This is a genomic window from Herminiimonas sp. Marseille-P9896 (genome assembly GCF_903993245.1).
In the GTDB taxonomy this organism is placed as follows: Bacteria; Pseudomonadota; Gammaproteobacteria; order Burkholderiales; family Burkholderiaceae_D; genus Oxalicibacterium; species Oxalicibacterium contaminans.
In genome coordinates, this window is sequence record NZ_CAJEVT010000003.1 from 114323 (window position 1) to 229665 (window position 115343).

102 protein-coding genes (2 of these 102 running past the window's edge) are annotated in these 115343 nt (G+C 54.9%); 47 read left to right on the top strand and 55 right to left on the bottom strand.

Annotation, left to right across the window (positions count from 1 at the left end; all coding sequences use genetic code 11):
• The 6 genes in view from H7U06_RS10930 to H7U06_RS10955 are tightly spaced (at most 53 nt apart) and all read left to right on the top strand, a layout consistent with a single transcriptional unit that may run on beyond the window.
• Positions 1–197, top strand: the 3' portion of a protein-coding gene (locus H7U06_RS10930; RefSeq protein WP_175626204.1) for a branched-chain amino acid ABC transporter permease. 967 nt of this gene lie to the left of the window's left edge; only the last 197 of its 1164 coding nucleotides appear in the window; the start codon falls outside the window, past its left edge; its stop codon occupies positions 195–197.
• The gene (locus tag H7U06_RS10935; RefSeq protein WP_370458619.1) at positions 197–1021 is read left to right on the top strand and encodes an ABC transporter ATP-binding protein; all 825 of its coding nucleotides are present in this window, start codon (positions 197–199) and stop codon (positions 1019–1021) included. Before H7U06_RS10930 ends, H7U06_RS10935 begins: the two co-directional genes overlap by 1 nt.
• Complete coding sequence (locus tag H7U06_RS10940) at positions 1018–1725, top strand: ABC transporter ATP-binding protein (protein ID WP_175626205.1); 708 nt, start codon at positions 1018–1020, stop codon at positions 1723–1725. Before H7U06_RS10935 ends, H7U06_RS10940 begins: the two co-directional genes overlap by 4 nt.
• A gap of 13 nt (positions 1726–1738) precedes the next feature.
• Complete coding sequence (locus tag H7U06_RS10945; RefSeq protein WP_175626206.1) at positions 1739–3037, top strand: amidase; 1299 nt, start codon at positions 1739–1741, stop codon at positions 3035–3037.
• A gap of 14 nt (positions 3038–3051) precedes the next feature.
• Positions 3052–4341 carry a M20 family metallo-hydrolase gene (locus tag H7U06_RS10950; RefSeq protein ID WP_175626207.1) on the top strand — a complete coding sequence of 430 codons (1290 nt, stop codon included), beginning with the start codon at positions 3052–3054 and terminating at the stop codon, positions 4339–4341.
• A gap of 53 nt (positions 4342–4394) precedes the next feature.
• Positions 4395–4991 carry a helix-turn-helix domain-containing protein gene (locus H7U06_RS10955; RefSeq protein ID WP_175626208.1) on the top strand — a complete coding sequence of 199 codons (597 nt, stop codon included), beginning with the start codon at positions 4395–4397 and terminating at the stop codon, positions 4989–4991.
• Between the two features lie 70 nt (positions 4992–5061).
• On the opposite strand, the gene H7U06_RS10960 is transcribed toward H7U06_RS10955, so the two are convergent.
• Positions 5062–6207 carry a branched-chain amino acid ABC transporter substrate-binding protein gene (locus H7U06_RS10960; protein WP_175626209.1) on the bottom strand — a complete coding sequence of 382 codons (1146 nt, stop codon included), beginning with the start codon at positions 6205–6207 and terminating at the stop codon, positions 5062–5064.
• A gap of 140 nt (positions 6208–6347) precedes the next feature.
• Here H7U06_RS10960 and H7U06_RS10965 point away from each other — a divergent pair, with 140 nt between their 5' ends.
• Entirely contained in the window at positions 6348–6857 is a 510-nt protein-coding gene (locus H7U06_RS10965; RefSeq protein WP_175626210.1) for an Lrp/AsnC family transcriptional regulator, read from the top strand.
• An 89-nt stretch (positions 6858–6946) separates the two neighbouring features.
• Here the strand turns inward: H7U06_RS10965 and H7U06_RS10970 are convergent, their stop codons facing one another.
• From H7U06_RS10970 to folD, 6 genes are all read right to left on the bottom strand, one after another.
• Positions 6947–8263, bottom strand: coding sequence for a D-amino acid dehydrogenase (locus H7U06_RS10970; RefSeq protein WP_175626211.1), 1317 nt, complete (start codon positions 8261–8263; stop codon positions 6947–6949).
• 139 nt (positions 8264–8402) lie between these two features.
• Positions 8403–8825, bottom strand: coding sequence for a hypothetical protein (locus H7U06_RS10975; protein WP_175626212.1), 423 nt, complete (start codon positions 8823–8825; stop codon positions 8403–8405).
• Positions 8822–9247, bottom strand: a complete 426-nt coding sequence (locus tag H7U06_RS10980) for a DNA polymerase III subunit chi (RefSeq protein ID WP_175626213.1) — start codon at positions 9245–9247, stop codon at positions 8822–8824. Before H7U06_RS10980 ends, H7U06_RS10975 begins: the two co-directional genes overlap by 4 nt.
• Before the next feature lie 41 nt (positions 9248–9288).
• Positions 9289–9894, bottom strand: a complete 606-nt coding sequence (locus tag H7U06_RS10985; RefSeq protein ID WP_175626214.1) for a glutaredoxin family protein — start codon at positions 9892–9894, stop codon at positions 9289–9291.
• 40 nt (positions 9895–9934) lie between these two features.
• The gene (locus H7U06_RS10990; RefSeq protein WP_175626215.1) at positions 9935–12010 is read right to left on the bottom strand and encodes a M3 family metallopeptidase; all 2076 of its coding nucleotides are present in this window, start codon (positions 12008–12010) and stop codon (positions 9935–9937) included.
• Positions 12010–12861, bottom strand: a complete 852-nt coding sequence (gene folD / locus H7U06_RS10995; RefSeq protein WP_175626216.1) for a bifunctional methylenetetrahydrofolate dehydrogenase/methenyltetrahydrofolate cyclohydrolase FolD — start codon at positions 12859–12861, stop codon at positions 12010–12012. Before folD ends, H7U06_RS10990 begins: the two co-directional genes overlap by 1 nt.
• 304 nt (positions 12862–13165) lie before the next feature.
• Here folD and aceE point away from each other — a divergent pair, with 304 nt between their 5' ends.
• The 5 genes from aceE (at position 13166) to H7U06_RS11020 (ending at position 20539) form a co-directional block, all read left to right on the top strand.
• Positions 13166–15862, top strand: coding sequence for a pyruvate dehydrogenase (acetyl-transferring), homodimeric type (gene aceE, locus H7U06_RS11000; protein WP_175626217.1), 2697 nt, complete (start codon positions 13166–13168; stop codon positions 15860–15862).
• Between the two features lie 111 nt (positions 15863–15973).
• Complete coding sequence (locus tag H7U06_RS11005; RefSeq protein WP_175626218.1) at positions 15974–17347, top strand: dihydrolipoyllysine-residue acetyltransferase; 1374 nt, start codon at positions 15974–15976, stop codon at positions 17345–17347.
• Positions 17348–17363: 16 nt separating this feature from the next.
• Positions 17364–17933 (top strand): MFS transporter, encoded by a 570-nt coding sequence (locus H7U06_RS11010; protein WP_175626219.1) that lies wholly within the window; start codon positions 17364–17366, stop codon positions 17931–17933.
• An 83-nt stretch (positions 17934–18016) separates the two neighbouring features.
• Complete coding sequence (gene lpdA, locus H7U06_RS11015) at positions 18017–19834, top strand: dihydrolipoyl dehydrogenase (protein ID WP_175626220.1); 1818 nt, start codon at positions 18017–18019, stop codon at positions 19832–19834.
• Positions 19835–19990: 156 nt separating this feature from the next.
• Positions 19991–20539: a hypothetical protein gene (locus H7U06_RS11020; protein ID WP_175626221.1), complete on the top strand. Its 549-nt coding sequence runs from the start codon at positions 19991–19993 to the stop codon at positions 20537–20539.
• Positions 20540–20592: 53 nt separating this feature from the next.
• On the opposite strand, the gene H7U06_RS11025 is transcribed toward H7U06_RS11020, so the two are convergent.
• Positions 20593–20841, bottom strand: coding sequence for a DUF3297 family protein (locus tag H7U06_RS11025; RefSeq protein WP_124574855.1), 249 nt, complete (start codon positions 20839–20841; stop codon positions 20593–20595).
• A 360-nt stretch (positions 20842–21201) separates the two neighbouring features.
• Here H7U06_RS11025 and H7U06_RS11030 point away from each other — a divergent pair, with 360 nt between their 5' ends.
• Positions 21202–23190, top strand: coding sequence for a TonB-dependent siderophore receptor (locus H7U06_RS11030; protein ID WP_254873223.1), 1989 nt, complete (start codon positions 21202–21204; stop codon positions 23188–23190).
• Positions 23191–23277: 87 nt separating this feature from the next.
• On the opposite strand, the gene H7U06_RS11035 is transcribed toward H7U06_RS11030, so the two are convergent.
• From H7U06_RS11035 to H7U06_RS11050, 4 genes are all read right to left on the bottom strand, one after another.
• Positions 23278–23889 (bottom strand): GDSL-type esterase/lipase family protein, encoded by a 612-nt coding sequence (locus H7U06_RS11035; RefSeq protein WP_175626222.1) that lies wholly within the window; start codon positions 23887–23889, stop codon positions 23278–23280.
• 20 nt (positions 23890–23909) lie between these two features.
• On the bottom strand, positions 23910–24440 hold the full coding sequence (locus H7U06_RS11040; protein WP_370458620.1) for a C40 family peptidase: 531 nt from the start codon (positions 24438–24440) through the stop codon (positions 23910–23912).
• Between the two features lie 5 nt (positions 24441–24445).
• Complete coding sequence (locus H7U06_RS11045) at positions 24446–25648, bottom strand: acetylornithine transaminase (RefSeq protein WP_175626223.1); 1203 nt, start codon at positions 25646–25648, stop codon at positions 24446–24448.
• A 256-nt stretch (positions 25649–25904) separates the two neighbouring features.
• Positions 25905–26933, bottom strand: coding sequence for a CDP-6-deoxy-delta-3,4-glucoseen reductase (locus tag H7U06_RS11050; RefSeq protein ID WP_175626224.1), 1029 nt, complete (start codon positions 26931–26933; stop codon positions 25905–25907).
• 12 nt (positions 26934–26945) lie between these two features.
• On the opposite strand from H7U06_RS11050, the gene H7U06_RS11055 reads away from it, so the two are divergent.
• Both H7U06_RS11055 and H7U06_RS11060 read left to right on the top strand, forming a co-directional pair.
• Positions 26946–27851 (top strand): SDR family oxidoreductase, encoded by a 906-nt coding sequence (locus tag H7U06_RS11055; RefSeq protein ID WP_175626225.1) that lies wholly within the window; start codon positions 26946–26948, stop codon positions 27849–27851.
• 479 nt (positions 27852–28330) lie between these two features.
• On the top strand, positions 28331–29104 hold the full coding sequence (locus tag H7U06_RS11060; RefSeq protein ID WP_175626226.1) for a TerC family protein: 774 nt from the start codon (positions 28331–28333) through the stop codon (positions 29102–29104).
• Between the two features lie 112 nt (positions 29105–29216).
• Here H7U06_RS11060 and H7U06_RS11065 read toward each other — a convergent pair whose 3' ends face one another.
• The 4 genes from H7U06_RS11065 to H7U06_RS11080 are packed head-to-tail and all read right to left on the bottom strand — an operon-like array spanning position 29217 to position 33285.
• Positions 29217–30011: an alpha/beta hydrolase gene (locus H7U06_RS11065; RefSeq protein ID WP_175626227.1), complete on the bottom strand. Its 795-nt coding sequence runs from the start codon at positions 30009–30011 to the stop codon at positions 29217–29219.
• Between the two features lie 49 nt (positions 30012–30060).
• Positions 30061–31875, bottom strand: a complete 1815-nt coding sequence (locus H7U06_RS11070; RefSeq protein WP_175626228.1) for a GspE/PulE family protein — start codon at positions 31873–31875, stop codon at positions 30061–30063.
• Positions 31876–31930: 55 nt separating this feature from the next.
• Positions 31931–32761 (bottom strand): methyltransferase domain-containing protein, encoded by an 831-nt coding sequence (locus tag H7U06_RS11075; protein WP_175626229.1) that lies wholly within the window; start codon positions 32759–32761, stop codon positions 31931–31933.
• A gap of 26 nt (positions 32762–32787) precedes the next feature.
• Positions 32788–33285 carry a DNA-deoxyinosine glycosylase gene (locus H7U06_RS11080; RefSeq protein ID WP_175626230.1) on the bottom strand — a complete coding sequence of 166 codons (498 nt, stop codon included), beginning with the start codon at positions 33283–33285 and terminating at the stop codon, positions 32788–32790.
• Positions 33286–33351: 66 nt separating this feature from the next.
• Here H7U06_RS11080 and H7U06_RS11085 point away from each other — a divergent pair, with 66 nt between their 5' ends.
• Positions 33352–34101, top strand: coding sequence for an SDR family oxidoreductase (locus H7U06_RS11085; RefSeq protein ID WP_175626231.1), 750 nt, complete (start codon positions 33352–33354; stop codon positions 34099–34101).
• A gap of 98 nt (positions 34102–34199) precedes the next feature.
• A complete protein-coding gene (locus H7U06_RS11090) occupies positions 34200–34676 on the top strand; it encodes an ecotin (RefSeq protein WP_175626232.1) in 477 nt (158 codons plus the stop codon).
• An 85-nt stretch (positions 34677–34761) separates the two neighbouring features.
• Here H7U06_RS11090 and H7U06_RS11095 read toward each other — a convergent pair whose 3' ends face one another.
• From H7U06_RS11095 to H7U06_RS11120, 6 genes are all read right to left on the bottom strand, one after another.
• On the bottom strand, positions 34762–35340 hold the full coding sequence (locus H7U06_RS11095) for a GNAT family N-acetyltransferase (protein WP_175626233.1): 579 nt from the start codon (positions 35338–35340) through the stop codon (positions 34762–34764).
• The gene (locus H7U06_RS11100; RefSeq protein WP_175626234.1) at positions 35330–35851 is read right to left on the bottom strand and encodes an FUSC family protein; all 522 of its coding nucleotides are present in this window, start codon (positions 35849–35851) and stop codon (positions 35330–35332) included. Before H7U06_RS11100 ends, H7U06_RS11095 begins: the two co-directional genes overlap by 11 nt.
• A 40-nt stretch (positions 35852–35891) precedes the next feature.
• Entirely contained in the window at positions 35892–36281 is a 390-nt protein-coding gene (locus H7U06_RS11105; protein ID WP_175626235.1) for a DUF1090 domain-containing protein, read from the bottom strand.
• 161 nt (positions 36282–36442) lie between these two features.
• Complete coding sequence (locus tag H7U06_RS11110) at positions 36443–37330, bottom strand: CsgG/HfaB family protein (RefSeq protein ID WP_175626236.1); 888 nt, start codon at positions 37328–37330, stop codon at positions 36443–36445.
• 281 nt (positions 37331–37611) lie between these two features.
• Entirely contained in the window at positions 37612–39528 is a 1917-nt protein-coding gene (htpG, locus tag H7U06_RS11115) for a molecular chaperone HtpG (protein WP_175626237.1), read from the bottom strand.
• A 154-nt stretch (positions 39529–39682) separates the two neighbouring features.
• Positions 39683–41149, bottom strand: a complete 1467-nt coding sequence (locus H7U06_RS11120; RefSeq protein ID WP_175626238.1) for a PLP-dependent aminotransferase family protein — start codon at positions 41147–41149, stop codon at positions 39683–39685.
• A gap of 130 nt (positions 41150–41279) precedes the next feature.
• Here H7U06_RS11120 and H7U06_RS11125 point away from each other — a divergent pair, with 130 nt between their 5' ends.
• From H7U06_RS11125 to H7U06_RS11140, 4 genes are all read left to right on the top strand, one after another.
• The gene (locus H7U06_RS11125; protein WP_175626239.1) at positions 41280–41870 is read left to right on the top strand and encodes a LysE family translocator; all 591 of its coding nucleotides are present in this window, start codon (positions 41280–41282) and stop codon (positions 41868–41870) included.
• 35 nt (positions 41871–41905) lie between these two features.
• Positions 41906–42781: a DMT family transporter gene (locus H7U06_RS11130; RefSeq protein WP_254873224.1), complete on the top strand. Its 876-nt coding sequence runs from the start codon at positions 41906–41908 to the stop codon at positions 42779–42781.
• Positions 42782–42982: 201 nt separating this feature from the next.
• Positions 42983–43441 (top strand): RidA family protein, encoded by a 459-nt coding sequence (locus H7U06_RS11135; protein WP_124574876.1) that lies wholly within the window; start codon positions 42983–42985, stop codon positions 43439–43441.
• 58 nt (positions 43442–43499) lie between these two features.
• The gene (locus tag H7U06_RS11140) at positions 43500–44693 is read left to right on the top strand and encodes a PLP-dependent aminotransferase family protein (protein WP_175626241.1); all 1194 of its coding nucleotides are present in this window, start codon (positions 43500–43502) and stop codon (positions 44691–44693) included.
• Positions 44694–44754: 61 nt separating this feature from the next.
• Here the strand turns inward: H7U06_RS11140 and H7U06_RS11145 are convergent, their stop codons facing one another.
• Both H7U06_RS11145 and H7U06_RS11150 read right to left on the bottom strand, forming a co-directional pair.
• Positions 44755–45591: an alpha/beta fold hydrolase gene (locus H7U06_RS11145; RefSeq protein WP_217703472.1), complete on the bottom strand. Its 837-nt coding sequence runs from the start codon at positions 45589–45591 to the stop codon at positions 44755–44757.
• A 166-nt stretch (positions 45592–45757) separates the two neighbouring features.
• Entirely contained in the window at positions 45758–46513 is a 756-nt protein-coding gene (locus H7U06_RS11150; RefSeq protein WP_175626243.1) for an SDR family NAD(P)-dependent oxidoreductase, read from the bottom strand.
• 120 nt (positions 46514–46633) lie between these two features.
• Between H7U06_RS11150 and H7U06_RS11155 the strand changes: the two genes are divergently transcribed.
• Both H7U06_RS11155 and H7U06_RS11160 read left to right on the top strand, forming a co-directional pair.
• Positions 46634–47560, top strand: coding sequence for a LysR substrate-binding domain-containing protein (locus H7U06_RS11155; protein ID WP_175626244.1), 927 nt, complete (start codon positions 46634–46636; stop codon positions 47558–47560).
• 298 nt (positions 47561–47858) lie between these two features.
• Entirely contained in the window at positions 47859–48824 is a 966-nt protein-coding gene (locus H7U06_RS11160) for a tripartite tricarboxylate transporter substrate binding protein (RefSeq protein ID WP_175626245.1), read from the top strand.
• 508 nt (positions 48825–49332) lie between these two features.
• Here H7U06_RS11160 and H7U06_RS11165 read toward each other — a convergent pair.
• Complete coding sequence (locus H7U06_RS11165; protein ID WP_175626246.1) at positions 49333–51576, bottom strand: autotransporter domain-containing protein; 2244 nt, start codon at positions 51574–51576, stop codon at positions 49333–49335.
• A 369-nt stretch (positions 51577–51945) separates the two neighbouring features.
• Complete coding sequence (locus H7U06_RS11170; protein WP_175626247.1) at positions 51946–53289, bottom strand: MFS transporter; 1344 nt, start codon at positions 53287–53289, stop codon at positions 51946–51948.
• Between the two features lie 148 nt (positions 53290–53437).
• On the opposite strand from H7U06_RS11170, the gene cyoA reads away from it, so the two are divergent.
• From cyoA to H7U06_RS11215, 9 genes are all read left to right on the top strand, one after another.
• Positions 53438–54454, top strand: a complete 1017-nt coding sequence (cyoA, locus tag H7U06_RS11175) for a ubiquinol oxidase subunit II (RefSeq protein WP_175626248.1) — start codon at positions 53438–53440, stop codon at positions 54452–54454.
• On the top strand, positions 54454–56457 hold the full coding sequence (gene cyoB / locus H7U06_RS11180) for a cytochrome o ubiquinol oxidase subunit I (protein WP_175626249.1): 2004 nt from the start codon (positions 54454–54456) through the stop codon (positions 56455–56457). The genes cyoA and cyoB overlap by 1 nt, the downstream gene beginning before the upstream one ends.
• Entirely contained in the window at positions 56450–57082 is a 633-nt protein-coding gene (gene cyoC, locus H7U06_RS11185) for a cytochrome o ubiquinol oxidase subunit III (protein ID WP_175626250.1), read from the top strand. The genes cyoB and cyoC overlap by 8 nt, the downstream gene beginning before the upstream one ends.
• Complete coding sequence (gene cyoD, locus H7U06_RS11190) at positions 57079–57528, top strand: cytochrome o ubiquinol oxidase subunit IV (RefSeq protein ID WP_175626251.1); 450 nt, start codon at positions 57079–57081, stop codon at positions 57526–57528. The genes cyoC and cyoD overlap by 4 nt, the downstream gene beginning before the upstream one ends.
• Positions 57528–58388 carry an SURF1 family protein gene (locus H7U06_RS11195; protein WP_175626252.1) on the top strand — a complete coding sequence of 287 codons (861 nt, stop codon included), beginning with the start codon at positions 57528–57530 and terminating at the stop codon, positions 58386–58388. The genes cyoD and H7U06_RS11195 overlap by 1 nt, the downstream gene beginning before the upstream one ends.
• Positions 58357–59703, top strand: coding sequence for an ATP-binding protein (locus H7U06_RS11200; RefSeq protein ID WP_175626253.1), 1347 nt, complete (start codon positions 58357–58359; stop codon positions 59701–59703). The genes H7U06_RS11195 and H7U06_RS11200 overlap by 32 nt, the downstream gene beginning before the upstream one ends.
• Positions 59693–60232, top strand: a complete 540-nt coding sequence (locus tag H7U06_RS11205) for a response regulator transcription factor (RefSeq protein WP_175626254.1) — start codon at positions 59693–59695, stop codon at positions 60230–60232. The genes H7U06_RS11200 and H7U06_RS11205 overlap by 11 nt, the downstream gene beginning before the upstream one ends.
• Positions 60233–60335: 103 nt before the next feature.
• On the top strand, positions 60336–61565 hold the full coding sequence (locus H7U06_RS11210; protein WP_175626255.1) for an MFS transporter: 1230 nt from the start codon (positions 60336–60338) through the stop codon (positions 61563–61565).
• Entirely contained in the window at positions 61562–62026 is a 465-nt protein-coding gene (locus H7U06_RS11215) for a GNAT family N-acetyltransferase (protein WP_175626256.1), read from the top strand. Before H7U06_RS11210 ends, H7U06_RS11215 begins: the two co-directional genes overlap by 4 nt.
• Before the next feature lie 10 nt (positions 62027–62036).
• On the opposite strand, the gene H7U06_RS11220 is transcribed toward H7U06_RS11215, so the two are convergent.
• Positions 62037–62972: a pyridoxamine 5'-phosphate oxidase family protein gene (locus tag H7U06_RS11220; RefSeq protein WP_254873225.1), complete on the bottom strand. Its 936-nt coding sequence runs from the start codon at positions 62970–62972 to the stop codon at positions 62037–62039.
• Positions 62969–63595, bottom strand: coding sequence for a glutathione S-transferase family protein (locus H7U06_RS11225; RefSeq protein WP_175626258.1), 627 nt, complete (start codon positions 63593–63595; stop codon positions 62969–62971). Before H7U06_RS11225 ends, H7U06_RS11220 begins: the two co-directional genes overlap by 4 nt.
• 102 nt (positions 63596–63697) lie before the next feature.
• On the opposite strand from H7U06_RS11225, the gene H7U06_RS11230 reads away from it, so the two are divergent.
• From H7U06_RS11230 to H7U06_RS11255, 6 genes are all read left to right on the top strand, one after another.
• Complete coding sequence (locus H7U06_RS11230; RefSeq protein WP_175626259.1) at positions 63698–64597, top strand: LysR family transcriptional regulator; 900 nt, start codon at positions 63698–63700, stop codon at positions 64595–64597.
• 443 nt (positions 64598–65040) lie between these two features.
• Entirely contained in the window at positions 65041–66228 is a 1188-nt protein-coding gene (gene wecB, locus H7U06_RS11235; protein WP_175626260.1) for a non-hydrolyzing UDP-N-acetylglucosamine 2-epimerase, read from the top strand.
• Positions 66215–68452: a cellulose biosynthesis cyclic di-GMP-binding regulatory protein BcsB gene (locus H7U06_RS11240; RefSeq protein WP_175626261.1), complete on the top strand. Its 2238-nt coding sequence runs from the start codon at positions 66215–66217 to the stop codon at positions 68450–68452. Before wecB ends, H7U06_RS11240 begins: the two co-directional genes overlap by 14 nt.
• Position 68453: 1 nt before the next feature.
• Positions 68454–70601 carry a glycosyl transferase family protein gene (locus H7U06_RS11245; protein WP_175626262.1) on the top strand — a complete coding sequence of 716 codons (2148 nt, stop codon included), beginning with the start codon at positions 68454–68456 and terminating at the stop codon, positions 70599–70601.
• On the top strand, positions 70601–73129 hold the full coding sequence (locus H7U06_RS11250) for a bacteriophage N4 adsorption protein A (protein ID WP_175626263.1): 2529 nt from the start codon (positions 70601–70603) through the stop codon (positions 73127–73129). Before H7U06_RS11245 ends, H7U06_RS11250 begins: the two co-directional genes overlap by 1 nt.
• 89 nt (positions 73130–73218) lie before the next feature.
• A complete protein-coding gene (locus tag H7U06_RS11255; RefSeq protein ID WP_175626264.1) occupies positions 73219–74106 on the top strand; it encodes a hypothetical protein in 888 nt (295 codons plus the stop codon).
• A gap of 10 nt (positions 74107–74116) precedes the next feature.
• Here H7U06_RS11255 and H7U06_RS11260 read toward each other — a convergent pair whose 3' ends face one another.
• From H7U06_RS11260 to H7U06_RS11280, 5 genes are read right to left on the bottom strand one after another with little or no spacing between them, the layout of a single operon-like run.
• Positions 74117–75370: an acyl-CoA dehydrogenase family protein gene (locus H7U06_RS11260; protein WP_175626265.1), complete on the bottom strand. Its 1254-nt coding sequence runs from the start codon at positions 75368–75370 to the stop codon at positions 74117–74119.
• 33 nt (positions 75371–75403) lie between these two features.
• A complete protein-coding gene (locus tag H7U06_RS11265; protein WP_175626266.1) occupies positions 75404–76357 on the bottom strand; it encodes an aliphatic sulfonate ABC transporter substrate-binding protein in 954 nt (317 codons plus the stop codon).
• A gap of 22 nt (positions 76358–76379) precedes the next feature.
• Positions 76380–77132, bottom strand: coding sequence for an ABC transporter ATP-binding protein (locus tag H7U06_RS11270; RefSeq protein ID WP_175626267.1), 753 nt, complete (start codon positions 77130–77132; stop codon positions 76380–76382).
• A gap of 10 nt (positions 77133–77142) precedes the next feature.
• Entirely contained in the window at positions 77143–78030 is an 888-nt protein-coding gene (locus tag H7U06_RS11275) for an ABC transporter permease (protein ID WP_175626268.1), read from the bottom strand.
• A 20-nt stretch (positions 78031–78050) separates the two neighbouring features.
• Complete coding sequence (locus H7U06_RS11280; RefSeq protein WP_175626269.1) at positions 78051–79049, bottom strand: aliphatic sulfonate ABC transporter substrate-binding protein; 999 nt, start codon at positions 79047–79049, stop codon at positions 78051–78053.
• Between the two features lie 351 nt (positions 79050–79400).
• On the opposite strand from H7U06_RS11280, the gene H7U06_RS11285 reads away from it, so the two are divergent.
• Positions 79401–80069: a DUF599 domain-containing protein gene (locus H7U06_RS11285; RefSeq protein WP_175626270.1), complete on the top strand. Its 669-nt coding sequence runs from the start codon at positions 79401–79403 to the stop codon at positions 80067–80069.
• A gap of 70 nt (positions 80070–80139) precedes the next feature.
• On the top strand, positions 80140–81528 hold the full coding sequence (gene fumC / locus H7U06_RS11290; RefSeq protein WP_175626271.1) for a class II fumarate hydratase: 1389 nt from the start codon (positions 80140–80142) through the stop codon (positions 81526–81528).
• 119 nt (positions 81529–81647) lie between these two features.
• On the opposite strand, the gene H7U06_RS11295 is transcribed toward fumC, so the two are convergent.
• Both H7U06_RS11295 and H7U06_RS11300 read right to left on the bottom strand, forming a co-directional pair.
• Complete coding sequence (locus tag H7U06_RS11295) at positions 81648–82190, bottom strand: hypothetical protein (protein WP_175626272.1); 543 nt, start codon at positions 82188–82190, stop codon at positions 81648–81650.
• Positions 82191–82278: 88 nt separating this feature from the next.
• Positions 82279–82497: a CsbD family protein gene (locus H7U06_RS11300; protein ID WP_175626273.1), complete on the bottom strand. Its 219-nt coding sequence runs from the start codon at positions 82495–82497 to the stop codon at positions 82279–82281.
• A gap of 561 nt (positions 82498–83058) precedes the next feature.
• Here H7U06_RS11300 and H7U06_RS11305 point away from each other — a divergent pair.
• Positions 83059–85098: a PAS domain-containing protein gene (locus tag H7U06_RS11305; RefSeq protein ID WP_175626274.1), complete on the top strand. Its 2040-nt coding sequence runs from the start codon at positions 83059–83061 to the stop codon at positions 85096–85098.
• A 17-nt stretch (positions 85099–85115) separates the two neighbouring features.
• On the opposite strand, the gene H7U06_RS11310 is transcribed toward H7U06_RS11305, so the two are convergent.
• The 8 genes from H7U06_RS11310 to H7U06_RS11345 all read right to left on the bottom strand — a co-directional run bounded on the left by H7U06_RS11310 (position 85116) and on the right by H7U06_RS11345 (position 97559).
• On the bottom strand, positions 85116–85550 hold the full coding sequence (locus H7U06_RS11310) for a response regulator (protein WP_175626275.1): 435 nt from the start codon (positions 85548–85550) through the stop codon (positions 85116–85118).
• A 58-nt stretch (positions 85551–85608) separates the two neighbouring features.
• Positions 85609–86241, bottom strand: coding sequence for a response regulator transcription factor (locus H7U06_RS11315; protein ID WP_124574916.1), 633 nt, complete (start codon positions 86239–86241; stop codon positions 85609–85611).
• Between the two features lie 35 nt (positions 86242–86276).
• The gene (locus tag H7U06_RS11320) at positions 86277–87392 is read right to left on the bottom strand and encodes a sigma-54-dependent Fis family transcriptional regulator (protein ID WP_175626276.1); all 1116 of its coding nucleotides are present in this window, start codon (positions 87390–87392) and stop codon (positions 86277–86279) included.
• 170 nt (positions 87393–87562) lie between these two features.
• Positions 87563–88675 (bottom strand): YbdK family carboxylate-amine ligase, encoded by a 1113-nt coding sequence (locus H7U06_RS11325; RefSeq protein WP_175626277.1) that lies wholly within the window; start codon positions 88673–88675, stop codon positions 87563–87565.
• A 17-nt stretch (positions 88676–88692) separates the two neighbouring features.
• A complete protein-coding gene (locus H7U06_RS11330) occupies positions 88693–89895 on the bottom strand; it encodes a cation:proton antiporter (protein WP_175626278.1) in 1203 nt (400 codons plus the stop codon).
• Between the two features lie 404 nt (positions 89896–90299).
• The gene (locus H7U06_RS11335; protein WP_175626279.1) at positions 90300–91670 is read right to left on the bottom strand and encodes an NAD(P)/FAD-dependent oxidoreductase; all 1371 of its coding nucleotides are present in this window, start codon (positions 91668–91670) and stop codon (positions 90300–90302) included.
• A 152-nt stretch (positions 91671–91822) separates the two neighbouring features.
• Positions 91823–95770 (bottom strand): translocation/assembly module TamB domain-containing protein, encoded by a 3948-nt coding sequence (locus tag H7U06_RS11340; protein ID WP_254873226.1) that lies wholly within the window; start codon positions 95768–95770, stop codon positions 91823–91825.
• Complete coding sequence (locus H7U06_RS11345) at positions 95760–97559, bottom strand: autotransporter assembly complex family protein (protein ID WP_175626280.1); 1800 nt, start codon at positions 97557–97559, stop codon at positions 95760–95762. The genes H7U06_RS11340 and H7U06_RS11345 overlap by 11 nt, the downstream gene beginning before the upstream one ends.
• Before the next feature lie 204 nt (positions 97560–97763).
• Between H7U06_RS11345 and H7U06_RS11350 the strand changes: the two genes are divergently transcribed.
• Positions 97764–98606, top strand: coding sequence for an SAM-dependent methyltransferase (locus tag H7U06_RS11350; protein WP_175626281.1), 843 nt, complete (start codon positions 97764–97766; stop codon positions 98604–98606).
• Here the strand turns inward: H7U06_RS11350 and H7U06_RS11355 are convergent, their stop codons facing one another.
• Entirely contained in the window at positions 98607–99422 is an 816-nt protein-coding gene (locus H7U06_RS11355) for a cytochrome c family protein (RefSeq protein WP_175626282.1), read from the bottom strand.
• Between the two features lie 73 nt (positions 99423–99495).
• Here H7U06_RS11355 and H7U06_RS11360 point away from each other — a divergent pair, with 73 nt between their 5' ends.
• Together H7U06_RS11360 and H7U06_RS11365 are read left to right on the top strand one after the other, a co-directional pair.
• Complete coding sequence (locus H7U06_RS11360; protein WP_175626283.1) at positions 99496–99795, top strand: GIY-YIG nuclease family protein; 300 nt, start codon at positions 99496–99498, stop codon at positions 99793–99795.
• A gap of 16 nt (positions 99796–99811) precedes the next feature.
• Positions 99812–100405, top strand: a complete 594-nt coding sequence (locus H7U06_RS11365; protein WP_175626284.1) for a DUF938 domain-containing protein — start codon at positions 99812–99814, stop codon at positions 100403–100405.
• A 10-nt stretch (positions 100406–100415) separates the two neighbouring features.
• Here the strand turns inward: H7U06_RS11365 and H7U06_RS11370 are convergent, their stop codons facing one another.
• The gene (locus H7U06_RS11370) at positions 100416–101150 is read right to left on the bottom strand and encodes a YbaY family lipoprotein (RefSeq protein ID WP_175626285.1); all 735 of its coding nucleotides are present in this window, start codon (positions 101148–101150) and stop codon (positions 100416–100418) included.
• A gap of 205 nt (positions 101151–101355) precedes the next feature.
• Between H7U06_RS11370 and H7U06_RS11375 the strand changes: the two genes are divergently transcribed.
• A complete protein-coding gene (locus H7U06_RS11375; RefSeq protein ID WP_175626286.1) occupies positions 101356–102444 on the top strand; it encodes a lipid A deacylase LpxR family protein in 1089 nt (362 codons plus the stop codon).
• 53 nt (positions 102445–102497) lie between these two features.
• Here H7U06_RS11375 and H7U06_RS11380 read toward each other — a convergent pair whose 3' ends face one another.
• Positions 102498–103136 (bottom strand): carbonic anhydrase, encoded by a 639-nt coding sequence (locus H7U06_RS11380; RefSeq protein WP_175626287.1) that lies wholly within the window; start codon positions 103134–103136, stop codon positions 102498–102500.
• A gap of 309 nt (positions 103137–103445) precedes the next feature.
• Positions 103446–103727 (bottom strand): zf-TFIIB domain-containing protein, encoded by a 282-nt coding sequence (locus H7U06_RS11385; RefSeq protein WP_124574929.1) that lies wholly within the window; start codon positions 103725–103727, stop codon positions 103446–103448.
• Positions 103728–103852: 125 nt separating this feature from the next.
• Here H7U06_RS11385 and nhaR point away from each other — a divergent pair, with 125 nt between their 5' ends.
• The gene (nhaR, locus tag H7U06_RS11390) at positions 103853–104752 is read left to right on the top strand and encodes a transcriptional activator NhaR (protein WP_175626288.1); all 900 of its coding nucleotides are present in this window, start codon (positions 103853–103855) and stop codon (positions 104750–104752) included.
• Here nhaR and H7U06_RS11395 read toward each other — a convergent pair.
• The 7 genes from H7U06_RS11395 to xseA form a co-directional block, all read right to left on the bottom strand.
• On the bottom strand, positions 104749–106014 hold the full coding sequence (locus H7U06_RS11395) for an FAD-dependent oxidoreductase (RefSeq protein WP_175626289.1): 1266 nt from the start codon (positions 106012–106014) through the stop codon (positions 104749–104751). The two genes, nhaR and H7U06_RS11395, sit on opposite strands and share 4 nt — an antisense overlap.
• Before the next feature lie 254 nt (positions 106015–106268).
• Positions 106269–106463 (bottom strand): hypothetical protein, encoded by a 195-nt coding sequence (locus H7U06_RS11400; protein ID WP_124574932.1) that lies wholly within the window; start codon positions 106461–106463, stop codon positions 106269–106271.
• A 432-nt stretch (positions 106464–106895) separates the two neighbouring features.
• Positions 106896–107747 (bottom strand): sulfate ABC transporter permease subunit CysW, encoded by an 852-nt coding sequence (gene cysW, locus H7U06_RS11405; RefSeq protein ID WP_217703463.1) that lies wholly within the window; start codon positions 107745–107747, stop codon positions 106896–106898.
• 10 nt (positions 107748–107757) lie between these two features.
• Positions 107758–108594, bottom strand: coding sequence for a sulfate ABC transporter permease subunit CysT (gene cysT / locus H7U06_RS11410; RefSeq protein WP_175626290.1), 837 nt, complete (start codon positions 108592–108594; stop codon positions 107758–107760).
• 169 nt (positions 108595–108763) lie between these two features.
• Positions 108764–109774: a thiosulfate ABC transporter substrate-binding protein CysP gene (gene cysP, locus H7U06_RS11415; RefSeq protein WP_175626291.1), complete on the bottom strand. Its 1011-nt coding sequence runs from the start codon at positions 109772–109774 to the stop codon at positions 108764–108766.
• Between the two features lie 626 nt (positions 109775–110400).
• Positions 110401–110979 (bottom strand): superoxide dismutase [Fe], encoded by a 579-nt coding sequence (sodB, locus tag H7U06_RS11420; RefSeq protein WP_124574935.1) that lies wholly within the window; start codon positions 110977–110979, stop codon positions 110401–110403.
• 370 nt (positions 110980–111349) lie between these two features.
• Entirely contained in the window at positions 111350–112711 is a 1362-nt protein-coding gene (gene xseA, locus H7U06_RS11425; RefSeq protein WP_175626292.1) for an exodeoxyribonuclease VII large subunit, read from the bottom strand.
• Positions 112712–112880: 169 nt separating this feature from the next.
• Here xseA and H7U06_RS11430 point away from each other — a divergent pair, with 169 nt between their 5' ends.
• Positions 112881–114602 carry a methyl-accepting chemotaxis protein gene (locus H7U06_RS11430; protein WP_175626293.1) on the top strand — a complete coding sequence of 574 codons (1722 nt, stop codon included), beginning with the start codon at positions 112881–112883 and terminating at the stop codon, positions 114600–114602.
• Positions 114603–114635: 33 nt separating this feature from the next.
• On the opposite strand, the gene rarD is transcribed toward H7U06_RS11430, so the two are convergent.
• Positions 114636–115343, bottom strand: partial view of an EamA family transporter RarD gene (rarD, locus tag H7U06_RS11435; protein WP_175626294.1) — the 3' portion only. 180 nt of this gene lie beyond the right edge of the window; the window shows 708 of its 888 coding nt (coding positions 181–888); its start codon lies off the right edge, out of view; it ends in the stop codon at positions 114636–114638.

A 115343-nucleotide genomic window follows, 5' to 3' on the forward strand; every position in this document is an offset into this window, starting at 1 on the left:
TCCTTGGTGGCCTCGGCAATCCGGTCGGCCTGATCCCTGCGGCCATCATCGTGCTGATGCTGCCGGAGAAGCTGCAGTTCATCCAGGAATATCGCGTCTTGCTGTACGCAGCATTGGTGATCGCTATCCTGCTGTTCCGTCCTGAAGGCTTGTTGCCACGCAAGACACGCTTGTTCTTTAGCAGAAAGGACGCCTAATGAATGCCGCAACCATGAATCACGTAGAGCGTCCGACACACACTGTCGGCGGCAAGCTGGTCGGTGTAACCGATTTGACCATGCGCTTCGGTGGCCTGACCGCGCTCGACCAGTTGAATATGCATATCAACGAAGGGGAAGTGCTGGGTTTGCTCGGACCTAACGGTTCCGGCAAGACTACTTTCTTTAACGTGCTGACCGGTTTGTATAAAGCCAGCAGCGGTTCGATTATTTACCAGGGCCAGGAAGTCATAGGCCAGACGCCGCAGGAGATTTATCGCAGCGGTGTGGCGCGTACCTTCCAGCGTTCACGGCTGTCATTGCCGTTGACGGTGTTCGACAACATCGTGATCGGCGATTACCAGCACATGAACCACGGCTTGTTCTTCAATCTGTTCCAGCGCAAGGCTTTCCGTGCTGAATACGATGCTTATGTGAGCAAGGTCGAAGCGTTGCTGAATATCTTCAGTCCACCACTGGTGGCACGCATGTTCGAGCCAGTCGGTACCTTCACCATGATCGATCGTCGTCGCATCGAAGTTTGCCGTGCTTTGCTGAGCCAACCACACCTGTTGTTGCTGGACGAGCCTTCGGCTGGTATGACGCATGATGAAACCGAAGCCCTGATGGATGACATCCTGCAGGTGCGCGGCAAGCTGGAAAAGCTGACCATCGTGCTGATCGAACATGAAATGAATGTGATCGAGCGCATTACCGATCGCTGCATCGTATTCAACTACGGCAAGAAAATCGCCGAAGGCACTTACGCAGAAATCACCGCTGATCCTAATGTGCAAACCGCTTACCTGGGAGAAGCCGAATGAGCAATCTGATCGTCAAGGGACTGACTACTGGCTACGACAAGGTCAATGTATTGCACGATGTCTCGATTGAAGTCGCACCGGGCAAGATCACCTGCATCCTCGGTGCCAACGGTGCCGGCAAGAGCACGCTGATACGCTCGATACTGGGTTTGACGCCGCCACGCCAGGGCGAAATCCTGTGGGGTGGCAAGAACCTGGCCGGTGAAAAGACACACAACATCATCGCCAGCGGTATCTCGTGCATACCGGAAGGCCGCAAGGTTTTTCCACGCATGACCGTGGCAGAAAATCTCGCACTCGGCGCTTTCCTTGAAAGCGGCAGCGGTGTGGTGCGTGAGCGCCTGGCACGGGTGTATGAAATTTTCCCGCGCCTGAAAGAACGTGCGGCGCAACTGGCAGGGACCATGTCCGGCGGTGAGCAGGCTATGGTTTCCATTGGTCGCGGCCTGATGGCTGAACCGAAGTTGCTGGTGATCGATGAACCGTCACTTGGTTTATCACCGCTGTACGTGAAAGAAAACTTCAAGGTCATCAAGCAGATCAATGCACTCGGTATCACGGTCTTACTGGTTGAGCAGAATGCACGCCAGACGTTGGCGATTTCGCACTATGGCTATGTGCTGTCGCAAGGTCGCGTGATGGCACAGGGTACGGCGGAAGCACTGGCCAGCAATGATGACGTGCGTTCGGCTTACTTCGGTTGATCGGGAGCGCTGTATGAGAGATTACGCCAGCGCATCGCTGAAACAATTGGCAGCCAGCATCGCACGTCGCGAAGTATCGGTGGAAGACGTGGCGCGTGCCGGGATTACACATATCGAGGAATACGAACCTGCGGTGCACGCATGGCAGCATTTCGATCCGCAGCATGTGATTGAGCAGGCGCGCCTGCTCGATGCGCAGCCGCAGCAGGGTTTGCTGTATGGCTTGCCGATTGGTGTGAAGGACTTGATGGATACGGCGGATATGCCGACCACCTATGGTTCGCCCATCTATGAAAACTATCGCCCCATTGTGGATGCAGCTTGTGTCGCTGCCAGTCGCAGCGCCGGTGCGGTGCTGATGGGTAAGAGCGTCACCACCGAGTTTGCCACTTTCCAGCCGGGGCCTACACGCAATCCGCACGGTGCAACTGATCACACACCGGGTGGTTCATCCAGCGGCTCGGCAGCGGCAGTGGCAAGCGGCATGGTGCCTGCGGCTTTCGCTACACAAACTGCAGGTTCCATCGTGCGGCCCGCTGCGTATTGCGGTGTGGTGGGTTACAAACCGACTTTCGGCACTTTGCCGCTGGCCGGAATTAAATCCTTGTCGCCCAGCCTGGATACGGTTGGTGTGCTGACGCGCAATGTCGCCGATGCCGCTTTCTTTATCGGTGCGCTGGCGCGCCTGCCTTTGTCTGCGTTGCTGACACCGGAAGCACAACCCACACGTCTGCGCGTAGGCATATGCCGGACGTCTAACTGGGATCGGGCCAGTGCAGCGACCCGTGCCGCCATCGAGCAGGCAGCACGCTTGCTGGAACGCGCTGGTGCGGTACTCAGCGACATCGATTTACCGGCACCTTGCGGTGGCCTGACGGATGCGCAGATACGCATCATGTCTTATGAAGCGGCCGCTGCTTTTGCACCGGAAGCACGCACCCATGCAGATGGTTTCAGCAAGGCCTTTGCCGCCGTGCTGGCAGCCGGACAAGCGATAGACGGCAGCAGCTATGTCGCCGCGCAAGCGCTGGCCGCTGCCTCGCGTCAAGTGGTGGCAGGCGTATTTGAAAACGTCGACATCCTGCTCGCACCGAGCACCGAAGGTGAAGCACCGGCCGGACTGAATGCAACCGGCGATCCGATTTTTAATCGTATGTGGTCGCTGCTCGGCAATCCATGCGTGCACGTGCCGCAAGGTATGGGCCCGGGTGGTATGCCGATAGGCGTGACGCTAATCGGTCCACGCTGGGGAGATGCCAGCACGCTGGCCGCAGCCCATTTACTCGAAAACACTTTTGCTACGCTCAACTGAAAGACAGGAATAGCATGACTAAGCAAGCACAGGCGGCGACCAGCGCCGCAGAAAATGCACAGGATCACGTCAACAGCAATCGCCTGCAGGATGCGATTGCCGCACTCGCTGCCTTTGGTGGGCGCGATGATGGCGGCGTGGCACGCGAAACGCTGACGGCGATTGATCTGGAAGCACGTCGACACTTGATTACATCGGCGCGGGCGCTGGGTTGTGAAGTGGAGATCGATGATTGTGCGAATTTGTTTTTCCGTCGCCCTGGCACGACTGACTTGCCACCGGTATTGACCGGCAGCCATGCCGATACGCAACCGGTAGGCGGCAAACTGGATGGTGCTTATGGTGTACTGGCCGGACTCGAAGTGATCGCAGCCTTGAACGATGCCGGGATCCAGACGCAACGTGCGATTGAAGTAGTGGCATGGACCAATGAAGAAGGCAGCCGCTTCGGCCCCGGTGCAATGGGTTCCAGCGCCTTCGTCGATCCGTCGCGCCTCGCGGCTTATCGTGCAGTGAAGGATGGCGACAATATTACTTTCGGTGCAGCGGTTGATACCGCACTGCAAGCGGCTGCTGATGTCAAACATCGCAGTCTGCGTCAGCCGATAGCATCATGCGTCGAACTGCATATAGAACAAGGCCCGGTACTGGAACGTGCGAATGCGGCGCTGGGCGTCGTGACCGGCATCCAGAGCGTGCGCTGGTATCGCGTTGACTGTGTCGGCATGGCGGCGCATGCCGGGACCACGCCGATGGATGAGCGTGCGGATGCGATGAAAGCGGCAGTCGCGCTGGCGCAACAGCTGTATACCTATGCTGCGGCCGAAGCGGCGCACAATCTGCGCCTGACCCTGGGACGCTGGCAGGTCGGGCCGAATTCGGTCAACACCATTCCCGGCAATGTGGAATTCACCATAGACGTGCGTTGCGTCGATGCTGCCGTATTGGAACGTTTTGAGCGGTTCCTGACTCAGACGATTGCTGCCTATCAATGGCGCGGCAAGATAGGCTTTGAATGCTTCTTCTCGCGTCCGCCGACGATTTTCCCGCAAGACATGCTGAACCTGATAGAGAAAGCATGCGTGCGGGCCGGTACCCTGGCCAAGCGCGGCGAGCCGCAACACCTGACTTCGGGTGCTTTCCATGACGCCATGTATCTGGCGGAATATTGCCCGACTGCGATGATTTTTGTGCCAAGCAAGGGCGGAATCAGTCACAATGCCGCCGAGGAAACCGCGCCGGAAGATTTGTACCTGGGTGTGCAAGCACTGGCTTACACCGTAGTCGAATTAGCCAATCAGTAGGCAAGCAACGGTAATCGCGGTATTCGATCGTCCCTTTTTTACGGATAAAGAAATTGAAGAGCAAACGCAGTACTGCTGCCAGCGTTGAAACTGTCGAGAAGAAAACCTCGGTATCCGGGCTGGGGGTGCGCTTGCGCCATACCCGCTTGGTTGCGGGTTTGACCCTGATACAACTGGCGAAGAAGGCAGAGTGTTCGGAGAGCCTGATTTCCAAGATAGAGCGCGGTTCAGCCACACCTTCACTGGTGATGCTGCATAGACTCGCCGTGGCATTGGATACCAATATTTCGACCTTGATGTCGGAAGAGATGCCGGTAGTTGGTCCGGTCTTGCGCGTCGGTGAGCGGCCTGTGATCAAGACTGGCGGCATATCGCTGGAGCGTCTGGTGCTGCCCACCCGTGGCGGCTTGTTGCAGGCGAATATACATATCGTCGAGCCGGGTGCCGAGAGTGATGGCCAGATCGAGCATGTGGGCGAAGAAGTCGGCTACGTACTGGAAGGTACGCTGGAGTTGCGCCTGGGTGACGAGCGTTACGAGATTACCGTTGGTGATGTGTTTACCTTTGCCAGCAATGTGCCGCATGGTTATAGCAATATCGGCAAGACCGTGGCGAAAGTACTGTGGGTGAATTCACCTGCCACTTTTTAGTGCATCGCACTTGGTTTGATGAAATAAAAAAAGCGCCTGATCGGCGCTTTTTTTATTGTGGGACAGCTGCTTATTTCACGACTGCCAGTTCGGTACGTTTGCCACCACGGTAGGTGTACAGCGTCAGGGTACCGTCCTTGATATCGCCTTTGGCATCAAACGCGATAGTGCCGGTCACGCCCGGGTAGCTGATTTTGGCCAGCTCAGGCAGGTACTTGGCCGGTTCCGAGGATTTGGCTTTTTGCATCGCATCGACTACTGCATAGGTCGCATCGTAGGCATAGGCTGCGGTGTAGACGACGTCGATGCCAAAGCGTTTTTTGTAGGCTGCGCGGAATTTATCCAGGCCTGCTTTACGTGCATCTTCCACGCCGCCAGCTTCTGCGCAGTAGACCTGATTTTCACCGAGGCCTGCGCCTGCCAGACCCGGCAGGGAGCCGGTACAAATACCATCACCACCCATGAATTTGGCATTGATGCCCAGTTGTTTCATTTGTTGCAGCATAGGACCGCCGACTGCATCCATGCCGCCAAAGAAAATGACGTCTGGTTTCTTCGCCTTGATCGCAGTCAGGATGGCGTTGAAGTCGGTTGCCTTGTTATTCGTGTACTGGCTGGCGACCACGCTGCCACCGGCGGCCTTGACGCCTTTGGCAAATTCTTCTGCGACGCCCTGGCCGTAAGCAGTACGGTCATCGATCACGGCGACGTTTTTGGCAGCCAGGGTTTTGACTGCGTACTGGCCCAGTACACGACCCAGTTGCGCATCATTGGCAACTACGCGGAAGGCTGTTTTAAAGCCTTGTTGTGTGTACTTCGGATTGGTGGAGGAAGGCGAAATTTGTACGATACCGGCATTCGCGTAGATGCGCGAAGCAGGGATGGTGGCACCCGAATTCAGGTGGCCGATGACGACGGCGACATTGGAGTCGACCAGTTTGGTAGCCGCTGCGGTAGCTTGTTTCGGATCGGCTGCATCGTCTTCCGGCATATATTGCAGTTTGACTTTCTTGCCGTTGATGACGACGCCCTTGGCATTGAGTTCCTCAACTGCCAGGCGGGCGCCGTTTTCATTGTCCTTGCCCATGTGTGCATCGGTGCCGGTGACCGGACCGACGTGGCCGATTTTGACGATTTGTTCCTGTGCCAGTGCGCTGCCGGCGAGTGCCAGGAGGACTGCACCAGCTAAGGGAATCATTTTTGTCTTGAACTGCATATATTTTCTCCTGAGGATTGTAAAAATACAGAGTAGCTGCAACACTGGGCACGCTTGCCTTGCAAGACATTGACCTTACAACATAAGAAAATGCGACGCAAAGTGTTTTTTGGTGCAATTTTCGAGCTTCCCACGTTTATATGAGCAAACTTCATACCCTGGATAAAGTAGACCGCAAGCTGCTGAACCTGCTGCAGAAGGATAACCAGACGCCAACGCGCACGCTGGCCGATAAGGTGCATATTTCCCAGCCTACCTGTTTGCGCCGTATCCGTGACATGCGGGATGCCGGCATTATCAGTGCAGATGTGGCGATGATAGACCCGTTTGCACTGGGATATGGGATGCTGGCTTTCCTGGAAGTGTCGTTGAGCAATCAATCCGATGAGCACATGCAAGAGTTTGAAGTGCGCATGGGCAAGGAGGCGGAAGTGATGCAGTGTTACTTCGTGTCGGGTGACTACGATTACTTCCTGGTGGTGCATGTGGTCGATATGGATGCGTATTACCAGTTCGTGCGCCGCGCGATTTCAGGCTCGGGCAATGTGCGCCATTTCCAGTCGCGTTTCCCGATGAAACGGGCCAAGTTTGATACCCGTATTGCCTTCGATGAAAAGTCGGCCGAGGTGCAGGTCAGGATAGAGAAGTAGCGCAAGCTCACCGTACGGATAACAAAAAACGCTGCATGTGTACACATGCAGCGTTTTTTTATGAGCAGGCTGTTTAAGCCCCGGACGGATTACGCCGGTTGCGTCACGCTGGTCGCGATCCGTTTCGACGGACGATAAGGCATGCCGGTGAATTTGAAGTCCAGGTCAGGCTGCAGGCCGGAGACGATCTCGGCCAATGCACGACCCGAGCCACAACCCATGGTCCAGCCCAGAGTGCCGTGGCCGGTATTGAGGTAGAGGTTGCTGTACTTGGTCTTGCCGATGTAAGGCACGTTCGATGGCGTCAACGGACGCAAACCAGTCCAGTAGACCGGATTGTCGTAGTCACATGCATCCGGGAACAGTTCCTTGGTGCGGCGCGTGATGGCCTCACAACGTGCGGTATTCAGATCACGGGTGTAACCATTCAATTCGCAGGTGCCCGCCACACGCAGGCGGTCGCCGAGGCGCGATACCACTAATTTGTAGCCGTCGTCCGTCAGGGATACTGTCGGGGCGGCGGCTGGATCGGTCACTTTGTAAGTGGCCGAATAACCTTTGCCCGGGTAGATCATCAGGTCTATGCCTAGCGGACGAACCAGTTCCGCCGAGAAGCTGCCCATTGCCATGACGTAAGCATCTGCATGCAGCACTTGATGACGGCCATCCGGGCCGATGACTTCGACGCCGGTGATTTTGGCGTTGGCACCGCTGCCTTCGGTCAGCAGACGCGTGACTGAAGTGTTGTAGCGGAAGTTGACACCAGCTTCTGCCGCTTTGGCAGCCAGGCCGCTGGTGAATTTATAGACGTCACCGGACTCATCGGTCGCAGTGTAGTCACCGCCGACGATCTTGTTACGGATGCTGGCCAGTGCCGGTTCGATACGCACCACTTCATCTGCGCTGATGGAATCGCGCGGGCAGCCGAGGTCGCGCATCAGTTTGGCGGCTGGCAGTGAGTCGTCGAATTCTTTTTGATCGGTATAGAAGTGCAGGATGCCGCTGGTCAACTGGTCGTAGTTGATGCCGGTTTCAGCGCGTACAGCTTGCAGGGTCTGGCGGCTGTATTCGCAGATGGCGACGATCTGACGGATGTTGTCGTTGGTGCGTGCTGGCGTACATTCACGCAGGAAGTTGAGTGCCCATTTCCATTGCAGCCATTCCGGACGGAAGCGATACAGTAGCGGCGCATCTTCCTTGCCCAGCCATTTCAGGACTTTCATCGGAGCCGCAGGATTGGCCCAAGGTTCGGCGTGCGAGACCGAGATCTGACAGCCGTTGGCAAAACTGGTTTCTTGTGCAGCGCCGGGTTGACGCTCGATTACGGTGACCTCATGGCCTTGTTTGTTCAAGAACCACGCGGAAGAGGTGCCGATAATTCCCGAACCCAAAACGATAACTTTCATCTCTATCTCTCCAACCAATCAGGTGTTTGTCTAATGGCTAAATTGTAGAAAGTTATTTGTTTTTTAGGCGTTCATAATCGAGGCTTTAATTTATGTAAAAAAACAAACGAAGTTTTATTTCGTTTTAAAAACAAAGAAATCAGAGATTATTTTGTTTTTTTGAAAAATGGATTTTATCCACTTCTTGCGCCACGGCATCACTGATGGCGTCGGACAGGGTTTGGTGGAAATCCTGCCTGATACCTTCAGCCGCCACCTGCATGACTTGCGCCAGGCTGTCGCGGATACGCTGTTCCAGTACTGGTTCTATGCGCTCCAGCAGTTGTGTAAGCACGCGCTCACTGATCTTTTGCTCCATGCGCGTCCACTCTTCATCCAGCCAGCTGTCTATAGGCTGGTGGGCGGCAGGATCGACTGCTTTGCTGTCTGTAGCCAGCGACGCGCTGTCAGCCGGGGCAACGGTTATTGGTTCGCTCGGCGTTTCGGCATGTACGGTGCGGGCCGGGGTGGGAATGACTTCAGTCAGGACCGGGATGCCGAAGTCTTGTGTAGAGTTGCTCATGTCGGTTCCGCCACGAAATGGGTGAGTGGGTAACCGCGTTGTTTGTAGAAACTGTAGCGGTCGCGTCCGGCCGATTTGTCGGCGTCTTCGGTAGAGATGACTTCAAACATGCGCTCGAAACGTGCGAAGTGGGTCGGCGAGGTATCGGACAGATTGATCAGGATTTGCGTATGCGGTGATTCCATCGCGTGATCAGCTGTTAACAATATCGGCGTTTGTGCCGCCAGCGCATCGTCCAGCATCACGTGCGGCAGGAAGTCCTGCTCGGAAAACGTCCATAGCTTCTCATCCAGCTGCATCAGTTGCGCCCGGTCTTGCGCCAGGATCACGACCTGGAAGTTGGCATTGCGTGCCTTGCGCGCCAGGCGGCACGCATAGTTGATTTTGTCAGGCACGTTGCTGTGAAAGTCGATACGGGTCATAAGAGCTAATAGTTAAAAACGAATGAGCTACGGGACTGGCCTCAGAAGCGAAAGCCCGGTGGTGCATTGCCAGCAGCCGGCAGGCTGTCGCTAGCCGCATCCTGCACTGGCGCGGCACTGGCTTTCGGCTCGGCTACTTTCTTCGGTGCGGCAGCCTGTGCGGGTGGATTGCGATAGCTGGCCGGTAACTGGCTGTTCTCCGGATATCCGGCATTACCGAGCAGGATATTCCAGGCTTCGGCTTCAAAGCCGGATAATTTGTTGCGACCTACGGTCAGGAAAGGCAGTTGCTTGTCGCCGCCGACTTGCTGCAGGCGTGCGATGTCTTCATTGCTGTTGACGGTTTTTTCCGCATACGGAATGCCGCGTGCGTTCAGCAGGCTGCGTGCGCTGTCGCAGGCATTGCATTTACTGGTGGTGTAGAGCGTGACTGGCTGCGCCTTCATGGCCTTGGCCAGTTCGAAGGGCAGGTCGGATGTGACGGGGGCAGCGGTGATGGCTTTTTCTTCCACTTTTTTAGCGGAAGCGGGCGGTGGCGTATCGCTATACGTCACCTTGCCATCCTGGCCTACCCATTTATATAACTGGGCATGCGCATTTACTGAAAACAGTAAAGAGAGCAGCAGCCAGGACCAGCGCTTATTCATTTCATTTTCTCCGTAAGCTGGCTGCCCGCCTTCATGTTTGTCAGGCTGCCATCCCGCTGTGGCGCAGCAGGGCATCGATAGTCGGTTCACGTCCGCGGAAAGCCTTGAACGATTCGATAGCCGGACGCGAGCCGCCCATCGCCAGGATTTCGCGCAGGAAGCGGGCACCGGTATCGCTGGACAAGACGTTGCCACTGCTCTGGCTGGCTTCTTCAAACGCGCCATATGCATCGGCCGACAAGACTTCCGCCCATTTGTAGCTATAGTAACCGGCTGCGTAACCACCGGCGAATATATGCGAGAACGAATGCTGGAAGCGATTGAAGGCAGGTGGCGTCATGACCGACACTTGTGCACGTACTTCATTGAGCACGTCCTGCACGGTTTTGCTGCCGTCCGGATTGTAGTCGTAATGCAGGTGCATATCGAATAGCGAGAACTCGACCTGACGCAGGGTTTGCAGGCCGGACTGGAAGTTCTTCGCCGCGATCATCTTGTCGTACAGCGTGCGCGGCAGGCTGGCGCCAGTGTCGGCGTGTGCGGTCATGTGCGACAGCACATCCCATTCCCAGCAAAAGTTTTCCATGAATTGCGATGGCAGTTCGACTGCATCCCATTCGACGCCGGAGATGCCGGACACGCCCAGCTCTTCAACACGCGTCAACATGTGGTGCAAGCCGTGGCCGAATTCGTGGAACAGCGTGATGACTTCATCATGCGTGAACAGCGCTGGTTTGGCCTGGCCGTTGACGACGGCAGGTTCGGTGAAGTTGCAGGTGAGGTAGGCGATAGGTGTTTGTATACCGTCCTTGCCTTCTGCAATACGGCGACGACCACGTGCATCGTCCATCCATGCACCGCCACGTTTGCCCTGGCGTGCATACAGGTCGAGGTAGAACTGGCCGACCAGCGCGCCGTCTTTTTCGATGCGGAAGAATTTCACATCGGGATGCCAGACCGGTGCCGCATCCGGTTTGATGGATACCGAAAACAGGCTTTCGATGGTGCGGAACAAACCGGCCACGACTTGTGGCTCAGGGAAGTATTGTTTCACTTCCTGTTCCGAGAAGGCGTAGCGTTGCTCACGCAGTTTTTCCGAAGCGTAGGTGACGTCCCAGGCTTCCAGTTGGTCTATACCCAATTCTTTCTTCGCGAAGCTGCGCAACTCAGCCAGGTCTTTCTCGGCAAATGGACGCGCGCGTTTGGCCAGGTCTTGCAGGAAGCTGATGACCTGATCCGGCGTTTGCGCCATTTTGGATACCAGCGAGACTTCGGCGAAGTTTTTATAGCCGAGCAGCTTGGCTTCTTCGTCGCGCAGTTTCAGGATGTCGACGATGTTTTGCGTATTGTCCCAGGCTGGCTGGCCGCCGAGCTCGGACGCTTTGGTTGCATTGGCGCGATAAATCGTTGCGCGCAGTTCGCGGTTGTCGGCGTATTGCAGTACAGGGAAGTAGGACGGGAAGTGCAGCGTGAATTTATAACCTGGCTTTTCATCTTTCTCGGCAGCGGCACGCGCAGCCTGCTTCGCATCATCCGGCAGACCGGACAATTCCGCTTCGTTCTCTATATAGAGTGCGTATTCGTTGGTCGCGTCGAGGATGTTTTCCGAAAACTTGGTGGTCAGCGCCGCGTGCTTTTCCTGGATTTCGGCAAAGCGTGGCTTATCTTCTTCTGCCAGCTCGGCACCGCCGAGGCGGAAATCGCGTACGGCGTTTTCGATGATCTTTTTACGTGCAGCCGAGAAGCTCGCGTAATCCGGGCCCAGTTGCAGCGCTTTGTATTTGGTGAACAGTGTCAGGTTTTGCGCCAGCGCGGTCCAGAATTCAGTGATCTTGGGCTGGTTCTCGTTGTAGGCGGCGCGCAGTTCCGGCGTGTCGACGACCGAATTCAGGTGACCGACTATGCCCCAGGCCCGGCTGAGTTTTTCCGTGACGTTTTCCAGCGGTTCGACGAAGTTCTCCCAGGTTACCTGGGCGCTCTGGCCTTCGAGTTCAATGACGACGGTGCGGCACTGTTCGAGCAGGCTATCGATGGCCGAGCCTATGTGCTCGGGTTTGATGGCTTCGAATTGTGGGAGGTCGGAAAAATCCAGCAGCGGGTTCAGGGCAATATTCATCAGTTGGTTTCTCTCTCTGCTGCTTCGATGGTGTTAACCAAAAGCATGGTGATAGTCATGGGGCCGACGCCGCCTGGCACCGGGGTAATGTAGCTGGCTACTTCCTTGGCGTTGGCGAAGTCGACGTCGCCGCACAGTTTGCCGTTATCGTCGCGGTTGATGCCGACGTCGATCACGATGGCGCCGGGTTTGATCATCTCTGCGGTCAGGGTGTTGCGGCGGCCGGTAGCGGCAACGACCACATCCGCCTGACGTGTGTGATAAGCAAGATCCGCGGTTCCACTATGGCAGATGGTGACGGTTGCGTTGGCTTGCAAGAGCAATAATGCCATTGGTTTGCCTACTGTATTACTGCGGCCGATGACGACTGCGTGCTTGCCAGCCAGTTTGGTGCCTGTGCTTTCGATCAGTTTCATGCAGCCATACGGGGTGCAAGGGCGGAAGCCGGGCAGGCCGGTCAGCAACTCGCCAGCGCTCAGTACAGAATAGCCGTCGACGTCCTTGCGTGGGGAAATCGCTTCGATCACCTTGTTGGCATCAATATGCTTGGGCAAAGGCATTTGCACCAGGATGCCGTGGATCTTCGGGTCCGCATTCAATGCCGCGATGCGCGCCAGCAGCGCAGCCTCGGTCATATCTGCGTCATATTTTTCAAGTAATGAATAGAGGCCGTTGTCTTCGCACGCCTTGACCTTGTTGCGCACATAGACCTGGGATGCCGGATCGGCACCGACCAGGATCACGGCCAGGCCAGGCTGCTTGCCTTTGGCGGTCAGGGCCGCGGCGCGGACGGCGACGTCTTTGCGGAGTTGTTGAGAAAGCAAATTTCCATCAATGATTTGTGCGGTCATGGGTCGAGTTCGGGTGATAGGGGGTGAATGAAGAGCTAAGTCACAGATTATAAGGGCTTATCAGGGCGGCACCCTAAGGTGCTTATGCCGCAAGTTTACATGCTCTTAAAATGCCGCTAAAAGCCAGTAAAAATGCTGCTATGCCGCATAATTTCGCATTATGAGAAATGATATCGCCATTTGAAAATAACAAAAACTGCTGTTAAACTCAGCGCAAACTACACGACTATACGTGTTATCAGTTTTCAAAATGACGGTCCGCTCTTACAAAGAACGGCACTAAAGATAAATCAGGAGACAAATTATGTCAGCCCAGCTCGACCAGGTATTGGCGCAAGCCGCCAACGATCCCGATGTAATGGAAACGCAAGAGTGGCTTGATGCCCTCGAAGCGGTTATCGAACACGAGGGCCCTGACCGCGCCCACTATCTGGTGGAGCGCCTGATCGATCTGGCCCGCCGTCGTGGTGCGCAAGTTCCGTTCTCCAGCACTACCGCATATGTAAACACCATCCCTGCCGACATGGGTGTCAATTCCCCGGGCAATCAGGAATACGAAGAGCGCCTGCGTTCGTGGATGCGCTGGAATGCAATGGCGATGGTCGTTAAGGCGAACCGCGTTGATGGCGACCTCGGTGGTCATATCTCCAGTTTTGCTTCGCTCGCAAACATGCTGGGTACCGGCTTCAATCACTTCTGGCACGCACCGACCGAAGACCACGGTGGTGATCTGCTGTACATCCAGGGCCACTCGTCGCCTGGCGTTTATGCTCGCGCTTTCCTCGAAGGCCGCTTGAGCGAAGAACAATTGATTAACTTCCGTCGTGAAGTTGATGGCAAAGGCCTGTCTTCCTATCCGCATCCGAAACTGATGTCGGACTTCTGGCAATTCCCTACCGTATCGATGGGCCTGGGTCCATTGATGGCGATCTATCAGGCACGCTTCCTGAAGTATCTGCAAGCACGTGAGATTGCAAAAACCGACAACCGTAAAGTCTGGGTATTCTGCGGCGACGGCGAAATGGATGAAGTCGAATCGATGGGCGCTATCGGCGTAGCCGGTCGCGAACAACTCGACAACCTGGTCATGGTCGTCAACTGTAACCTGCAACGTCTGGACGGCCCGGTACGCGGCAACGGCAAGATCATCCAGGAACTCGAAGGCGAATTCCGCGGTGCCGGCTGGAACGTTATCAAGATCATCTGGGGCTCCAACTGGGACCCGCTGCTGGCCAAAGACAAAGAAGGCATCCTGCAGCGCGTCATGATGGAAACGCTGGACGGCGAATACCAGAACTACAAAGCCAAGGATGGCGCTTACGTGCGCAAACACTTCTTCGGCAAGCATCCAAAATTGCTGGAAATGGTATCGCGCATGTCGGACGACGACATCTGGCATTTGCTGCGCGGCGGCCACGATCCACACAAAGTCTACGCTGGCTTCAAGCAAGCACAAGAACACAAAGGTCAACCTACCGTTCTGCTGGTCAAGACCGTCAAAGGTTATGGCATGGGCAAATCGGGTGAAGCGCGTAACACTGCGCATCAAACCAAAAAACTGGACGACGAAGCAGTGCGCGAAATGCGCGATCGTTTCAATCTGCCTATCGCTGACGAGCACCTGCCAGACATTCCATTCTTCAAACCGGCTGACGATGCGCCTGAGATGAAGTACCTGCACGAACGCCGTGCGGCGCTGGGCGGTTACCTGCCACAACGTCGTCAACAGGCTGACGAGAAGCTGCCGGTACCTGAACTGGCGGCATTCAAGGCAGTACTGGATGCGACCGCAGAAGGCCGTGAAATCTCGACCACGCAAGCATACGTGCGCATCATTTCCATCCTGCTGCGCGATGCGAACCTGGGCCAACGCCTGGTACCTATCCTGGTCGATGAATCCCGTACCTTCGGTATGGAAGGCTTGTTCCGTCAAATCGGTATTTACAACCGTGAAGGCCAGTTGTACGAGCCAGTCGACAAAGACCAGGTCAGCTTCTACCGTGAAGACAAAGCCGGTCAAATCCTGCAAGAAGGTATTAACGAAGCAGGCGCGATGGCATCGTGGATCGCAGCAGCGACCTCGTACTCGACCAACAACCGCATCATGGTGCCGTTCTACACCTTCTACTCGATGTTTGGTCTGCAACGTATCGGCGACCTGGCATGGGCAGCGGGCGACATGCGCGCACGCGGCTTCCTGCTCGGCGGTACCGCTGGTCGTACCACACTGAACGGCGAAGGCTTGCAACACGAAGACGGTCACAGCCACATCCTGGCTTCGACCATCCCTAACTGCATTCCTTACGATCCGACCTTCGCACACGAAGTCGCAGTCATCATGCATGACGGCCTGAAACGCATGATCGAAAACCAGGAAGATGTGTTCTATTACATCACCCTGATGAACGAAAACTACGCGCAGCCAGGCCTGAAACCAGGCCAGGAAGAGGGCATCCTCAAAGGCTTGTACCTGTTGCAGGAAGGCGCGAAAAAAGCGAAGAACCGCGTACAGCTGATGGGCTCCGGCACCATCCTGCGCGAAGTCATCGCTGCTGCCGATTTGCTGAAAGACGACTGGGGCGTTACTGCCGATGTCTGGTCCGCTCCATCGTTCACATTGCTGGCACGCGATGGCCAGGACGTAGAGCGCTGGAACATGTTGCACCCGACCGACAAGCCACGTCAGGCGCACATCACTTCGTCGCTGCAAGACACCGCTGGTCCTATCGTGGTTGCAACCGATTACATGCGCACCTTCGCAGAACAGGTTCGTGCGTTCGTGCCGAAAGATCGTACCTACAAAGTGCTTGGTACCGATGGCTTTGGTCGTTCGGACAGCCGCGCAAAACTGCGTGAGTTCTTCGAGGTCAACCGCTATTTCGTCACTGTTGCTGCGCTCAAGGCATTGGCGGATGAAGGTGCGATTGCGACTTCCGTGGTTGCTGATGCGATCAAGAAGTACGGCATCAATCCAGAAAAAGTCAATCCGGTAACGCTGTAATCTACATACCAAAATCCTTCCTCATCAGTGAGGCGACGGGGATGCAGATGGAATCGCCATTTGCTTCCCCGCTGTCGTGATGGTGGACACGCAAACAAGCGGAGATAAAAGATGAGCATGGTCGAAGTCAAAGTCCCGGATATCGGCGACTTCAAGGAAGTCGAAGTCATTGAACTGCTGGTCAAGGCGGGCGATACGATCAAGGTCGATCAGTCCCTGATCACGGTTGAGTCCGACAAAGCCAGTATGGAAATCCCATCCAGCCACGCTGGTGTGGTCAAAGAAGTGAAAGTCAAACTCGGTGACAAGATCGCCGAAGGCGCGCTGGTCTTGTTGCTGGAAGAATCGGGCGCTGCAGCTGCGCCGGCCCCGGCAGCAGAACCAGCGAAAGCTGAAGCACCTGCCCCTGCGCCAGCACCTGCTCCGGTAGCGGCACCAGCGCCTGCGCCGGCCCCGGTTGCAGCACCTGCACCAGAACCTGTTGCGGCTCCGGCTGCTCCGGCCCCAGCGCCAGCAGCACCAGCTGCGGCCGCACCTGCCAGCGCCGCCAACAGCAAGGCACACGCATCACCATCGATACGCAAGTTCGCACGCGAACTTGGCGTGGATCTCGGCAAGGTAGGCGGTACCGGCCCTAAAGGACGCATCACGCAGGAAGACGTACAGAATTATGTGAAGGGCGTGATCGCTGCCGGTCCGGTTACGGCTGCCGCTGCTGCACCAGTGAAAGCTGGCGGCGGTGCAGGCCTGGACCTGTTGCCATGGCCATCGCTGGACTTCAGCAAGTTCGGCACCACGACCCTGCAACCACTGTCGCGCATCAAGAAAATCAGCGGCCCGAATCTGCACCGCAACTGGGTCATGATTCCGCACGTCACGCAATACGACGAAGCCGATGTCACCGAACTGGAAGATCTGCGCAAATCGACCAATACCGCGCTGGCCAAATCCGGCGTCAAACTGACGATGCTGGCTTTCGTCATCAAGGCTTGCGTAGCCGCGCTGAAGAAATACCCGGAGTTCAATTCCTCGCTCGACGCAGCGGGTGAAAACCTAATCCTCAAGCAGTACTACAACATTGGCTTCGCCGCCGATACCCCGCAAGGCCTGGTAGTTCCTGTCGTCAAAGGCGTAGACCAGAAATCGGTCACGCAAATCGCACAGGAAATGGGTGATCTGTCGGCGCAGGCACGCGAAGGCAAGCTGAAACCTGCAGACATGCAAGGCGCGACCTTCACTATCTCATCGCTGGGCGGCATCGGTGGTACTTACTTCACACCGCTGATCAATGCACCGGAAGTCGCGATCATCGGTTTGTCGAAAACCTCGATGAAACCAGTCTGGGACGGCAAGCAATTCGTACCGCGCCTGATCATGCCTTTGTCGCTGTCCTACGATCACCGCGTGATCGACGGCGCGCAAGGTGCACGCTTCGTGACCTACCTGAGCGAAGTGCTGAGCGACCTGCGCAAGTCCCTGTTGTAATCGACTGAGTGCCGGCATGACTACCTGCGTCGTCGTCAAAAAGAACCGCGAAATCGCGATAGCCTGCGATTCGCTGGTGACCTTTGGCGACACGCGTTTGTCGCATGCGTACGAAGAGAACAACAAGATGTTTCAGATCGGCCAGTCGTACGTGACGCTGGCAGGTACCGCAGCACATTTCCCGGTCATGCGTAAATTGCTGACGGGGATGGGCGAAGACTGCAAGCTGAACAGCCGCGATGAAGTATTCGATACGTTCACGAAGGCGCACCAGATCCTCAAGGATCAATACTTCCTCAACACCAAGGAAGAGGAAGACGATCCCTACGAGTCTTCGCAGATTGCGACGCTGGTAGCCAATCCTTACGGCATCTTCGGTATTTATTCGTATCGTGAAGTATTCAGTTTTGATCGCTTCTGGGGCATAGGCAGCGGTCGTAATTTCGCACTGGGTGCGATGTATGCAGCGTATGACGGCACAGCCACTGCACGCGAGATCGCAGAAATCGGCGTGCATGCAGGTGCCGAGTTCGACAAGAGTACGGCAGGACCGTTTCAAATCCTCAGTTTTCCCATGCAGGGATAATGTTTCAGGGTTACTAAAAAATATCAATCCGGACGCGACGCACCAGGTGCAGCGGGCAGGATAAAAAATACGGAGCTAAAGCGATGAGCAAGATTGAAGTGAAAGTCCCCGATATCGGCGATTTCAAGGAAGTTGAAATTATCGAATTGCTGGTCAATGTGGGCGATACGATCAAGATCGATCAATCGCTGATCACGGTTGAGTCCGACAAAGCCAGCATGGAAATTCCATCCAGCCACGCAGGCGTCATCAAGGAATTGAAAGTCAAACTGGGCGACAAGGTTGCAGAAGGCTCCTTGCTGCTGGTACTGGAAGTAGCGGAAAGTGCTGCAGCACCTGCAGCAGCGCCAACTCCTGCGCCAGCCGCTGCGGCTGCACCGGCCCCTGTGGCCGCTCCGGCTGCCGCACCAGCGCCAGTTCAGGCCGCGGCACCTGCTCCGGCACCTGCACCAGTAGCTGCCAGTTTCGGCGGCAGCGCAGACATCGAATGCGACATGATGGTCCTCGGCGCAGGCCCAGGCGGTTACTCTGCAGCATTCCGTTCGGCTGATCTCGGTATGTCCACCGTGCTGGTTGAGCGTTACTCGACACTGGGCGGCGTCTGCCTCAACGTTGGTTGCATCCCATCCAAAGCTTTGTTGCACGTTGCCGCAGTCATTGATGAAACAGCAGCGATGGCAGCGCACGGTGTCACCTTCGGCAAACCGCAAATCGACATCGACAAACTGCGCGGTTACAAAGAACAAGTCATCGGCAAAATGACCACCGGCCTGGCTGGTATGGCGAAAGCACGCAAGGTCAATGTCGTGCAGGGCGTGGGCCAGTTCGTCGGTCCACACCACATCGAAGTGACTGCAGCTGACGGCAGCAAAAAAACCATCCAGTTCAAGCAAGCGATCATCGCTGCCGGTTCGTCGGTCGTGAACCTGCCGTTCGTACCGCAAGATCCACGTATCGTCGACTCGACTGGCGCGCTCGAATTGCGCAGCGTACCTAAACGCATGCTGGTCATCGGCGGCGGCATCATCGGCCTGGAAATGGCAACGGTCTACTCCACATTGGGCGCACGCATAGACGTGGTCGAGATGATGGATGGCCTGATGCAAGGCGCAGACCGCGACATGGTCAAAGTCTGGCAAAAATTCAACGAAAAGCGCTTCGACAAAATCATGTTGAAGACCAAAACCGTTGCAGTTGAAGCCTTGAAAGAAGGCATCAAAGTCTCGTTTGAAGCAGCTGAAGCAGGCGTGGCCGCACCAGAACCACAAGTCTACGACATGGTATTGGTTGCAGTAGGCCGCAGCCCGAACGGCAAGAAAATCGCCGCTGACAAGGCAGGCGTTGCAGTCACAGATCGTGGCTTTATCGAAGTCGATGCGCAAATGCGTACCAACGTGCCGCACATCTTTGCGATCGGCGACCTGGTAGGTCAACCTATGCTGGCGCACAAAGCTGTGCATGAAGCACACGTTGCAGCTGAAGCGGCCGCTGGTGAAAAAGCTTACTTCGACGCCCGCGTCATTCCTTCGGTGGCCTACACAGATCCGGAAGTGGCATGGGTCGGTATTACCGAAGACGAAGCCAAGGCCAAAGGCATCAAGCTGGAGAAAGGCCACTTCCCTTGGGCAGCGTCGGGTCGTGCAGTTGCCAATGGTCGTGACGAAGGCTTCACCAAATTGCTGTTCGATGCTGAAACACATCGCATCGTCGGTGGCGGCATCGTCGGTACCCACGCTGGCGACATGATCGGCGAAATCGCACTGGCGATTGAAATGGGCGCAGACGCAGTGGACATCGGCAAAACCATCCATCCGCATCCTACCCTGGGTGAATCGATAGGTATGGCGGCTGAAGTGTTTGAAGGTGTCTGTACCGACCTGCCACCAGCACGCAAGAAATAAGTAGCCATTAGGCGCAAACAAAAAGCGACGCTATGCGTCGCTTTTTTATTTTATGCGTAACTCGCTTTAATATGGGATTGCCTAAACAGTAGCGATTTTCTATATTCGCCTATACGCAATCGCTCCTCGCCAGGGGCAGCAGAATCAGGAGCATGCTTGAACATATCAAATGAACAGAACAACGCAGCAGGACAGATAGTCGACCTGCTGGCCACGCGCCTGGGTAAAAACCGCGCGATACATCCTGAGACCGTCATCGCAGTTGCCGCTCGTTTATCCGGCAGCCTGCTTTTGCGCTCATTTAACTTTGACCTGGCCAAGCTGGAGCCGGGCGCTATCGTCTTGTCGGCGGAGGCTAATGACAAAGGCCCTGAATTGCTAGGACTCCTGTCCAGTGCGTTGAGCAGCAGGGGGATAGCGCTGGATAAGGACAAACTAGGCGGTGATCAGTCCTTGCGTGGCGACGCGCCTCATCTGTCTTTTGCAGAATCCATCGTGCTGACGCAAGACGACGCGCTGAATATCGCGCGAGAAAGCAATCTGTCGCTGGAGCAGGCGGCACAAGCTGCGACATTGGCAGCTGCTTTTATCGTTGCAGAGTGCAGTGGCGCGATAGGTGCCGAGACGGCATTGAATGCCGCAGTCTATGGACTGATAGAAGGGACAAAAACAGTGCCGCCGCGTCTGGAGCAGGCAGCTAAGTGAAGTCTGCTTAGCCGAAAGCGGATATTTGCTTTCGGCTCAAAGTGGACTGAGTTTTACTTGTAAAAAGCCTCTACCTTGCCTTTTACCTTAATCAGCAAAGGATTCCCTTTGCGATCCAGCGATTTACCGGCAGGGACTTTAATCCATCCTTCGCTGATGCAGTATTCATTCACATCAAAACGTTCTTTGTCGTTAAATTTGATGCCGATATCGTGTTCAAAAATCGCAGCGACGTGATGTGGGCTGCGAGGATCGACCGAGAGTTGATCCGGGAGGGCTGGGCGTTGTGTAGTATCGTTCATGGCGACAATTATCAACTACTGCAATGCGCAAAACAAGTTTTTGATAGGCATGGCCAGACAATAGGTCTGGATATTCGCTAAGCGCAGATCAACTTGTCATTCCCCTTTGTTTTCCGCGACATAGTGCAGCAAATCGACAACAGCGATCGGAAATATCTGTCTTTCCTTTTGCACATAAACGATAATGAGAATCATTATTAATTATGTGTCGGGTTTGGTATGTGTCTGGATAGTTTTTCTTTGCGTTCGTCGGTCCATGCAGTTCGGTTTGCACTTTTCACCCTCGCTATCGCTGCACCTTCATCTTCTGTATATGCTCAGGCAAATGGGGCTGAGCACAGCGTACTTCCTGAAATCCAGGTGGTCGGCGCTACGCTAGATGGTTTTTCCACGCAACGTGTAACAACAACGAAGTCAGACAAACCACTGTTTGAAACTCCGCAGTCCATCTCGGTAGTCACCCGTGAATTGCTGGATGCGCGCCAGGCCACCACCATAGATGAGGCCATAGAAACGGTCGCTGGCGTGACTTCGTCTATCCTCGGTCGCCGTGGTTGGGATGACTTCAGTATTCGCGGTCAGACTGCGTCAGACACGATGTATCTCGACGGGTTGCGCATAGGTCAGGCCAACTGGATTGCACAGGAAATTTACGGGGCTGAGCGACTCGAGGTCGTCAAAGGCCCGGCTTCTATTTACTTTGGTCAGGTCACACCGGGTGGCACAGTCAATGTGGTGAGCAAACGTCCGCGTGCAGATGCATTCAATCAGGTTGGCTTTACCGTCGGTAGCTATGGCTATGTACAGGGTACTTTTGACTTTAATCGTCCACTGAATTCCGAGAATGGAAAAGCAGCTATCCGTATCAACGGTATGGCGATGAATTCAGACGATCCTACCGATGGCGTCTGGTATAAGAATCGCTATATCGCGCCTTCTATCTCGCTGGATTTCGGCGCAAGAACAGACTTCACCATCCTCACCGCCATCAACCAACGCAACTACGTACGTCAGCAAGGCCTGCCGTTGAATGCGACGTCTTTGGTTGGCGGCAGAATGCTTGTGCCCTATAGCTACTACGCAGGGGACTATACGATTGCGCCGTACGATGCTGAACAAAAATCTATCGGATATGTTTTAACGCATCGCTTCGACAATGGCTGGACGCTGAATCAGACCTATCGTCATCTCGAGATGAGTATGTCGGGTCAGCTTGCCAATATCAATAGCGCAATGAATGCTGCCGGTACTTTTGCTCGCAATGTACTGAGCCAAAATTTCCAGGGACGTTCAGATGGACTGGACACGAATGTAGGCAAAACCTTTGTGTGGGGAGGTGCGAAGCATTCTGTCATGGTCGGTCTGGACACTATGTACGACTGGTTGTATCGCGATACGCGGCGTTGTTCGATCGCCTCGCAAAATATCTATAACCCGGTCTATGGACGCCCGGTCACGAACTGTAATTTCCAGAACAATACTGCACTCGTAGACACTACCTTAGCGCAAACAGGCTTGTATCTTCGTGATTACATTGAGTTCAACGACAAGCTCAGTGCAAGTCTCTCGTTGCGTCACGATAAAGCGCGATTGGATAACATCTATCCGATCAATTCATCGACGGCAAATCTGGATAAAAGTGCGAATACCGGACATGTAGGTTTGGTCTACAAAGTGACGCCCAACATCGCGCCTTATCTCAGTTATGCAACGTCCTTCCTGCCACAAACGCAGCTAACCTTTCCAGGCAATCCGATTGACCCTGAAGAGGGCAAGCAGTCTGAACTGGGTGTGAAGTTCATGTCAGACGATCAGCGTCTTAGCGCCAGCCTGGCTTACTATGATTTGAAGCGTCGCAATCTGGCGCAGACAGATCAGCTGCATACAGACTACTCGATTGCTATTGGTGAACAAAGAACCAAAGGTTATGAGGCGGAGATTGCGGCTGACTTAAGAAATGGCTGGCAACTCTCGGGCGCATTGTCCATCATGGATGCGTATATTTCAGAAGCTTTGCAAGTCGCTACCATAGGTCAACGACTTTCTAACGTTCCAAAAAAGACAGCTAATTTCCTGGCTAACTATCGTTTCCAAGGTGACCTGGAAGGCTGGGCCGCTGGCTTTGGTGTGCGTTACGTCGGCGATAAAACTCCGTCAGCAGGGAATTACATTGTCCCGTCGTATACGGTCGCTGATGCGAACGTGTCCTACCAGGGTAAGGGATATCGTGTGCAGCTGAATGTCAAAAACATCTTCGATAAGGAATACTTTGCAGGTGCATCGGGTGACCGATTTGTACCGGTTGGTAATCCACGCACTGTGATGTTGAGGACTGTTTTCGACTTCTAAGTCGCGCTGGCAGACATAAAAAGGGGCGAGTTATCTCGCCCCTTTTTTGCATATGGCAATCATACAAATGAGTCGCCAATAATCGTCTTACTTAAACCACCACTCCGACCAGTCCTGCACCAGTCCAGCCAAACGCTCATACCCCTGCTGACGCGGATGCGCAAAATCATTCGCTATCGCTTCCTTCAGCCAATGCTCATCTTTACGCAGCACTTCAAACACCGACAGATAAGGCACGTTTAAACCGGCAGCGATGTCGGCGAACTGCTGATCCAGTTGCGCCACGCGACGGTTGTGCGACGCATCGGGCATAGGTGGTGGCCCTATCATCAAGGTCTTGTAGCGTGAAGTAGCTGTGCTCAGGATGGACTGGCAGTTGGCCAGACTTTCCTGTTCCGGTACGCGCAGGCTGCCTTCATAGATCGATGTGTCGTTGACGCCAAAAGAGAACACGAGCAGTTGCTCGCAATCAGCGGGCAGGCGTGCTGCGCATTCAGCTTCCCAGCGTGCGGCGATGTCGCGGCTGGTGTCGCGGCGTATGCCGAGGTTGTAGTGGGTGATGTTGATGCCGCGTGCGACTGCGCTTTGTATCAGGCGACCAGCCCAGCCCAGGCAGAGCGGGTCACTGGTACCTTGTACGAAGGAGTCACCGACAAAGCAGATGCGATGGTCGATGTTTTTTGGCTGGGGGTCGCTCACGATGTACAGTCGATGAAGGCTTAATCGAAGTAAGTACGCGCCATTTCAAAGCGGGGCGCGAAGTAGACGTTGTCCATGCGCTCTATGCGCACTTTACCTTTGCTGGATGGCGCATGGATGAAACGACCATCGCCGATGTAGACGCCTACATGGGAAAACGGACGGTTCAATGTGTTGAAGAAGACCAGGTCACCGGGACGCAGGGTGCGCGGATCGATTTCCTTGCCGCGGCGCGCGATGTCAGCGGCGCTGCCGGTGACTTTCATGCCGAGTGCTTCGCGGTAGATGTAAGAGACCATACCGCTGCAGTCGAGGCCAGCTTCCGGGTTCTTGCCGCCGAACTGGTAACCGGTGTCTATCATGCCCATCGCGTAGAGCGCGATTTCGTTGCCTTTTTCGCTGACGGGTTGCGGCTCGTACAGGATGGCGCGCGCGGACGGACGTTTGACAGGTGTTGAGGTGCCGCAGGCGGCGAGTAGCGATGCTGCCAGCAGCGCGAGTACCAGCCCGCGCATGCCGGAGATCGTGAGGCGTATGCCGCTCAGCATCATCGCGCTTAGCGTTTGAGTTCGCTCAGTACGCCAGACAACATGTCTATCATCTGGTCCAGCTCTTCATACGTGACGTTCAGTGCAGGCATGAAGCGCAGCAGGTCTGGGCGTGGCGAGTTCAGCAGCAAGCCGACTGGTTCCAGGTCGCGTGCTTTTTCCACGATTTGCGGGCCGATGTCCGACCCCAGTTTCAGTGCGCGCAACAAACCATCGCCGCGTTCACCAGCCAGGCCGTGTTTCTCAGTCAGCTTGAGCAATGCTGCGCTGAGATAAGCGCCTTTGTCTTTGACTGATTGCAGGAAGCCTGGTGCCAGCAACGCTTGCGCGACTGCTGTGCCGACAGCTGTCATCAATGGGTTACCGTTGTAGGTACCACCCTGGTCACCTGGTTCGAAGCAGGCGACTTCTTCGCGGCACAGCATGGCTGCCAGCGGTACACCACCGCCTATGCCTTTGCCCAGCGTCATGATGTCAGGTGTGATGCCCGACAGTTGATAGCCAAACAGTTCGCCGGTGCGGCCCATGCCGGTTTGTACTTCATCAACGATCAGCAAGACACCGTGTTCCTTGGTCAGCGCGCGCAGGCCTTGCATGAATTCGCGTGTGGCCGGGATGACGCCGCCTTCGCCTTGTACCGGTTCCAGCATCACAGCGATGGTTTTGTCGGTGATGAGTTTCTTGACGCTGTCGAGGTCGTTCAGCGTAGCTTTGAAGAAGCCAGGCACTTGCGGTGCGTAAATGGTGTCCCAACCTGCTTTGCCACTGGCCGACATAGTGGCCAGGGTACGACCGTGGAAGCTGTGGTCGAAGGTGATGATTTCGTAGCGGTTTTCACCGGCTGCGTTTTTGTTCAGCTTGCCCCATTTGCGCGCCAGTTTGACTGCACCTTCATTCGCTTCCGCACCGCTGTTGGCGAAGAAGACGCGATCGAAGCACGAGTTTTCAGTCAGCAATGCTGCCAGCGCGATCGATGGTTCATTGTAGAAGGCAGGCGACGGGTTGATGAGTTTTTTCGCTTGTGCCGTCAGCGCTTCCTGTATGCATGCTGGCGAGTGGCCGAGGCAGTTGACCGCCCAGCCTTGCAGGTAGTCGAGATAGCGTTTGCCTTTATGGTCCGTCAGCCACATGCCGTCGCCTTCGGTGAAAACCAGTTCAGGACGGTTGGTGATGTAGAGCAGAGAATTGACGGGGTACTGGCTGAATTCCATTTCGGCTACTCCTGAGCGCAAATAATTGAAAAAATGTCTGGTACGGAACAACTAAAAAAAAAGCCACAGGATTTGCCTGTGGCTGAGTGATCGGCTTACGCTTACACGCACGGCATCCAAGGCTGGGGCAGCTGGTTACGGCGTCGCAAGAGTTTGGCGGTCATATTCATGTGAAGAATATTAAGACGTTTTGCGCAGTGCGTCAAAACGTTTTTTGCCGCGCTCTTCGACGTGGTTAAACAGGCAAGCCGGGCGCTTAACCCTGCGCCAGATCGGCTTCCGAGGTGAAAGCGTCGGCGTAGAACTCATCTTCCGGCAATTTGCAGCTGGCGCTGAATTCACTTTGTGCCGCTTCTACCATCAGCGGCGCGCCACAGGCATAGACCTGGTAATTCGACAGGTCCGGCAAATCTTCCATCACCGCCTTGTGCACGAAGCCGGTACGACCCTGCCACTGGTCATCGTCAGTTGCATGCGAGATGACAGGCACGTAGTTGAAGTGCGGTATCTCGCGTGCCCATTCTTCACACAGCGCGTGCATGTACAAATCCTTGGGACGGCGACCACCCCAGTACAGCGTCATCGGGCGTTCGCTCTTGTCATGCAGCGCCTGCTCGACGATGGCCTTGATAGGCGCAAAGCCGGTGCCGGACGCCAGCAGGACCATAGGCTTTTTCGAATCTTCACGCAGGAAGAAAGTTCCTTGCGGGCCTTCGAAGCGCAGGATGTCGCGCTCCTTCAGTGTGGTGAAGACATGATCGGTAAACACGCCGCCCGGCATGTGGCGGATGTGCAGCGTCAGGTGTTCACCCAGGTGCGGCGCATTGCCTAGGCTGTAGCTGCGGCGCTTGCCGTCTTTCAGCAGGAATTCGATGTACTGGCCAGCACGGTATTGCAGGCGTTCGCTGGCGGGCAGTTGCAAGGCGATCAGCATGACGTCGTCGCCCAGCTTCTCTACCTTGGCGACGCGCACCGGCAGTTTCTTGATAGGGAATTCACCGACGCCCAAGACTTCGCGCGCTTCGATTACGACATCGCTATTCGGACGGGCGCAGCAAAATAATGAGAAGCCGATTTCTTCATCGGCCGCCGACAAGGCACGTGCCTGATGCGGGCCGTGCGTGACCGAGCCGGACAGGACCATTCCTTTGCAACTGCTGCAAGCGCCGTTCTTGCAGCCGTAAGGCAGGCCGACATTGGCGCGGATCGCTGCATTCAATATGGTTTCATCTGCATCGCAACTAAATTGGCGACCACTAGGCTTAACAGTTACTTGGAACGTCATACAATCTCAATCATGAAAATAAAATCTGCAAACAAACATTTTGGCAAACCACGCCTGCTGATACTCGGATGTGGTGATGTTGGCATGCGTTTACTGCCGCTGTTGCGCGACCGCTTCCGCATTTTTGCCGTCACTACGCAGGTATCCAGACAGGAAGAGTTGCGTGCCGCTGGCGCGATTCCGATTATTGCCAGCCTGGACGAGCCGGATACGCTGGCCCGTTTGGCAAGACTGGCGTCGACCATTATCCATCTGGCACCGCCGCCATCGGACGGCAAGCTGGATAAGCGCACGCGCAATCTGACCGCCATTTTACCCGACCACGCGACTCTGGTTTATGTCAGCACCTCCGGCGTGTATGGCGATTGCGGTGGCGAGTGGATAGATGAGACACGGCCGGTGCGCCCGCACAACCTGCGGGCACGGCGCAGGGTGGATGCGGAGCAGGTGTTGCGGCGCTGGGCTAGGCGTGCCCATGCGCGGCTGAGCATTCTCCGGGTGCCGGGCATCTACGCGGATGACAGGCTGCCGGTCGAGCGTTTGCAGAAGGGTTTGCCTGCCTTGCTCGAGGCCGAGGATGTGTATACCAACCATATCCACGCAGAGGACCTGGCCAGGATGATTGCGTTGGCCATATTCCGCGGGCAGTCTGGCCGCGTCTATCACGCGGTGGACGATACCGACCTCAGGATGGGGGATTACTTCGATGCAGTGGCTGATGCGCTGGATTTGCCGCGGCCGCCCCGGCTGCCACGTGCCGAGCTGGAGAAGCAGGTGTCACCCATGATGCTGTCTTTTATGTCCGAGTCACGCCGTTTATCGAATGAGCGCATCAAGGGAGAGCTGGGCTTCAGGCTGCGTTACGCGAAGGTGGGTGATGCGCTGGCCAAGCTGAAGGGGAAAACCGCGCAGGAATGAGGTTTGTGAAGATAGTGTTAATAAACAAGTGGCGTTTTACGCCATTTTTTATGTCTTTTTCGGTGTATGACTTTCATCGTGAATTTTCACGAGTTTCAAAATGCCCAAATCGGGTGCTTCCATCGCTATTTTTAGCGCTTCCCTCTCAAAAATCCCCATTTCAGCGCAGTCTTATTGTCAAAAATCACTGTTTAAGTTCAGTTTTTATCTGCCTAATAATTTAATTGTTCGGTTTTTTCGTATATAAATCATGCGAAATTCGATTTCCAAGAATGTTAGGATTCCGTTAAAGTCTGCCCATCTGCTAAATGCAGCGATCAACAAGGGATTTAAGGGAGATGGCCGATGTAGAAGCACCGGCGCCGATTACCAGCTAAGGGATTGGCTTTAACGATAAAAAATTGCCGTAACGAGATCTGCGCTCGACACCCCCAGAGGCTGATACATCGTTCGTCACTAACCAACTATCTGAGACTAATATGGAATTCTTACAAGTATTTACGACGCCTGAGGCATGGATTGCACTGGCAACGCTGGCGATGCTGGAAATCGTGCTTGGCGTCGATAACATCATTTTCATTTCGGTCCTGGTAGACCGACTACCTAAGCATCAACAACAAAAGGGCCGCATCATCGGTCTGGGTCTGGCGATGGGTACACGTATCCTCTTGCTGCTGAGCCTGTCGTGGATGATGGGACTGGTCGAGCCTATCTTTACCGCATTCGGTCAAGGCTTCTCCGGACGTGACCTGATCCTGTTCTTCGGTGGCTTGTTCCTCTTGTACAAGGCTTCGTCCGAGATCAAGGAACTGATGAGCGGTCACGAAGAAGAGGAAGCGCAAGCTACCGTGAAAAAAGCCAGCTTCGCCATGACCCTGGCGCAGATCGCTGTGATCGACATCGTGTTCTCGCTGGATTCGGTCATTACCGCAGTGGGTATGGTCAGCCAGGTTGAAATCATGATCGTTGCTATCGTGATCGCAGTCGGTGTGATGATGTTCTCGGCTAAGGCAATTGGCGAATTCGTCAATGAGTACCCAAGCATCAAGATGCTGGCACTCTGCTTCCTGGTCATCGTCGGTGCAGTGTTGGTGGCTGAGAGCTTCGAGATCCATATCCCGAAAGGCTACATCTACGGCGCAATGGCATTCTCGCTGATCGTTGAATTGTTCAACATCCGTATGCGTCGCAACCATCACATGGCTGCATGTGATGCACCGGAGTCGGTACAGCCACACGGCATCACAGCTTAATGACGTAAAGTGATGCGGCACTCAGGTGCTGCATCACTGATCAGATGGCTGAAATGAAAAAGGAACCCTTATGGGTTCCTTTTTTTATGGGTGGCGTTTATGGAGATGTCGCTTACTTGTTCAGCATCCAGTCTGACATCTTGCCGACCACTTCATTATCCAATCCGTTGTATCCATGATGGGCTGCTGCGTTGCAGGCATTGCCTATATTTTCACCGCCGGTAAAGCTGAGCAATTGTTTGCGTGGTGCATCCGTCAGTTTGTTCATCAGCTTGGGTATCAGCGTGAACGGGCAGAGGCGGCAGCCATCCTGTTCGTGGTGCACGATGAGTACCGGTATTTGCAGTTTTTCCAAAGGCATGGAGAGTACTGACGCACCTTCGCTATCCACCAGGATGCTGGAACTGAGGGCGATACCGTCCGGTCCATCCGGCGGAGTCAATTGGGTGGCGATGTAAGCGGCTGATTGGGTGCCGCGGCTGGTGCCGACCAGCCATACCGGCGTTTTGGTCTGGCTGCGTACCCAGGCAATCGCCGCCTTGATGTCGATCACATGCTCAGGGGTTTCACGGAAGTCGCGCAGAAAGGGTGGTGACAGGCGATCCGACGGCGCGTCGGTGAGCACGACCAGGAAGCCCTGATCAACGAAGAGCTGGCGCGTCCGCACCAGGAAGTTATCCTTGCCCCAGTTGATCTTGCCATCCGGACTGATTTGCAAACCACCATGTCCGCCCGCCAGCAGGATGACGGCGGCTTTGGGTGCTTGCGCCGGTGTCAGTACCAGCATGCGCTGGATGACGCCGGGTCTGCTGGTGAGGTCGACTACTTTGGGTGCGCTTTGCGCTTGCGCGAATTGCAGGCTGCACGCGAGGGCCAGGCCCAGGCTGAGTTTCATCAAATGCTTCATGTGTGCTCCTGGTGGAAATGATGAAAGGCCGGGCTGTATGGGCGTTGCTTCAGGTCAGTGCGGCGGTGACTTTCAATACTTCTTCGGCAGTGGTTGTGCCTTCGATGATTTTTAAGGCACCAGCCAGGCGCAAAGGTTTCATGCCATCGGCGATGCTTTGATGTTTCAAGGCGTGGATGTCGGTTTCTGCCGTGATCATCTTGGAGAAGGTTTGCGTGACTGTCAGCAATTCGTATATGCCGGTACGACCGCGATAGCCGGTCTGGCGACATTCCGGGCAGCCGACCGGGCGATAGATGACAGTTGGCTTGGGCAGGTCGGAACCCTCGCTCAGGCTGTGCCAGATGTCATCCAGCATTTCGCCATCAGGTGATTTGCAGTGGCTGCACAGGGTACGCGTCAGGCGTTGCGCCATGATGCCTATCAGCGTCGATTCCAGCAGGTAGTAAGGCACGCCCAGTTCCAGCAGACGCATGACGGCAGACGGCGCGTCATTGGTGTGCAGGGTGGAGAGCACCAGATGGCCGGTGAGTGCCGCCTGGATTGCCATTTCTGCAGTTTCCAGATCACGGATTTCGCCGATCATGATGATGTCGGGATCTTGCCGCATGAGCGAACGTACGCCATCGGCAAAGGACAGGTCTATGCCGTGCTGCACTTGCATTTGATTGAACGAACCTTCGACCATCTCGATAGGGTCTTCAACGGTACAGACATTCACTTCGCTGGTCGCCAGCGCCTTGAGCGTGGTGTAGAGCGTGGTGGTTTTGCCGGAGCCGGTCGGGCCGGTGACCAGGATAATGCCGTGCGGCCGCGTGGTCAGCTTGTCCCAGCGCTGTGCATCATCGGGCGGGAAGCCCAGTTCCGGCAGCGATTTGACGACCACATCCGGATCGAAGATACGCATCACCAGCTTTTCGCCAAAGGCGGTTGGCATGGTGGATAAACGCAGCTCGATTTCCTGGCCGTCATTGGTACGTGTCTTGATACGACCATCTTGTGGGCGACGTTTTTCGATCACGTCCATGCGGCCCAGCAATTTGATACGCGCCGTCATTGCGATCATGACGGTAGGCGGCACCTGGTAGACCTGATGCAGTACGCCGTCGATACGGAAGCGGATCGCGCACAGGTCGCGCTTGGGTTCGAGATGGATGTCGGACGCGCGTTGTTCGAATGCGTATTGCCACAACCAGTCAACGATGTTGATGATGTGCTGGTCATTCGCATCGACTTGCTTGTGATTGCCGAGTTCAACCAGTTGCTCGAAGTTGTTGCGCAGTGCGACGTCCTGGCCATTCAGTTTCTTAGCACCCTTGATCGATTTGGCGAGCGCGAAGAATTGCGTCGTGTATTGCGCGATGTCGAGCGGATTGGCGATGACCAGTTTGACGTTGCGGCGTGTGATCTTGGCGATCTCTGCTTCCCATTCAGTATTGAATGGTTCTGCGGTGGCGACCACCAGTTCACTTGGTGTGAGCTCGACCGGCAGGATGTGGAAACGGCTCGCATACGATGCCGACATCACATCCGCCACGCGGGTGAAATCTATCTTGAGCGGATCAATGCGGAAGAACGGCAGTTTGACCTTGCCTGCCAGCCATTCGGTCAGCCAGTCCAGTGTGACCGGGCGGTGTGGTTCATTGGCCGAGAGGATTTTGCACTGCGCGACGGCGACCAGTGGATGCATCGCGATCGATGCATTCTTGAAGATGCCCTGCGCCTGGTTGTAGAAGACTTTAACGCCTTCCTTGGTGACGATGCCATCGGCCAGCAGCCAGGTAAAAATCTGCTGTAAATCCAGTTTCCTGGGACTAGCCTGAGCGGTGGCCTTGGTGGTGGCAGTAGATGCAGCAGTTGGCATGACCGTGACCCGTAAGATGGAACAGTGGAATTGATGTTAACACAGGGCAAGTCAATTATTGCTGTGCCTGCCACGCCTTGATGCCATTTACCCACGATTTGGCCGGTAGCTTGGTGGCAGCGGTGATCTGGGCGGCGCGCTCATAGAGTGCGGCGATGTCCAGTTCGGGTTTGCGGTTGAAAGCGATCGCGATGACGTTGCCTTCATGCACTTCCGGCAACGAGATGATGGTGTCGAACGCAAAGTGCATTGCGCTGAGGTTGCGCGCATAGCTCGGATGGTCACCAAACAGATTGACCGTCATGATGCCGTCTGGCGTCAGGCAGTTGGCGCAGGCCTGGTAAAACTCCGGCGTATCCAGCACCGGGCCGCGTGCAGTGGCGTCGTACAGGTCGACTTGCAGCGCATCGATGCGACCCAGGTTGGCTGGATCGTTGACGTATTCCAGCGCATCCATCTCGATCACGCTCAGGCGGTCATCGTTGGGTGGCAGCTTGAACATCGAAGCGCAGATGGCGATGACCGAAGGATTCAGGTCGACTGCGGTGACGCGGGCTTGCGGAAAATGCTTGTAGCTGAATTTGGTCAGTGCCCCCGTGCCGAGTCCCAGTTGCACGATGTGTTGCGGCTTGTCGTTGAACAGCATCCACGCCATCATTTGCTGCGCGTATTCCAGTTCTATCCAGTCGGGTTTGCTGATACGCATTGCGCCTTGTACCCATTCGGTACCGAAGTGCAGATAGCGGATGCCGAATTGCTCGGACAGCGTGACCGGCGCGAATTTGACTTTGCGCACGGGTTTGGTTTTGGCCGCAACAGGTGCTTTCTTGCCCGGGCCGCTTTTCAGGTTGGCGTCGGCTTCTATGGATTTACGTTTAATCAGCATGTATTTCTTTAGTGGGGATTTTTTACTTAGCGCATGATACCGCGCCAGAGCGTCAACTTCTGCTCAAATGTCATCAAGGCATAGGCAGGAGACGAAGAGGGTAGCACTAGCGTGTCAAAGCCAGCCTCGGCAAATACGGCTTCCTGCTTGCCCGAGGTCTTGCCATTAAAGCAAACGCGACGCAGCTGTGGGCATTCCTGCTTCAGCAGCGCGAAGTCATTATGCCGCGCGTGGCGGATGGCGCTGTCCAGGCTGCCTTCGCGTGCGCAGGCTGCAATGACATCCCACACGCCTATGCGATGCGCTTGTAGTCTGAGCAGGCGTTCCGCATATGGCAAGGCGGGCAAGTCTTCGTTAATCAGGCTCCCTATCAACTTCCAGAACTGGTTGCGCGGGTGAGCATAGTATTGCTGCGCATCCAGTGATGCTGTACCTGGAAAACTGCCGAGAATCAGGATTTCGGTATGCTGATCGATAACCGGTGGGAAGCCGGTCAGAAGTGAGGGTAGGCGCGGAGCGGGCATGCTGGTATTTTAATGCAGGTCATGTCATGTTACGACATGGACTAAGCAACTATCAGGAGACGCGGTATGAGCAAGAAAGTAATGATCGTGACCGGTGGCAGTCGCGGCATAGGGGCGGAGATCGCGACCCTGGGTGCGGCTGACGGTTACGCGGTCTGTCTCAGCTATGTGAAGAACAAGGCTGCAGCCGATGCAGTCGTGGCTGCTATCCGCGAAGCTGGTGGTACTGCGATTGCAGTCGCGGCGGATATGGCGGTGGAAGCCGATATCCTGCGTTTGTTCGCAACCGTGGATAAAGAATTGGGAACCCTGACCGCGCTGGTCAACAATGCCGGCATCCTGGAAACGCAGATGCGCGTGGATCAAATGGATGTTGCGCGCATGCAGCGCATCTTCAACACTAATATCGTCGGTGCTTTCGTATGCGCACGGGAGGCGGTCAAGCGCATGTCGACCAAATATGGCGGCGCCGGCGGTGCCATCGTGAATATTTCATCGGTGGCTGCGCGTGCAGGTGGACCCGGTGAGTATGTCGACTATGCTGCTTCCAAAGGCGCGGTGGATACCTTGACGATAGGTCTGGCGAAAGAAGTGGCAACCGAAGGCATACGCGTCAATGCAGTACGACCTGGCGTCATTTACACCGAGATACATGCCAGCGGCGGTGAACCAGGACGCGTGGATCGCGTCAAAGCCAACGTGCCCATGCAACGCGGTGGCGAAGCAAGGGAAGTGGCACAGGCTGCGATCTGGCTGTTGTCGGAGCACGCGTCTTATACGACGGGTAGCTTTCTTGATGTAGCTGGCGGGCGGTAACGTCATTTTGCTCCCCGCTGAAATACATGGCATGCTTGTATCGTAGTTTCATGTGGCCTTCCTCCTCAGACCTTTAAACTTCTTAACCAGGAGAAAAAATGAAAACGACATGGATATCCTCTTTCTTTGCCTTGATGCTGGCGATGCCGCTGGTGCATGCAGCAGACAATATGAAAGCCTTTCCTCCAGCAGAAAAGGGCATGACCCGTCATGTGCTGCAACTGCCTGCGCAAAGCGATGAATCTGCTTACAAGGTTGAACTGATCGTCGGCAAGGAAGTAGAGACCGATGAACGCAATCGCTACTTCTTTGGTGGTGTGATCGAAGAAAAGAATATCGAAGGCTGGGGCTATAACCGTTATGTCGTATCCAAGCTGGGGCCTATGGCTGGCACCATGATGGCGATCGATCCGAATGCACCCAAGGTGAAACGCTTCATCAGCATCAGCGGCGGTCCTTACCTGATCCGTTACAACAGCCGCCTGCCTGTGGTCGTGTATGTGCCGCAAGGTGTGGAAGTGCGCTATAAAATCTGGCGCGCTGGTGATGAAGTGAAGAAGATCGAGCAGGGCTGATAATTTAGCCAGCAGCAAAAGCCAGCCGCAAGTCAGTCGCTTACTCTAAAGCACGCACGTTACTCGCAAGAGGCGTGCGTGTTTTTTATTGTCCGGATGATGCACGCCATGCATCGCCTGAGATGCGATACAGCACATGCTCGCTGAGCGGATGTCCGGCAGGCAGATTCGGATGTGCGAAATTCTCTTCCGCTTTGCTGTGCATACCGAGGCGTTGCATCACCGCCTGCGAACGCAGGTTGGCGGGTACAGTGAATGACACCACTTCCGGTAATTGCAGCGTTTCAAAACCGTAACGCAGTGCGCATTGTGCGGCCTCGCTTGCATAGGACTGTCCCCAGGCTGCACGCACCAGACGCCAGCTGATTTCCACCGCAGGTGTGAAATGCGCATCGAAGCCTACATTGAGCAAGCCGACGCAGCCAGCGAAAGGCATTACACCTGGAATCTCGACCACCCACGCGCCATATCCGTAGCTGGCGAAATGTGCACGTACGCGTGCGGCAAGCTGGTCGCTTTCGGCAGGCGTCAGGGTAGCCGGGAAATGTTGCATGACCTCGGCATCTGCATTCATCGCAGCGAACGGTACGAGGTCGGCATCGGTCCAGGCGCGCAGCAAGACGCGTGGCCCGCGTAGTTCGGGTATGACGGGTTCAGGGTTCATCGGATGGTGCATCGCGTTGTTGCCATTTCTGGATTTGCATATAGATGACGGTTTGCAGCAGGGCGACGATGCTGCCCGCCATCACTTCGGATACGCGCAGGAAGGCCAGATGCAATTCTTCATCCATGCCGCCACCGGAGAAGGCGGCCGACATCAGGATGACGACTGTCACCGGGCCGAGTCGCCAGTTGCTCGGATAGTTTTGCCACAACATGGCGACGATGACTGCCAGTGTCATTGCGATCAACATCGCAAAGAAGCTGGTGCCGAATAGCACCAGCGACAGGCAGGCGATGACGCAACCCGAGATGGTGTTGACCAGGCGTGCCTTGAAGTTGGCTTTCGCCACTGTCATGTCCGGCTCGGTCACGATGATGAGGGAAATCATCGCCCAGTAAGGCTCTTGCAAGCCTAGCGCGCGTAGTCCGTACCACAGGATCAATGATCCGGAGAGGATCTTGATGATGTAGACCAGCGCGTTTTTCCTGGGGGTGATGAAATTGAATTCCATGGTCTGTATCAGACCCGCCAGCATCCTGGCAGTTCACGCATTACTGCGTCAGCTTGTTCTTTGCTTCCTGCAGTTCGGTTTCAGCTTCCTGCAGTTTTTTTTGTTGCTTGGCGATTTTTTTGGTTTTGCCGCTGGCCTGGGCTTTTTCCAGTTCAGCTTTGCGTTCAGCTACATTGTTTTCTTTTTTCTTGATGTCGGCTTCGCGTTCTTTACGCAGGCCTTCATCGGTGCAGTGATCGACGATTTGCTTGAGCGCGATATTCAATTTCTTTTCCTGCGCCTTGTTGCCATGCGCGCGCGCATGCTCGATCTGGGTTTCTACTTCCTGCCGTTTGGCGGCGCAGCCAGTCAAGGGTTCGGCTGCGTGTGCAGTGGTGATGACGGCTGCCAACAGCAGGCCGGACAAACAGCTGGTCTTGATGATCTTCATTACGCAACTCCTAGCTAGGTTGGAAGTCGCTTTACTGTATAGGAACTGTAGGAAACCTGGCAACACAAATAACGTGCCGCAAATGATTACGGCGACCATCAAGGTCGCCGTAGAAGTAGGGAGCTGGCAAGCTGTGATGCTTGCCGGTGCCGCCTCAGTGATTACTGTGCAGCTGGTTTAGCGGCTGCTTTGGCTGGTGCTTTTTTCTTTTTAGGTGTCGGGCTGTCGTCACCTTGTACCTTGAGCTGACCACCGGTACCCAGGCCGCCTTTTACCGTTTGTTGACGGTAGTTTTTCACAGCGCGTACGACGTTGTTATACGAGTCGGTGAAAGCGGCGACGATGACCTTACCTTCAGCGGTATTGGAGTAACCACCCATGCTGCCACCAGCGCTGGAGCCGAACAATTGGCCCATAGCGCCAAAGTCCATGCTTTTCGCGCTGCCTTCAGCCGCTGCGATTTGTACGCTGGAACGGTTATCGACGACGCTCAGCAGTGTGCTGGCTTCCTTGCTGTTGATGTTGCCTGCGATGCCAGCGACTGCGCTACCCAGACCGCCACCCAGCAAACCGGCTACGCTGCCGCCCATGCCGCCAGCATTGTTGTTGCTGAAGGTGATCGATGGAACCAGACCGTAGTCGGCGGAAACCATTTTGCCTTTGCCGAAATTCGATTTCTTGCGCAGTTCACCGGATTGTTCCAGCGCGCGTTCGCCCATGATGGCGTTCATGCCACGGCCGCGTTCAACCACGACGAAGCAGTTCGATTGTTGTACCAGCAGTTTGAGGACAGGCACGGTCGAACCGAGTTTGTATTGGCCGGTCAGGACGCCATACCACGGTGCGCTCGTGTCTTCGATAATGGCGATGGTGCCCATAGGCGCATCGCAACGTTCCAGTGCGGCGTTGGCATTTTGTGCATTGGCACCACCGGCGGAACCGGTCGCTGCTGTTTTAGCACCGCTGTTGCCCATGTCCATGGTGGAGCAGGCACTCAGCAGAACGCCGGTCAGACAGAGCGGCAAGATACGCAATAAACGTTTCGACATTTCTTTCTTCCCCTAAAGATCAAATAAGCAAATCAAAATAAACAAAAATCTAATTCTTTTAACTACTCCCCGGTATATCGGAGTTGCGAATGTGAAATATTACGCGATTTTTTTGTAAATTTTGCTCAGCGGAGATGGAAAAGTCTCGTATTAGCAAATATTTACCTTTTTAGCGAACAGTCTCCCTGCGCTGACAAATAGAGATTTTCACCATGGAAATAAAAAAGCCGCGTGAGGTACACGCGGCTTTTTAAATGTGGGCAGTTGTGAATACGTAAATCTTATTTGCTGGCCAGCCCCAACAGCATTTCATTCAGGCGCTTCACGAAGCCAGCCGGATCGTTGAGGTTGCCGCCTTCAGCCAGCGAAGCCTGGTCGAACAGGATATTCGACCAGTCGTCGAATTTCGCATCTTCGTATTTCAGGCGCTGCACCAATGGATGATCCGGATTGATTTCCAGTGTCGGTTTGGCATCCGGTGCGTCCTGTCCAGCCGCTTTCAGCATGCGCATCAGGTTGCCGGACAATTCATTCTCACCTGCAACCAGACAGGCTGGCGAGTCAGTCAGACGGAAGGTGACGCGTACTTCCTTGGCTTTGTCGGCCAATGCAGTTTGCATCTTCGCGACCAGTTCTTTGTACTGGTCTTCGGTTTCCTGGTGCTGCTTCTTCTCTGCTTCGTCTTCCAGCTGGCCAAGGTCGAGATCGCCTTTGGCGACTGATGACAATTCCTTGCCGTCGAATTCTTCGAGGAAGGACAGCATCCATTCATCGACGCGATCCGTCAGCAACAGGACTTCGATGCCTTTCTTGCGGAAGATTTCGAGGTGCGGGCTGTTCTTCGCTGCGTTATAGGATTCGCCGGTTGCGTAGTAAATCTTGCTTTGGCCTTCCTTCATGCGTGCGACGTAGTCGGCGAAGGAAACGGTTTGCGCATCGCTATCGTTATGGGTGGATGCGAAGCGCAGCAGTTTGGCGATGCGTTCCTTGTTCGCTGCATCTTCGCCTATGCCTTCTTTCAATACCTGGCCGAAGGCATTCCAGAAGGTGACGTATTTATCCTTGTCCGCCTGCTCATCGCTGTTGGCCAGCTCTTCCAGCATGGACAGTACGCGCTTGGTCGAGCCTTCGCGTATGACTTTGACGTCACGCGACTCTTGCAGGATTTCACGCGAGACGTTGAGTGGCAAATCAGCTGAGTCGATCACGCCTTTGACGAAGCGCAGATAGACCGGCATCAGTTGTTCAGCATCATCCATGATGAAGACGCGTTTGACGTAGAGCTTGATGCCGCCACGTTTGTTGCGATCCCATAGGTCGAATGGTGCCTGGGTCGGGATGTAGAGCAGTTGCGTGTATTCGCTGCGGCCTTCGACGCGGTTATGCGTATAGGTCAGCGGTTCGCCGAAGTCGTGCGATACGTGTTTGTAGAACTCGATGTATTGCTCAGGCGTGATTTCGTTTTTGTTGCGTGCCCACAAGGCGCTGGCCTGGTTGATGGTTTCCCATTCGTCACGCACCACTGTTTCTTTTTTCTCTTCGTCCCATTCTTCTTTCTGCATCATGATAGGCAGTGAGATATGGTCCGAGTACTTGCGGATGATGGATTTCAGTTTCCACGAGGAGAGGAATTCATCTTCACCTTCGCGCAGGTGCAGGATGATGTCGGTGCCGCGATTTGCTTTGTTGATGGCTTCCACCGTGAAGTCGCCTGCGCCTTCCGATTCCCAGCGTACGCCTGCGCTGGCATCAGTACCGGCGCGACGGGTTTCGACCGTGATGCGGTCAGCGATGATGAAGCCGGAGTAAAAGCCGACGCCGAACTGACCGATAAGTGCTGCATCCTTTTGCTGGTCGCCGGACAGTTTCGAGAAGAATTCCTTGGTGCCGGATTTGGCGATGGTACCCAGATGCTCAACCGCGTCGTCGCGGGTCATGCCTATGCCGTTATCCGAAATGGTGATGGTGCGTGCGTCCTTGTCGAAGCTGACTTTGATTTTCAGGTCAGCATCGTTTTCAAACAAGGCACCGTTGTTGATAGCTTCAAAGCGCAGTTTGTCGGCAGCATCGGAAGCGTTCGAGATCAGTTCGCGCAGGAAGATTTCCTTGTTCGAGTACAAGGAGTGGATCATCAGTTGCAGCAGTTGTTTGACTTCAGCCTGGAAACCCAGGGTTTGTTTTTGTTCTGAACCAGCCATTTTTACCTCAAGAATCAAAGAATTAGGGGGATTGCTAGTGCAAGCCTGTCTATGCGGCAGAGTTTTGCAAGCCGCTATGATGTTGCCTCGCCGCGGGCGGGTCAATCCAGACTTTCAAAAGCCTGGGCAGCAAATGGGGCTGCCCTTACTGATTTCAAGCCTTGCCCAGCTCACGTTCCAGGAAACGCAAGATGCCCGGATCGGCCATGGCGGCGACGTTGAAGCGCATATTGGTAGACGGCAGCTGGTGCGGTGAAAACAGGCTGCCCGGTGCCAGCAGATAACCTTGCTCCATCGCTTTCTCGGTCAGGATGTTGGCATCGCAGCCTATGTCGGTCCAGGCAAACATCCCGGCCGGGGTGTGGAAATGGACCTTGATGCCTATGCGTTCCATCTGCCGGATGGTCTTGTCGCGTACTGCGGTCAGCTTGGTGCGTAGCCGGTCTGCATGCTTGCGGTAATGCCCTTCCGACAGGATGCGATACACCACGCGCTCGGTAATTTCGGTCGTTGTTAATGCGGTCAGCATCTTGCGATCTGCCAGTTGTCGCGCGATTTCCGGCGAGGTGGCGATAAAGCCGACACGCAGGTTAGCCGCCAGTGTCTTGGAGAAGCCGCCGAGATAGATCACGCGATTCAATTGATCCAGCGCCGCGATGCGGGTCGCAGCCTGGACTGCGGTGCCGGGATGCATATCGCAGTAGATGTCGTCTTCCACGATCATGAAGTCGTATTGTTCGGCGATCTTCAATACCTGGAAGGCCTTGGCCGCTGACAGTGAAGTCGAGGTCGGGTTGTGCAGGATGGAGTTGATGATAAACAGCTTGGGGCGATGCAGCTCAGCCAGCGCGGCCAGTTGCGCGATGTCCGGCCCGTCCGCCAGACGTGGAATGCCGACCACCTTGGCGCCCAGCGCAGCGAAAGAACCAAACATCAGGAACCAGCCCGGGTCATCGACAAAGATGGTATCGCCCGGCTGTATGTAATGGCGTGCCACCAGATCCAGCGCTTGCGTCACACCAGCGGTGGTGACGAATTGCTCCGGCGTCGCAGCGATTTCCAGCTCCGCCATTTTCAATTGCAGTTGCTGGCGCAGTGGCAGGAAGCCTTGCGGGATGCCGTATTGCAGCAGCAGGCTGGGGTTTTGCCGGCTGACTGCGCGCAAGGCATTCGCGACCAGGTCGCCATCCAGCCATTCATTCGGCAGTAAGCCTACGCCCGGCATTTTTTGCGGTGGCAACTGACGGAACATATTGCGTACCAGCCAGACCACATCGACCGGTTGCGGTGTTGCCGTGAGCGTGCCTTGCGCGCGCGGCGTCAGCATGGGCGAGCGATCACGGACGTAGAAGCCGGAGCCGCGCCGTGATTCCAGCAAGCCGCCAGCGACCAGGCGATCGTAGGCTTCGACCACGGTAAAGCGCGAGACTTGGTGCTGATCCGAGAACTGGCGTATCGACGGCATGCGTGCGCCGGTGCGCAAGATCTTGTCATCGATGCGGCTGGTGATCAGTTGCACGATTTGCTCTATCAGCGAGCTGCCGGACGTACGCGACAGCAGCGGGCGTTGTGCTTCGGCAGGGGCGGGCGAGGCTGATGCGGATTTGGCTGTATTGGTCATTTTGCCATGACAGTGAGTAAATTAATTCCTTAAGTGTACTGGTACTGTATTGGTTTTGTCGATTACGATGTTTTCCTGAAAAATCGGTAATCAACACTTGTTAAGTGTTTTGCCATACCCGTGGAAAACTATGGAATCGCTGCTGCCACTTTCCTTATTCGCCTTCGTTTCGTCGATTACGCCGGGGCCGAATAACATCATGCTGACTTCGTCCGGCATACGCTTTGGCTTTATGCGCTCGCTGCCGCATATGTTTGGCGTAGTCTTTGGTTTCAGCGTGATTCTTGCACTATGTGCAGCGGGCATAGGCAGCCTGATCGTTGCGATGCCGGCTTTGCATATCGTATTAAAAACGATAGGGTCTACTTACCTCGTGTATCTGGCCTGGCAATTGCGCAGCATGGCGTTTACGCAGGAGGTGGATGCCGATGTGCGTCCGATGTCATTCATCGGCGCTTCCCTGTTCCAGTTCGCAAATCCGAAGGCGTGGGTGATGGCGGTGACGGGCGCTTCGGCTTTCCTGCCGCCGGTACAACCGGTGTGGCTGTCGATCACCGTGTTTTGCTTCATCTTCGGCATCATCAATTTTCCATGCATCAGCATCTGGGCCGGTACCGGCGCAGTGTTGCGGCGCTATCTGACGCAGGCTAAATGGCGGCGCGTGTTTTGCGCAGTCATGATCGTCCTCACTTTGTACTCTGCTGTGGCAATCTGGCTATGAATATCCAATCAAAAATAATGACAAGGTCATCTGTAATGACACAAGAAACCAAAGGCATGTGGCTGGGCGCAATCGGTGTGGCGATGTTTAGCCTGACGCTACCGTTTACCCGTATCGCGGTCGCTGAGTTGCATCCGGTATTTGTTGCGCTCGGACGTGCGGTGGTGGCAGCGGCGTGCTCGGCCATCTTGCTGTGGTGGAGTGGTGCGGTGCGTCCGACCAAAGCGCAGATGAAATCCTTGCTGATTACCGCGCTGGGCGTGGTGGTCGGTTTTCCGGTGTTTTCTTCGATCGCGATGCATTATGTTCCGGCGTCACATGGCGCGATCATCCTCGGCATCCTGCCATTGGCGACTGCCTTGTTCGGTGCCTTGCGTTTTGGTGAGCGACCTTCACTCGGTTTCTGGATTGCGGCAGTAGTGGGCAGCGCATTGGTGGTTGGCTTTGCCTTGCAGCAGGGCGGTGGTGAATTGCACATTGCCGACCTCGCATTGTTTATAGCGGTGCTGGCGGCGGCCATGGGCTATGCCGAAGGCGGACGTTTGTCGCAAACGATGGGCGGCCAGCAAGTCATTTCGTGGGCGTTGGTGTTATCGATGCCTGTAGTTTTGCCGGTAACGGTATGGCTGGGCTGGAAGCACGGGGTGACTGCGTCGCCTGCAGCCTGGGCAGGTTTTGCCTATGTGTCGCTGTTTTCGATGTTTATCGGCTTCTTCTTTTGGTACAAGGGTTTGGCGCTGGGCGGTATCGCACGCGTCGGGCAGGTGCAGTTGATACAGCCGTTCCTGACCCTGCTGGGTGCGGCCGTGATCCTTGGTGAATTGCTGGAACTGCGCACCTTTTTGTTTGCGCTCGCCATTATTGCTGTGGTGGCAATAGGGAGAAAGATGCCGATCAGACGTCTAAGTTGATGCCCATTCCTGGACGAATTCCGCTTTAGCGGCGATTTTGTGACGATAGTTCGGAAGGAAAGCCGCGGATTTGAGATAATCGCAGGATTCCTTCCGTGAGCCATATTGCTGCGATGGCAATTTGCCATCATCGTAGCCACGGACTTCTGTTCATTGCCATTCCTGCTTTGCACGGAGTGGCATCAATTTTTTGGAGTACTTATGTCTGTTTACGACAAGCTGAAAGCCTTGAACATCGAATTGCCAGCTGTCGCTGCACCAGTCGCAGCCTACGTCATGCATGCGCAAACGGGTAACACGGTTTTCCTGTCCGGCCATATCGCGAAGAAAGACGGCAAGCCATGGGTAGGCCAATTGGGCAAGAACATCACAACTGATGAAGCCAAGCTGGCAGCACGCGGCGTGGCGATTGACCTGATCGCGACCTTGCAGGCAGCATGCGGCGGCGATCTGAATCGCGTCAAACGCATCGTCAAAATCATGGGTCTGGTGAACTCCACCGGTGATTACACCGAGCAGCACCTGGTCACTAACGGCGCCTCCGAATTGCTGGCTGAGGTATTCGGCCCGCAAGGCTTGCATGCCCGTTCTGCATTTGGCGTCGCGCAAATCCCGCTGGGCGCATGCGTAGAAATCGAATTGATCGCTGAAGTGATCTAAGCAGTACCCATGCCCCGGAGTGCCGGGGCGTGAGCCTTGTATATACCGTGAAGTAATCATGAAAATCGAACACCCAACGCCGATTAACTGGCAATTCGCCAAACGTGCAGAACAACTGCAAAGCTCGGTCATCCGCGAAATCCTGAAAATCACGATGCGCCCGGACATCATCTCCTTTGCCGGCGGACTGCCATCACCGGCAACCTTCCCGGTCGAGCATATGAAAGCGGCGTTCGATAAGGTGTTGTCGCAACAGGGCAAGATCGCGCTGCAATACGGACCGAGCGATGGCTATGCGCCCTTGCGTGAATGGATAGCGGATTCGCTGTCCATCCCGGGTTCGGTAATCACGCCGGATCAGGTCTTGATGGTGTCCGGTTCGCAGCAGGCGCTGGATCTGCTCGGCAAAGTACTGATCGAAGAAAACAGCAAAGTGCTGGTTGAAACCCCGAGTTACCTCGGTGCCTTGCAAGCGTTCTCGGTATATCAACCGCAATTCGTTTCGGTGCCTACCGACGACTACGGCTTGTTGCCGGAAGCAGTAGATGGCATCGCCGACGGTGCGCGTCTGCTGTACGCCTTGCCTAACTTCCACAATCCGACTGGTCGCACCATGTCGGTAGAACGTCGGATGGCATTGGTGGAAACTTGCGCGCGCCATGGCTTGCCGCTGATCGAGGATGATCCGTACGGCGCACTCAGCTATCGCGCTGACCCACTGCCGAAGATGCTGACCATGAATCCGAGCGGCGTGATTTACATGGGTTCGTTCTCCAAGGTGCTGACACCGGGCATACGCCTTGGTTACGTCGTTGGCCCGACCCCATTGATACGCAAACTGGAGCAGGCGAAGCAAGCTGCTGATCTGCACACCTCGCAACTGACACAGATGGTGGTGTATGAAGCGATCAAGGATGGCTTCCTCGCTGAGCACATTCCATCGATCCGTACTTTGTACGCGAACCAGTGTCAGGTGATGCTGGATGCGTTGGCTGAATTTGCACCGGAAGGTGTGAAGTGGAACAAGCCTGAGGGCGGCATGTTCATCTGGGTCACGCTGCCTAAGCATATTGATTGCATGCAGTTGCTGGAAGAGGCGATTGCGCAGAAAGTGGCATTCGTACCGGGTGCGCCTTTCTATGCGAATGAGGCGGAGAAAAATACTTTGCGTTTGAGCTTTGTGACTGTGCCGCCGGAGAAGATACGCGAAGGCGTGGCTACTTTGGCCAAGTTGATCGCTGCGAAGATTTGATTGGTTGCTTAGGATTTAAAAAGCCGCTCTGTGTAGAGCGGCTTTTTTATTGTCTGTTTTTTTATCCCTTAATAAACTTAAGCAGATCGGCATTCAGCACCTCGGCATTGATAGTCAGCATCCCGTGCGAGTAACCTTTGTAGGTTTTCAGCGTACCGTTCTTCAGCAGTTTGACTGCTTTTAATGCGGAGTCGGCTATCGGTACGATTTGATCGTCGTCACCGTGCAGGACCAGCGTCGGTACAGAAATCGCTTTCAAGTCCTCGGTCTGATCGGTTTCCGAAAAGGCTTTGATACCGTCATAGTGTGCCTTGGCGCTACCCATCATGCCCTGGCGCCACCAGTTTTGAATAACGCCTTCGTGCACCTGGGCACCGGGGCGGTTGAATCCGTAGAACGGTCCGGCTGGAACATCGCGGAAGAACTGGGCGCGATTCGCTGCAAGCGCCGAGCGGAAGCCATCAAAAACTTCGATAGGCAGACCTTCAGGATTGGCCGCAGTCTTGAGCATCAAAGGTGGAACTGCCGAGACCAGCACCGCCTTGGCGACACGACCGCTCGCCTGTCCATGCTTCGCGACGTAACGTGCCACTTCGCCGCCGCCAGTTGAATGGCCTATATGAACAACGTTTTTCAGATTCAGATGTTCGACTACGGCAAATGCATCGGCAGCGTAGTGATCCATGTCGTGTCCCTCAGAAATCTGCGAGGAGCGGCCGTGACCACGGCGATCATGTGCCACGACGCGATAGCCTTTCGACAGGAAGAACAACATTTGTCCATCCCAGTCGTCGGAAGACAATGGCCAGCCGTGGTGAAACATGATGGGTTGTGCATCTTTCGGACCCCAATCCTTATAGAAAATTTCTGCGCCGTCTTTGGTGGTGAGGGTTGCCATGGTCATTTCTCCTTGATGTGCTGCGATTTGGGAAGCGGCATTTGCCGCGAAAGTGAACGAAGTTGGTAGCGCCATGCTGGCCGCTACGGCCGCCCCCGAAATTAAAAGGTTGCGACGTGCTGGTGAAAAAGAATCGTTGTTCATGTCTGAGCTCATCTGCCGTTGCTTAGACCTGTGCCAGGCCGCCATCGACAAACAACTCTGTGCCGGCAATGAACTTTGCATCTGGCGATGCAAGGAAGGTCACCGCATTCGCGATCTCGTCTACTTCGCCAACACGGCCGATCGGAACCTGGCTTGCCATGTAATCGAGCAGGTTCTGCTGTTGGACTGCATCGTTACCGGCCAGTTCAACCAGGCCTGGTGTGCGGATCGGTCCGGGGCTGACAACATTGACGCGTATGCCGCGATCTTTGAGATCGAGGGTCCAGCTGCGCGCCAGATTGCGCACGGCTGCTTTGGTTGCACTGTAAATACTGAATGCAGCAGTACCGGTAGAGCCGGTGACTGAGCCGGTCAGGATGATGGATGCGCCATCGCGCAGCAATGGAAGTGCTTTTTGCACTGTGAAGACCACGCCTTTTACATTGATGCCGAAAGTGTCGTCGTAGTGTTCTTCGGTAATGGATCCCAAGGGCAACATCGAACCACCACCTGCATTCGCAAACAGCACGTCGATTTGCGCATTGGTTTGTTGCACGGCATCGTACAGACGATCGATATCAGCAAGCTTCGACATATCGCCACGTACGCCGGTTGCGCGTGGGCCGATCTCTTTGACCGCCTTGTCGAGTTCTTCCTGGCGACGTCCGGTGACAAAAACGGTGGCGCCTTGTGCGGCGAATCGTTTGGCCGTTGCCAGGCCTATGCCGCTGGTACCACCTGTAACGACGACTACTTTGTTTTCAAATTGGCGTTCCATATCGTTTTCTCCAAAAGTGCAATGAACAATTCGTTGCGGTGAAAACATGATGCACGTGGAACAAAGATTCGAGTAGACTGGCAAAATGGATAACTTAGTTCCATTATTGGAACAATAAGCATGCAAGATATTAACGATTACGCCTTATTTGCCGAGGTGATACGGCATGGTGGCTTCTCTGCAGCCGGACGTGCGCTAGGCATGCCCAAGTCAACTTTAAGTCGGCGCATCTCCGCACTTGAAACACGATTAGGTGTGCGCTTGATAGAGCGCTCCACGCGCCGTTTTCGCGTGACAGAAATCGGCCAGGCCTTCTACGAAAGATGTCGCACCATCGTGCTTGACGTGCAACAGGCCGATGCGGTGGTGTCGGATGCTTTGGGTGAGCCGCATGGGATAGTCCGTTGTAGCTGTCCACTTGGACTAATGGAAATCCTCTCACCGGTATTGGCCGCATTTCTCACGAAATACCCGAAGGCCCAGTTGCAAATGGTGGCGGTCGATCGCGCCGTTGATCTGATAGATGAACGCATCGACGTGGCCATACGCGTGCGCGCAGAACTGACGACTGATGCTGCATTGATTATGCGGACACTCGGTCACTCGAGCCGCATTCTTGTGGCGACACCGAGCCTTGCCAGGAAATGCCGCAAGGGCGATCTCGATATGCTGGCGGAGTTGCCGACCCTCGCGAGTACCGAACAGACCGGGCCAGTCACTTGGGATTTTATTGATTCAGAAGGAAAGGCGGGGAGTGTCACGCATGTGCCGAGGATGACATGCGCAGATTTTGGTGCCTTGCGTTGTGCTGCTTTGGCTGGTTTGGGAATTGCGTTACTTCCCGAGCATATATGCAGCAACGAACTCAACAATGGGACATTGGTACGTGTTTTTCCACAATGGCGTACAGAGCAGGGCATCGTTCATATCGTATTCACTACAAGACGCGGGCTACCGCCTGTCGTGCGCGCGTACATTGAACACCTGGCAAATGCATTCCCCAGCTTGTTGATAAGTGATGAGGAACGAGGGGGAGTTGCGACTTAATAAAGGATGCCTGTTTCGGGAGGCGATAGCGGAGATTTGGTGGGAAGTTAAGCGACCGAATTAAGTGCAGACTTTGCGATACGGCTGGATGGCGGCTCTCGTGCTAATGCTCACTTTTCGCTGCATCCTAGTTTTCATCCTATTCAAAAGTATGTCATTTAGGCAATAAGATAATTGTCTTGACAAAAAAATCCATAGATATAATCTTTCGCAAGCATGTGCGATTGTATACATGGACTCATGTTCTTGTATGCAAATGACTTCTTAATATAAAAAATACAATTTTGGAGACAAGATCATGAAACTCAAAATCCCCCTCTTGCTGCTTGCCGGACTGTGCCTATCCGTCAGCGCGTTTGCGCAGTCCTGGCCGACCAGACCGGTGACCTTGATCGTACCGTTCCCTCCGGGTGGCGGAACCGATGCCTTTGCACGTCCGCTGGCGGCGCAACTGACCAAACAGCTGGGCAAGACGGTCATCATCGACAACCGTGGTGGTGCCGGTGGCACGCTTGGTGCGGGCGTTGCAGCGAAGTCTCCGCCTGATGGATACACGTTCTTCATAGGCGCAGCGCATCATGCAATTGCACCGGCGCTGTATCCTAAGCTCGCTTACGATTTGCAAAAGGATTTCATCCCGATTACCGTCATTGCCACGCCACCACAGGTAATCGTAGTCAACACGCAGCGCGTTCCGGTGCAGGATCTGAAAGGCTTACTGGATTACGTAAGAAAGAATCCAGGCAAGCTGAACTTCGGCTCGGCTGGTAACGGTACCTCGCATCATTTGGCGGGTGAGCTGTTCAAGATCCAGACCAAGACCTTTATTACCCATATTCCATACCGCGGTGCAGGCCCGGCGTTGCAGGACTTGATCGGCGGCCAGCTCGATATGATGTTCGACGGCCTCGGTTCTTCGGCCAGCCATATTAAGAGCGGCCGCATTAAGGCACTTGCCGTCGCATCGCCCAAGCGCGCACCAGGCTTTCCTGACGTTCCGACGGCTGCAGAAGCCGGTGTGCCAGGCTATGAAGTATCTACCTGGTACGGTCTGTGGGCGATCAAGGGCACGCCACCCGAGGTGGTCGAGCGCATGACGGAAGAAGTCAAGAAAGCGCTGGCATCTCCGGAAATCCAGCACAACTGGACGAGTGCAGGCTCGGATATTCCGCACATGTCACAGGCAGAATTTACTGCGATGATCGCGTCCGAAATAGCGCGCTGGGGTCAGGTGGTCAAGAGCTCCGGCGTCAAGCTGGAATAGATGGTAAAACAGCCGCCGCTTGGCGGCTGTTTTCTTATATGGAGAAGCATGTCTGGGGTCGTAAGCAAATGTTTGCTTACGTGATGATTTGCATCGAAAACTGATCCACGTTTAGAACACAATCCTACTTACCAAAGTGAGTAGGAGGTTGGAGTGATCGACGTTCCCCGACTTCTCTCGATAAATATGCGTTCAAACTTTCAGCCTGGTTAAAGACCGATGCAACGAAGTCACGCAAGCAAAGACGGACTTTGAAACAGATGTACATCGACTTGTGTGCATTGGGATTTGAAGGGTCGTATGACCGGTTCGCAGCCTTCGCCAGACAGTGGAAGGTGGATCAATTAGAGAGGGGCAATTCTGCGAGCAAATCAACAGACGGTATACACACCATTGCTTGCGGATACTCCAGCGAGATCGCTATGTCAGCTATCGGCCAATAGCGGACACGCAGAGATGTAAAAAAAGCGACCAAATGGTCGCTTTTTTTTGGGGCACTTCTAAGGCGTCAGAACGCCCACTTCGCCCGAACCGATGCGGTGTGATTCAGGTATTCCGAACGACCTTCTGCATCGTAGCGGAAACTAACTTCCGTACCATTGGCAGCCAGCATGCTGTAGCCGATGCCACCACGCACCAGCCACGGGGAGTGGTCAATGCCGGTCGTCACAAATGCTTGTCCAGGCGCACCAGCATAGGTAGAAATGATATTGCCCCGCTCATTGATGGCGTCGTAGCCGATACCAAGATTGGCATCTAGGCGAGATGTGTTCGAGAAGCGATGCTGCAGATACCCATCCGCACCAATCACAAACGCTTCTGCTTTGTTCGAACCCACGGCCAGGTTTAATGCATCCGCACCATTCTCGGTGTAGCTCTGAGATTTGAGCCATGTGTAATCGGCACGCAGTGTCGGCGTCAGCGTCGTCTTTTCATTTAACGCGAACGCTTGCGAAATAGCTGCACCAACATGCGCGCTATAAGTACGGTAATCGGCACGTGCTGTGCGGTTTAATCCACCAAAGTCGATGTGGCGTGTGGATTCGTTGTTACTGACGCCAAGGTCACCTTGAAACGAGAAAGTGCGATTGTCACCAATATCTTTACTCCCATACAACGCAACAATGTGCGAACCGATATTGGCACGTTGTGCGGACCCATTCAGTTCGGTATTGCCGTTGACCGAGGTCTTGGCGTAAGCGTAGGCCACACCAAAGCGAGCACCCTGCGCGACTTGTGCATCGGCACCCAATGCCAGCCCCCAGGTATCTGCTTTGAAGCCAGCAGCGCCACTGCGGTCATCCTGCTCAGCACGGGAGCCAAATACCTTGCCCCATGCATTTTTATTGGACAGTGCATCGCCTGATGACAAACCGGTTGTGTTGCCATTACCCTGCATCTGGTTCTGCACCACTTTCTGGAAGCTGCTCAAGGTGCCTTGTACAGCCTGATTGCCGGAGATAAGCGGCAGTGTCTGGGCCACGGCGCGGGCCACACTGCGCTCGTCCGGTTGCCGGCCAAGTGCAGTGACGACGTTGGCCATATCGCCGGTTGGAGTTCCCTGAACCTGGGTGTCAAGGACGCTGGCTGCACCTAAGGCTGAGTACAGACCATGCTTGAGTGCCGAACCGTAGACGGTGGTGCCGGATGTGCCGCTACCACTGGCAATGACATTCAGGTCAACGCTGTTGCTGTTGACGGTGGCGTTGAAGTCGAACAATGCGGAGTTGTCAGTTACGATGAAGCTCGTTGCGTTCAGCGTACCGGCCGTGACTACACCCGTCAAAGTGAGGTTGTTGGCCAGCGTAGGGCTGCCAATGACATTGACGGCGAGGTTGCTGTTGTTGAAGTTGGCCACGCCACTGACTTGCAGCCTGCCGTAGTTCGTGCTGTCGGCGACGCCAATGGTCAAGGTCTGGCTGCCACCCTGGGTGTAACTGCCTAGTGCCAGTGTGCCAGCGTTTACGGTCGTGTCACCACCCCAAGAGTTGTTGCCGGCGATGGTGAGGGTACCTGCGCCCAATTTGGTGAAGCCACCGGTGCCGATTAGGATGCCGGGCCTTTGCACACCAACGTTATAGCCATTGGTATCGAAGAAGGCACCGCCACCGTTAATAACAATTTCCCCGGAACTGAAATTGGGGAAGAATTCGGGCTCACTAGAAGTGGCCTGCAGAATACCGCCATCCCAATGAAGCTCCCCCGTACCGATACCCTTAAAAATGTAAGGTGTTGATAACACGCCACGAGAGCCGCTGGTGCCGCTGATTGTCAACTGAGCGTAGGCGGTGGGATTCGCTGCAAGGATCGTCGCACCACGAGCGATGATCCTTGCACCATTCTCAACCATGACAAAAGCGTTCCCGTCCCAGCCTACATAGAGATCGCCGCTCGTTGTCCATGTTGCGCCTGTGCCACTAACGAATACTTCGCCTTGGCTAGTATTGATCAAGCCGATAAAGGCATTGGTATTGGTAACTGCGCCGCCGCTCGTAACATTCAGTCGAGCGGTAGTATTTAGGCCAACATAAAGATCCCCGGCAGCATCAAGACTCGTACCTGACGGCACGGTCTGGGTAACTCCGTCAATTGTTGCATCTGCTACTGCAGTGCCTGCTGACAGTCCAAGCAAGGTAGCGAGCGCCAGTTTGTTGACTGAATTACCTGTTTTGCCTCCATTGCGTGTTTTTTCTGAAGTAACCTGAGATGTGCCTGAACATAGATTAAGGACAGATTTAAAGCAGTGGTTCATGAGTATTTTCCAGGTTAGATGGATAGCCTAGGGCGGCAGATGACAAATGAATTACGGGCCAATTGGATCGACAAGAAAAATATGTCGTCGGCCGCCTGTGTTACTGATGTTTTATTTAGGCAACATTAGACAGCAAAACTAGAAGGTTGAACATCCCCGAAATCAGTGATGTTCAGGGAGTATGTGGCATTGATGAAGAGAGGCACTTCAAGACGAATGTCTGCATTGGGTCGAAAGCGGACATTCTTTCTTAGCGCGCTTGCGATTGAGTGGCAGTGTAGGCGTTCTTGCTGTGCGTATAAATAAAAAGGGCAGACATTTATATGTCTGCCCTTTTTGCTTCCGGCGCACGAAGCGCCAGGCTTAAAGCTAGTTCCGAATTTCCAGTGCTCTATTCAGACTCAGTGCCGCCAGCGAACCAACTGCACCAGACAGCAGGTAGAGGCTGACGTAACCCAGGCCGAAGTGTGCCGACAGACCCAGTGCGACCAGCGGTGCAAATGCAGCACCGACCAGCCATGCCAGATCCGAGGTGAGGGCAGCGCCGGTGTAGCGGTACTTCGCGTGGAAGTTCGCCGATACTGCACCAGCAGCCTGACCATACGACAAACCGAGCAGCGCGAAGCCGATCAGGATAAAGAGGTCTTCACCGCGGGTGCCGCCATTGAGCAGCATAGGGACGAAGCCGCTGAAGATCGCGATCAGGCAGGCCAGCGTACCGAGTGTGGTACGACGTCCGAATCTGTCCGCTACCAGACCGGAGATGACGATACCGACTGCTGCCAGCGCTGCGCCCATCATTTGTACGTGCAGGAAGGCACTGATGGAGCGATCCGAGTACAGGCTGATCCACGATAATGGGAATACCGTCACCAGATGGAACAGTGCATAGCTGGCCAAAGCAGCCAGTGCACCGATGATCAGGTTGCGGCCTTGTTTTTGCACGATTTCAGTCGCGCTGACCGGTTCCAGTTCTTGTTCATCCAGCAGGTGCGAGTATTCAGGTGTCGACACCAGGCGCAGGCGGGCGAACAGCGCAACCACGTTGATCGCAAACGCTACATAGAACGGATAGCGCCAGCCCCATTCGAGGAAGTCGGCGCGCGACAATTCGGACAGGAGATAGGAGAACAGTCCGGCAGCAATCGCGAAACCAACCGGCGCACCGAGTTGACCCAGCATCGCATACCAGCCGCGGCGGTTTTGCGGCGCATTGAGTGCCAGCAGCGAAGGCAAGCCGTCCCACGAGCCGCCCAGCGCTATGCCTTGGCCTATACGCAACAGCGACAGGGCCAGGATGGCGCTGGCACCCAGTTGGGCGTAATTCGGCAGGAAGGCAATACCAGCCGTGGAGAAGCCGAGCAGGAAGAGTGCAAGCGTGAGCTTGGCTTCCCGGCTAAACCGGCGTTGAATTGCCATAAAGATAACGGTCCCTAGCGGTCGGGCCAGGAAAGCGAAGGCAAACACGGTAAATGAATACAGTGTGGCTTCTAGAGGTTGTGCAAATGGAAAGAAAACAGCTGGGAATACCAACACCGAAGCGATGGCGTATACAAAGAAGTCGAAATACTCTGATGCGCGACCAATAACAACGCCAATGGCAATTTCCCCCGGGGCAATGTGACCACCACGAGTGTTGATCAGTCTAGGACCATTACCAGGCGAGGCAAGTTTGGAGTCATCTGGAAGTACGGTGTCATACGTGTTAGCCATAATTATGTCTCCAATCATGTTGAACACCGCGCTGACGCCGTCCCACACCACAAGTCCCTTACCCGTAGGGTGGGACAAAACGTCCAATCGGCAACGCGCGCTGTTTGTATTACATTATCACGATCTCCCAACCTCCGTAATGCATTGAATGACTTCTTTGATAACTCGTCGCGGATTAATGCTGTTACCACTCACATTGCTGGCCGGATGTGACTGGGTAGTATTGAATCCATCAGGTGACATTGCCGCTCAGCAGGGACAACTAATCGTTGTTTCCACGCTACTTATGTTGTTGATTATTGTTCCTGTCATCGCCCTGACGATTTTATTCGCATGGCGCTACCGCAAGAGCAACACCGAAGCTAAATACGACCCAGACTGGGATCATTCTACACAACTCGAATTGGTGATCTGGGGCGCTCCGCTGCTGATCATTATCGCATTGGGCCTGATCACCTGGATCAGTACTCACAAGCTGGACCCATATCGTCCGCTCGACCGCCTGGATGCCAACCGTCCGATTTCGGCTGCTGCTGAACCGCTGACGATTGAAGTTGTGGCGCTTGACTGGAAGTGGTTGTTCATCTATCCGGAACAAGGTATTGCAACTATTAATGAGTTGGCGACACCTGTTGACGTGCCTATCCGCTTCAAGATCACGGCATCGACAGTCATGAACTCGTTCTATATTCCTGCACTGGCTGGTCAGATCTACGCAATGCCAGGCATGGAAACCCAGCTGAACGCGGTTATTAATAAGCCAGGTACGTTTGACGGCTTCTCGGCGAACTTCAGTGGCCCGGGCTTCTCGCACATGCGCTTCAAGTATCACGGCATGGACGTAGCTGACTTTGATCAATGGGTGAAAGATGCGAAGAAAAACGGCCAGACCCTGGATCGTGCGGTTTACACCGAACTCGAACAGCCTAGCGAACGTGAGCCGGTACGTCACTTCGGTAAAGTTGCGCCAGACCTGTATCACGCTGTCCTGAATCGTTGCGTCGCTGAAGGCACTGTTTGCATGAATAAAATCATGCACGAAGACATGACCCGTATGAAGGTTCAGGCTGCAGCGAAGAATTTCCTCAGAGACGACAAAACAGCCCTTGCTGAAATCGATGCAGCGGTATGTACTCCGTCCACCAATTTATTGAAGAGTAACTAATGCAAGACCATACTGATCTGACGAAGCTTATCTTCGGCCGTCTGAATTGGGACGCAATTCCGTTCCATGAGCCTATCCTGCTGGTAACCTTTGCAATGGTTGTCCTCGGCGGCGCAGCTGTCCTGGGCGGCATTACATATTTCCGCCTGTGGGGTACTTTGTGGCGTGACTGGATCACCAGTATCGATCACAAGAAAATCGGCATCATGTACATGATCCTCGGTTTGATCATGCTGATGCGCGGCTTTGCCGATGCATTGATGATGCGCGCCCAGCAAGCGATTGCTTTCGGCGACAACCCAGGCTTCCTGCCACCACATCACTACGACCAGATCTTCACCGCGCACGGCGTGATCATGATTTTCTTCGTGGCGATGCCATTGGTTACCGGTCTGATGAACTACGTAGTGCCACTGCAAATCGGTGCACGCGACGTTGCTTTCCCATTCCTGAATAACTTCAGCTTCTGGATGACCACCTTCGGTGCTGTCCTGGTGATGGCTTCCCTGTTCGTTGGTGAATTCGCAAAAACCGGCTGGCTGGCTTATCCACCGCTGTCGGGTATTCTGGCGAGTCCGGACGTCGGGGTTGATTACTACATCTGGTCATTACAGATTGCCGGTGTCGGCACGCTGCTGTCAGGTGTCAACCTGATCGTCACCATCGTCAAGATGCGTGCACCAGGCATGGACATGATGAAGATGCCAGTGTTCAGCTGGACCGCTCTGTGTACCAACGTTCTGATCGTTGCTGCGTTCCCGGTACTGACCGCAGTACTGGCGATGTTGTCGCTGGATCGTATCTTCGGCACCAACTTCTTCACCAATGATCTGGGCGGCAACGCGATGATGTATGTCAACCTGATCTGGATCTGGGGACATCCTGAAGTCTACATTCTGATCCTGCCGTTGTTCGGCGTGTTCTCGGAAGTGGTATCGACCTTCTCGGCCAAGCGTCTGTTCGGTTACACCTCGATGGTGTACGCGACCGTGGTTATTACCATCCTGTCTTACCTGGTGTGGCTGCATCACTTCTTCACCATGGGTTCAGGGGCCAGCGTCAACTCGTTCTTCGGTATCACCACGATGATTATCTCGATCCCTACCGGCGCGAAGATTTTCAACTGGTTGTTCACGATGTATCGCGGCCGTATCCGTTTCGAACTGCCTATGATGTGGACCATCGGCTTTATGATCACTTTCGTGATCGGCGGTATGACCGGCGTCTTGCTGGCAGTACCACCAGCTGACTTTGTATTGCATAACAGCCTGTTCCTGATCGCTCACTTCCATAACGTGATTATCGGTGGTGTGTTGTTCGGCCTGTTTGCAGGTATCAACTACTGGTTCCCGAAAGCATTCGGCTTCAAGCTGGACGTGTTCTGGGGTAAATGCTCGTTCTGGTTCTGGATCGTCGGTTTCTGGATGGCCTTCATGCCGTTGTACGTACTCGGCCTGATGGGTGTTACCCGTCGTATGAGCCAGTTCCAGGATCCATCGCTGCAAATCTGGTTCCAGGTTGCTGCGTTCGGTGCGGTCCTGATCGCGCTGGGTATCGGTTCGATGCTGATCCAGTTCTACGTCAGCTTCCGTCGTCGCGATGAATTGCGTGACGTGACTGGTGATCCATGGGATGGCCGTACTCTGGAATGGTCGACTTCGTCGCCACCACCAGACTACAACTTCGCGTTCACACCTAAGGTCTACGATAACGATACCTGGGCTGACATGAAGAAGAATGGTTACAAGCGTCCGCTGGAAGGTTTCACCGCTATCCATATGCCGAAAAACACTGGCGCAGGCTTCATCATTTCGGCGATCAGCGCAGCGATTGGTTTCTGCCTGATCTGGCAAATGTGGCTGGTGGCAAGCGTGACCTTTGTGGTCCTGCTGGCAGCGATCATCATCCATACCTTTAATTACAAACGCGATTATTACATTCCGGCGGAAGAAGTAGCCCGTACCGAAAATCTTCGCACTCGCTTGTTGGAAAGCCATGTCTGAAATTACCGCAAACTCAAGCGCTCTGAGCGCTGACCCAAGCGCGCGTTACTACGTGCAAGAGCATCATCCGGAAAACGGCACCTTGCTGGGTTTCTGGTTGTACCTGATGAGCGACTGCCTGATTTTCGCGTGTCTGTTCGCAACCTACGCAGTATTGGGTCGCAACTACGCAGGCGGTCCTACCGGTGCTGACCTGTTTGACCTGCCACTGGTAGCGATGAATACGGCTTTCCTGCTGTTGTCGTCGATCACCTACGGCTTCGCCATGCTGGAAGCACAACGCAAACGCCTGAACGCCACCATGATCTGGCTGGCAGTCACCGGTTTGCTCGGCGCAGCCTTCCTGGCACTCGAACTGTATGAGTTCAGCCACCTGTTGCACGAAGGTGCAGGTCCGCAACGCAGCGGCTTCCTGACTGCCTTCTTTGCCCTGGTTGCTACCCACGGTCTGCACGTGACCTTCGGTATCGTCTGGCTGGTTACCCTGATGTTCCAATTGAAACGTCACGGTCTGATTCCTGAAAACGGTCGTCGCCTGATGTGCCTGTCGATGTTCTGGCACTTCCTGGACGTGATCTGGATCGGTGTATTTACCTTTGTTTATCTGATGGGAGTGTTGCCATGAGCGATCATCACGCACACGGCGCGCATGGCGCCGACCACGGCCATGGTCATGGTCACGACGACGGTCACGCACACGGCAGCCTGAAAAGCTACGCCATCGGTTTCATCCTGTCGGTCATCCTGACAGCGATTCCGTTCTGGCTGGTCATGGCCAAGGTGTTTGACAGCTCCAGCACTACCGCATTTGTTATCCTCGGCTTTGCTGCGGTACAAGTTGTCGTGCATATGATTTACTTCCTGCACATGAACACCAAGTCGGAAGGTGGCTGGTCGATGCTGGGTCTGATCTTCACCGTGATGGTGGTTGTGATCATGCTGGCTGGTTCGATCTGGGTCATGTACCACATGAACCACAACATGATGCCGCACCTGATGGATCCTACCAATGAGCTGCACACTTCATCGAATGCGATGACGGGCGCAGCCCAGCAGATGAATCATCGCTAATGACTGATCAGTCTGCACAGACGAGCGGCCCGGTTTCGAAGGAAGCCGGGCCGCTTTCACGTTCGACCACCACCTTGACGGTGCTGGCCGTGATAGCGCTCGTTTTGTTCACCGGCCTGGTCGCCCTTGGCACCTGGCAGGTATATCGGCTGCAGTGGAAGCTGGCGCTGATCGAACGTGTCGAACAACGCGTGCATGCTGCTGCTACCCCGGCACCGGGACCTCAAGCATGGCCGCAAGTCAGCGCAGCCAATGATGAGTACCGGCATGTCAGCGTCAGCGGCAATTTCCTGTATGAGCAGTCGGTCAAGGTACAGGCAGTCACCGAACTGGGTGCAGGTTTCTGGGTGTTAACACCGTTGCGTAGCGCAGACGGCAATATCTTCCTGATCAATCGTGGTTACATACCGGAACGTAGTACGCCTGCAGCAGGCGATCCGCAGCAAGTGGTCAGCGTCAGCGGACTGTTGCGCATCAGTGAGCCGGGCGGCGGTTTCCTGCGTCACAACGATCCGGCCGGCAATCGCTGGTATTCGCGTGACGTGCAGGCGATCGCTGCACAGCACCAGCTGGCACCGGTCGCACCGTATTTCATCGATGCGGAAGCGGGCAAGCCAGGTACAGCCAATCCGGCGGCAGACCCTGCTATCGCAGAGCCGGTCGGTGGGCTGACCATCATCTCATTTCACAATAACCATCTCGTCTATGCACTTACTTGGTATGCTCTTGCCTTGATGGTGGCGGGCGCGGCTTTTTGGTTCAGGCGCGAAGAGCGCAAGGCGCGCGCTACCGGCACCCGTGCTGACCGTATAGACCGAGAAACCGAAGATGTTGGGAAAAACCGAAGCTCCAGCGAATAAGGACGCCGTCAAAGAGCGGGACCGCTGGACAGCCGCGGATAACTCCGTAGGCCACAAGAATATGCAGCAGTTGATCCAGCTGCGCTGGATCGCCGTCGTTGGACAAATTACAACGATAGCTGTGGTCACGCTGGGCCTGGGCATCGAGTTGCCGGTACGGCACATGCTGGAAGTGCTGGTCTGCCTGGTTGCTTTCAATATTGCCAGCCACCTGCGCTGGCACGAACGTCCCCGGGTTTCCAATAGCGAGTTATTCCTCGCCTTGCTGGTCGACGTCGCTATCCTCACAGCCCAGCTCTATCTCAGCGGCGGCACCACCAATCCTTTCATCTTCCTCTACCTGCTGCAGGTCATCCTCAGCGCGGTGTTGCTGGAAGCGTGGTCGACCTGGATTATCGTGGCGATCACCAGCGCCTGCCTGGTCGCCTTGTCGATACTCTCCAGCCCGCTGACTCTGCCTTACGATCACGAATACCTGGTCTTCAGCATGTATGTGCAAGGCGTGCTGATCTGTTTTTCGCTGAACGCTATCCTGCTGGCTTTCTTCATCACGCGTATCAATCGCAACCTGCGTACCGGTGCGAGCCAATTGGCTGATTTGCGCAAGCGCGCGACGGAAGAAGAAAACATTGTGCGCATGGGTTTGCTCGCTTCCGGTGCGGCACATGAACTGGGCACGCCATTGGCGACGCTGTCAGTGATTCTGGGTGACTGGCGTCACATGCCAGAGTTCACCAACAATCCGGAACTGCGGGCTGAAATCGTCGAGATGGAAACGCAACTCAAGCGTTGCAAGGCCATCGTCAGCAGCATCCTGTTGTCGGCCGGTGAAGCGCGCGGTGAATCGTCGGTGAAAACCACGCTCAACACTTTCCTGAATGATTTGGCGGCAGAATGGCGCAGTAGCCGTGCGATTACCTACTTTGAATATAAGAACCGCATAGAACAGGACGTACCTGTTGTATTCGATTCGGTATTGAAACAAATGATCTGCAATGTATTGGATAATGCGGTCGAAGCGTCGCCGCATTGGGTGCGGCTGGAAGTATCAAGCAAGGAAGATGTGCTGACTTTGCTGATTACCGATGCAGGCCCTGGTTTTCCACCCGATATGTTGTCGCAGATAGGCAAGCCTTATCAATCGACCAAAGGACGTCCGGGTAGCGGCCTGGGCTTGTTCCTGGTGGTGAATGTTGCACGCAAACTGGGTGGTACTGTTGCCGCCCGTAACCGTAAAGAGGGTGGGGCGGCTGTGGAGCTGACCTTGCCGCTCTCTGCTATCAGTCTCGACGAGGATGATGAAGATGTCGGCTGATAACCGTCTATTGCTGATTATTGAAGATGACGCGGCGTTTGCCCGCACGCTGGGTCGTTCCTTTGAACGACGCGGTTACACCGTGCTGCTCGCCGCCAACCTGGAAGCAGCGAGTGCGCTTTTGCGCGAGCACAATCCCGGTTATGCGGTAGTCGATCTCAAGCTGGAAGGAAACACCTCCGGCCTCGCTTGCGTACAGATGTTGCACAAGCATGATCCGGCGATGCTGATCGTGGTCCTGACCGGTTTCGCCAGCCTCAACACCGCAGTGGAAGCAATTAAACTCGGCGCCTGCCAGTACCTCGCTAAACCATCAAATACCGATGACATCGAAGCAGCCTTCGGCCATGTCGCGGGTGCGGTCGAGATTGAAGTAAGTACGCGTTCGACATCGATCAAGACGCTGGAGTGGGAGCGCATACATGAAGTGCTGGTGGAAACCGATTTCAATATCTCGGAAGCGGCACGACGTCTTGGTATGCATAGACGGACGCTGGCGCGCAAGCTGGAAAAGCAGCGTATCAAATAGTGGTTCTATATCGCTCCTTGCATAGATAACTCAGGGGCTTGTCTGTATGACAGCTTATTTGCTAGCGCTGACAAGCTTTCCGGATTTCCTTTAAGCTTCTGCTATGTCATCCGCAGATTTTCCTACTCCCGCCGCAGTTTCCGCTGTTCCGCCCAAATATCTCAATACTTCAGCCTTGCTCCTGATGGCATTGGCTTCTGGTCTGTGCGCGGGCGGCAATTATTTCAACCAGCCTTTATTGCATTCGATTGCACTCAGCTTGGACGTCAGTGAAACGACGGCCGCGCTCACAGTAACCATGGCGCAGGTGTCATATGCGTTGGGCCTGGTGTTGCTGGTGCCGCTGGGCGATAAGCTGGAGCGGCGCGGTCTGGCAGTCACGCTTATGTTGCTGGCTGCCACCGGACAATTCATTAGCGGCTACTCTGTCAGCATCACGATGCTGTCCATCGGCATCATCATGGCGGGTTTGTTTTCCGTGGCGGCGCAGATCATGGTGCCGATGGCGGCGACCCTCTCTGATCCCGGTCGTAGTGGTCGTGCGGTCGGACTGGTGATGAGCGGTTTGCTGATCGGTATCCTGACCGCACGCAGCCTGGCCGGTTTGTTGTCAGAACTGGGTGGCTGGACCACCGTGTATCGGGTTGCAGGTGTCATCATGTTGCTGGTGGCGCTGGCTTTGTGGCGTTTGCTGCCGCCTTCGCGCAATCCGGCACAGGTAAGTTATCTGCAAGTACTGCGTTCGATGACAACACTGATCGGACGTTATCCACGCCTGCGCAGTCGCTCGCTGATGGGAGCGTTGACCTTCGCTTCGGTGAGTGTGTTGTTCTCCACCATGGCCTTGTTATTGTCGGGCCCGAATCACGGTTTGAGCGATGCAAGCATTGGCCTGGTGGGTCTGGTCGGTATCGCTGGTGCATTGATGGCCAGCGTGGCCGGGCGTCTGGCCGACAAAGGCTTTGGTGTAACTACCAGCATCGCTTGCCTGTTATTGCTGTTGCTGGCGTGGGTTTGTTTCTGGCTGGGTAGCACCAGCCTGATGTGGTTCCTGGTCGGCATGCTGGTGATCGATCTCGCATTGCAAGGCTTGCACATCACGAATCAAAGCGTGGTTCTGCAGCTGGAACCGCAAGCGCGTTCACGTCTGAATGCGGTGTATATGACGAGTTATTTTATCGGTGCTGCTTCCGGTTCTGCGCTGGGTTCATTGGCCTGGCGTCTCGGTGGCTGGCATGCAATCTGTATTGTCGGCGTGGTGCTGACCTTGCTGGCGGGGTCAGTATTTTTGTATGATCGAAAATTGGCACGCGCAGAATTAAAAGCAATATGAGTACTTATCCAAACCAACATCTCTCCACCGTCGACAATAGCGAGTTCGCGCTGTTGACGGAGATCTGGGAACAGTCGGTGCGCGCGACGCATGACTTCCTGAGCGAAGCAGATATCCAGGATCTCAAGCCAAGAGTATTGAACGACTATTTGCCGCTGATGGCTTTGCGCGCATATCGCGATGAGGCTGGCAATGTACAGGGATTCATAGGTGCTTTGAACGGCAAGATAGAGATGCTGTTCATCGCACCCGGGAGTCGCGGTCGCGGCATAGGCAAGGCACTAGTGCGCTATGCAGTCGATATCATGGGCGCGCATGAACTCGATGTGAATGAACAAAACCCACAAGCGCTGGGTTTTTATCAGCGCATGGGGTTTCAGGTAGTAGGGCGTTCAGCAGCAGACGGGCAGGGCAATCCTTTCCCCTTGCTGCATATGAAATTGGCTGCGACTCCGGCTTAAATTTTCCTGTTCAAGACACTTCTGTCCAGACACCGGTGCGTGCGGTAGTCGGTGCAATTTCGCGCAGGCTCCAGCGCAGCGGGATCGCATGTGCCTGCCACCAGCCGCCATTGATGTGAAAGCGCCATATGCGTTCCGCACCAGTCAAGGCAGCAGCCTCCTTCGATTGCCACAGTACTTCGGTCCGGCCTTGCAGATGCAGCAAACCACCGCTGGCATAGTCTATGAAGAGCAAGGCTGCACGCGGCTCCAGCAACATATTGCCGAGCGTATTGAAATACTTGTTGCCGTTGAAGTCCGGTATCGTCAGCGTGTTGCCATCAATCCGGATGAAACCTGGCATACCGCCACGGTGCGAGATATCCGGCCCGCCCATGCTGGTTTCATGCGTCCCTGAAGTGGTCGCTACAAAAAGACTGTCCGCGTTGTGGATCAGCTTGCGTGCAGCCGCATCGAGGTCGGTAAAACTTTGCACCGGCTGTGCAACTTCACCCGGCGGCGCTGCATACACATCGCGTAGTTGTATATAGCGTGGGCAGTTGCCGAAAGATTGCGTCACGCTGATGCTCACGCCTTCATCACCGGTCTGCTGTATTACACCGTTAGCGCGATTGCGCCTGCGGGTGTTGAAGTCTATGCCCAGCATGCCTACCTGCTTAGCGCTTAAAAATTGCTGCTTGCTGCTGCCCGGCCAATGCGCATCTGCGGTGATGTGCAAATGCTGCGGATCGGGCGACGAGACGAAACCTGGCGCGCCGGTCACGATGTTGGCGACCGGCCAGCCGCTGTCGTCCGTCGTTGCCAGCATCAGATAGGGCAACAACGGAAAGAATTGCCGGTGCTGTTCCGGCATGAAGTTGCGTATCGCAGCGGCAGGCGTACCACTACCTGCCAGTGCATGCGCCTGCACTTCTCCAGTATGAAAGAGCTCCGGCTGGATGTTCATGCTGCTTCCGGTATCGCTGAACGTGGCATTGCCACAAAGCCTGGCAGTTGCTCTATGCGTGCCAGCCATGAACGTACTGCCGGATATTGATCCAGCGGAATGCCGCCTTCCGGTGCGTGCGCTATATATGAATGACAAGCCAGGTCGGCGATGGTTGGATGATGGGTCGCGAGATAGTTGCGGCTAGCGAGATGCTGTTCCATGAAGCCGAGCAAATCGTGGCCGATCTCGGCTGCACGGACTGGATCATCCTTGCCCATTTTCCATAAGCGATAGATACGCGCATTGGCCGGGCCATAACGTAATTCGCCCGCCGCAATCGACAACCAGCGCTGCACTTGTGCTGCACCTACGGCATCTTCAGGCAACCACAGGCTGCCTGCAGCGTAACGTTTGGCCAGATAAACCAGGATGGCATTGCTGTCGCTCAGCACCACGTCGCCATCGCACAGCACCGGAATCTGACCGAGTGGATTCAGCTGACGGAAGTCAGCAGAGGCGCGCACCGTCGCATCGGCATTCACGGCTTCAAATGGAATATTGAGCAGATTCAGGAAGAGGGCGACGCGATGGCAGTGACCGGACAGGGTGACGCCATAGAGTTTGATGCTGGGGGTGGTCATGATTTACTCCTTCGGTTTGGGTGACTAAATCTTAGTTATTCCTTAAATTGATGTAAATTAGGAAAAATTGAAATTTACTGTTTCAAAATTAGGAAGAATTAAATGGACAGACTGGACGAGCTCGAAGTCTTTATCGCCATCCTGGATAGCGGCAGCCTGATAGGTGCCAGCCGTAAACTACGACGCTCCCCGCCAGCCATTACGCGGGCTTTGGGGGCTCTGGAAGAACGTGTCGGCACGCGCCTGATTGAACGCACCACGCGTCACCTGGTGGCGACCGAGGCAGGTTTGCGTCTTGCGCAGCATGCGCGGCGCGTACTCAGCGATTATGAGGAAACGGTACAGGAAGATGCATCCGCGCCTTTGCGCGGCGTGTTGAAGGTGACGGCACCGGTGGTGTTTGGGCGGCGTCATGTCGCGCCTATCGTCAATAGCTACCTTGATTTGTATCCCGAGATGCGGGTAGAGCTGGTCACCAATGACCGCAACCTGGATTTCATAGAAGAGGGAATAGATGTCGGCGTGCGCATAGGTGCAATGGCCGATACCAGCATGGTGGCGCGGCGGGTCGGGCAAGTGCAGAGCCTGCTGGTCGCCAGTCCTGACTATATTGCGCGCAAGGGGGCGCCGAAATCGATCGCGGAGATTGCCGAGCACGATGTGATTTTTACCGCCATCCGCGAGAAAGCACCGGAGTGGCGCTTCCGGCATAACGGCCGTGAACAAATTGTCGCGCTGACGCCGCGCCTGATTGTGAATGAAATCGATGCAGTGTTACTGGCGGCCAAAGCCGGACGCGGCCTGGCGCGGGTGTTGTCGTATCAGGTTGCAGATGAATTGCTGGCAGGCACTTTGTTGCGCGTGCTGCCTAAAATTGAATCGCCTGTTTTGCCGGTTCAGCTGATCGTCCCCAGCGCACGCCTGATGGCACCCAAATCCCGCGCCTTCCTTGACCTTGCCATCAGCAAATTGAGTACATTGAACGTTATCCAGGCTTCCTGATATTTGGCGTTTGAATTCGCGCACTTATATTTGCCGAACAGTCCGCATTACCAGTTTTTTGCCACTTCCGGCGGGGACAGTCACGCTACTGTTTCCGCCCGTTTCATTCCCATCGTTTTAACCGGCTGTAGCCGTTTTGCTGAATCCGTTTTTTCATTTCCTCAGTATAAGTATCCATGACGAATTAGTTTTTATTTGTCAACGCTTGTTGTGTAAAGTACGTTGGTATTAAAGTTGACAAATGTAAATGAACTTATTCACCATTTGTGACTCATGTTATAAATGTTTATAACGAGAATTTAATACTTTGGTTCACGGGCTGTTTTCTTTGCAAGAGACAGAAGAAGCACCCCGGCTTCAAGCGCTGCAAATCTAAGAAACCAATCAATAAGTTGTCGAGTTAGTTTTCAAATGACAACTTTTTTAGAAAGGGCAACAGGCGCATGAAAGTACTTTCCATTTTCGGTACCCGTCCGGAAGCCATCAAGATGGCTCCTTTGGTACGCACCCTGGAGCAGGCTGCCAGCATAGACTCGGTGGTTTGTATCACCGGGCAACACAGAACCATGCTGGAACAGGTGATGAGCCTGTTCGATATCAAGGCGCATCACGATCTTGATGTGATGGTTCCCAATCAATCGCTGAATTCCTTGTGCTCGCGCATCTTTGCCAAGCTCGATCCGATACTGGAAAGCGAGCGGCCGGATCGCGTGTTGGTGCACGGTGATACCTCAACTGCGATGGTAGCGGCGACCGCAGCCTTCCATCGACGTATCCCGGTCGGTCACGTCGAAGCGGGTTTGCGTACCGGCGACCTGAGCCAGCCGTGGCCGGAAGAGATGAATCGCCGTGTGGTGGATGTGATGAGCGATTTTCTCTTTGCACCTACTATCAGCTCGCGCGACAACCTGCTGCGCGAAAACCTTGCCGGCCGCATCGTCGTGACTGGTAATACGGTCATCGATGCCTTGCAACTGACCGCGCAGCGCCTGGATAAGGATGCCAGCCTGCGCGCCAGGCTCGATGCGAAGTTTCCTTTTATTTCACCGCAACGCCGTGTCTTGCTGGTGACTGGCCATCGCCGCGAAAATTTCGGTGATGGCTTCGCGCACATTTGCGAAGCGCTGGCCGAACTGGCCCAGCGTCCTGATATCGATATCGTTTATCCGGTGCATCTCAATCCAAATGTACGCGGCCCGGTGCAGCAATTGCTCTCGAATTTGCCGCGTGTGCATTTGATAGAGCCGCTGGACTATCTGGAGTTTGTGCGACTGATGCAGCTATCGCACGTGGTGTTAACCGATTCCGGCGGCGTGCAGGAAGAAGCGCCATCGCTCGGCAAGCCGGTACTGGTCATGCGTGATGTCACCGAACGTCCGGAAGCGGTAGCGGCCGGGACTGTGCAGCTCATCGGTACCAGCAAGAAACGCATAGTCGACGGCGTCAGCCTCTTGTTCGATGACGAAAAAAAATATCAGCAATTTTCGAATGTAGTGAATCCCTATGGTGATGGTCATGCGTCATCCCGTATCGTGCGTGCCCTGTTGGGTAAGGATTTCGAAGAATTCAATGCTGCTACCGATGCATCCCTAAGCGAATTTATCTCCCGAGGAAATTATGCGCGTACTTAATCGCATCTCCCACCCATCCCGTTCTTCCATGTTAGTGCCGCTAGCGGCCGCTATCCTTTTATCTACCGTGACCGCTACTGCATCGTCAGCGGATGGCGTAGGACGTCACTTCCTGCAAATGGCATCCGACCAGTCGGTGCAGCGCCAGGTGACCCTGAAAGAACTGGGCATTACCACGCCGCTGATTTTTACCGGTGTTGAAAGCCAGCGCGAATTATTCCTGCCGGTGCCTGCCGGTGTGCAGGTGACGAACGCTGCGCTGCAATTCAATGCGAGTTATCTGCGGGCTGACGGTGGCCGTACTTCGATGGCTTTGTCGGTCGACGGTTATCCGACCGTGGCGCGCAGGCTGGCGGAAGAGCAGGGTGATCTGAGCCAGGGCATTGCGATTCCGGGGCAGGCGCGCGCCGATGGTTTTGTAAAGTTCGGGGTCAAGTGGTCTTCGGTCATATCTGAGACGGTGTGTAGCGACCAGCGCGCGCCGGGTAATGCTTTAAGGATAGAGCCCAGCACCAGATTTACCTATAGCTACGATCGCAGCGCGATCAAATCGATCGCTACCGCGTGGAGCGCTTTGCCACCGAATCCGGTCTTGCTGGTATCTGGGCGCAACCTTACGCCTGACGCGTATGACACAGCATGGCGTATGGGCCTGACCATCAAGCGCGCAGGCAAACGGCCACGCTGGATGGCGATGCCGGCAGTGGGGGACACCGTCAATCTTTCCGAGATTAGCGTGCCACCTGAATTGCGTAGCATCCCGTCTTTTGCTTCCCTGATGAATGGCGATGCGAAATACAAGATCAAGAACAATGCCGAAATCGCCGCTTTGTTCATCCTGGGAAACCAGGGACAGTTCCGCGCTGACCTGGTGGTGGCTGATGCAGCGATGAAGACCAACTTGCGTAATGCGATGAATGCGCTGGGCGCAGAGATACAGGCCAGCTCGCCCGACGCCAGCACCATCTTCCAGAATTGGTTAAAAACCGATGTGGCCATCCTGGATCAGAAAGACGAAGCCGACCAGCTTAGCCTGGTGTCCTTCGTTGGTAGTCCCGTCATCATGGTGTCTGCCAAAGGAGGCAAGAAAGCCGCCGCATTGCTGGATACCTTGTGGCGCCCGATTGCAGCGGCCAAGGATTTAACGGTAGAGACCGCCGAAGCATTACGGGCCAAAGCGTCCACTGTATTGCTTAGTCAGTTTGGCGGTATCAACGGCACGATGGACGTATCGGAAAAAGCCGAACGTGCAGTGTCATTCGAGATAGGTGAACTGGTCGGTAGTGGTCGCCTGCCTAGTCAGGTGGTGTTTGACTTATCCGCCGCTCCAGGCACGAATGGCGAAGCGCCGGTGGTGTCGATTTTTATGAATGACTATTTGCTCGGTGCACGTGTGATGACGGCGGATGGACAGCCGCATCGTGTGATAGTGGATATTCCGTACTACACGCTGGCGGCACGCAACATCATCCGTATCGCGTTTATACGTCAGTCTTCCAAGCTCCAATGTCATGACGTGACTTCGTCGTTCCCGGTTACGATTTTCCCGGGTAGCCATTTGAAACTGAAGCAAATGGCACCAGGCAATAACTTCGTCGGTATTGCAGCACGTTACGCGAAAGAAAGCACGCTTATCGTCAAGGATGCCTGGTTGCAGGATGCGCTGGCCATGTTGCCGATGACGGTACGTATGGCCGATGCAGCCGGACTGTCATCGATACATACACAATTCTCCGTGCTGAAACAAGGCGAACCACTGAAACCTGCTACTCCGTTCCTGGCATTGGACGTAGCACCGGAAGGCAAGCCGACGGCCGAAGAACATAACGGTGCACTGGTGCTGAACGGTGCGGAGAAGACACCTATCCTGCAGTTAAAGGGACTGGATCGTATCGGTGTGGCAGAAGTGGTCGAAGTCAATGGACAGAGCGGTATACGCTTTTACAGCGTGGGCAAAAACATGCCGGTACTCACCAGTTCATTCCGTCTCGCGCATGGCAACCTGGCGGTGATCACCGATGCCGGACCTGTGCTGCAAATTGATAAAAACGACCCGACCGACAGTCGCTTCGCGAAAGAAGATAATCCGCAATCCTTGTGGCAGCGCCATATGGAATGGTGGCTGGCAGCGATCGCAGTCATTATCTTTATCCTGATCTCTGCGCGTGTGGCACAAGTCCGTCGCAACAAGCGTAAAGCGTTGGAAGCACAACAGGGCCTATGATTTGAGTGCCGATTCTCTATTCTGGCCGATTTTCTTCGCGCAGTATTACAGCGCACTGGAGAGTATCGCCGTCGTAGTGGCGGTACTCATCATGATTTCCAGTTTCGATGATTTGTTTATCGATGGTTGGTATTGGACGCGTGAAATCATACGTAAATTCCGCTTCAGGAATAACGACAGCTATCGCCCGTTGACACCGGAACAGATCAAGGAGCGCGAAGAACAGCATCTGGCCATCATGGTGCCAGCCTGGCTCGAATACGATGTGATCGCACAGATGATAGAAAGCATGGTGGCAACGCTCGACTATCGCAATTACACCGTCTTCGTCGGTACTTACGTCAACGACCAGCGGACGATAGAAGAAGTCGAACGCATGCGGCGGCGTTACAAGCAATTGCGGCGCGTCGAAGTGCCGCATGATGGTCCCACCTGCAAGGCCGATTGTCTGAACTGGGTGATCCAGGCCATTTTCCTGCATGAGCAGCAAGCCGGGATCGAGTTTGCCGGTGTCATCCTGCACGATAGTGAAGACGTGCTGCATCCGCTGGAACTGAAGTTCTTCAACTATCTGTTGCCACGTAAAGACATGATCCAGTTACCAGTCGCTTCGCTGGAACGAGAGTGGTACGAGCTGGTGGCAGGTGTTTACATGGATGAATTCGCCGAGTGGCATGCCAAGGATCTGGTGGTGCGTGAAAGCGTCACCGGTACCGTGCCATCGGCTGGTGTTGGCACCTGCTTCTCGCGCCGCGCCTTGCTGGCACTGGCGGCGACTACCAATAACCAGCCCTTCAATACGGAAAGCCTGACGGAAGATTATGACGTCGGTAATCGCCTGGCTGCGATGGGCATGAAATCCATCTTTGCTGTATTCCCGGTTGATTTCGTGACGCGTGGGCGGCGCTGGTTTGGCCTTGGGCCGGATAAGGAGCGCGTTATCCGCATGCCTTTATGTGTGCGCGAATTTTTTCCCGATACCTTTCGCACTTCCTATCGACAAAAAGCACGCTGGGTGCTCGGTATCAGCATGCAGAACTGGGAACAGATGGGCTGGCGCGGTTCGTTCGCGCATAAATACCTGTTGTTCCGTGATCGCAAAGGGATAGTGACCTCTATCGTCAGCGTGGTTGCTTATGTGCTGTTCTTCCAGTTCATCCTGTTTTATCTTGCCCATCTGGTCGGGATTTGGACCCTGGAGTTCCCCAGCCTCTTCGTCGAGGGAAGCTGGTTGCAGTGGGTGGCGCAGTTCATTCTGTTTGCGCTGGCTTTGCGCGTAATCCAGCGCTTCTATTTTGTCGCGCGGCTGTATGGCTGGGAACATGGACTGATGTCTATCCCGCGCATGGTGGTCGGTAACATCATCAACTTCATGGCGGTATGCCGTGCATGGAAACTATTCTCCGGTCATATGCTGATGGGGAAAAAGATGGTGTGGGATAAAACCATGCATGACTTTCCGACTACCTCGCAATTGGTACAGAAGCGGCAATTGCTGGGTGAAGTGCTGACGGCATGGCAAGCAGTCGATGCGCAAAAGATGAGCGATGCATTGCAGGAGCGGGATAAAACACACAGGCCGCTCGGTCGCATCCTGATTTCAAATGGCTGGCTGGATGAAGAAACACTGGCTGAAGCGATAGCCTTCCAGTCTGACTTGCCGCGTGCGACTCTGGATGCAGAGCTGGTAGAGAAGTATGCCGGGTATGTCCCGCTGGAATTATGTGTGCGCCTGCGTATGCTGTATATCGGCAACGATATGCACAATCGCCCGCTGGTCGTCGTGGCAGCACCGCTGACTCCCGAGGAGATGCAGGAAGTATCCATCGTATTCGGTCAGGATCCGGCGTTGCGTATCGCGCGTGATAGCGAGATCGCTGCCGGTTTGCGTTACTTGCGAGGGGAAACAGATGCCTTCAGGCCGTTGCCGGAAGGTGCGACCAGCGTACCGCTGCTCGGCGATCTGCTGATAGAACACGGCTTGGTAAACAAAGAAGCATTCGATGCCGCGATGGATGCCTACCGGCCGGAAGAGCATGGTCGTATCGGTGATTATCTGGTGGAGAGCGGTGTGATCGAACGTCATGTCATAGAACAGGTAGTGGAAGAACAACGTCGTCTACGTGCAGCACAAGAGAGCCAACCATAATGAAAAAAACAAATCTTCTTTTATTGCTGCTGATGAATGCAGGGATGTTGACGCATGTCGCTGCGGAAGAAATAGATGTACCACTGAGCGGTCCCGCTTATGAAATGGCAGATGCAGCATACAAGTCATACGCAAAAGGTGACTATGCGAAAGCGGCCGAGCAGGCACGCGAAGCCGTGCGCCTGCGCCCCGATGTAGCACGCCTGAAACAGTTGCTGACACAGGCGGAAGCCTCGCAAAAGAGCCAGCAACAAGCGATAGCCGCAGCACGAAAGCCAGCGTCAGCTGCCACCCCGGCAAACAATCCCGCCTATATCGCTGCTGATAAGGGCTATAAGGCCTATAACAAAAAGGATTACGTCGCAGCCATCGACCATGCACAGCATGCGGTGCGACTGGCACCGGCTAATTCAGCGTACTGGACCTTGCTGATCAATTCCCAATTGGCAGCGCAGCGATTTGATGAAGCGGACCAGACCGTGACGCAGGCCTTGCAACGCTTTGGCCCACGTTCTTCGTTCGCGCAAGAGCGCGTAGTGGTGAATCAGAATCTCGCGAATGCAGCAGGCACGCAGATATACCAGGCACTGGATAAGCAGAATTACGCGCAGGCCATCGACGCAGCACAACGTGCTGTGAAGTACGCACCGGAGCGTCGCGTTTATCGCTTGCTGTTGGTGCAGTCATTGTTGGGTGCGGACAGGCTGGATGAAGCATCGCAGGCGCTGGAACCCTTGCTGCAAAAAGGAAATGATCCGGTGGCTTTGACCTGGCACGGCTATATCCGGCAACGCCAGGGCCAGCGTGCGGCCGCGACTGCTGATTTTGAACAGGCACTGGCGTTGCGTGGCAGCATGACGACTGAAGATATGGTCAACCTGCGTTTGATCATTGCCGATGCTGATTTGTACGCGGGTGAACCGGATGCTGCCTTGAAGGTACTGGAATCGCTGGATGGCAATGCTGCAGTCGCAAGCCGGAAGCGCAGCGCCGCCGAGTTACGCTTGCGCCAGGCGAGTCAGCAACAAGTAGTTAGCTCGCAGGCGATGCCACCGCCAGCCTTGCGTTGTCGGGGCGAGGCGAATGCTGAAGTCTGTGGTTTGATGCCAGGTAGTCCACCGCCTGATCCGGCATACGCGAGTGCTGACGCTGCGTACAAGGCACTGGCCAGCAACGACTACTCGCTGGCGCTGAGTCAGACACGGGCAGCCTTGCAGAAGTCGCCGGGCAATCCTGCCTATCAATTACTGCTGGTGAATATCCTCACCCGCGATAAACAGCTGGAAGCCGCCGAACGCGAAGCGACACTGGCTATCGATGGTGGCAACCGTGATCCGGAGATGCTGGCGCAGCGCGGACGCGTGCGTGAAGCGCTGGGCAAGAAGGAACTGGCCGAGCAGGACTATAAAAATGTGTTACAACTGGGTACTGCATCGGTGCCGCTGCAAATCAATATGCTGTCGCGTCTGCATGAGCGCAAGGAAGCCAGTCGTCGCTACAACGCCGCTGAAGAAGCGGGTGTGTTCGATGGCATGCCGAAAGTCGAGCAGGCTTATGTCGCTGCATCCGCAGGCGAGAGCAAGCGCGCCTTTAGCTTGTTTGACCAGGCTGACCGGGAAGGCAGTCTGCCAGCTGCTGCGATACCGGATACTGCCTATACTGCATTGAATGCGCGCCGTGATCCGGATGCATCGAGATACTTCAGGCGCACTGTAGATGCGGTAGACAAAGGTGACATCACACTCACACCGCAGCAACTGTTTGAAACCCGGCGCGCGATAGCCGATATAGAACGTACCTGGGGTGCGACCGCCTCCCTCAACTATCGCGGTGCCAGCCTGCAGCCAGGTTCCGGTATTACACCTAGCGGCACCAATAATAGTGCGCAGATAGGTGGTGAAGTTTACTGGCGGCCATTCGGTTATCGCAGCGGGCGTCCGATAGAGATTTACGCCAGTGTGTTTGAGACCGTGTACAACAAAAACAATGCCGTCACCGGTGCACCAACCGCGCAAGGTGGTATCGGTATCCGCTGGAAGCCATTCAGTGAAACCAACTTCATCATGGCCCTGCAGCGCCAGATCAAGATAGGCTCGGCCTCCGGTGATGGCGACTGGATCGCACGTCTGGCCTATTCGAATTCTTTCGGCACCGATTTACGGGTCGATCAGCCTAGCTGGTGGACGGGACAGATCTTCGGTGAGGTCGGACGGTATATAGACAATAAACAGACCTACTCTGTGTTTGAAGGTCAGCTGGGACGTACCTACCGACTGGATGATATCAATCCCAAGCTGACCATCACACCGCATGTCGTTATCGGTTCGGATTTCAATTCGAGCTTGAAACTGCCAGCCGATAAAACTGCTATCGGCATGGGGCCCGGTGTCAGCATGCGTTACTGGTTCCGCGAAGATCACTACAAGGCACCGCAATCGTATGTTGATTTCTCGCTGCAGTATCGCTTCAAGTTGTCAGGTGATGACAGGGCAGAAGGGGTGGTCTTTCGTACCACACTTGCTTACTGACATCTTGCTGCGCGGACATGAAGCACGTACCTATTTCCCCCTGACGCGTAAAGAGTGCACAATGAACTACTTTGTCGTCAGGGATCACTATGTCGTCTGCAGTTGAATCCAGCTTCTTTCCTTCCGCACGACCTTTCCTCGCTCGCTGTTTGTTGCTGTCTGCATTGTTAGGTGGCGTCAGCATGCTTACCGCTTGTGCCTCGACCATCAGCGGCGTCGTATGGCAGCCTGAGAATGCAGTCATCGATCCCAAAGGTAAATGGGATCAGATAGGCGCGCGTCAGCTATTGGTGCAGTGGACAGCCGTCGACAACCTGGCATTCGTCAGCGGTGCCGGGATTCCGACCGCACCCAAGCTGCCTGACTGGAAGCGCATAGCAGCGGAACCGTGGGCCAAGGAGGTGATACTCGGCCTGGCCGGATATTTTGATGAGAACAAGGCGCGCGCCAACGTGGAGCAGCTGGGTGCCTTGTCGGAACGCCTGGCCAAGTTGCCGACACCGTTGAATGTAGTCGGCTGGTATTTCCCGGTAGAGATAGATCCGACCTGGGGTGATGCGCCCAAGCTGGCCGCCATCCTCAACAAGTTACCGCGTCCTTTGTGGATCAGTGTGTATGACAGTGCAAACGTCGGGCCGGATGATGTGGCGAAGTGGCTGGAACTCTGGTTGCCCAAGGATGTAGGTGTGTTTTTCCAGGATGGCGTCGGTGTGCATGCGCGTGAAGCAAGCGTCGCGCTTGATTATGTGACTGCGATGGAAAAGCGGCTCGGCAAGAATCGTGTACGCGTGATCGTCGAAGCATTCCGGCCACAGGTGGGTGGTGGCTTTCGCGCCGCGACCGCAGCCGAGCTGATGCCGCAACTGAATACCTACGGCGCACGTCAGGTGTATTTATTTGACGGGCCGCATTACGTGCCGGATGCGCTGGTGGATGAACTCAAGGCTGGCCTGGCAAAAGGTGGCAAGCAGCCTTGAGCCAGCCAGGTCAGGAGTAAATCGAAGGCGTGGGCACCTCTCCGGTCAGCACCCACTGGCCGACATCCTTGAGTTTGTAGTCCAGTGAATCGTGCAGTGTGTGTACCCGCACATTGCGCCAGTAGCGATCAAAGCCATACTTGGCCGCCGTAGCGCGCGCGCCCATGACTTCAAATATCTTTGCGGTGATATCCAGTGCGACGCGCGCTGCCGCTATCTTGGTTTCATAGATAGCCACTGCCAGCGTGCCGCGTTCTTCTGCGGTCAGTGCATCGCCACGTTCCCATGCTTTCTGCAATCTGGTCGCTGCATCCTCTGCCAATGCGATTGCTCCGCGCAGCGCGATGCGCAAATCACCATAGTGTTGCTGTGTAAACGGATCGTCTATCGCACGCGCCACACCGGAAGTTAACCACGGGCGACCCTGCTCATGCGTGTACTTCCACGCGTTCAGCAACGCACCTTGCGCATTGCCGATATAAATTTCGATCAGTATCAGTTGCGAGACCAGTGTACGTAGCGTCGCGCGTGGTGTACCGGAAGTGCCCGGTGGGCCGAGTACTTCATGTGCTTCCACCCGCACTTTGTCGAAAGTAACAGAGCCGCTATCGGTTTGTCGCTGACCCAGGTTGTCCCAGTCATCGAGTACATTGACACCGTCTCGTGCGGTCGGGATGGATAGAAAGACGCGATCCGCCGGATCAGCTGAACGCGGCGCGGTGATGTTGAGCATGTCGGAGCCGGTTGCACCCGAGCAGAATGACTTGATGCCATTGAGCTCGTAGTAGCCTGCATCGCCATCCTTGCCATCACGCCAGACCAGTGTGGCACGCGTATCTAGCCCATTCGTCGCATTGCCCCAGAACCAGTTTTCACTGACGGTTTTGCCGAGGTAGCGGGCTTTTTGTTCCGGATTGCCGAACAGCGCGACACTGGCTACCTGCAAATGCTGGAAGCCAAACAAATGTGCGAGCGAGCTGTCGACTTCGGCAAAGCGACGGATGATTTTGTATATAGTCGGCCATGGAGTCTCTGGCCCACCGAAGGCGGCAGGTACCGCCAGCTTCAGCAAACCACTGTCACGCAATACCTGGCGCTCGGTCCAGGCGGTGCCGCCGCTGCGATCGCGCTCGGTTGCAGTGAGTGCCAGTGCAGCCGCGGTTTGCTCGACCGCATCTGTCAACGCACCGAAATCGCGTGCTACCAGATGATCCGGCGTATAGCGTGCTGCGGCTTGCTCATCGAGCTTCAGTATTTGACCCATGATCTGATTATTCCAATGCTGGTGTTACGTGAATTAAAAAACGGGTACGGCAGTCGCGTTGACCTTCTTCGGCAATAAACCTTCAGCCAGGAAGGCGTCGGCGATTTTTTGTTGTTCGCCCAGACGTTCCGGCAACACGGCGCGTACTTCGTAGCTGCGGCGTGCATTCGCTTGTTCAACCGTTGCTACATCCAGACCCCAAACCGGTGCCAGCAGCGCAGCAGCGTCTTTGGGGGATTGCTTGACCCACTTACCGGTCTCGGACAATGAGTCGACGATGACTTTGACGATATCGGGACGTGCTTTCGCATACGGTGTCGATGCCAGGTAATAGCGCTGGTAATCAGCCAGGCCACGACCATCGGTCAGTACGCGTACTTGCGCCTGGCGTTGTACGGCAGCGAGGAAAGGGTCCCAGATGACCCATGCATCTATCGAACCACGCTCAAAGGCAGCGCGACCATCGGCCGGGGCCAGGTAGGCAAGTTGGATATCCTTGAGTGAGAGACCAGCTTTTTCCAGTGCAGCGATCAGCAGATAGTGTGCGCCCGCAGCCTTGGCAAAGCCGATGCGTTTGCCGCGCAAGTCGGCCAGTGTTTTGATATTCGAATCAGCCTTGACGACGATGGCTTGTGCGCTCGGCGATGGCGATTCCTGTGCGATATAGGTTAGTTGCGCACCTGCTGCTTGTGCGAATACCGGGACGGTATCAGCGACGTCTGCGGAGACATCGATTGCACCGACGTTCAGTGCTTCCAGCAGTGGCAGGCCGCTGGCGAATTCATGCCAGCTTACTTTTACGCCCAATGCGCCGAGGCGTTGTTCCAGCGTGCCGCGGGTTTTCAGTACGGTGATCAGGGTCGACGACTTTTGATAGCCGATGCGTACGGTATCGCCGGCTTTCTGCGCATGTGCCGGCAGTGCGAACAGCGGGCTGAATGCCAGCAGGGTCAGTAGTGTACGGCGTAGTTTGGAATTGGTTTTCATGATTACTCCCGATGTTGAATATTTAAATGGCGTGGATTTCTTCCAGCACCCTGAGGATGTTGTCGCGTGCAGTGGCCAGCTCCGGCGAATGACGATTGCGCGGACGTGGCAGGGCGACGCGGGTGTCTTCGATGATTTCACCTTGTCCCATGGTCAGTACGCGGTCACTGAGGTAGGCTGCTTCATCGATATCGTGTGTCACCAGCAGCACGGCAAAGCCATGTTCAGCAGCCAGCGTCAGCAGCAAGTCCTGCAGGCGCATGCGGGTAAAGGCATCGACTGCTGAGAACGGTTCATCCAGCAATAGCAGGCGCGGCTGGTTGAACAGGCCGCGCGCTATGGCGGCGCGTTGTGCCATGCCGCCGGATAATTGCTTGGGTAAATAATCAATCGCGGCGCTCAGTCCGACTTCATGCAGCAAGGCCTGTACTTGCGGGTTGTCATGTGCACGAGTGCGGTCCTGATCCGGACGATTGAAGCCGACGTTCTCTGCGACGCTAAGCCAGGGCAATAGACGCGGCTCCTGGAAGATCAGGCCGATGTCGGGCGTGACACCTTTGAGCGGTACGCCAGCCAGTGAAATCTCACCGCTATAGTTTTGGTCGAGACCGGCGATCAGGCGCAGCAAGGTACTTTTGCCGCAACCGGATTTACCGACCAGGCTGACCACTTCACCGGCGGCGAGTGTCAGTGTGACCTGGTCGAGGACGATATGATCGCCGAAGCTCTTGCTGCGTACATGCAGGTCGAGTAAAGGTTTAGTTGCTGTGTTCATCGTTACGACCTCACACCGACCGTGTGGCGAGGGAATCAGACCACGCCAGCTTGCGTGTTTCCAGCCACTTCAATAAGCCATCAGTTACTTTGCCGAGTATGGCCAGCAGGAAGATCGCTGCCAGTACCACATCCGGGCGGCTGGTTTCGCGACCATCGGTGAGCAGATAGCCTATGCCCTTGGTTGCGGCAATCAGTTCTGCTGCGACCAGGAACATCCATGCCAGCGACAAGCCGTTGCGCAAGCCGGTGAACAGGCTGGGCAGTGCGGCAGGCAACACGATGCGACGCGCCAGTGCCGGGGCAGACAGGCCATAGATTTCACCGAGCTCGATCAGCTTGCGATCAACGTTACGGATGCCGGAGACCAGACCGAGATAGATAGGGAAGAAAGCGCCTATGGCGATGAGGGTGATCTTCGGTGTTTCATCGATGCCGAACCACAGCAGGAGCAACGGTACCCAGGCCAGGCTGGGAATGGCGCGCAAGGCCTGGAAGGTCGGTTCGAAGAAGGCTTCTGCATGTTTGCTGAGGCCGACGAATAAGCCGAACAGGACAGCGAGTACGGTGCCGATGGCATAGCCGGAGAACACGCGCGCGACGCTGGCGCTGATATGTGTCAGCAAGCCCTGATCGAGTAATGCGGACAGAGTTTGCACGACTTCGGAGGGTGGTGGCAACAGGCGTGCCTGTATCCAGCCCAGGTGGGCGGAGACTTCAACCAGGCCCAGCGCAGCCAGCGGCAGTATCCAGCCCAGCCAAGCCAGGCTGCGCCTCGTGGCTTGGACAGTCACAACTGGCGCATCCTTGCTCGTTGCGCGCGTGTTTGTGCTTGCATGCGACGAACGGATAGGGCTGGTGTTGACAGGTATAAAGCGGGCGCTGTGACTGTTATCCATGAGCTGGGTATCCGGTGAGATCAGGCCGCCGATTTCTTCGGTGCCAGGGTTTGCACGAAGCTCGGATCGATCAGGTCGTTAATGACTTTATTCAGGTCCGTTCCTTTCTTGACCAGGTCTTCCTGCAGCAGGATAGGTGCGGCCGCCTGCAAGGCTTCACGATGTTCACGGCCGATATACGGATTCGAGAAGTCGGTGCGGTTCAATTGCACTTTGGCGACAGCCAGCGAAATCTTCGCTTCATCCGCCTGGATTTGCGATGCTTCACGCGGGTTGGCCAGTATCCACAAGCGTGCGCGTTCATATGCTTGCAAGACTTGTTTGACCTGATCCGGATACTTCTTCGCGAAGTCTTCGGTCACATTGAGGAAGCCATAGGTGTTGAAGGCGACATTGCGATACAGCAGGCGCGAGCCAGCTTGTAACTCGCTGGAAGCCATATGCGGATCCAGGCCTGCCCAGGCGTCGATACGGCCGCTTTCTAGTGCTGCACGACCATCGGCATGTTGCAGGTGGACGATTTCAACATCGGATTTTTTCAGGCCGTTGACCTTCAGTGTGCGCAACAGGAAGAGATAAGGATCGGTGCCTTTGGTGGCGGCGATTTTCTTACCCTTGAGGTCGGCCACGGTTTTGATCGGTGAGTCTTTAGGTACCAGCAGTGCGGTCCATTCCGGACGCGAGTACACGTACACACTCTTGATCGGATTGCCGTTGGCGCGCGACAGGACGGCGGCAAGGCCCGCGGTGCTGCCGAAGTCTATGCTGTTGGCGCTCAGGTATTCGAGTGCGCGGTTACTGCCTTGCGACAGTGTCCATTTCACTTTGATGCCGCTGGATTTGACTTGCTCTTCGAGCCAGCCGAAGTGTTTCAGTACCAGGCTGGTAGGTGAGTAGTACGCATAGTCGAGACGAATTTCATCGGGTGCTGCGGCGGCACGTGCCGAGAGTGAGAGACCTGAACCCAGGCCAGCCAGCGTCAGCAATGCGGTATTTTTGATAAAAAATCTGCGATCCATGTTCTACCTTGAATAGTGAAGCAGGCACGAGTGCGTGCCCGGTTTATCGAGTCGTGTCGGATGTGAGATTGCCGGAGGCGGCTGCTGGATTGGATGCCTGCGTTTGCGCACAGGAAGATGACCAAATCAGTGTTTACTCAATCGTTATCGTTGTTGGGAATAAGATTAACGACAGCTGTAAATTAACGGAACGAATCTCTTCGTTGATGCATCATCGGTTTTCGCATAAGTCGCTTTCGTCATAAGCACATGCGAAAACTATGGGTAGGATCGGGTAGGCGCTGTGTGGTCTGCTATGCTAGCCGGCAGATAGCAGGACTATCCTGTTTACTTCATTATGCAGAGGGAAATATGAGTGGGATCGACGTCGATGTCATGGCGCTGTGCGCGAGTGGTGTGTTGTTGCTGGCTTATTACCTGTACCTGATGATGCGGGTACGGCGTGATCCTGATTTTTCCGTGCACTCGGTCAATCATCGTGCCCGTGCCTTGTGGGTCAAAGATGTGATGGCCAGCGGCGGCAAGAAGGATGTGATGGCGGTTCAGACGCTGCGCAACTTCGGTATGACTGCCACCTTCAAGGCTTCTTCTTCCATCCTCCTGATCCTCGGTACGCTGACCTTGTCCGGCCAGGCCGAGAGTTTGTCGCGTACCTGGCATGTGCTCGACTTTGCCGGTGGTTCGCGCGCGGCCGAGTGGTGGGTGATCAAAATTATCTGCCTGTTGACAGTATTGCTGGTGGCGTTCTTTGCCTTTGCTATGTCGCTGCGCCTGCTGAACCATGTGGTGTTTATGGTCAATCTGTCGCAAACCGATGCACAAGGTTCGCTGTCTCCGGAGCGGGTAGGGCAGCGTCTGAATAGCGCCGGAGTGTTTTATACGCTGGGTATGCGCGCCTTCTTTGTGGCGGTACCGCTGACCTTCTGGCTGTTTGGCCCGCTGTTCCTGTTCCTGTCGACGCTGGGTCTGATCGTGGCGTTGTATCACCTGGATCGCAGTCCGCTGGCGGAGAATAATTAGGAGTGCTCTCCAGCAAATAAGCGCGCTTTGCAGTAGTCTTTACTTCTTACAGTCTAATCAGGATCAACCCATGACGACCCGTACAGAACGCGACACATTCGGCCCGATAGAAGTGGATAGCCAACGCTTGTGGGGCGCGCAGACGCAACGTTCACTCGAACACTTCAAGATATCCACCGAGAAAATGCCGCAGGAATTGATAGTGGCGCTGGCCGAAGTCAAACGTGCGGCCGCCATCGTCAACCTGGATCTCGGCAAGCTGTCCAAGGACAAGGCACAAGCCATTGCCCAGGCAGCGGAGGAAGTCATCAATGGCCAGCATCCGCATGAATTCCCGCTGGCCGTGTGGCAAACCGGCTCCGGCACGCAAAGCAATATGAATATGAATGAAGTGCTGGCGAATCGCGCTTCGGAATTGCTCGGTGGTGAGCGTGGCGAGCAGCGTCTGGTGCATCCGAATGATGATGTCAACCTCGGCCAGTCATCCAACGATATCTTTCCGACCGCGATGTATGTGGCGGCCAGCGTGGCCGTCGTCAAGACGCTGTTGCCAGCGACGCAAGCATTGCAAACCACATTGAACGGCAAGGCTGAGGAGTTTGCCGACATCGTCAAGATAGGCCGCACCCATTTGCAGGATGCGACACCGCTGACGCTGGGGCAGGAGTTCTCCGGCTACGTCGCGCAATTGGCGCAGTCTGCTACCGCCATCACTCACTTGCTGCCACCGTTACAGGATCTCGCGGTAGGTGGCACAGCTGTCGGCACCGGCCTGAATACCCATCCCGAATTCGGTGTGCGTGTCGCCGCTGAGCTGACGCATCGCACCGGTGTGACATTTAAAAGTGCACACAATAAATTCGCTGCCCTGGCCGCGCATGACGCGATGGTGAGTGTGCACGGCGGCTTGAAAACCCTGGCCGCCAGCATGATGAAGATCGCCAACGATGTACGCTGGCTGGCTTCCGGGCCGCGCTCCGGTCTCGGTGAACTCAGTATCCCGGAAAACGAGCCGGGTAGTTCCATCATGCCGGGCAAGGTCAATCCTACGCAGAGTGAAGCGGTGACGATGCTGTGTTGTCAGGTGTTTGGTAATGATGTGGCGCTCAATTTCGGCGGTGCTTCCGGCAATTTTGAGTTGAATGTGTTCAAGCCACTGATGGCGCATAACTTTCTGCAAAGCGTACGCTTGCTGGCCGATGGCATCCATAGCTTCGATGAGCATTGCGCGCACGGCATTGTCGCCAATCGCGATCGCATCTCGGATTTGATGGAACGTTCACTCATGCTGGTGACCGCACTGGCACCGCATATTGGTTACGACAAGGCAGCGAAGATAGCGAAGCAGGCGCATCAGCAAGGTGCCAACCTGAAGGAAACTGCGCTGGCGCTCGGCTATGTGACGAGTGAGGAATTCGATTTGTGGGTCAAACCGCAGGACATGATCCATCCGGGCTGAAGATAAGCAGACGGATACGGCAGACATACAAAAACGGCCCCGGTAGTGATACCGGGGCCGCTGTCTTACCAAGAGTCAGGCTGGATAAGGCTATGCTGTCTTATCGCGGCCATCAGTGCTTACTTGCCAGCGTTAGCGGCAGCGATACAACGTGATTTCTCGTCGCCCGCCAATGCTTCACACTTCTCTTTTTGCACGGCTACGTGCGCATCTTTCTTTTCATCGCGTGCATCTTTACGTGCATCGCTTACTTCTTTCGATGCTTTGGCATCAGCAACAGCGGAGTCATGCGTAGCTTTTGCTTCTTTTACGCAGACATCTTTTTTGTTGCCGCTAAAGTCATCACATTTTTCCTTGGCCACTTTGTAGTTGGCGTCGGCAATGTCAGTACGTGCTTTCTTTTGAGCTGCAGGCGTACCTTTATAGGTCGCTTCCGCTTCGGCTTTGGCTTTTACTTCACCAGCCTTGGCTTCTTCCTGGCAGACGTCTTTCGCATTGCCTTTCATATTGTCACAGGCTGCGCGTGCGACTTTGTAATCGGCTTCCGCGCGGGTTTTGGCCGCGTCATAGTTGGCCTTGACTTCAGATGGTGCTGCGTAGGAAGCGCTCATAAAACCGAAGCTGGCTGCAGCCATGACTATCATAGAGAGGGATTTTTTCATTTGGCATCCTTATAGTTGTTTAGAAGGTCTTGCTGCTGGCGAGCCATAGGCCCGCACTGCAAAGCGTTGCATCGCTACTGTCTGCTAACTACATGTAGCGCTTGTCGTTGCGGTTGCGGTCTTCGAAAGCCTTGATCTGCTTCTCGGCTTCATCCTTGTTGATGCCGTAGGCTTCCTGTATTTTGCCCGCGAGCTGGTCGCGCTTGCCGGCGATCGTGTCGAGATGATCATCGGTGAGCTTGCCCCATTGCTCTTTGATATTGCCTTTGAGTTGTTTCCAGTTACCTTCAATAACGTCCCAATTCATAGCATTCTCCTTGTTCAAATTTCTCACGAGTAAATCGCGGTAAGGCAAAGTGCCTGCCCTTTACTACGCAAGGTGCAGGCCAGCTTTTGCGCCTATATGAATCAAGGACTTATGTTTATTTTTTGATATTTTTGTAAAAATTACCGGGTAGCTTGAACACGCTACATGTGGGAAAAGCGGACTTTGTTTGCCTCTCGGCAAGGGCAGGAGGCGACGCTGATCAGCAAAACGGATGCTACAATTTGTTGGCTTTTTGGAACCATTTTACAGGGGCAGCATCTGAACTGCTGTTTGCCGGAAAGCAGCGAGAACCGGCATCAAAATTTGCGTCGGTTTGCAGGTGTTTGCAGACTCTATGCATGCTGCTATGCTGATTCCGATCACATCTATATTCAGGTAGGAACAGCTGCAGTCATCATCGCTGCGTGTGCCGCCCGTATTGCGGTTAGTGCGCATAGTGTATTTTCGCAGTCCGGTTCAGTTCAGCAGCGTAGCCGTCGCCATCGCATGCATGGTTGTTCGTAGTAGCTGTTGCTACCCATTACTCACACAGGAATATTTATGCTGACTACCCCGCCGGTACGTACCACGTTCACTCCGTTGTGGGCGCCGCTATTGGCTGCATTGCTGATGGCGGGTGTGGGCGTGCTGGCTATGGTCAATGTGCGGCAAGACCTGTGGGTGCTGAATTACCGCTTGTTTGATTTGGTGCCTATCCTGGCAAATACCGCGCTGGCTTTTGTATTGGCCGGTCTGGCGCTGGTACTACGCTCCTTCAAGGTATCCACGCCGCGTGCCAGCACCGTATTTGCCGTACTGGCATCCATCGTTGCGCTTTGTGTCGCCTTGCTCGGTTTGTCGACCCTGCTGCAGTATATGTTTGGTGTGCATGTCGGTATCGAGCGTGTATTCCCGACCCTGGCAACATCTGAATACAAAGCCTATCTGGAGCGTATGGCACCGCTGCCTGCGCTCGGCTTTACGCTGGCTGGCCTAAGCTTATTACTGCTGGATTACCGTACTGCGCGCGATCACTATCCGTCCGAGTACGGAGCCTTCATCCTCGCTGGCGTGATGGGTATCCCGCTGATCGGCCATTTATACAATGTGATGTCGGTTGACGAGTTGAATGCCGCGCATACCGTCACACCGTTTATCTCCATCATCTTCTTCATCCTGGCGCTCGGTATCCTGTCAGCGCGGCCGGAGCACAGGCTGATGAGCTTGTGGAACAGTACTTCGCCCGGTGGCCCCTTGTTGCGACGTTTGTTGCCGAACAGCCTGATCCTGCTGGTGATCCTCGATTTCGCGATCAAGTGGGGTGTACAGAATCGTTACTACGATGCCGACAAGGCTTCGCCTTTGCTGATTCTGCTGAGCAGCTCGCTGTTGTTCATTATGTTTTGTCGTACCGCTGCATTGCTCAACCGCGAGTATGAAGGGCGGCAACAAGGTGAGGCGGCGCTGGCAGAGAGTAATGCGCTGTTGCGTGCCGTCAGCGACAACACACCGGATGCGATTTTCGTCAAGGACAGCAGTGGTCGCATGGTGTTTGCGAATCCGGCCAAGCTGCGTTTGCTCGGCAAGCAGCGTGATGAAGTCATCGGTTACCGCAGCATAGACCTTTATCCGTTGCGGGAAGACGCGGAGCAAGTCAAGCTGGAAGACCAGAGCGTGCTGGATGCCGGCGTGCCCAAGGTATTTGAAACGACGATACATTTTGCCAGCGGCGTGCATACGATGCATTCCACCAAAGCGCCTTGGCTGAATGCGAACGGACAAGTCATGGGACTGGTCGGCATCAGTACCGACATTACCGAACGCAAGCGCATGGAAGATTCACTGAAAGCGCACGAGACGCAACTGGAAGCACTGGTCGCGGCGCGTACTGCTGAAGTCAGCGAATTGATCGGCCATCTGGAAACTACACGTGAAGAAGAGAAGCGTTCGATCGCACGCGAATTGCATGACGACCTGGGCTCCGCACTCACAGCCTTGAATATGCATTTGTCTTTGCTGTTCCAGCAAATACCGGCAGAGCCTAAATTTACCGAGCGCTCACTCAAAATCAAAGCCTTGCTGAGTTCGATTACAGATGCGACACGCCGTATCCAGAATGGTTTGCGGCCGGACAAGCTGGATGTGTTTGGTATCAAGATTGCGATCGCTGAACAAGCTGCCGAGTTCGAGAAGTACACAGGTGTAACCTGTAACGCGAGCCTGCCGGACGACAGATTGATTTATGCACCGCGGGTGGATATCGCTTTGTTCCGCATGGTGCAGGAGTCACTCAATAATATCGCCAAGCACGCACAGGCAACGCGGGTCGACGTGATCCTGGATGATGCTGACGATGAAATCATGCTGACCATACGCGACAATGGCGTCGGCATACCGACTGCACAATCGGGCGTGATTACACATGGCTTGCGCGGGATGCGTGAGCGCGCCGGTTATCTTGGTGGTTCAGTGCGGGTGAGCAGTAGTGCGGGGGGCGGGACGACTATCGCGATCAGCATACCGAAGACAGCTGAGAACATGCAGATAGAAGTGGATGACGAAAACGAAGAAGGTATAGAGGCGGAAAAATCGCGTAGTTGAATGGCGAGGGCAGGTGTTTAGCCGCGGGCGTTGTATTCCAGGTTGGCAGAGCTCAGGCTTTTGACCAATTCAAACAATTGCGGAAACTCGGACGTCTTGTCGAAGAAGTGGTTGACGCCGTATTGACGACCGACGCGGCGGAACACTTCGGTGGCATTGTTGCTGCAGATGATTTTCAAGGCATTCACTGCTTTGGCTTTTTCGGAAATCTGGCGCAGCAGGTTGATGCCATTGCCTTTTTTCAGCTGGATATCAACGATCAGCACATCGCAGGGCAGTGCGTTCAACTGATTCAGTGCATCGCCTTCCGACTCCGACACACCAGCTACCACTACGCCGGGGATCATCGCCAGGTTCTCTATCATCAGTTCACGGACGTCCAGAGAATCCTCTACGAGGAAGACCCGTAAGGGCTGGCTCACTGTGTTTTCAAAAGTCGTCGCTTGAGTCATATTTCAACCACGGTTAAGAATTTCGATTGCTGTACTTGCCTTGCTACTTCCGGCTGCATCAATCAATCAGGTTTTGCTTGATTGCGTAATAAATGATGCCGGCGTTATTTTCCATATTCATCTTCTGCAATACGCGTGCCCGATAGGTGCTGACTGTTTTCACGCTCAGGCACAGTTCTTCCGCTATCTTGGTCACGCCATGCCCCTGACACAGCTTGTAGAAAATTTCATACTCGCGTTTCGACAGGGTTTCGTGCAAAGGCTTTTCGGTACTGGTATCGAGTTCTGTCGTCAGTAATTCGGCAACGGTATGGCTGATGTATTTGTGACCGCGCAGTATGGTCTGGATCGCGTTCACCAACTCTTCAGCCAGTGCTTCTTTCTGTACATAACCGCTGGCACCGCTGCGCAGGATCTGAACCGCATAGCGGCTTTCCGGATGCATGCTCAGGATCAGTACCGGCAGGTCCGGTTTCTCACGCTTGATCTGTTTCAGTACTTCGACACCACTTTTGTCCGGCATATTGATGTCGAGCAGCACGATGTCCCAATCCTGGGAGCGAACCAGGCGTATGGCTTCCTGTGCAGTAGCAGCTTCACCTTCGATTTTCATGTCCGGCACCTGGGCAATGAAATATTGCACACCGGCTCGTACTACTGCGTGATCATCGACTACAAGAATTTTTATCATTATGGTTATGCGCGTTTAACTGACTACCTGGCCGATTATTGATTCCGGCTTTGTGCGCCATAGGGCCGCACGTGCGGTATGACATCGCCCAGGAACAGCTTGGCCTGGTATTCATTCAAACGATTGTAAAGGGTTTTCAGGCTCACACCTAACACCTCGGCGGTCAGAGTCTTATTGCCGCCACAGTGGCCCAAAGTGGCATAAATCAGGCGTTGCTCGGCATCCGCCAGCTTGCTGCCCAGCTGTACGGTGACGCAATCGCCGATCTGCTCACTGACCATGGTCTTGTTCGGATTGACCAGCGGTAACAGCTCCAGCTCGTGATCCGCCATGATGTAGGCGCGGTGCACGACGTTTTTCAGTTCGCGTACATTGCCGGGCCAGCTGTATTCATTCAACAGACGCCACGACGCTTTGGAAAAGACGCGGTCGCGACCGTCTTCCTCATTTAGCTGATGCAGGAACAGGCTGGCCAGCAGGCGGATATCTTCGCTGCGCTCACGCAACGGCGGCAGATCCAGCGGGAACACTGCCAGGCGATAAAAGAGATCGCTACGCAGGATACCGCTCTTCATGGCTTCCAGCGGATCGCGGTTGGTCGCCGCGATAACGCGGACTTTTACTTCGGTTTCTTCTTCTGCGCCGATACGGCAGAAGCGGCTGCTCTCGAGTACGCGCAGCAGTTTGACTTGCATATCGAGCGACATTTCCGTCACTTCATCGAGGAACAGGGTGCCGCCGTTCGCACGTTCGAAACAACCCTTTTGCATACGGATTGCACCGGTAAAGCTGCCGCGTTCATGGCCGAACAATTCGGCTTCGATCAATTGTGGAGAGACGGCACTACAGTTCAAGGCGACGAAAGGTTGATCCTGTTCGCGGCTCAGTTGATGAATGGCCTGTGCGACCAATTCCTTGCCGGTGCCACTTTCGCCTGCGATCAGGACGTTGGCAGTGGTCGGCGCCACTTTGCCTATCATTTGGAATAACTGCTGCATGGGTGCGGACGCGCCATACAGGTCGCCGCAACGCGCCAGCTGGCTGAGCGTATGGGTGTGGGAGCTATTCTGGGCTTGCAATACGGCCATGTCATGAAGGCTGGAAATCGATATATCTGTGACTTCAGCGCTACCATTCAATCCGTTCGACATTCACTTCTCCTCTGTTAGGCAGCTACGACTTTTACAGAGTGAATTGTGAAGTAGTTGATAACATTGCAGAATCGGTGGTTTTCCGATTCTGCTGTGGGAAAGCGCTTACATGTGCAAGCAGCAGAGGGAAATTGGGGAGATTTGCTGTGCAGTGCAGCAAGGAAACATGCCTAGCGGGCCATCCACACCGCACTTTGTTGACGCACGACATCGCTTAGCGAACCCGATTTCTCGTAGCAAGCGCGTAGCCAGTCAGCGTCGGACTGGCCTGCCTGTATGCGCTGGCGCAACAACTCTATCGCTTCGGTGGTACCTAGCTCCTGGGCAATATCGGCCAGCATATCGAAGGTTTGCAGTATGTCTTCCTTGATCGAAGTCTGGGTGCCGTTGATCGGATTGATGATGGCACCGTTGAAGCCGAAGCGGCAGGCCTGGAAGCGATTGTAGGAATAGGTCAGGTAAGTGTCTTGCGCCGGTTTCAGTTCCTGTTGCGCAAAGAAGAACTTGCTCAGCGTCTGCGCGTAACCTGCCAGTGCGACCGCCACTTCTATCGACAGCGGGGTATCGCAGACACGGATCTCTACCGTTCCGTATTCCGGCTTGGGCCGGATGTCCCAGTAAAAATCTTTCATGCTGGCCACGATGCCTAGGCTGGACATCTTGTCGAAGTAGGCATTGAACGCATCCCAGTCGGTGACGAAAGGCATGTAGCCACTCAGTGGGAAAGCATTGATGCTGGTCAGTCGCGAGGACTGGAAGGTGGTATCCACACCCTGGTAAAACGGTGATGATGCCGACAGTGTGATGAAGTGTGGAATGTAGCGCGCCAGCATATGTGCCAGGCGTATCGCTTCATCACCGGTGGCGCAACCTATGTGTATGTGCTGGCCGTACACGGTGAACTGTTTCGCGAGGTAGCCATACAACTCGGACACCAGACGATAGCGATCAGTCGGATAAATGCGCTGGTCTTCCCAGTGCTGGAACGGATGCGCACCACCACCGGCGAGGCCGAGATTGAGCTTGTCGGCAGCGCTCACCAGCAAGGTACGCATGGCGGTCAACTCGGCCAGCATTTCCTTGTGATCGGTATGCACGGAAGTGGCGATCTCGATCATGCTCTCGGTGATTTCCGGCTTGATGTCATAGCCGTGATCGGTCTTGTCGATAATGACGAGCAAATCGCTGGAGCCGCGTGTGAGGTTGTAGTCGCGGCGGTTGACGATTTGCAGTTCGAGTTCCACGCCCATCGTCAACGGAGTCGAATTATTGAATTCCAGCATAGGGTTTCCTTGTTTGCTTATTGCTTGGCTTCACCGGATGCAACGAGTGCATAGCGGGTGCAGACCGGGCCTATGATTTCCAGGATGACGAGTATCGATACGACCAGTGCCGCGAGTTGCGAACCGAACTGCGGATAGTAACCGACCGCATGCTGCACCATGATGATGTTGAAGCCGGACAGCGGCATCAGGCCTATGCCGAGCAACGCACCTTTGCGCAGGGTTACGCCGTTGATACGTGCCATGGCGGTGGTGGTGGTCATCGCGATTGCGAGGCGCAGTGCGATGAAGGCCAGCACTGCCGGCCACAAGGTCAACAGGTGGGACAGTTCCAGCTTGGCACCGGCAAAGACAAACAGCGCGACATAGAACAAACCGCTGAACTGGCTCAGGTCAGGCTCAACAATCGCGTGGCGTGCATCGTAGCTGCGGCTGGCGATACCAAACACCAGCAGTGCGATCAGTGCAGACAAATTGAACATGACGGAGATACCAACCGTTGCGGCGATCAGTGCCAGCACCAATATCAGTTGCGCCTGGCTATCACGACCCAGCCATTGACCTATCCATACCAGCAGGCGGCTGATGATCCAGCCGAGTGCAGCGGAACCCAGCAACAGGTAGAGCGGGTGCAGGATGTAGCTTTGCCAACCTGCCGCGTATTCAACGTGTACCGCTGCCAGCCCCATAGAAAAGATAATGAAAGCCAGTGCATTACCGATCACGACGATGTTGAGCATGCGCTCGGTCAGTTGTCCTTCAGCTTTGACTTCACGTACCACGTTCAGGATCACGGCAGGTGAGGTCGCCATGCCGAGTGCGGCGACCATGCTGGCGACCAGTTTGCTGACACCGAATTGCGTCAGCAGCAGGAACAGTGCGAAGAAGGTAACCAGGCTCAGCAAGACGCCGGTAATCAGCAAGCCGCGTTCACGCAGCAACCACTTATAGTCGACCCGGCGGCCGAGTTCAAACAATACCAGTCCCAGTGCGAGGTCGACCATGATGCTGATTTCTTCCAGCATGGCTGCGTCGATCAGGTTCAGTACCGACGGACCTATCAATAAACCTGTCAGCACGTAGCAGCTGATAGCAGGTATTTGCGGAAAGAAACGGCGCAGCAAATGCGAGCCGAGGATACCGACGATGAGGATCAGGCCGGTGGCGGTCAGCACATTCAGAGCGTGCGGCATGGACGGAAAAAAACTATGTGATGTCATGTTGTTCCCGGCAATTTAAAGTAAGTGTCCACGCAAGATCAGACGACTTGTGTAGCAGGACGCCTTGTCTATTCCGCAGACAGTACAGCGGCGACCATTTGTTGGGTCGAGCAACTTTACTCACAGATTGTTTTGGATGTTACTGCCTGCACTCACTGCAGGTGTCATCCGGTTTGTTGTGTCGTGATACTAAGGACACGTTAGCGAATAAGACTGTTAGGTTCTTAACGGAGATACCGTTTTATTAATTTGACTGCCGAAAGTGTAGCAGCAGTTTTAGCAAAAGGCCGTATACATTTTTCTGCGATGCATATTACGAAATACGCCGCATGCCCGATACACAGGCAGCGGCGCATTATAGTGCAATTATTTTTTTTCTACACCTGCACGCGATTAAGGTGTGTTTAGTGCAATTTTACGCGTGGTGAAGTTTTGCGCCTTAACCAATGCGCCATGGTATCAGCGCAAGTGCGTATCACACCGTGCAATGCAACCAGATGCATGCGATACAGCGAGATGTACAGCAGGCGCGCGAGCACACCTTCAATAAACATCGCACGGCCGAGCAAAGGCCCCATCAGGTTGCCGACCGCATCGAAGCGACCGAGTGATACCAATGAACCAAGATCGCGATACTGGAACAGCGGCAACTCTTCATTGTCGAGGCGTTTCTTGATGGCATGGAACAGGAAGCTGGCCTGTTGATGTGCCGCCTGTGCACGTGGAGGTACCGTACTATTCTTCTCCGGCCAGGGGCATGCAGCGCAATCACCGAAAGCAAAAATATTCGGATCGATTTCGGTCTGCAGGCTTTGTGTCACTACCACCTGACCGAGGCGATTCACCGGCAAGCCGAGTTCGCTGAGTATCTGCGGTGCACGTATGCCTGCTGCCCATACTGTCAGGTCGGCTGGCACACTGTCGCCGTTCGCGAGCATGACTGCATGCTCCTGAACTTCGGAAACCTTGGCATCGATGAGGACATCGATTTCCATGTGGTTGAGCAATTCGGTGGTCTTGCTCGACACACGTTCCGGCAATGCAGACAAGATGCGCGGTGCCGCTTCTATCACGCTGATGCGGATATCGCGGTGCGGATCGAGGTGATGCAAACCGTAAGCACCGAGTATCTCTGCCGTGTTGCGTAACTCTGCCGACAACTCGACGCCGGTTGCACCACCGCCGATGATCGCAATGTTCAGCTTGCTTTGTGCCTGGTCGGCACGCACGCACAGTCCTATCATGCGACGCCGGAAGTGCTCGGCCTGGTGCATGGTGTCTATCGAGATCGCATTCTTTTCTGCGCCTGGCACATTAAAGAAGTTGGTCACACTGCCGATCGACAAGACCAGCGTGTCGTAAGGAATCTCACGGCGTGGCAATAACTCGACGCCATCGTCGTCGTTCAGGCTGCCTATCGTAATGGTCTGGCGTGCCCGATCCAGCCCTTGCAGTTCACCCGGTTGATAGACGAAGCGGTGCCAGCGGGCTTGTGCCGCATATTCGAGCTGGTGTGAGTTTGCATCCATGCTGCCCGCTGCTACTTCGTGCAGCAGAGGCTTCCAGATGTGGGTGGATGAACGGTCGACCAGCACGACACTGATGCGTCCGCTCTTGACGAGCTTGTCACCGAGCGCGGTAGCCAATTCAAGGCCACCGGCACCGCCGCCGACGATGACGATGCGGTGTACTGCCGCAGCGTTGTCGGTTAAGGTTTGTGCTTCAGTGTTGGTCTGGGTACTCTGGTTTACATCTCCATCAAGATCGTTAGACATAGCTACTCTCCAATTGTTGAAAATCGTGAGCGGCGGGACCATCAGCCCCGCGATGCATGCCTTTCCTGGAAACTGCGGGTGTTCAGCACGGTTTCAACAAGAAAACATGCGCAATAGTGTTGTTATATCAGTTTCAGACCGCTTGTGCATAGTCAGTCGAAGGCAAAGTTGTAGAACACAGATAGCGCGCTGCTGGTACCGGCTTCACCTTCCAGTGTAATGCGCGGTGTCAGCGTATAGCGCAGCAGCAGGACGCTACCGACTGTATCCAGGCTTTGCTTGAAGCTGAGATAGAGGCGCGACGAGATGCGTTTGCCGAGGGTGATAATGCGATCCTGCAGGTCAGTGCCGCCTTTGCCTATGCTGACGTCGTCAAAGCCGAAGGCACTGGCGATTTGCGACTGCAAACCGGCTGCCGCAGTACCGGACAGCAGCGAGGTGGCAGCACTTTGCAGTGCATCGCGATCTGCATCACCGGTACCGGACAGACCGCGTCCCAGCACCAGCCACGACAGTTTTTCTGCATCGCTGACAGTCGGTTCCGACACCAGCGTGATGCGTGGCGCGAGGGCAGTGCCGCGTATTGATACACCAGCTTCCACTTCCTGCCCGCGGCGCATGGCACGGATATCGAGTGCCGGATTATTCAGCGGGCCACTGAACAGGACCGAACCTTGCTCGATTTTCAATTCACGTTGATAGGCTTTGAAAGTACCTGATGAGACACGCAACGTGCCCACTGCGCGCAAGGTATCACCGGCATTCGCTTGCAAGCGTACCTGGCCGACCAGCGTCGCATCCAGTCCGCGGCCTTGCAGTTTGATGCCGTCGCCCAGGCTGATGCTGACGTCGAGTGCGATGGCTGTCTTCTTGCTGGTATCTTCGCCCTGGCCGACTATGATGACGTCGTCCGATAGCTCCGGCGTGCCGGACACACCGATATCAACCAGGCCGGAGTTGACTTCAAACTGTCCGTTCGCTTTGGCGACACCTGCCTGCCAGCCGACCACACTGTCGCCGCTGATGACCAGTTTGCGGTCGCTGCGGTCTATCAATTTATAACGCGTTACTTTGACTTTCAGTTCCAGTGCCAGTTGCTCACGCAGCAAACTGATAGGGCCGGAGATCAGCAGGTCGCCATCGTTCTTGAAACTGAGTTGGGTAATCATCAGCTGATCGGTCTGGAAGCTGCTGCGCAATACGCCTTGTTTCAGGTCTATGCCGGTGTCGGTAAACAACAGACGTAAACCATCTGCATTGACCGGCCCTTGCAGGCGCGGTTTGGCGAAACTGCCATCGAGTACGACGTCGGCTTGCAGATTGCCTTCCATCACCAGTGATGGCGAAATCAGCGGACCCAGCCAGGCAAGGGTAGGCGTATTCATCTTGAGCTTGCCTGACAGCGGTGCATTCGGTGCAATCGAGAAGCGTCCGTCGCCGCCTATGGTTGTTGCCAGCTGTCCTTCGATGCGACCGGTACGTTTGCCGTCAGCCAGCAGCTGTGCTGTGAGCTGACCTTTGTTGGCAGTGGCGTTCACTTCGAATGCGTTCAGGCCCAGTGCGGTCGATGCGCTACCGTGTATCGCGATATCACCGCTTTCACGGCGGATGTTGAGATTGCCATCGAGTTTGTCGGCCATCACCAGATTCCATTCGCCGCCTAAGGTGAGGTCACCGGTTGCGATAGGTGCCTGGTTCAGTAAATGCAAAATCTCACCCGGCCGCACACGTTTAAAGTTACCGCGTGTGCTGATGCTGCGTTCGGTGCGCAGGAATTGCTCGACCTGGATGCTGGCGTTGTTTGCGTGAATTTTGAACTGATCCAGTTGCACCTGCTTTTGCGAAATCAGCAAAGGCGCAGGTGCTTCCAGTTTGGCATTGAAACGTCCGGTGGTATCGAGGACGTTGATATTGCCTTCCCAGCGCGCCGCGCGGGCCAGGTTTTTCAAGCCGCCTGCTGCGCTGAACTTCCATTTTTGTTCACGCTCGTCGAGACTGCTGCTCAGTGTGTGTTGCGCCGTTGTGCCGCTGACCTTGAGATCAAAGGTGTTGGCGCGCAGCTGTCCGCTGAGATTATCTGCATGGACGAGGATGGAGAGTGGTGCATGGTCTTGTGCTGCGAACTGCGCTTGCGCATCCAGTTTGGCGAATTGCTGTCCGCTGGACTGCACCGCTGTGGCATTCGTATTTAGCGTGAGATTGCTGAGCAGGAAAGCGTTGTCATTTAGGTTCAGCGTCAGGTCGGCTTTGCCCACTACAGTGCCGATGCGGGTCTGGCCGGGTACGCGTACCTGATTGCCTTTCCAGTCGGCGATGATGCGCGGTTGCTGCAACTTGCCGCGTACTTCGCCGTTGACTTGCAGCTCACCGGCGAATTCCGATCCCAGCTGCGCCAATGCCGGTGCTTGCAGATCGAAGCTCAGGCGCGAGTTGTTTTCATCCAGCCTGCCGTTGGCGGTCAGGCGGTTTTTGCCTGCGATCAGCAGCAGCTTGGGGATGTTCAGTGTTTGCGCGCGCAAATGCACTTCGCCTTCACCGCTCAAAGGATTGCCTGCCAGCTGGCTGTCATGGATGCGGAAGCTGAGATCACTTTCCAGATGCGGCAGACGTGCGCCGCTGACGGAGAAGTTGCCGTTCAGGTTCAGCGTCGGCAATTGCGCGAAGTCACCGAGTACGCGCGGATTGAATTGACGGATAACGCCTTTCGCACTGTAAGCCTGCTTGCCGCTGAAAGCGATATGTGCGCTGGCATCAATCGCGCTGGCATCGGCGCGCAGTTCCAGCTTGTCTACCGTCAATGCTTCATCCGCGATGACGCCGTGCGCGTTCAGGCTGAGCCTGCTTTTCTTTAATGGTTCGGTGGCAGCCAGCGTGATGACTTGCTTGCCTTCGCTATGTGCGATATCCAGCTTGATCGCCAGTTTGGTGGCACGCATGCGCTGATCCAGTTTCTTCAGGTCCAGCGCGTCGGTCTTCAGTGTGATGTTCAATGCGCCGTCGGCATATTTACCATGGCCGTTGATGCTGCCCGCAGGGCGTTGCGTGCTGCCGAGCTTGATGACCAGCGGATCCAGCAGGAAGGCTTCCTGCTTTTGTGCGAAGCTGAGCGACAGATCTGTCAGAGGTATGCGACCTTCATTATAGGTACCGGCGGCAGCGTTGTTGATGCTCAGTGTGCCGGTACCGTTTTCAGTGGCATGCAGTTGCAGATTGATATTGGTCTTCGGTAAGTCCTTGCCGAGTTCGGTCAGGTTGAGTGCTGTTGCCGTCAGGTCGGCTGCGCCCAGCATGCTATCGGAAAACGGTTTGACGACGACCTTGCCCTTGATGATGGCTTTGTTTACTTGTGCATCGATAGTGCTCACGATTTCGGCCAGCGAACCATCCAGGTCTATGCGCGCATTGGCACCCAGATGCTGTTCGTCGAGCATGGCTTCGGTGCTGCTGACCAGACTCGCCTGCAGCGGGTAGGGCTTGGTCGTCGACAGCGAAGCATGGCCGTTGATTTTGCCGCTGTAGCTATTGTTGCCGGACGTAGAGCGTGCGGCCAGTTGATCGAGATCGAGCAGATAGCGCTTGCCATCGAAATCCAGCTTGACGGCGAACGCGCCCAGTGTCACTACATCGAGCGGCCCCCAGGCCACGCTACCGCCATTGACATGCAGCTGGTCTACCTTGAGTTTGACGGGCAGGCTGATGCTATCCGGCAGAGTGGACGGTTCCTTGCTTTGGTCGATTTTGCTGATGATGCCCAGCTTGCCGATTTGCAGCAGCGGGATGTGTACCTTCCCGGCCAGCAAGGCTGAAAGCTGCGTTTCAAGCAGCACATCGTCCAGTGTGATGGTTTGATTTTCCAGCTTGATATTGAGCTGTTTGATTTGCAGCGGGCCGCTCAGTTGACCGCTGACCTCGCGACTCTGCACCATGCCGCCGCTTAATTTGTCGACCAGGCCGAGGGCAAACTGCGCACCGCTTTCGCTTTTCAGCAGCCAGCCACCCGCCGCCAGCACGACAATGACGACCGCAAGCAAACAGAACAGCCAGACGCGTAATCTGTGCTTGCGTGGCGGAGCGGAAGTTTTTTGATCGTCAGAAGCCATAACCGATAGAGAAGTGTAGACGCAGGTCTTTCGTGTCGTGACCGTAAGCGAGATCGAGGTTGACCGGGCCGATAGGGCTGCGCCAGCGCGCACCTACGCCGCTACCTTGCGCGAGGCGGAAACCTTTCCATGAGTCGGCCGCGTTACCGGCATCGGTAAATACAGCGGCACCCCATTCCGGCGTGACGCTGTAAATTACTTCCGCACTCACTACTGCGCTGACGGTACCGCCGACGATCGCACCATCTTGTGCGACGCCCAATGTGTTGTAGCCATAGCCGCGTACCGTCTGGTCACCACCAGTGCGGAACAGCAAATCACTAGGCACGGTGTCGGAATTGGCACCGAATACCTGACCGACCTGACCGCGCAGCACAGCCTGGAAGCGACCATAGCTGGGTGAGAGCCAGGTGGCGCGGCCTACTGTGCGTACCAGTCCTTTTTTGTTGACCACACCACCCGGGCCGACGCCCAGTTCGAGCGAAGCGTAGTAACCACGTGTCGGTGAAATCAGATTGTTCACGCGACGCATGGTGTAGGTGTAGGACGCGATCAGTGCTTCACGGTTATTGCTGTAGACATTACCGATGCGCTGGCGATCCGTGAGGAAGGCGACGCCGACTATGCTTTCATTGCGTTTGTCCGGGCTGATCAGGCGCGCGCCGGTACGGAATTTATCGTTCGCCTCACCTGAGCTGTTGGTGTATTCATAGTTGGCACCGACGCTGGGACGCCAGTCGTTTTCCAAAGTCGGCAGGTAGACATCGCCACCCAGCAGGCGGTTGTCACGATCAGCGCGCAGCTGGGATTCCAGGCGCCAGTCCTTGCCGAGGAAGTGACGGTCGGTCCATTTCATTTGCGCACGTGCGCCATTGTCGGTGGAGAAGCCCAGACCCAGCGACAAACGACGGCGTTCATTCTCTGTCAGGTCGAGCTTGATCGGCACGTTATGCGGATGCGCGGGATTGACTTCGATAGTGGCAAAGGCTGAGCGGAAATAGCCTGTGTCTTGTACCCGTGCCTGCAGCTCGTTGAGTTTTTCCTGTGAATAGCGCTCACCTGGTTTGATCGGGTTGAGTTTTTCCACCATGGTGCGTGAGTAGCGATTCAGGCCGACGATCTCGAGTTCGCCGAAGGTAAAGGCTGGGCCGGAGTTGACTTGCACTATCAGTGCTGCGGTGTGTGTCGTCGGATCGATGCGCGCTTCGCTATGGGACACAGCGGCGGCTGGATAATCACGGTTGAGCATGGCTTTGAGCAAATCGCCCTTGGCGCTGTCCCATGCACTTTGACGAAAGGTGGAGCCTATCTTCAGGCCCCAGTTTTCGCGCAGCTGTTCGATGCGGCGCGTATTCTTTTGCTCAATGTCACCGCTGAAGCTAATGTTGACCGACTCGATTTTGGTTGCCGGACCCGGTTCTATATTGAGGCGCGCCACCCATGGTGTGCTTTGCTGGTCCAGCGTCGCATTCACGACAGGAGCGAAGTAGCCTTCGGTCGCCAGCAGTGAGCGGATCTGGGTCGGGGCGACCGCGACCAGTCTCTGTACTTCTTCTTCGTTGATGTCTTCGGACTTGCTGCGTTTGACGACGTCCAGATGTTCGTTAAGCAGCGAGGTGTAACTATCCGCACCGCTGATGGAGACAGTGTAGGAAGGGGCGGCTACGCTGGTGAAAGGCTGGCACAGCGCAATCAGTAAGGAGCAAAGCAGGAGCCGCCACGCTGAAAGTTTGTTAAGGGTAACTCTTGGCACGTTGTTGGTAATGATGGGTAATTGGAAAAGCGGCATGACAAGACAAGCATGTCGATTTTGCAAATTCGCTGACAGCCACGAGTTGATCAATCTTATCAGTATTATCAGTATTTGCCCGGCGTATGGTCGTTTTGACAGCGGAAAAGGCATGGATCACCTGCATGTATCCGGTCTATGCTTGCCGCACAGAGGCAAAATCCCTATAGTGGGCGCACCCCACGATTCACGGAAATCCGCCAGATGAGCAACACCCACGAAATACGTCCCGGCCAGTCGATAGAGCTACTGAAAGAGTTACACATCCTGACACGTGACGGCAAGCTGAATCAGGATAGCCGCCGCAAGCTGAAGCAGGTTTATCACTTGTATCAGTTTATTGAGCCGCTGCTGCAGGAAATCCAGAATGATCATCCAGATATTACGCTGGCTGATCATGGTGCCGGTAAATCCTACCTCGGCTTCATCCTTTATGATTTGTTCTTTAAGGAACGCAAGGACAATTCACGCATTTACGGCATAGAAACACGCGACGAGCTGGTGCAGAAGTCAGAAGCACTGGCCAAAAAGCTGGAATTCCCTGGCATGTCCTTCCTCAATCTGACAGTGGCGGAATCGATCACCTCGGATTTGTTGCCGGAGAAGATAGATGTGGTCACCGCACTGCATGCCTGCAATACCGCAACGGACGATGCGATTCATTTTGCCTTGAAGAAGCAGGCCAAGTTCATCGTGCTGGTACCGTGCTGCCAGGCAGAGGTCGCCTCAGTCCTGAAGAAGAACAAGGGCAAGACGCTGGCGAAAAGTGCACTGACTGAAATCTGGCGTCATCCTTTGCACACACGCGAATTCGGTAGCCAGGTTACCAATGTGCTGCGTTGTTTGCAGCTGGAAGCACATGGCTATCAGGTCAATGTGACAGAGCTGGTGGGCTGGGAGCATTCGATGAAGAATGAATTGATCATCGCCAGCTATAAGGACTTGCCACGTCGACGTCCAACCGAACGTTTGCACGAAGTATTGCAGACGCTGGGACTGGAAGAGATGCAGCCGCGTTTCTTTACCGATGCAACGCCTGATAACTAATCACTTCTGCAGTGCCATCTGGCGCAGGTAGGCCAGTAAATCATCCATCTGTGATTCACTCATGACGCTGTCGGCAAAGCCCGGCATCGTCATGCCTGGCCAGCTGCGCACCGCTGCCGGATCGCGCAGATATTTTCTCAGGTAGGTTTCGTTAAAGTATTCAGTCGGATTGGCTGGACGGTTCAGGTCCGGGCCGACTGCTGCATCGCCGCCACCATTAACCTGATGACAGCTGGCGCATTGCGTCGCATAGATTTGCATGCCGCGATAGGCGGCGCTGTCAGCTGCGGTGTGTGGTTTGATTTGCGGGTAGCGGCTGTGCAGTGGCGTGACATCGCTGATGCTGGCGATCTGGTACGGCCATTGTTCTTGCGTGATCTGATTTTTCTCCGGTGCCAGCCAGACCAGGTAAAAAGGTCCGGCGCTGGGGCCGCCTGCCTTTAATGCCGGCCACGGTGCTTGCGGTACTTCTATTGCCAGCCATGCTTCGGACTCACCCAGAAACGACGAGACTGGAATATTCGCGACGAAGCCATCGCTGGCTTTGAACTGCAGGGTATCGATCTTGCTGATGTCGCGCAGTATCGCCAGCAAAGGCAAGGCGCGATACTCCATCGCACGTTTATAGCTGACATCGGCCGGGATTTTGATGGTGCGTATTGCCGGGTGCTTCAGTAAATCGGTGAGAGCCAGGGTTTGCTGCTGGCTGCCGACGCGCAGCTGCAGCCTGGCATCCTGGGCATGTGCCGGAAGCAAGTGGGCGCTTAGCAGCAATACGCTGATGAAGACGGAACGGAAGAAGGCAGGTGCTCGCATAGTGCTGCCAGTATAACCATACAGCGTGTGATACGAATCGCTGTGCCGGTGAAAGCTCTTTATACTAGCGCGCATGACATGGTTTCTTTATCTCCTCGAATGCAGGAACGGCAGCATCTATACCGGTATTGCCGTCGATGTACACGCGCGTTACAAGGCGCATGTGAGCGGCAAGGGTGCACGCTACACGCGTTCTAATCCGCCGCGACGTTTGCTGGCGGTGCTGGAGTATCCGGATCGTTCGACGGCTTCCAAGGCTGAATATGCAATGAAGCGTCTGAGCGCTGCCCAGAAGCGCAGCTTGTGCCTGCAGCGCGATGCGCTATGGACTATTTCCCTGGCTGACCATATAGCCCGGCTATCAACTGATTAATCGTAAGAAGAACGCCATGAGCAAACAATTTTCCAGTGCCAGTGAACGTAATCGTGAACCGATACTGGCAGTATTAAGCAGCGAGCTCGCGAGCAGCAAGACCGTGTTGGAGGTAGGCAGCGGTACTGGCCAGCATGCGGTTTTCTTTGCTGCGCACATGCCGCATCTGATCTGGCAAACCAGTGACTTGCCGCAGAACCATTCGAGCATAGCCGCATGGATGCAGGAAGCGGATTTACCGAATGTGTTGTCACCGCTGGTGCTGGATATGGAGCAGCCGGATTGGCCGGTGCAGACTTATGATGCGGCGTTCACTGCCAACACCTGTCACATCATGGCCTGGCATCAGGTACAGAATATGTTCAGGGGTGTGGCACAGCGCCTGAACCCGGGCGGCAAGTTCTGTGTGTATGGACCATTCAACTACGATGGAAAATTTACCAGTGCCGGGAATGCGCAATTCGATGCATCACTCAGGGCGCAGGCTGCGCATATGGGCATACGCGATAGTGAAGCGGTAAACGCTTTAGCGCAGGAGCAGGGTTTGCAGTTGCACGCAGATCACGCGATGCCAGCCAATAATCGTTTACTGGTCTGGCAGCGCGTTTGATGGAGTTGACTTATTTGCCTTTGGCTTGCGGTGAAGGAGCCGTGGCAGGAGGTGGTGGCAGTGGATCTGTTTTGCAGCCTTTGTAGCTGACGCCATTCATTTCAAACAACGCTTCGTTACCTTTGTTCCAGAAGGTAGTGGAGCCGTCCGAGTAGCGAGCACCGGAACCCGAGATCACATGTGGCAGGGTGATGGTGCGGCCCGACAACATGATTTCTACCTTGTCGTTGTTCGGGAATTTGGCGATGAATTCCAGGTCATCACATTTGAATGCAGCGATATTGCTCTTCGGTGCATTTGCAGCGACCGGATTGCCGACACGTTGCACCATGATGCTGATCGGTTTTTCCGCTTCGTTGAAATTGACCGGATAAGCTTCAGTCGATGTCCACATCAGTTCATCCCGGTTATCCAGAATCACTGCACGTACGTTGTAGCGATGACGCAAGTCGATAGCCGACGGGATGTAGCGCAAATCAAACTGAATAGGAACCTGGCCGCTAGGACGCAAGGTTTGCTGTGCGACGAAGATGGCGCTGGCGTCGGCACGGCTGACGTCTTCCAGGCTGACGACTATCTTGGCATCAGGTGGCAGCGCAATGCGTTCACGATAAATGACAGAGCCGCTGATGCGACCGGATAAATTGGGTTTGCTCTCGGTTTTGTACCATTTGGCACAACCGCTCGCGGCCACGGTCAGTGCCAGCAATGTGAGGATGGTACGCAGAGTGTGTAATTTTTTCATGTTGGTTTCCTGAAAATGACATGCGATGAGGAAGTGTAGCGCCTGCCATCGCAAAGTCCAGTGTTGCTTACGCCAGCCTGACAGCTTGACGCATGCAGGCACGGCAAGTAGTCTTTGTTATCCTGTCAGGCAGGTGATGATGGACAGCATGATTCAATCTGCGTTCCCGTTGGCACGCGTTAAACACTACCTCCGCTATTAATTAATGCATACAGACTGTCATTCCCGTCCGCGTTTTCCCCATTTGTTAGTTGCTGCACTTTTCGCTTTCTCTTCCGGCGCGGTGTGGGCTGACGAAGAAGTCTGTAGCTCCAAGCCCGGCGTCAGGGCGTTGAAAAATTACCCTGATGTGTACAACTTCTATTACGAAAACGATTTGTTTGCCGGTACGGATAATAACTACACCAGCGGTGCCAAGTTTTCCTGGATCTCGGCCAACCTCGAGGATTACATCAACGATCCCTGCCTGCCGAAATGGGTGCGCCAACTGAATCGGGTTTCAGAATGGGTGCAACCGGGTGTATTTGATTCACGCAATATGGTGATTAGTCTGGGCCAGGAGATGTACACGCCGACCGATAAGACACGGAGTGACCTGATTACCAATGACCGGCCGTATGCAGGCTGGCTCTACCTCGGCCTGGCCTACAACGCACGTAACGATACGGACATGGAAGTGACCGAGATCGATATCGGTATGGTCGGCCCGGCTTCGCTGGCACGCCAGTCACAAAACTTCATCCACCGCATACGCGGCATCGATCGCTTCAACGGTTGGGACAACCAGCTCAATAATGAACTGGGCATACAGTTCGTGAAGGAACGAAAAACCAAGTTCTTCAACTGGTCGCGTTCAGGCTGGCCGAAGATGGATGCGATCAGCCATTACGGTTTTGCGCTGGGTAATGTAAATACTTATCTGAATGGCGGGCTGGAAGTGCGTATAGGTAGTTTCCTGCCCAACGATTTTGGTACTGCACCTATCCGTCCGGCCAGTGACAGCAATGCGCCGCTGCCAGCCAATGCCTCACGCCGGATGGCAGATGGCGGTGTACATTTCTTCGCGTCGGTAGATGGTCGTGCAGTCGCCCGCAATATCTTCCTCGATGGGAATACCTTCTCCGACAGCCACAGTATTTCGAAACGCTATTTCGTTGGTGACGTCGCGGCCGGTGTGGCCTGGCAATGGGTAGGGGGCAAGATCACTTATGCGCAATATTTGCGCAGCAAGGAATTCCGCGGTCAGGACAAGGCGCAAAGCTACGGCTCGATTACGCTTAGCCTCGAATACTGACACTCAGGATGGAGCGTCATGCACAGGCATGCTGTGCATGACGTATGGCGATATTAGTCGAAGCTGAAGTCAGCCGGGAGGCCGTCGAAGAATTCGACTTCACCGGTTTCCAGTGAGTACTCGGCACCGACCACCAGCAAACCTTCGTTCTGGCTCAGGCTTTCCAGTATTTCCGAACCGTGGCGCAGGTGATTGACGGAAGCGCGGATGTTGGCGCGTACCGATTGATGTACCAGCGCATCATGATCGTGCTTCAGATCCGTTTCCATCAGGGTTTCGATCGAAGGACGGATGCGGTCAACAATGGACTTCAGGTTGCGTGACTGGTTTTCGCTAGGACGCTTCAATTCGTCCAGTGTCGCCAAGATGGCACCACATTGCGAGTGACCGAGCACGACTACCAGCTTGGTGCGGTAACGATCAGCAGCAAATTCCACGCTGCCAACCTGTGACGGTGCCACGATATTACCGGCGACGCGGATCACGAACAAATCACCCAGACCCTGATCGAACACCAGTTCTGCCGGTACGCGCGAGTCGGAGCAGCCAAGAATAATGGCGAACGGTTCCTGGCCAGCGGCGATTTCGCTGCGGCGGGCATGGGAGGAGGCATTGTCGGGGTTACGGACATCTGCGACAAAACGGCGGTTACCGTCGCGCAGACGCTTTAGTGCGGCTTTTGCTGTTTCCATTAGGTTCTTTCTTTCGATTGCTGTCTGGTGCCTGCGGGAGGGATGCATTTGCGTGGGGAAGCATGACGGCGCGCGCTGGCGCTATCGTGTGCAAAGGCAGGCGTTCACTACTTTAAAGCATTCTTTAGCGGCTTGCTTGGCAAATTTTTCAGTGCAAATGAGGACAGTGACGCAAACTCATGCAGGCATGAACGGCGACGAATGACTGTGTTTGAGCGAACTTAAATGGAGAAGTGCGAGGAAGGCGTGAGATGGTGGTGCGACGCAGCATGGCGGATAGCCGGCTTGCCGACTATCCATACACAGTATTCAAAAATCGAATAATTCGCCGATCAGGTCTTTTTTCTGTTTTTGCCCGTAGCCTTCCTTGTTGTAGCCATGTTGCATGGCGCGCACCGGACTGCTGCGCTCGCCGCGATAACGCGGCAGCGGCGGTGCTTCCGGTGGCAGGGCATTGGCGGAACGATCGATCAGTTTGTCGAGTTCGCCCCTATCCAGCCACACACCGCGGCAGTTTGGGCAGTAATCAATTTCAATTCCGTGGCGATCAGAAGTGATCAAGTGCATTTCATTGCAGGCCGGACATTTCATCTTGATATCCTCGTCGTTAAAGTCGCCCATTACGGGCGATAAGCTGCACTCTAGGCGCTCTTTAACTGTTTGAAAATTCGAATATAATCAATTTTTCATTCGAAAAAACGGAAGAGAGATCTTGCATGAGTGGAATAAATTACAAGCATTTGCACTATTTCTGGGTGGTCGCCAAGTCCGGTGGCATAGGCCGCGCCAGTGAACGCCTGCATTTGACACCGCAAACCATCAGCGGCCAGATCAGCCAGTTCGAGGATGTGCTTGGTTATAAATTATTCAACAGGGTCGGGCGACGGCTGGAGTTGAACGACGCCGGTCGCGTGGTGCTCGGCTATGCGGATGAAATCTTCACGCTGGGTGAGGAATTGCAGGAAGTGCTGCGTTTCCGTCCGGGCGGCTGGCCCTTGCAGTTCCGGGTCGGGGTCGCGGATGCGGTGCCTAAGGCGATTGCCTATCTGCTGCTGGAACCGGCGATGGAGTTGCCCGAATCGCTGCGCATCGTATGCCGCGAAGGCAAGCTGACCAATCTGCTGGCCGACCTGGCCGTGCATAGGCTGGATATCGTGATTGCCGATAGCCCGATGCCTGCCAATATTGATGTGCGCGGCTACAACCATTTGCTGGGTGAATGCGGGATGACTTTCTTTGCCACCGATGAGCTGGCAAAGAAATACCAGAAGGATTTCCCCAAGAGCCTGGATGGCGCTCCCTTCCTGATGCCGGGTGAAGATGCCGCCGTGCGGCCGCGCCTGATACGCTGGTTTGAAAAGGAAAAAGTCCGGCCGCGCATCGTCGGCGAGTTTGACGACGGTGCGTTATTGCAGGCATTCGGTGAGGCAGGTAAGGGTATCTTCGCCGCGCCTTCCGCTGTCGCCGACCAGATTAAAAAGCAATATGGTGTGACCGAGATAGGCCGTACGAATGCAGTGTCGGAACAGTTTTATGCGATTTCAGTAGAACGCCAATTGACGCATCCGGCGGTAGTCGCCATCAGCTCGGCAGCACGTGAAAGCCTGATCCGTTAATCAGGTGCGCGGATGTCTTGCTGCTTCGCGGTGGCAGGAGAGTAGACATGCTCCGGTCGTACGCCTATGCCGACCGCATAGGCCGGTATTCCGCGTAACAGCGGTATCAGGTTCAGCAGACGCATAGGCCACGGCACACTCAGCGGTTTATCCTGCGCACGACTCACGACCGGCACCAGGATGCGATTCTGGATCGCAACCTGCGCTGCCTGCGTGACGCGGGTAGGGAAGAGGCGACGGGTTTGTACCTTGTCGAGGAAAGGCGTGAGTGCCAGCGGTGTGACCTCCGGATTGGCCAGTGACAGCGCGAGTATATTGGCTGTTGCCACTGCATCCTGTATCGCCAGATTGATACCTATACCGCCGACCGGTGACATTGCATGTGCGGCATCACCTATGCAAAGCAAGCCCGGCTTCCACCATTGCTCCAGCCGGTCTACCGACACACTCAGTAATTTAATATCGTCCCAGCTTTGCAGGCTGGCGACACGATCAGCAAACATAGGTGCAATGCGACTGAGTTCCGCCTGGAAGGCAGGCAAGCCACGCGCGTGGATTTCTTCTATGCCGCCTTTCGCTATGACATATGCGCATTGCCAGTAAGTCCCCCTGTGCAGCATCACAAAGAACTGTCCGGCATCGAGGCGTGCGCCGGTACTGGTCGGGTCACCTTCCGCTGTTGGCAGGCGTAACCACAGGACATCGATAGGTGCGCCCAGGTTGCGTACTTGTAGTTGAGCTGCCTCGCGTACGGTTGAGTGGCGGCCATCGGCGCCTATAACCAGATCGGCATGGACCTGCAAAGGACCGTCGTTGGTTGTGACTTGTACACCGGTGACGCGTTCGCTGTCTTCCAGCAAACTATCTACGCGAGCGTTCTGGATCAAACGGAAGTTGGCATAGCGCACCGCTTCATCGCGCAGGAAATCGAGGAAGTCCCACTGCGGCATCAGTGCGATGAATTTGCACTGCGTACTCAATCGCGAAAAATCAGCGACCTTTAATACGCGACCACCTATATTGATGCTCAGCTCGCGCGCTTCATCATGTGGTCTTTGCAGGAAGGATGTGAGCAAGCCTAGCTCATGCATGATTTGCAGTGTGGACGGATGCACGGTGTCGCCACGAAAGTCGCGCAGGAAGTCGCCATGCTTTTCCAGCACGATGACATCGACACCAGCGCGCGCCAGCAGCAGCCCCAGCATCATGCCAGCCGGACCGCCACCGGCGATACAACAGCGTGTATGGATTTGATCCGGCATGGAAACACTCCTTGCAGTCAGCGCATCACAAGTGCAATTATCTGAATTGATTATGGCGATAGTTGTGGCTGTGCGCAAAGGGATTCGCAGGCGTAATTCGCTTAATGTACAGCGCAGACGTGACTACGCGCTTGCCTACGATAGTTCGCGGGCAAGACGTGTAGCTGGGTAGTGACTAATTAAGCAGGAAATTGCTTGTAGGATGCAGAACGATCAGCCGCGCTTGCGCGAATCTGACCGGGCAGGATAGGCGCTTACTGGAAGGAACCAGTTTGCGTGGTGTTGAATGGTACGACGATAGTGGTGGAGCCTTCGGACTTGTCTTGCTCGATCGAGCCGGTATCGTTGTCCTGCTCTTCACTGATCTGCTTATGTTCCTTGTCGGAGATATGCTTGCCAGCGTGGATAGGTTTAGCCGTGTGGTGGGCGTTATCGTAGTTTTTGTACATGGTCGATATCCTTATAGATCACAGCGATCAAATTTCGAAAGCTGCTGATTGTTGTGATGGCATGTCGCACTGCCCGTGCCGTTTAAATCGTGTGGCACGACCTGAGTTGCGAGAATAAAGGAGCCGTCCGGAGATGGCGATCAGAGATCATCCTAAAGTTTTGTAGGAAGGCTCTGACTTGATTGTGCAAATGGCATTGTTGCCATGTTGCCGACTATGGGTGAAAACAAGTGGCACAAATTATTGTGCCGGCGAATGATGCTTGCTTGGCATCCCGTATCACGGGAATGAGTGCTGCGAGCAGATGAGCTGCAGCGGCGTAATGATAGTTGATTTTGCCGCGCGATGGGGAATGGTGTAGTGAGTTGCCATATTGCTTCTGTTTTTCCACCACCGCGCTGCGATATTTTTTTGAGGGCTGACTCGTGAGAGTTAACCCATGTGGACTTCGTCCGGTTCTGCTTCGCGTCGTTCCTGACGCCATTCCATTGCAGTCTTCAACACCAGTGTCAGCAATGCCATACATGCGAGCAATGCAGCAGCGGTGAAGGCGGCAGCGGTTTTGTAATCGTTGTTGAGTTGCTCGACCAGCAAAGGCAGGGTCAGTGTTTGGTTCATGATGGTACCGGACACCACAGCGACCGCACCGAACTCACCGACCGCACGTGCATTGGTAATGACTGCACCGTACAGCAAGGCCCATTTAATATTCGGCAAAGTAACGCGCCAGAAAATCTGCCAGCCGGTTGCACCCAGCGACAGTGCTGCGATTTCTTCTTCGGTACCTTGCTTCTGCATCAGCGGCATCAGGATGCGTGCGATATACGGTGCAGTGACAAAGACCGTGACCATGATGATGCCCGGCCATGCGAACATCAATTGCACGTCTTTCGCATATAGCCATTTACCGATGGTGCCTTCCAGACCGTACACCACCAGATAGCAGAAGCCTGCTACAACCGGCGAGGTTGCGTACGGGATCTCGACCAGCGTCACCAGCAGGCGGCGACCAAAGAAGTCGTAATGCGTGACGCACCATGCGAGCAGGATGCCGAACACCAGGTTGATAGGGACCGTCAGCACCGCAGCCAGTATGGTCAGGCCGAGTGCGTGCTTCATGTAGTCTTCATTCAGATTGGCCCACAAGAGTTCGAGGCCGCCACTGAAGGCTTGCGTGAAAATCAGTATCAGCGGTAGCACCAGCAACAGTATCGTCATTACGATACCGAGGCCGATCAACAGCCATTGATGCAGTTCGCGGGGTTGTTTGATTGCTTTAGCCATGATTATCCCCTTACGCTTTCTTGAAGAATCGTCCCTGCACAACTTGCAGCAGGAACAAGAGGATGAGGGAGGCCAGCAGCACGACCGAAGCGATGGCGGCAGCGGCAGGGTAGTTGTACTCCTGCAGACGCACGAACAGCATCAGCGACGTCACTTCTGTTTCGAACGGGATATTACCGGCGATCATAATGACCGCACCGAATTCACCGAGGCTGCGGATGAAGGCTTGCGATGAACCGGTAATCAGTGCCGGGATCAGCGTCGGCAAAATCACGCGCCAGAAAATTTGCCATTTATTGGCACCCAGCATCAGCGCGGCTTCTTCCAGTTCCTTTTCCATATCTTCCAGCACTGGTTGTACCGAGCGCACGATGAAGGGCAGGCTGGTGAAAATCATCGCGACCACGATGCCGGGGAAGGCATAGGAAATCTTGATGCCGAATATTTCAAACCATTGGCCGAGCCAGCCGGATGGGATGAACAGGGCAGACAGCGTAATACCTGCGACCGAAGTCGGCAGTGCAAACGGCAGGTCGACCAGTGAATCGATCAGGCGACGGCCAGGGAAATCGTAACGGGTAACGATCCACGCCAGCAGGAAACCGATGAAGGTAACGACGATGGTGGAATAAAACGCGCCCTGTATCGTGACCTTGTAGCTTTGCAGCACGCGTGCGTCGGTAATCGCAAACCAGTATTGGTCCCAGCTCATGCCGCTGACGTACAGCAACAGCGCCGAAATCGGCAACAGAATCACCAGGCTGATATACAGCGTCGAAAAGCCGAAGCTCATCGAAAAGCCCGGCAGGATGGGCGTACTACGGAAGAAGCGAAGAGACAGATTCACGATATGTGCGGGTCAGGGCAGTGCGGCGTCACTGCAAAACGGTAATTGTAAAAACAAACGACCATCCAGTAACGGATGGTCGTGTGGATGGCGGCATTGTAAACCACCATCATCCTGTATGACAAAGGTGATGCTGGCGCAGTGCTAAATTCACGCCGCCAGCCCCTTATCAACGACGTTGCGACAGCAATTGGTCGAGTACAGCGCCACCAGCGAAGTGCTTGGCCTGGATGTCATCCCACGAACCCAGTACTTTGGTCGGGTCGATCAGGCGGACTTTCGAGTAACGGTCAGCCACAACTTTAGCGACGTCTGGGTGATGCACGCGGTAGTTGAAGGTGGTCAGCAAGAGCTGGATTTCACGCGAGTACTGATAGTTCAGGTAAGCGGTTGCGACTTTACGGGTACCTTTTTCATCCACGACCTTGTCAACAACTGCAACCGGGAATTCAGCCAGTACCGAGACTGGTGGAACCACGATTTCATAGCCGCCAGCTTTGAACTCATCGCTCTTCGCGATGTTGATCACTTCCGATTCAAAGGTCAGCAATGCATCGCCCTGGTTGTTTTGAGCAAACGCTACGGTTGCGCCACGGCCACCGGTAGGGAAGTTAACGACGTTGTGCAACAGTTTGCCGACGAATTGCTTGGTTTTGGCATCGTCACCCTTGAACTTCTCGTTTGCGTACAACCATGCGCCGAGGTAGGTGTAGCGTGCGTTACCGGATGTTTTTGGGTTAGGGAAAACAACTTTCACGTCATCACGTACCAGGTCGTCCCAGGTTTTGATGTTTTTAGGATTGCCTTTGCGGACCAGGAAAGCGATGGTGCTGTAGTAAGGCGAGCTATTGTTAGGGAAGGCTTTTTGCCAGTCCTTACGCACCAGGCCGCGTTGCGCCAGGATGTCGATGTCGGTGACCTGGTTAAAAGTAACGGTATCTACTTTTTTACCCTGGATAATGTCCTGTGCCTGGCGCGAAGTGCCGGCAAACGATTGATCGATCTTCAGGTCCTGGCCGCTTTCAGCTTTCCATTTAGCCAGGAATTTAGGATTGATTGCAGCGAATACTTCGCGAGCAACGTCATATGACGCGTTCAGCAAAGGTTTTTCCTGAGCCTGGGCTGCGCCGGACAGCAAAGTGGCGGAAGCCGCTGCCAGTAAAACAACTTTCTTAAACATGAACATTCTCCATATTTTGATAAAAAGGGGTGGTAGCAGGATTGCCGACGAGTCGGCATATGGGACGGATATAGCCTGATTCCATCTGTGCAATCGAGTAACTTACCGAACGGAAATGAATATAACAAATTTGCTTATTCGTTCAAACTATAGTTTTTGCATGTCTTCATGCTAAAAACGCATAAGGGAGGGATTTTGTTATGAGTTCGGGGTTTGGGCGGATTGCATGACACCGGTTTAGCGGCTGTGTCGCCTTACTTAATATTGTTCTCTCTTCGTGGAGAACTGCGTTGCCGAGGTGGCCCGGCGCCACTCACTTTCTTTGCTTCGCCAAAGAAAGTAAGCAAAGAAAGGCGACCACGGCGCCGCTGCCCCTGCGGGGTTCCCGTTTGTGCAGGACAAAAAATGGGAAGTGGACGAAACTCACTGCGCTAACGCTCCGTTCAAACAACGTCCACTTCTTTTTCCATTTTCTGCCCAGCACAAACGGCATCGTCACAGTGGATAACTGCCACAGTCTCTTTGGGTTGCTGTATCTGACTTTCAAAACAAAAACGCCCCGATTTCTCGAGGCGTTTTTTGTATCAGGCCAAAGCATCAGCTCAAAGGCTCATGCTTAAACATAATTAAGCCAGGTTTTTAGCAACAAAATCCCAGTTAACCAATGCCCAGAACGATTCAACATACTTAGGACGCGCATTGCGGTAGTCGATGTAGTAAGCGTGTTCCCAAACGTCGCAGGTCAGCAATGGTTTGTCAGCGCCGGTCAGTGGGCAGCCAGCGTTCGAGGTGTTAGCCAGGTCGAGCGAGCCGTCAGCCTTTTTCACCAGCCATGTCCAGCCGGAACCGAAGTTGGTGACGCAGGATTTGGTGAATTCTTCTTTGAACTTGTCGAAGGAACCCCATTTTGCGTTGATCGCATCAGCAACTGCACCAGTTGGAGCGCCGCCGCCGTTTGGCTTCAGGCCGTTCCAGTAGAAGGTGTGGTTCCATACTTGTGCTGCATTGTTGAATACGCCACCGGAAGATTTTTTGATGATTTCTTCGAGGGTTGCGTTTTCGAATTCGGTACCTTTGATCAGGTTGTTCAAATTCGTTACGTATGTCTGATGATGTTTACCGTAATGGAATTCGAGCGTCTCTTTCGAGATGTGTGGAGCAAGTGCATCCAACGCATAGGGCAGTGCCGGCAGGGTATGTTCCATGGTCGTCCTTCTTTATGGGGTTGAAAATGAAGATGTTCTTTTTGAAAGGCACTCATTGTAAAGCGGTTACGGCTTGCTTGCACACGACGCAGATCAATTTCCGGCAACGCGAAAAATCACATGTGAAAAACGCTGAAAAATTCAGTGGGAAAAATTTCTGTGATGCCGCGCAAAGCCAATGAATATAAGGCTTTGTACGATTTACAGTGCATCATCTTACACTCATAAATTGAGAATGATTCTCGTTATTATTTGAGGTGATTTTCGTGTGATTTTTGTGCTTCGTGCTGGTTCGCGATGAATGTGCAGTGCATTTGCGCCTCTGTTTTTTTTGGTGTTAATGCAGCTTGCGCAGACTTGCAGATATTTTCTATTCCAGGGTTTCCTGCACGCTGGCGATACCCACTTGCGCTGTGCCATCCGCCAACCTTACCGTCACACTTTGACGTGGTTGCAGTTCTTTCGGCGCACGCACTATCTTGCCCTTGTCGTCGGTAATCATTGCGTAACCACGTTCCAGCGTGCGTTGCGGATTCAGCATTTCCAGTTGTGCTGATAGCGCAGCGAGGCTTTGCTTTTGCGTCGCGATGTTGTTGCTGATCTGGTTGCTCATGCGACGTGCATGATTGATGACGTGCAGACGTTGCGCCTGTGTATCCGGCAATTGCGACAACCAGCGGTTGCGTAGTTGCGCCAATGCGAATTGCGCTTTGCTGAGTGGGATGCGGGTCGCGTGACCGAGGCGTGCCTGCAGGTTTTGCAGTTTCATTCTTTCGTGCGCGATATACGCGGCCGGACTGATCAGGCGGCGCGACAACCAGTCCAGTGTTTGTGCTGTGTCGGACAGCTGTCGCTTCAACACATAACGCATGTCATCTGCTTGCGCTTCCAGTCGTGCCAGCCAGTCGGCGCGCGGCGTTGCCGCCAGTTCCGCGGCTGCGGTCGGTGTCGGTGCACGCAGGTCGGCGGCGAAGTCGGCGATGGTGAAATCGGTTTCATGACCAACGCCGACGATGACGGGAATGTCGCAACCGACGATGGTGCGTGCCACTATCTCATGGTTGAACGACCACAGGTCTTCTATGCTGCCACCGCCACGACACACCAGCAGTACGTCGCATTCGGCACGCGCGGAAGCAGTGGCTATCGCTTGTGCAATTTTATTGGCCGAGCCTTCGCCTTGTACCGGTGTCGGGTAGAGGATGACGCGTACGTGCGGTGCACGCCGTTGCAAGGTAGTAAGGATGTCGCGCAAGGCGGCCGCTTGCGGGCTGGTGACTATGCCTATGGTGCGTGCGAATTCTGGAATCGGACGTTTGTGTGCCGGATCGAACAAACCTTCTGCGTTCAGTTTCTCTTTTAACTGCAGGAAGGCTTCATACAAATTGCCGACGCCTGCACGGCGTATCGCTTCCACACTTAACTGGTAATCGCCGCGCGGCGCATACAGCGTGACCAGCGCGCGCACTTCCACTTTGTCACCTTCGCGTGGCATGAAATCTGCATATTGAGCTCGACCACGGAACATCACGGCACGCACCTGAGCTGCACTGTCCTTGAGCGTGAAGTACCAGTGGCCGGAGGCGGCGCAAGTGAAGTTGGAGATTTCGCCGGACACCCAGGACAGCGGGAAATTGCGCTCCAGCATGCGCGATACGGCCTGGTTCAGTGCGGAGACGCTGAGTACGGCAGGCGCGGCAGGTGGTGGAGCGGAGTAACGATCGGAGTTCATAAATGTGCGTGCGTGGGGCGATGCATGGGCAGGCTATGCACGGAAATAGTGCAGTAGAGCAACTTTAGCATGCAGCGCCGCAGGCAAATGCCTGCAATTCGTGGGTAACAAACGCAAATGGTAATGGAATTTGGCTCTTGAAATGAGTTCTAGTACAGGGAAAAGAAAAATGAATATCTTGAATATAAAAATTGGTGCTCGCCTGGCTATGGGCTTCGGGGCGATATTCATCCTGATGGCTACGCTGATTGTATTGGCTTTGCTGCGCTTTAACAGCATAGGGGAGATCAACCATCAACTGGTTGAGAGTGACTGGGTCAAGGCAGAAGCGGCGGCCACCATAGACAGTACGACGCGCGCCAATGCACGGCGCAATATGGAGTTGCTGGTAGAGACTGATGCGGCGAAAGTGGCCGCACTGTACGCAGAAATAGCAAAGAACAAGAAGACCATCGATGAAGCGGTGGTGGTGCTGGATAAGCTGGTGTACACCGAGCAGGGCAAGGCGATCATGCAGGAATTCAAGCAGGCGCGCGGCAAGTATGTCGCATCCTTTGGCACGGTGGGCAAACTGGTTGCTGACAACCATAAAGAAGAAGCGCGCCAAATGATGCTGGCCGAAACGCTGCCTGCGCTGGATGTCGTACAAGGCATCGTGGCACGCCTGACCGCAGTACAAAAGAAAATGGTGGAACAGCGTGGTGCGGTGGCTACCGGGCATATCGATGCTGCTATCCAGATGATGATGGTGCTGGGAGTACTGGCGGCAGTGGGTGGTATCGCACTCGCTTACTGGATCACGCATTCGATCACCAAGCCGCTGCATGAAGCGGTAAAGATTGCGCAGACCGTGGCCGCCGGTGATCTGACCAGCGTCATCGACGCGAAATACAAGGATGAAACCGGCCAGTTGCTGCAGGCGCTGAAGAATATGAATAGCAGCCTGATCCGCATCGTCGGCGAAGTGCGACACAGCACCGAAGCGATCGCGATCGCCTCCACGCAGATCGCCAGCGGCAATATGGATTTGTCGTCACGTACCGAAGAGCAGGCCAGCTCACTGGAAGAAACCGCTTCGTCGATGGAAGAGCTGACCGGTACCGTACGGCAGAATGCAGACAATGCGCGGCAGGCGAATCAACTGGCGTTGACAGCATCATCAGTCGCGAGCAAGGGTGGAGAGGTGGTGTCGCAAGTGGTCGATACCATGGGCTCCATCAATGACTCAGCGAAGAAGATTGCCGACATCATAGGCGTCATCGATGGCATCGCATTTCAGACCAACATCCTGGCGCTGAATGCAGCGGTAGAAGCAGCGCGTGCCGGTGAACAGGGACGCGGCTTTGCAGTCGTGGCAGGCGAAGTGCGCAATCTGGCGCAGCGTTCAGCAGCCGCGGCGAAGGAGATTAAACACCTGATCGGCGATTCGGTGCAAAAGGTGAATGCCGGTTCACGTCTGGTGGATGACGCTGGCAGCACCATGCAGGAAGTGGTGGCCAGTGTGCGCCGCGTGACCGACATCATGGGTGAAATCACGGCGGCCAGCCAGGAGCAAACCACCGGCATCGAACAAATCAATCAAGCCGTGATCCAGATGGATTCCGTGACCCAGCAAAATGCGGCGCTGGTCGAGCAGGCCGCCGCCGCTGCGGCTTCATTGCAGCATCAGGCAGGTAGCCTGGCGCAGGTGGTCGGGGTATTCAAGCTGCATCACAGCGAGACGTTACATGTTTTGCCGGCGACGGCAGCGCAGGTCAGCGCCAAGGCTGGCGTATCGGTATTGCCGCAGAAGGCCGCACCGGTACAGATCGCTGCCAAGGAGGTCACGCCGTCCAGACCGGAAAAGCGCGCCGAGCTGGCAGTAGTCGGCGATGAATGGGAACAGTTTTAAGGAGGGGAGAGGCCGGGATGTTTCCGGCCTTTTTTAAATCTTCAGGTTATGACGCGTGTAAACATTCTTCACGCCTTCGACAATCAGCAACAAGACCGCGATCCAGATCGGGATATAAGTCAGCCATTGTGCACCTTCTATGGTTTCACCCAGCAGCAGTGCGACTACCACCAGTAATACCGGCTCGACATAACCAAGCAAACCAAACAGGCTGAGGCTCAGGGTCTGGCTGGCGATCATGTAAAACAGCAAGGCAAACGCACTGATCACGCCGAGTATAGGGATCAGCGCATACAGGCGCGGATAGTCGGCCAGCGACGCGATGCCGACATCGCCGGTGTAGACAAACCACGCACCTGCAGGCAGCAGGAAGATCATGTCAAACCACAGTCCGCCGATATTGTTGGAGCCCAGTCGGCGACGCAGTACAAAGTAGACCGGATAGCCGAGCGCGACCACCATGGTTTCCCATGACAGGCTGCCGACGTTGATCAGCTCGTTGGTGACACCGACCGCAGCACACACGGCGGCCAGGTTTTGCAGGCGCGACAAGCGCTCCTTGTAAATAATGCGACCCGTCATTAGCATCGTCAGCGGCAGCAGGAAGTAGCCGAGCGAGACATTCAGCGCGCGGCCATGCAGCGGTGCCCACATAAACAACCACAGTTGCACACCAAGGAAAACCGAGGTGGCCAGTACACCGACGATCAGTGCCGGGTTTTGTCGCATCCGGTGCAGCAG

What these genes read in the sequence shown, in the direction of transcription:
- H7U06_RS10935 (WP_370458619.1), top strand. Translation starts at nt 197, where the DNA reads ATGAATGCCGCAACCATGAATCACGTAGAGCGTCCGACACACACTGTC.
- H7U06_RS10940 (WP_175626205.1), top strand. Translation starts at nt 1,018, where the DNA reads ATGAGCAATCTGATCGTCAAGGGACTGACTACTGGCTACGACAAGGTC.
- H7U06_RS10945 (WP_175626206.1), top strand. Translation starts at nt 1,739, where the DNA reads ATGAGAGATTACGCCAGCGCATCGCTGAAACAATTGGCAGCCAGCATC.
- H7U06_RS10950 (WP_175626207.1), top strand. Translation starts at nt 3,052, where the DNA reads ATGACTAAGCAAGCACAGGCGGCGACCAGCGCCGCAGAAAATGCACAG.
- H7U06_RS10960 (WP_175626209.1), bottom strand. Translation starts at nt 6,207, where the DNA reads ATGCAGTTCAAGACAAAAATGATTCCCTTAGCTGGTGCAGTCCTCCTG.
- H7U06_RS10965 (WP_175626210.1), top strand. Translation starts at nt 6,348, where the DNA reads ATGAGCAAACTTCATACCCTGGATAAAGTAGACCGCAAGCTGCTGAAC.
- H7U06_RS10970 (WP_175626211.1), bottom strand. Translation starts at nt 8,263, where the DNA reads ATGAAAGTTATCGTTTTGGGTTCGGGAATTATCGGCACCTCTTCCGCG.
- H7U06_RS10975 (WP_175626212.1), bottom strand. Translation starts at nt 8,825, where the DNA reads ATGAGCAACTCTACACAAGACTTCGGCATCCCGGTCCTGACTGAAGTC.
- H7U06_RS10980 (WP_175626213.1), bottom strand. Translation starts at nt 9,247, where the DNA reads ATGACCCGTATCGACTTTCACAGCAACGTGCCTGACAAAATCAACTAT.
- H7U06_RS10985 (WP_175626214.1), bottom strand. Translation starts at nt 9,894, where the DNA reads ATGAATAAGCGCTGGTCCTGGCTGCTGCTCTCTTTACTGTTTTCAGTA.
- H7U06_RS10990 (WP_175626215.1), bottom strand. Translation starts at nt 12,010, where the DNA reads ATGAATATTGCCCTGAACCCGCTGCTGGATTTTTCCGACCTCCCACAA.
- folD (WP_175626216.1), bottom strand. Translation starts at nt 12,861, where the DNA reads ATGACCGCACAAATCATTGATGGAAATTTGCTTTCTCAACAACTCCGC.
- aceE (WP_175626217.1), top strand. Translation starts at nt 13,166, where the DNA reads ATGTCAGCCCAGCTCGACCAGGTATTGGCGCAAGCCGCCAACGATCCC.
- H7U06_RS11005 (WP_175626218.1), top strand. Translation starts at nt 15,974, where the DNA reads ATGAGCATGGTCGAAGTCAAAGTCCCGGATATCGGCGACTTCAAGGAA.
- H7U06_RS11010 (WP_175626219.1), top strand. Translation starts at nt 17,364, where the DNA reads ATGACTACCTGCGTCGTCGTCAAAAAGAACCGCGAAATCGCGATAGCC.
- lpdA (WP_175626220.1), top strand. Translation starts at nt 18,017, where the DNA reads ATGAGCAAGATTGAAGTGAAAGTCCCCGATATCGGCGATTTCAAGGAA.
- H7U06_RS11025 (WP_124574855.1), bottom strand. Translation starts at nt 20,841, where the DNA reads ATGAACGATACTACACAACGCCCAGCCCTCCCGGATCAACTCTCGGTC.
- H7U06_RS11040 (WP_370458620.1), bottom strand. Translation starts at nt 24,440, where the DNA reads ATGATGCTGAGCGGCATACGCCTCACGATCTCCGGCATGCGCGGGCTG.
- H7U06_RS11045 (WP_175626223.1), bottom strand. Translation starts at nt 25,648, where the DNA reads ATGGAATTCAGCCAGTACCCCGTCAATTCTCTGCTCTACATCACCAAC.
- H7U06_RS11050 (WP_175626224.1), bottom strand. Translation starts at nt 26,933, where the DNA reads ATGACGTTCCAAGTAACTGTTAAGCCTAGTGGTCGCCAATTTAGTTGC.
- H7U06_RS11055 (WP_175626225.1), top strand. Translation starts at nt 26,946, where the DNA reads ATGAAAATAAAATCTGCAAACAAACATTTTGGCAAACCACGCCTGCTG.
- H7U06_RS11060 (WP_175626226.1), top strand. Translation starts at nt 28,331, where the DNA reads ATGGAATTCTTACAAGTATTTACGACGCCTGAGGCATGGATTGCACTG.
- H7U06_RS11065 (WP_175626227.1), bottom strand. Translation starts at nt 30,011, where the DNA reads ATGAAGCATTTGATGAAACTCAGCCTGGGCCTGGCCCTCGCGTGCAGC.
- H7U06_RS11070 (WP_175626228.1), bottom strand. Translation starts at nt 31,875, where the DNA reads ATGCCAACTGCTGCATCTACTGCCACCACCAAGGCCACCGCTCAGGCT.
- H7U06_RS11075 (WP_175626229.1), bottom strand. Translation starts at nt 32,761, where the DNA reads ATGCTGATTAAACGTAAATCCATAGAAGCCGACGCCAACCTGAAAAGC.
- H7U06_RS11080 (WP_175626230.1), bottom strand. Translation starts at nt 33,285, where the DNA reads ATGCCCGCTCCGCGCCTACCCTCACTTCTGACCGGCTTCCCACCGGTT.
- H7U06_RS11085 (WP_175626231.1), top strand. Translation starts at nt 33,352, where the DNA reads ATGAGCAAGAAAGTAATGATCGTGACCGGTGGCAGTCGCGGCATAGGG.
- H7U06_RS11090 (WP_175626232.1), top strand. Translation starts at nt 34,200, where the DNA reads ATGAAAACGACATGGATATCCTCTTTCTTTGCCTTGATGCTGGCGATG.
- H7U06_RS11095 (WP_175626233.1), bottom strand. Translation starts at nt 35,340, where the DNA reads ATGAACCCTGAACCCGTCATACCCGAACTACGCGGGCCACGCGTCTTG.
- H7U06_RS11100 (WP_175626234.1), bottom strand. Translation starts at nt 35,851, where the DNA reads ATGGAATTCAATTTCATCACCCCCAGGAAAAACGCGCTGGTCTACATC.
- H7U06_RS11105 (WP_175626235.1), bottom strand. Translation starts at nt 36,281, where the DNA reads ATGAAGATCATCAAGACCAGCTGTTTGTCCGGCCTGCTGTTGGCAGCC.
- H7U06_RS11110 (WP_175626236.1), bottom strand. Translation starts at nt 37,330, where the DNA reads ATGTCGAAACGTTTATTGCGTATCTTGCCGCTCTGTCTGACCGGCGTT.
- htpG (WP_175626237.1), bottom strand. Translation starts at nt 39,528, where the DNA reads ATGGCTGGTTCAGAACAAAAACAAACCCTGGGTTTCCAGGCTGAAGTC.
- H7U06_RS11120 (WP_175626238.1), bottom strand. Translation starts at nt 41,149, where the DNA reads ATGACCAATACAGCCAAATCCGCATCAGCCTCGCCCGCCCCTGCCGAA.
- H7U06_RS11125 (WP_175626239.1), top strand. Translation starts at nt 41,280, where the DNA reads ATGGAATCGCTGCTGCCACTTTCCTTATTCGCCTTCGTTTCGTCGATT.
- H7U06_RS11130 (WP_254873224.1), top strand. Translation starts at nt 41,906, where the DNA reads ATGACACAAGAAACCAAAGGCATGTGGCTGGGCGCAATCGGTGTGGCG.
- H7U06_RS11135 (WP_124574876.1), top strand. Translation starts at nt 42,983, where the DNA reads ATGTCTGTTTACGACAAGCTGAAAGCCTTGAACATCGAATTGCCAGCT.
- H7U06_RS11140 (WP_175626241.1), top strand. Translation starts at nt 43,500, where the DNA reads ATGAAAATCGAACACCCAACGCCGATTAACTGGCAATTCGCCAAACGT.
- H7U06_RS11145 (WP_217703472.1), bottom strand. Translation starts at nt 45,591, where the DNA reads ATGGCAACCCTCACCACCAAAGACGGCGCAGAAATTTTCTATAAGGAT.
- H7U06_RS11150 (WP_175626243.1), bottom strand. Translation starts at nt 46,513, where the DNA reads ATGGAACGCCAATTTGAAAACAAAGTAGTCGTCGTTACAGGTGGTACC.
- H7U06_RS11155 (WP_175626244.1), top strand. Translation starts at nt 46,634, where the DNA reads ATGCAAGATATTAACGATTACGCCTTATTTGCCGAGGTGATACGGCAT.
- H7U06_RS11160 (WP_175626245.1), top strand. Translation starts at nt 47,859, where the DNA reads ATGAAACTCAAAATCCCCCTCTTGCTGCTTGCCGGACTGTGCCTATCC.
- H7U06_RS11165 (WP_175626246.1), bottom strand. Translation starts at nt 51,576, where the DNA reads ATGAACCACTGCTTTAAATCTGTCCTTAATCTATGTTCAGGCACATCT.
- H7U06_RS11170 (WP_175626247.1), bottom strand. Translation starts at nt 53,289, where the DNA reads ATGGCTAACACGTATGACACCGTACTTCCAGATGACTCCAAACTTGCC.
- cyoA (WP_175626248.1), top strand. Translation starts at nt 53,438, where the DNA reads ATGACTTCTTTGATAACTCGTCGCGGATTAATGCTGTTACCACTCACA.
- cyoB (WP_175626249.1), top strand. Translation starts at nt 54,454, where the DNA reads ATGCAAGACCATACTGATCTGACGAAGCTTATCTTCGGCCGTCTGAAT.
- cyoC (WP_175626250.1), top strand. Translation starts at nt 56,450, where the DNA reads ATGTCTGAAATTACCGCAAACTCAAGCGCTCTGAGCGCTGACCCAAGC.
- cyoD (WP_175626251.1), top strand. Translation starts at nt 57,079, where the DNA reads ATGAGCGATCATCACGCACACGGCGCGCATGGCGCCGACCACGGCCAT.
- H7U06_RS11195 (WP_175626252.1), top strand. Translation starts at nt 57,528, where the DNA reads ATGACTGATCAGTCTGCACAGACGAGCGGCCCGGTTTCGAAGGAAGCC.
- H7U06_RS11200 (WP_175626253.1), top strand. Translation starts at nt 58,357, where the DNA reads ATGTTGGGAAAAACCGAAGCTCCAGCGAATAAGGACGCCGTCAAAGAG.
- H7U06_RS11205 (WP_175626254.1), top strand. Translation starts at nt 59,693, where the DNA reads ATGTCGGCTGATAACCGTCTATTGCTGATTATTGAAGATGACGCGGCG.
- H7U06_RS11210 (WP_175626255.1), top strand. Translation starts at nt 60,336, where the DNA reads ATGTCATCCGCAGATTTTCCTACTCCCGCCGCAGTTTCCGCTGTTCCG.
- H7U06_RS11215 (WP_175626256.1), top strand. Translation starts at nt 61,562, where the DNA reads ATGAGTACTTATCCAAACCAACATCTCTCCACCGTCGACAATAGCGAG.
- H7U06_RS11220 (WP_254873225.1), bottom strand. Translation starts at nt 62,972, where the DNA reads ATGAACATCCAGCCGGAGCTCTTTCATACTGGAGAAGTGCAGGCGCAT.
- H7U06_RS11225 (WP_175626258.1), bottom strand. Translation starts at nt 63,595, where the DNA reads ATGACCACCCCCAGCATCAAACTCTATGGCGTCACCCTGTCCGGTCAC.
- H7U06_RS11230 (WP_175626259.1), top strand. Translation starts at nt 63,698, where the DNA reads ATGGACAGACTGGACGAGCTCGAAGTCTTTATCGCCATCCTGGATAGC.
- wecB (WP_175626260.1), top strand. Translation starts at nt 65,041, where the DNA reads ATGAAAGTACTTTCCATTTTCGGTACCCGTCCGGAAGCCATCAAGATG.
- H7U06_RS11240 (WP_175626261.1), top strand. Translation starts at nt 66,215, where the DNA reads ATGCGCGTACTTAATCGCATCTCCCACCCATCCCGTTCTTCCATGTTA.
- H7U06_RS11250 (WP_175626263.1), top strand. Translation starts at nt 70,601, where the DNA reads ATGAAAAAAACAAATCTTCTTTTATTGCTGCTGATGAATGCAGGGATG.
- H7U06_RS11255 (WP_175626264.1), top strand. Translation starts at nt 73,219, where the DNA reads ATGTCGTCTGCAGTTGAATCCAGCTTCTTTCCTTCCGCACGACCTTTC.
- H7U06_RS11260 (WP_175626265.1), bottom strand. Translation starts at nt 75,370, where the DNA reads ATGGGTCAAATACTGAAGCTCGATGAGCAAGCCGCAGCACGCTATACG.
- H7U06_RS11265 (WP_175626266.1), bottom strand. Translation starts at nt 76,357, where the DNA reads ATGAAAACCAATTCCAAACTACGCCGTACACTACTGACCCTGCTGGCA.
- H7U06_RS11270 (WP_175626267.1), bottom strand. Translation starts at nt 77,132, where the DNA reads ATGAACACAGCAACTAAACCTTTACTCGACCTGCATGTACGCAGCAAG.
- H7U06_RS11275 (WP_175626268.1), bottom strand. Translation starts at nt 78,030, where the DNA reads ATGGATAACAGTCACAGCGCCCGCTTTATACCTGTCAACACCAGCCCT.
- H7U06_RS11280 (WP_175626269.1), bottom strand. Translation starts at nt 79,049, where the DNA reads ATGGATCGCAGATTTTTTATCAAAAATACCGCATTGCTGACGCTGGCT.
- H7U06_RS11285 (WP_175626270.1), top strand. Translation starts at nt 79,401, where the DNA reads ATGAGTGGGATCGACGTCGATGTCATGGCGCTGTGCGCGAGTGGTGTG.
- fumC (WP_175626271.1), top strand. Translation starts at nt 80,140, where the DNA reads ATGACGACCCGTACAGAACGCGACACATTCGGCCCGATAGAAGTGGAT.
- H7U06_RS11295 (WP_175626272.1), bottom strand. Translation starts at nt 82,190, where the DNA reads ATGAAAAAATCCCTCTCTATGATAGTCATGGCTGCAGCCAGCTTCGGT.
- H7U06_RS11300 (WP_175626273.1), bottom strand. Translation starts at nt 82,497, where the DNA reads ATGAATTGGGACGTTATTGAAGGTAACTGGAAACAACTCAAAGGCAAT.
- H7U06_RS11305 (WP_175626274.1), top strand. Translation starts at nt 83,059, where the DNA reads ATGCTGACTACCCCGCCGGTACGTACCACGTTCACTCCGTTGTGGGCG.
- H7U06_RS11310 (WP_175626275.1), bottom strand. Translation starts at nt 85,550, where the DNA reads ATGACTCAAGCGACGACTTTTGAAAACACAGTGAGCCAGCCCTTACGG.
- H7U06_RS11315 (WP_124574916.1), bottom strand. Translation starts at nt 86,241, where the DNA reads ATGATAAAAATTCTTGTAGTCGATGATCACGCAGTAGTACGAGCCGGT.
- H7U06_RS11320 (WP_175626276.1), bottom strand. Translation starts at nt 87,392, where the DNA reads ATGTCGAACGGATTGAATGGTAGCGCTGAAGTCACAGATATATCGATT.
- H7U06_RS11325 (WP_175626277.1), bottom strand. Translation starts at nt 88,675, where the DNA reads ATGCTGGAATTCAATAATTCGACTCCGTTGACGATGGGCGTGGAACTC.
- H7U06_RS11330 (WP_175626278.1), bottom strand. Translation starts at nt 89,895, where the DNA reads ATGACATCACATAGTTTTTTTCCGTCCATGCCGCACGCTCTGAATGTG.
- H7U06_RS11335 (WP_175626279.1), bottom strand. Translation starts at nt 91,670, where the DNA reads ATGTCTAACGATCTTGATGGAGATGTAAACCAGAGTACCCAGACCAAC.
- H7U06_RS11340 (WP_254873226.1), bottom strand. Translation starts at nt 95,770, where the DNA reads ATGGCTTCTGACGATCAAAAAACTTCCGCTCCGCCACGCAAGCACAGA.
- H7U06_RS11345 (WP_175626280.1), bottom strand. Translation starts at nt 97,559, where the DNA reads ATGCCGCTTTTCCAATTACCCATCATTACCAACAACGTGCCAAGAGTT.
- H7U06_RS11350 (WP_175626281.1), top strand. Translation starts at nt 97,764, where the DNA reads ATGAGCAACACCCACGAAATACGTCCCGGCCAGTCGATAGAGCTACTG.
- H7U06_RS11355 (WP_175626282.1), bottom strand. Translation starts at nt 99,422, where the DNA reads ATGCGAGCACCTGCCTTCTTCCGTTCCGTCTTCATCAGCGTATTGCTG.
- H7U06_RS11360 (WP_175626283.1), top strand. Translation starts at nt 99,496, where the DNA reads ATGACATGGTTTCTTTATCTCCTCGAATGCAGGAACGGCAGCATCTAT.
- H7U06_RS11365 (WP_175626284.1), top strand. Translation starts at nt 99,812, where the DNA reads ATGAGCAAACAATTTTCCAGTGCCAGTGAACGTAATCGTGAACCGATA.
- H7U06_RS11370 (WP_175626285.1), bottom strand. Translation starts at nt 101,150, where the DNA reads ATGAAAAAATTACACACTCTGCGTACCATCCTCACATTGCTGGCACTG.
- H7U06_RS11375 (WP_175626286.1), top strand. Translation starts at nt 101,356, where the DNA reads ATGCATACAGACTGTCATTCCCGTCCGCGTTTTCCCCATTTGTTAGTT.
- H7U06_RS11380 (WP_175626287.1), bottom strand. Translation starts at nt 103,136, where the DNA reads ATGGAAACAGCAAAAGCCGCACTAAAGCGTCTGCGCGACGGTAACCGC.
- H7U06_RS11385 (WP_124574929.1), bottom strand. Translation starts at nt 103,727, where the DNA reads ATGAAATGTCCGGCCTGCAATGAAATGCACTTGATCACTTCTGATCGC.
- nhaR (WP_175626288.1), top strand. Translation starts at nt 103,853, where the DNA reads ATGAGTGGAATAAATTACAAGCATTTGCACTATTTCTGGGTGGTCGCC.
- H7U06_RS11395 (WP_175626289.1), bottom strand. Translation starts at nt 106,014, where the DNA reads ATGCCGGATCAAATCCATACACGCTGTTGTATCGCCGGTGGCGGTCCG.
- H7U06_RS11400 (WP_124574932.1), bottom strand. Translation starts at nt 106,463, where the DNA reads ATGTACAAAAACTACGATAACGCCCACCACACGGCTAAACCTATCCAC.
- cysW (WP_217703463.1), bottom strand. Translation starts at nt 107,747, where the DNA reads ATGGCTAAAGCAATCAAACAACCCCGCGAACTGCATCAATGGCTGTTG.
- cysP (WP_175626291.1), bottom strand. Translation starts at nt 109,774, where the DNA reads ATGTTTAAGAAAGTTGTTTTACTGGCAGCGGCTTCCGCCACTTTGCTG.
- sodB (WP_124574935.1), bottom strand. Translation starts at nt 110,979, where the DNA reads ATGGAACATACCCTGCCGGCACTGCCCTATGCGTTGGATGCACTTGCT.
- xseA (WP_175626292.1), bottom strand. Translation starts at nt 112,711, where the DNA reads ATGAACTCCGATCGTTACTCCGCTCCACCACCTGCCGCGCCTGCCGTA.
- H7U06_RS11430 (WP_175626293.1), top strand. Translation starts at nt 112,881, where the DNA reads ATGAATATCTTGAATATAAAAATTGGTGCTCGCCTGGCTATGGGCTTC.